This window comes from Mycobacterium sp. NGS17 (assembly GCF_059813205.1).
The window spans coordinates 169,924-282,203 of the sequence record NZ_JCALED010000003.1 but is presented as its reverse complement, the minus strand read 5'-3'; the positions used below and the strand labels follow the sequence as shown (position 1 = coordinate 282,203).

Annotated in this window: 110 protein-coding genes, 1 tRNA gene and 1 pseudogene (2 of these 112 only partly in view); 59 read left to right on the top strand and 53 right to left on the bottom strand. The window is 65.0% G+C overall.

Annotated elements, in window-relative coordinates:
- A protein-coding gene (locus tag AC5Y7E_RS09190) for an acyl-CoA dehydrogenase family protein (protein ID WP_499919969.1) crosses the window boundary here: on the bottom strand, positions 1 to 69 show its start. Its footprint begins 1,113 nt before the window's first position; the window shows 69 of its 1,182 coding nt (coding positions 1–69); it begins with the start codon at positions 67 to 69; the stop codon falls past the left edge of the window.
- Entirely contained in the window at positions 69 to 1,241 is a 1,173-nt protein-coding gene (locus AC5Y7E_RS09185) for a cytochrome P450 (protein ID WP_499948834.1), read from the bottom strand. Before AC5Y7E_RS09185 ends, AC5Y7E_RS09190 begins: the two co-directional genes overlap by 1 nt.
- A 277-nt stretch (positions 1,242 to 1,518) precedes the next feature.
- On the opposite strand from AC5Y7E_RS09185, the gene AC5Y7E_RS09180 reads away from it, so the two are divergent.
- Positions 1,519 to 2,976: an aldehyde dehydrogenase family protein gene (locus tag AC5Y7E_RS09180; RefSeq protein ID WP_499948599.1), complete on the top strand. Its 1,458-nt coding sequence runs from the start codon at positions 1,519 to 1,521 to the stop codon at positions 2,974 to 2,976.
- The gene (locus tag AC5Y7E_RS09175; protein WP_499948597.1) at positions 2,973 to 5,336 is read left to right on the top strand and encodes a CaiB/BaiF CoA transferase family protein; all 2,364 of its coding nucleotides are present in this window, start codon (positions 2,973 to 2,975) and stop codon (positions 5,334 to 5,336) included. The genes AC5Y7E_RS09180 and AC5Y7E_RS09175 overlap by 4 nt, the downstream gene beginning before the upstream one ends.
- Before the next feature lie 2 nt (positions 5,337 to 5,338).
- Here the strand turns inward: AC5Y7E_RS09175 and AC5Y7E_RS09170 are convergent, their stop codons facing one another.
- From AC5Y7E_RS09170 to AC5Y7E_RS09160, 3 genes are all read right to left on the bottom strand, one after another.
- Complete coding sequence (locus AC5Y7E_RS09170; protein WP_499948596.1) at positions 5,339 to 5,809, bottom strand: MaoC family dehydratase; 471 nt, start codon at positions 5,807 to 5,809, stop codon at positions 5,339 to 5,341.
- Positions 5,806 to 6,999, bottom strand: a complete 1,194-nt coding sequence (locus AC5Y7E_RS09165; RefSeq protein ID WP_499948595.1) for an amidohydrolase family protein — start codon at positions 6,997 to 6,999, stop codon at positions 5,806 to 5,808. The genes AC5Y7E_RS09170 and AC5Y7E_RS09165 overlap by 4 nt, the downstream gene beginning before the upstream one ends.
- Positions 7,000 to 7,078: 79 nt before the next feature.
- The gene (locus tag AC5Y7E_RS09160) at positions 7,079 to 7,723 is read right to left on the bottom strand and encodes a cysteine hydrolase family protein (RefSeq protein WP_499948594.1); all 645 of its coding nucleotides are present in this window, start codon (positions 7,721 to 7,723) and stop codon (positions 7,079 to 7,081) included.
- Positions 7,724 to 7,784: 61 nt separating this feature from the next.
- Between AC5Y7E_RS09160 and AC5Y7E_RS09155 the strand changes: the two genes are divergently transcribed.
- Positions 7,785 to 8,222: a nuclear transport factor 2 family protein gene (locus AC5Y7E_RS09155; RefSeq protein ID WP_499948592.1), complete on the top strand. Its 438-nt coding sequence runs from the start codon at positions 7,785 to 7,787 to the stop codon at positions 8,220 to 8,222.
- Here the strand turns inward: AC5Y7E_RS09155 and AC5Y7E_RS09150 are convergent.
- A complete protein-coding gene (locus AC5Y7E_RS09150) occupies positions 8,212 to 9,111 on the bottom strand; it encodes a TIGR03619 family F420-dependent LLM class oxidoreductase (RefSeq protein ID WP_499948591.1) in 900 nt (299 codons plus the stop codon). The genes AC5Y7E_RS09155 and AC5Y7E_RS09150 overlap by 11 nt on opposite strands.
- A 10-nt stretch (positions 9,112 to 9,121) precedes the next feature.
- A complete protein-coding gene (locus tag AC5Y7E_RS09145) occupies positions 9,122 to 10,216 on the bottom strand; it encodes an acyl-CoA dehydrogenase family protein (RefSeq protein WP_499948589.1) in 1,095 nt (364 codons plus the stop codon).
- Between the two features lie 115 nt (positions 10,217 to 10,331).
- On the opposite strand from AC5Y7E_RS09145, the gene AC5Y7E_RS09140 reads away from it, so the two are divergent.
- From AC5Y7E_RS09140 to AC5Y7E_RS09125, 4 genes are read left to right on the top strand one after another with little or no spacing between them, the layout of a single operon-like run.
- Positions 10,332 to 11,528 (top strand): amidohydrolase family protein, encoded by a 1,197-nt coding sequence (locus tag AC5Y7E_RS09140; RefSeq protein ID WP_499948588.1) that lies wholly within the window; start codon positions 10,332 to 10,334, stop codon positions 11,526 to 11,528.
- 6 nt (positions 11,529 to 11,534) lie between these two features.
- Positions 11,535 to 12,509: an acyl-CoA dehydrogenase family protein gene (locus AC5Y7E_RS09135; protein WP_499948586.1), complete on the top strand. Its 975-nt coding sequence runs from the start codon at positions 11,535 to 11,537 to the stop codon at positions 12,507 to 12,509.
- A complete protein-coding gene (locus AC5Y7E_RS09130; RefSeq protein WP_499948584.1) occupies positions 12,506 to 13,705 on the top strand; it encodes an acyl-CoA dehydrogenase family protein in 1,200 nt (399 codons plus the stop codon). The genes AC5Y7E_RS09135 and AC5Y7E_RS09130 overlap by 4 nt, the downstream gene beginning before the upstream one ends.
- On the top strand, positions 13,705 to 15,243 hold the full coding sequence (locus AC5Y7E_RS09125; RefSeq protein WP_499948583.1) for a class I adenylate-forming enzyme family protein: 1,539 nt from the start codon (positions 13,705 to 13,707) through the stop codon (positions 15,241 to 15,243). The genes AC5Y7E_RS09130 and AC5Y7E_RS09125 overlap by 1 nt, the downstream gene beginning before the upstream one ends.
- Positions 15,244 to 15,247: 4 nt before the next feature.
- Here the strand turns inward: AC5Y7E_RS09125 and AC5Y7E_RS09120 are convergent, their stop codons facing one another.
- From AC5Y7E_RS09120 to AC5Y7E_RS09070, 11 genes are all read right to left on the bottom strand, one after another.
- Entirely contained in the window at positions 15,248 to 16,441 is a 1,194-nt protein-coding gene (locus tag AC5Y7E_RS09120) for an amidohydrolase family protein (protein WP_499948582.1), read from the bottom strand.
- Between the two features lie 56 nt (positions 16,442 to 16,497).
- The gene (locus tag AC5Y7E_RS09115; RefSeq protein ID WP_499948580.1) at positions 16,498 to 17,256 is read right to left on the bottom strand and encodes an SDR family NAD(P)-dependent oxidoreductase; all 759 of its coding nucleotides are present in this window, start codon (positions 17,254 to 17,256) and stop codon (positions 16,498 to 16,500) included.
- On the bottom strand, positions 17,253 to 17,843 hold the full coding sequence (locus tag AC5Y7E_RS09110) for an SDR family oxidoreductase (protein WP_499948579.1): 591 nt from the start codon (positions 17,841 to 17,843) through the stop codon (positions 17,253 to 17,255). Before AC5Y7E_RS09110 ends, AC5Y7E_RS09115 begins: the two co-directional genes overlap by 4 nt.
- Before the next feature lie 23 nt (positions 17,844 to 17,866).
- The gene (locus AC5Y7E_RS09105) at positions 17,867 to 18,229 is read right to left on the bottom strand and encodes a hypothetical protein (protein WP_499948832.1); all 363 of its coding nucleotides are present in this window, start codon (positions 18,227 to 18,229) and stop codon (positions 17,867 to 17,869) included.
- Positions 18,230 to 18,325: 96 nt separating this feature from the next.
- Positions 18,326 to 18,985 (bottom strand): hypothetical protein, encoded by a 660-nt coding sequence (locus AC5Y7E_RS09100; RefSeq protein ID WP_499948831.1) that lies wholly within the window; start codon positions 18,983 to 18,985, stop codon positions 18,326 to 18,328.
- A gap of 424 nt (positions 18,986 to 19,409) precedes the next feature.
- Positions 19,410 to 20,861 carry a class I adenylate-forming enzyme family protein gene (locus AC5Y7E_RS09095; RefSeq protein WP_499948578.1) on the bottom strand — a complete coding sequence of 484 codons (1,452 nt, stop codon included), beginning with the start codon at positions 20,859 to 20,861 and terminating at the stop codon, positions 19,410 to 19,412.
- Positions 20,858 to 21,658, bottom strand: coding sequence for an enoyl-CoA hydratase/isomerase family protein (locus AC5Y7E_RS09090; protein WP_499919983.1), 801 nt, complete (start codon positions 21,656 to 21,658; stop codon positions 20,858 to 20,860). The genes AC5Y7E_RS09095 and AC5Y7E_RS09090 overlap by 4 nt, the downstream gene beginning before the upstream one ends.
- On the bottom strand, positions 21,655 to 22,467 hold the full coding sequence (locus AC5Y7E_RS09085) for an enoyl-CoA hydratase/isomerase family protein (protein WP_499919984.1): 813 nt from the start codon (positions 22,465 to 22,467) through the stop codon (positions 21,655 to 21,657). Before AC5Y7E_RS09085 ends, AC5Y7E_RS09090 begins: the two co-directional genes overlap by 4 nt.
- Positions 22,464 to 23,711, bottom strand: coding sequence for an acyl-CoA dehydrogenase family protein (locus AC5Y7E_RS09080; protein ID WP_499948576.1), 1,248 nt, complete (start codon positions 23,709 to 23,711; stop codon positions 22,464 to 22,466). The genes AC5Y7E_RS09085 and AC5Y7E_RS09080 overlap by 4 nt, the downstream gene beginning before the upstream one ends.
- Positions 23,712 to 23,727: 16 nt before the next feature.
- The gene (locus AC5Y7E_RS09075; RefSeq protein ID WP_499919986.1) at positions 23,728 to 24,534 is read right to left on the bottom strand and encodes an enoyl-CoA hydratase/isomerase family protein; all 807 of its coding nucleotides are present in this window, start codon (positions 24,532 to 24,534) and stop codon (positions 23,728 to 23,730) included.
- 8 nt (positions 24,535 to 24,542) lie between these two features.
- Positions 24,543 to 25,802: a hotdog family protein gene (locus AC5Y7E_RS09070; protein ID WP_499948575.1), complete on the bottom strand. Its 1,260-nt coding sequence runs from the start codon at positions 25,800 to 25,802 to the stop codon at positions 24,543 to 24,545.
- A 91-nt stretch (positions 25,803 to 25,893) separates the two neighbouring features.
- Between AC5Y7E_RS09070 and AC5Y7E_RS09065 the strand changes: the two genes are divergently transcribed.
- The gene (locus AC5Y7E_RS09065) at positions 25,894 to 26,718 is read left to right on the top strand and encodes an enoyl-CoA hydratase/isomerase family protein (RefSeq protein ID WP_499948574.1); all 825 of its coding nucleotides are present in this window, start codon (positions 25,894 to 25,896) and stop codon (positions 26,716 to 26,718) included.
- Between the two features lie 3 nt (positions 26,719 to 26,721).
- Here AC5Y7E_RS09065 and AC5Y7E_RS09060 read toward each other — a convergent pair whose 3' ends face one another.
- Positions 26,722 to 27,588, bottom strand: a complete 867-nt coding sequence (locus AC5Y7E_RS09060; RefSeq protein ID WP_499948573.1) for an SDR family NAD(P)-dependent oxidoreductase — start codon at positions 27,586 to 27,588, stop codon at positions 26,722 to 26,724.
- Positions 27,589 to 27,695: 107 nt separating this feature from the next.
- Here AC5Y7E_RS09060 and AC5Y7E_RS09055 point away from each other — a divergent pair, with 107 nt between their 5' ends.
- Entirely contained in the window at positions 27,696 to 29,210 is a 1,515-nt protein-coding gene (locus tag AC5Y7E_RS09055; RefSeq protein WP_499948830.1) for a class I adenylate-forming enzyme family protein, read from the top strand.
- A gap of 3 nt (positions 29,211 to 29,213) precedes the next feature.
- On the opposite strand, the gene AC5Y7E_RS09050 is transcribed toward AC5Y7E_RS09055, so the two are convergent.
- Positions 29,214 to 29,636 carry a Zn-ribbon domain-containing OB-fold protein gene (locus AC5Y7E_RS09050; protein ID WP_499948571.1) on the bottom strand — a complete coding sequence of 141 codons (423 nt, stop codon included), beginning with the start codon at positions 29,634 to 29,636 and terminating at the stop codon, positions 29,214 to 29,216.
- The gene (locus AC5Y7E_RS09045; protein ID WP_499948570.1) at positions 29,637 to 30,782 is read right to left on the bottom strand and encodes an acetyl-CoA acetyltransferase; all 1,146 of its coding nucleotides are present in this window, start codon (positions 30,780 to 30,782) and stop codon (positions 29,637 to 29,639) included. It lies immediately after the preceding gene.
- A gap of 76 nt (positions 30,783 to 30,858) precedes the next feature.
- On the opposite strand from AC5Y7E_RS09045, the gene AC5Y7E_RS09040 reads away from it, so the two are divergent.
- The 4 genes from AC5Y7E_RS09040 to AC5Y7E_RS09025 are packed head-to-tail and all read left to right on the top strand — an operon-like array spanning position 30,859 to position 34,726.
- Positions 30,859 to 31,659 carry an HpcH/HpaI aldolase family protein gene (locus tag AC5Y7E_RS09040; protein ID WP_499948569.1) on the top strand — a complete coding sequence of 267 codons (801 nt, stop codon included), beginning with the start codon at positions 30,859 to 30,861 and terminating at the stop codon, positions 31,657 to 31,659.
- Between the two features lie 42 nt (positions 31,660 to 31,701).
- Positions 31,702 to 32,817: a TauD/TfdA family dioxygenase gene (locus tag AC5Y7E_RS09035; RefSeq protein ID WP_499919993.1), complete on the top strand. Its 1,116-nt coding sequence runs from the start codon at positions 31,702 to 31,704 to the stop codon at positions 32,815 to 32,817.
- A complete protein-coding gene (locus AC5Y7E_RS09030) occupies positions 32,814 to 33,905 on the top strand; it encodes a hydroxyacid dehydrogenase (protein ID WP_499948568.1) in 1,092 nt (363 codons plus the stop codon). Before AC5Y7E_RS09035 ends, AC5Y7E_RS09030 begins: the two co-directional genes overlap by 4 nt.
- Entirely contained in the window at positions 33,902 to 34,726 is an 825-nt protein-coding gene (locus AC5Y7E_RS09025) for an enoyl-CoA hydratase/isomerase family protein (RefSeq protein ID WP_499948567.1), read from the top strand. Before AC5Y7E_RS09030 ends, AC5Y7E_RS09025 begins: the two co-directional genes overlap by 4 nt.
- A gap of 18 nt (positions 34,727 to 34,744) precedes the next feature.
- Here the strand turns inward: AC5Y7E_RS09025 and AC5Y7E_RS09020 are convergent, their stop codons facing one another.
- A complete protein-coding gene (locus AC5Y7E_RS09020; RefSeq protein ID WP_499919996.1) occupies positions 34,745 to 35,932 on the bottom strand; it encodes an amidohydrolase family protein in 1,188 nt (395 codons plus the stop codon).
- 191 nt (positions 35,933 to 36,123) lie between these two features.
- Here AC5Y7E_RS09020 and AC5Y7E_RS09015 point away from each other — a divergent pair, with 191 nt between their 5' ends.
- A complete protein-coding gene (locus AC5Y7E_RS09015) occupies positions 36,124 to 36,924 on the top strand; it encodes a TetR/AcrR family transcriptional regulator (protein ID WP_499919997.1) in 801 nt (266 codons plus the stop codon).
- Here AC5Y7E_RS09015 and AC5Y7E_RS09010 read toward each other — a convergent pair.
- Entirely contained in the window at positions 36,913 to 38,073 is a 1,161-nt protein-coding gene (locus AC5Y7E_RS09010) for an acyl-CoA dehydrogenase family protein (protein ID WP_499948566.1), read from the bottom strand. The genes AC5Y7E_RS09015 and AC5Y7E_RS09010 overlap by 12 nt on opposite strands.
- Before the next feature lie 102 nt (positions 38,074 to 38,175).
- Here AC5Y7E_RS09010 and AC5Y7E_RS09005 point away from each other — a divergent pair, with 102 nt between their 5' ends.
- The gene (locus AC5Y7E_RS09005) at positions 38,176 to 39,195 is read left to right on the top strand and encodes an acyl-CoA dehydrogenase family protein (protein ID WP_499948564.1); all 1,020 of its coding nucleotides are present in this window, start codon (positions 38,176 to 38,178) and stop codon (positions 39,193 to 39,195) included.
- An 8-nt stretch (positions 39,196 to 39,203) separates the two neighbouring features.
- Here the strand turns inward: AC5Y7E_RS09005 and AC5Y7E_RS09000 are convergent, their stop codons facing one another.
- Positions 39,204 to 40,112, bottom strand: a complete 909-nt coding sequence (locus AC5Y7E_RS09000) for an enoyl-CoA hydratase (RefSeq protein ID WP_499948562.1) — start codon at positions 40,110 to 40,112, stop codon at positions 39,204 to 39,206.
- Positions 40,113 to 40,237: 125 nt separating this feature from the next.
- Between AC5Y7E_RS09000 and AC5Y7E_RS08995 the strand changes: the two genes are divergently transcribed.
- The 3 genes from AC5Y7E_RS08995 to fadD4 are packed head-to-tail and all read left to right on the top strand — an operon-like array spanning position 40,238 to position 43,505.
- Complete coding sequence (locus tag AC5Y7E_RS08995) at positions 40,238 to 41,323, top strand: NAD(P)H-dependent amine dehydrogenase family protein (RefSeq protein WP_499948829.1); 1,086 nt, start codon at positions 40,238 to 40,240, stop codon at positions 41,321 to 41,323.
- Entirely contained in the window at positions 41,320 to 41,973 is a 654-nt protein-coding gene (locus tag AC5Y7E_RS08990) for a nitroreductase family protein (protein ID WP_499948561.1), read from the top strand. Before AC5Y7E_RS08995 ends, AC5Y7E_RS08990 begins: the two co-directional genes overlap by 4 nt.
- An 11-nt stretch (positions 41,974 to 41,984) precedes the next feature.
- Complete coding sequence (gene fadD4, locus AC5Y7E_RS08985; RefSeq protein ID WP_499948560.1) at positions 41,985 to 43,505, top strand: fatty-acid--CoA ligase FadD4; 1,521 nt, start codon at positions 41,985 to 41,987, stop codon at positions 43,503 to 43,505.
- Positions 43,506 to 44,279: 774 nt separating this feature from the next.
- Here the strand turns inward: fadD4 and AC5Y7E_RS08980 are convergent.
- Entirely contained in the window at positions 44,280 to 45,305 is a 1,026-nt protein-coding gene (locus AC5Y7E_RS08980; RefSeq protein WP_499920005.1) for a fused (3R)-hydroxyacyl-ACP dehydratase subunits HadA/HadB, read from the bottom strand.
- A gap of 126 nt (positions 45,306 to 45,431) precedes the next feature.
- On the opposite strand from AC5Y7E_RS08980, the gene AC5Y7E_RS08975 reads away from it, so the two are divergent.
- Positions 45,432 to 48,587: a bifunctional cytochrome P450/NADPH--P450 reductase gene (locus AC5Y7E_RS08975; protein ID WP_499948559.1), complete on the top strand. Its 3,156-nt coding sequence runs from the start codon at positions 45,432 to 45,434 to the stop codon at positions 48,585 to 48,587.
- A gap of 1 nt (position 48,588) precedes the next feature.
- Here AC5Y7E_RS08975 and AC5Y7E_RS08970 read toward each other — a convergent pair whose 3' ends face one another.
- The 8 genes and pseudogenes from AC5Y7E_RS08970 to AC5Y7E_RS08935 form a co-directional block, all read right to left on the bottom strand.
- A complete protein-coding gene (locus AC5Y7E_RS08970) occupies positions 48,589 to 49,164 on the bottom strand; it encodes an N-acetylmuramoyl-L-alanine amidase (protein ID WP_499948827.1) in 576 nt (191 codons plus the stop codon).
- A gap of 235 nt (positions 49,165 to 49,399) precedes the next feature.
- Positions 49,400 to 50,293, bottom strand: coding sequence for an N-acetylmuramic acid 6-phosphate etherase (locus AC5Y7E_RS08965; RefSeq protein WP_499948826.1), 894 nt, complete (start codon positions 50,291 to 50,293; stop codon positions 49,400 to 49,402).
- A gap of 129 nt (positions 50,294 to 50,422) precedes the next feature.
- Positions 50,423 to 51,010, bottom strand: a pseudogene (locus AC5Y7E_RS08960) (BadF/BadG/BcrA/BcrD ATPase family protein); the annotation flags it as partial.
- Positions 51,011 to 51,096: 86 nt separating this feature from the next.
- Positions 51,097 to 51,465, bottom strand: a complete 369-nt coding sequence (locus AC5Y7E_RS08955; RefSeq protein WP_499948558.1) for a VOC family protein — start codon at positions 51,463 to 51,465, stop codon at positions 51,097 to 51,099.
- Positions 51,466 to 51,506: 41 nt separating this feature from the next.
- Entirely contained in the window at positions 51,507 to 52,262 is a 756-nt protein-coding gene (locus tag AC5Y7E_RS08950; protein ID WP_499948557.1) for an enoyl-CoA hydratase/isomerase family protein, read from the bottom strand.
- Positions 52,259 to 53,023 carry an alpha/beta fold hydrolase gene (locus tag AC5Y7E_RS08945; RefSeq protein ID WP_499948556.1) on the bottom strand — a complete coding sequence of 255 codons (765 nt, stop codon included), beginning with the start codon at positions 53,021 to 53,023 and terminating at the stop codon, positions 52,259 to 52,261. The genes AC5Y7E_RS08950 and AC5Y7E_RS08945 overlap by 4 nt, the downstream gene beginning before the upstream one ends.
- On the bottom strand, positions 53,020 to 54,075 hold the full coding sequence (locus AC5Y7E_RS08940; RefSeq protein WP_499948555.1) for an acyl-CoA dehydrogenase family protein: 1,056 nt from the start codon (positions 54,073 to 54,075) through the stop codon (positions 53,020 to 53,022). Before AC5Y7E_RS08940 ends, AC5Y7E_RS08945 begins: the two co-directional genes overlap by 4 nt.
- Positions 54,072 to 55,214: an acyl-CoA dehydrogenase family protein gene (locus AC5Y7E_RS08935; RefSeq protein ID WP_499948554.1), complete on the bottom strand. Its 1,143-nt coding sequence runs from the start codon at positions 55,212 to 55,214 to the stop codon at positions 54,072 to 54,074. The genes AC5Y7E_RS08940 and AC5Y7E_RS08935 overlap by 4 nt, the downstream gene beginning before the upstream one ends.
- 66 nt (positions 55,215 to 55,280) lie before the next feature.
- Here AC5Y7E_RS08935 and AC5Y7E_RS08930 point away from each other — a divergent pair, with 66 nt between their 5' ends.
- Positions 55,281 to 56,618: an adenylate/guanylate cyclase domain-containing protein gene (locus AC5Y7E_RS08930; RefSeq protein ID WP_499948553.1), complete on the top strand. Its 1,338-nt coding sequence runs from the start codon at positions 55,281 to 55,283 to the stop codon at positions 56,616 to 56,618.
- A gap of 21 nt (positions 56,619 to 56,639) precedes the next feature.
- On the opposite strand, the gene AC5Y7E_RS08925 is transcribed toward AC5Y7E_RS08930, so the two are convergent.
- Positions 56,640 to 57,098, bottom strand: coding sequence for a GAF domain-containing protein (locus AC5Y7E_RS08925; RefSeq protein WP_499948552.1), 459 nt, complete (start codon positions 57,096 to 57,098; stop codon positions 56,640 to 56,642).
- 85 nt (positions 57,099 to 57,183) lie between these two features.
- On the opposite strand from AC5Y7E_RS08925, the gene AC5Y7E_RS08920 reads away from it, so the two are divergent.
- Positions 57,184 to 58,710, top strand: coding sequence for an adenylate/guanylate cyclase domain-containing protein (locus AC5Y7E_RS08920; protein ID WP_499948551.1), 1,527 nt, complete (start codon positions 57,184 to 57,186; stop codon positions 58,708 to 58,710).
- Between the two features lie 22 nt (positions 58,711 to 58,732).
- Here AC5Y7E_RS08920 and AC5Y7E_RS08915 read toward each other — a convergent pair whose 3' ends face one another.
- Complete coding sequence (locus AC5Y7E_RS08915; protein ID WP_499948549.1) at positions 58,733 to 59,170, bottom strand: nitroreductase family deazaflavin-dependent oxidoreductase; 438 nt, start codon at positions 59,168 to 59,170, stop codon at positions 58,733 to 58,735.
- Positions 59,171 to 59,231: 61 nt separating this feature from the next.
- Positions 59,232 to 59,387, bottom strand: coding sequence for a hypothetical protein (locus tag AC5Y7E_RS08910; protein WP_499920016.1), 156 nt, complete (start codon positions 59,385 to 59,387; stop codon positions 59,232 to 59,234).
- 157 nt (positions 59,388 to 59,544) lie between these two features.
- Between AC5Y7E_RS08910 and AC5Y7E_RS08905 the strand changes: the two genes are divergently transcribed.
- The 4 genes from AC5Y7E_RS08905 (at position 59,545) to AC5Y7E_RS08890 (ending at position 62,626) form a co-directional block, all read left to right on the top strand.
- Positions 59,545 to 59,847 carry an RNA 2'-phosphotransferase gene (locus AC5Y7E_RS08905; RefSeq protein WP_499948548.1) on the top strand — a complete coding sequence of 101 codons (303 nt, stop codon included), beginning with the start codon at positions 59,545 to 59,547 and terminating at the stop codon, positions 59,845 to 59,847.
- 9 nt (positions 59,848 to 59,856) lie between these two features.
- Entirely contained in the window at positions 59,857 to 61,710 is a 1,854-nt protein-coding gene (locus AC5Y7E_RS08900) for an Rv0964c family protein (RefSeq protein ID WP_499948547.1), read from the top strand.
- Positions 61,707 to 62,129: a hypothetical protein gene (locus tag AC5Y7E_RS08895; protein ID WP_499948546.1), complete on the top strand. Its 423-nt coding sequence runs from the start codon at positions 61,707 to 61,709 to the stop codon at positions 62,127 to 62,129. The genes AC5Y7E_RS08900 and AC5Y7E_RS08895 overlap by 4 nt, the downstream gene beginning before the upstream one ends.
- A 161-nt stretch (positions 62,130 to 62,290) precedes the next feature.
- Positions 62,291 to 62,626 (top strand): Imm63 family immunity protein, encoded by a 336-nt coding sequence (locus AC5Y7E_RS08890; protein ID WP_499948824.1) that lies wholly within the window; start codon positions 62,291 to 62,293, stop codon positions 62,624 to 62,626.
- Positions 62,627 to 62,743: 117 nt separating this feature from the next.
- On the opposite strand, the gene AC5Y7E_RS08885 is transcribed toward AC5Y7E_RS08890, so the two are convergent.
- The gene (locus AC5Y7E_RS08885) at positions 62,744 to 63,250 is read right to left on the bottom strand and encodes a DUF2505 domain-containing protein (RefSeq protein WP_499920018.1); all 507 of its coding nucleotides are present in this window, start codon (positions 63,248 to 63,250) and stop codon (positions 62,744 to 62,746) included.
- A gap of 27 nt (positions 63,251 to 63,277) precedes the next feature.
- Positions 63,278 to 63,940, bottom strand: coding sequence for a M15 family metallopeptidase (locus AC5Y7E_RS08880; RefSeq protein WP_499948823.1), 663 nt, complete (start codon positions 63,938 to 63,940; stop codon positions 63,278 to 63,280).
- 217 nt (positions 63,941 to 64,157) lie between these two features.
- Between AC5Y7E_RS08880 and AC5Y7E_RS08875 the strand changes: the two genes are divergently transcribed.
- Positions 64,158 to 65,678, top strand: coding sequence for a serine hydrolase domain-containing protein (locus tag AC5Y7E_RS08875; RefSeq protein ID WP_499948543.1), 1,521 nt, complete (start codon positions 64,158 to 64,160; stop codon positions 65,676 to 65,678).
- Between the two features lie 60 nt (positions 65,679 to 65,738).
- On the opposite strand, the gene AC5Y7E_RS08870 is transcribed toward AC5Y7E_RS08875, so the two are convergent.
- The 3 genes from AC5Y7E_RS08870 to AC5Y7E_RS08860 all read right to left on the bottom strand — a co-directional run bounded on the left by AC5Y7E_RS08870 (position 65,739) and on the right by AC5Y7E_RS08860 (position 69,869).
- The gene (locus AC5Y7E_RS08870) at positions 65,739 to 67,301 is read right to left on the bottom strand and encodes an LCP family protein (RefSeq protein WP_499948821.1); all 1,563 of its coding nucleotides are present in this window, start codon (positions 67,299 to 67,301) and stop codon (positions 65,739 to 65,741) included.
- 166 nt (positions 67,302 to 67,467) lie between these two features.
- Positions 67,468 to 68,331, bottom strand: a complete 864-nt coding sequence (locus tag AC5Y7E_RS08865) for a phytanoyl-CoA dioxygenase family protein (protein WP_499948540.1) — start codon at positions 68,329 to 68,331, stop codon at positions 67,468 to 67,470.
- Positions 68,332 to 68,411: 80 nt separating this feature from the next.
- Positions 68,412 to 69,869 (bottom strand): phospholipase D-like domain-containing protein, encoded by a 1,458-nt coding sequence (locus tag AC5Y7E_RS08860; RefSeq protein ID WP_499948538.1) that lies wholly within the window; start codon positions 69,867 to 69,869, stop codon positions 68,412 to 68,414.
- Between the two features lie 174 nt (positions 69,870 to 70,043).
- Between AC5Y7E_RS08860 and AC5Y7E_RS08855 the strand changes: the two genes are divergently transcribed.
- Positions 70,044 to 70,445: a DUF732 domain-containing protein gene (locus tag AC5Y7E_RS08855; protein WP_499948537.1), complete on the top strand. Its 402-nt coding sequence runs from the start codon at positions 70,044 to 70,046 to the stop codon at positions 70,443 to 70,445.
- A 39-nt stretch (positions 70,446 to 70,484) separates the two neighbouring features.
- Here AC5Y7E_RS08855 and AC5Y7E_RS08850 read toward each other — a convergent pair whose 3' ends face one another.
- Positions 70,485 to 71,489, bottom strand: coding sequence for an oxygenase MpaB family protein (locus AC5Y7E_RS08850; protein ID WP_499948536.1), 1,005 nt, complete (start codon positions 71,487 to 71,489; stop codon positions 70,485 to 70,487).
- Between the two features lie 98 nt (positions 71,490 to 71,587).
- Here AC5Y7E_RS08850 and AC5Y7E_RS08845 point away from each other — a divergent pair, with 98 nt between their 5' ends.
- The 4 genes from AC5Y7E_RS08845 (at position 71,588) to AC5Y7E_RS08830 (ending at position 73,840) form a co-directional block, all read left to right on the top strand.
- Positions 71,588 to 72,184: a TetR/AcrR family transcriptional regulator gene (locus AC5Y7E_RS08845; protein ID WP_499920023.1), complete on the top strand. Its 597-nt coding sequence runs from the start codon at positions 71,588 to 71,590 to the stop codon at positions 72,182 to 72,184.
- A gap of 11 nt (positions 72,185 to 72,195) precedes the next feature.
- A complete protein-coding gene (locus AC5Y7E_RS08840) occupies positions 72,196 to 72,468 on the top strand; it encodes a hypothetical protein (RefSeq protein ID WP_499920024.1) in 273 nt (90 codons plus the stop codon).
- A 59-nt stretch (positions 72,469 to 72,527) separates the two neighbouring features.
- Positions 72,528 to 72,938, top strand: a complete 411-nt coding sequence (locus AC5Y7E_RS08835; RefSeq protein ID WP_499948535.1) for a DUF4267 domain-containing protein — start codon at positions 72,528 to 72,530, stop codon at positions 72,936 to 72,938.
- A gap of 74 nt (positions 72,939 to 73,012) precedes the next feature.
- Positions 73,013 to 73,840 carry an LLM class F420-dependent oxidoreductase gene (locus tag AC5Y7E_RS08830; RefSeq protein WP_499948534.1) on the top strand — a complete coding sequence of 276 codons (828 nt, stop codon included), beginning with the start codon at positions 73,013 to 73,015 and terminating at the stop codon, positions 73,838 to 73,840.
- A 2-nt stretch (positions 73,841 to 73,842) separates the two neighbouring features.
- Here AC5Y7E_RS08830 and AC5Y7E_RS08825 read toward each other — a convergent pair whose 3' ends face one another.
- Complete coding sequence (locus AC5Y7E_RS08825; RefSeq protein WP_499948533.1) at positions 73,843 to 75,306, bottom strand: protein adenylyltransferase SelO; 1,464 nt, start codon at positions 75,304 to 75,306, stop codon at positions 73,843 to 73,845.
- 40 nt (positions 75,307 to 75,346) lie between these two features.
- A complete protein-coding gene (locus tag AC5Y7E_RS08820) occupies positions 75,347 to 75,916 on the bottom strand; it encodes a hemerythrin domain-containing protein (RefSeq protein ID WP_499948532.1) in 570 nt (189 codons plus the stop codon).
- 499 nt (positions 75,917 to 76,415) lie between these two features.
- Between AC5Y7E_RS08820 and AC5Y7E_RS08815 the strand changes: the two genes are divergently transcribed.
- The 3 genes from AC5Y7E_RS08815 to AC5Y7E_RS08805 are packed head-to-tail and all read left to right on the top strand — an operon-like array spanning position 76,416 to position 78,390.
- Positions 76,416 to 77,339, top strand: a complete 924-nt coding sequence (locus tag AC5Y7E_RS08815) for an HpcH/HpaI aldolase/citrate lyase family protein (protein ID WP_499948531.1) — start codon at positions 76,416 to 76,418, stop codon at positions 77,337 to 77,339.
- A 27-nt stretch (positions 77,340 to 77,366) separates the two neighbouring features.
- Positions 77,367 to 77,723 (top strand): DUF488 domain-containing protein, encoded by a 357-nt coding sequence (locus AC5Y7E_RS08810; protein ID WP_499948530.1) that lies wholly within the window; start codon positions 77,367 to 77,369, stop codon positions 77,721 to 77,723.
- A 40-nt stretch (positions 77,724 to 77,763) separates the two neighbouring features.
- On the top strand, positions 77,764 to 78,390 hold the full coding sequence (locus tag AC5Y7E_RS08805; RefSeq protein ID WP_499920032.1) for a GNAT family N-acetyltransferase: 627 nt from the start codon (positions 77,764 to 77,766) through the stop codon (positions 78,388 to 78,390).
- A 14-nt stretch (positions 78,391 to 78,404) separates the two neighbouring features.
- Here the strand turns inward: AC5Y7E_RS08805 and crcB (AC5Y7E_RS08800) are convergent, their stop codons facing one another.
- Together crcB (AC5Y7E_RS08800) and crcB (AC5Y7E_RS08795) are read right to left on the bottom strand one after the other, a co-directional pair.
- Positions 78,405 to 78,785 carry a fluoride efflux transporter CrcB gene (gene crcB / locus AC5Y7E_RS08800; protein ID WP_499948529.1) on the bottom strand — a complete coding sequence of 127 codons (381 nt, stop codon included), beginning with the start codon at positions 78,783 to 78,785 and terminating at the stop codon, positions 78,405 to 78,407.
- On the bottom strand, positions 78,782 to 79,180 hold the full coding sequence (crcB, locus tag AC5Y7E_RS08795) for a fluoride efflux transporter CrcB (protein ID WP_499948528.1): 399 nt from the start codon (positions 79,178 to 79,180) through the stop codon (positions 78,782 to 78,784). The genes crcB (AC5Y7E_RS08800) and crcB (AC5Y7E_RS08795) overlap by 4 nt, the downstream gene beginning before the upstream one ends.
- Before the next feature lie 101 nt (positions 79,181 to 79,281).
- On the opposite strand from crcB (AC5Y7E_RS08795), the gene pgm reads away from it, so the two are divergent.
- The 6 genes from pgm (at position 79,282) to AC5Y7E_RS08765 (ending at position 85,806) form a co-directional block, all read left to right on the top strand.
- A complete protein-coding gene (gene pgm, locus AC5Y7E_RS08790) occupies positions 79,282 to 80,913 on the top strand; it encodes a phosphoglucomutase (alpha-D-glucose-1,6-bisphosphate-dependent) (protein ID WP_499948527.1) in 1,632 nt (543 codons plus the stop codon).
- A gap of 53 nt (positions 80,914 to 80,966) precedes the next feature.
- Entirely contained in the window at positions 80,967 to 82,187 is a 1,221-nt protein-coding gene (locus AC5Y7E_RS08785) for an MFS transporter (protein WP_499948819.1), read from the top strand.
- Between the two features lie 43 nt (positions 82,188 to 82,230).
- Positions 82,231 to 82,303 (top strand) — tRNA-Ala (locus AC5Y7E_RS08780).
- A gap of 380 nt (positions 82,304 to 82,683) precedes the next feature.
- Positions 82,684 to 84,048 (top strand): molybdopterin-dependent oxidoreductase, encoded by a 1,365-nt coding sequence (locus tag AC5Y7E_RS08775; protein WP_499948526.1) that lies wholly within the window; start codon positions 82,684 to 82,686, stop codon positions 84,046 to 84,048.
- A 1-nt stretch (position 84,049) separates the two neighbouring features.
- A complete protein-coding gene (locus tag AC5Y7E_RS08770) occupies positions 84,050 to 84,568 on the top strand; it encodes a hypothetical protein (RefSeq protein ID WP_499948525.1) in 519 nt (172 codons plus the stop codon).
- Entirely contained in the window at positions 84,565 to 85,806 is a 1,242-nt protein-coding gene (locus AC5Y7E_RS08765; RefSeq protein ID WP_499948524.1) for an MFS transporter, read from the top strand. Before AC5Y7E_RS08770 ends, AC5Y7E_RS08765 begins: the two co-directional genes overlap by 4 nt.
- Positions 85,807 to 85,827: 21 nt before the next feature.
- Here AC5Y7E_RS08765 and AC5Y7E_RS08760 read toward each other — a convergent pair whose 3' ends face one another.
- Both AC5Y7E_RS08760 and AC5Y7E_RS08755 read right to left on the bottom strand, forming a co-directional pair.
- Positions 85,828 to 86,931 carry a glutamate--cysteine ligase gene (locus AC5Y7E_RS08760; RefSeq protein ID WP_499948523.1) on the bottom strand — a complete coding sequence of 368 codons (1,104 nt, stop codon included), beginning with the start codon at positions 86,929 to 86,931 and terminating at the stop codon, positions 85,828 to 85,830.
- A 118-nt stretch (positions 86,932 to 87,049) separates the two neighbouring features.
- Positions 87,050 to 87,772 (bottom strand): GAF and ANTAR domain-containing protein, encoded by a 723-nt coding sequence (locus AC5Y7E_RS08755; RefSeq protein WP_499948522.1) that lies wholly within the window; start codon positions 87,770 to 87,772, stop codon positions 87,050 to 87,052.
- Between the two features lie 175 nt (positions 87,773 to 87,947).
- Here AC5Y7E_RS08755 and AC5Y7E_RS08750 point away from each other — a divergent pair, with 175 nt between their 5' ends.
- The 7 genes from AC5Y7E_RS08750 to AC5Y7E_RS08720 all read left to right on the top strand — a co-directional run bounded on the left by AC5Y7E_RS08750 (position 87,948) and on the right by AC5Y7E_RS08720 (position 95,963).
- A complete protein-coding gene (locus AC5Y7E_RS08750) occupies positions 87,948 to 88,898 on the top strand; it encodes an AraC family transcriptional regulator (protein ID WP_499948521.1) in 951 nt (316 codons plus the stop codon).
- A gap of 388 nt (positions 88,899 to 89,286) precedes the next feature.
- Positions 89,287 to 89,916, top strand: a complete 630-nt coding sequence (locus AC5Y7E_RS08745) for a hypothetical protein (protein ID WP_499948520.1) — start codon at positions 89,287 to 89,289, stop codon at positions 89,914 to 89,916.
- Positions 89,917 to 90,195: 279 nt separating this feature from the next.
- A complete protein-coding gene (locus AC5Y7E_RS08740; RefSeq protein WP_499948519.1) occupies positions 90,196 to 90,705 on the top strand; it encodes a hypothetical protein in 510 nt (169 codons plus the stop codon).
- Between the two features lie 652 nt (positions 90,706 to 91,357).
- Positions 91,358 to 92,272: a metal-dependent hydrolase gene (locus AC5Y7E_RS08735; protein WP_499920048.1), complete on the top strand. Its 915-nt coding sequence runs from the start codon at positions 91,358 to 91,360 to the stop codon at positions 92,270 to 92,272.
- Positions 92,269 to 92,460, top strand: a complete 192-nt coding sequence (locus tag AC5Y7E_RS08730; RefSeq protein ID WP_499948518.1) for a ferredoxin — start codon at positions 92,269 to 92,271, stop codon at positions 92,458 to 92,460. The genes AC5Y7E_RS08735 and AC5Y7E_RS08730 overlap by 4 nt, the downstream gene beginning before the upstream one ends.
- Positions 92,461 to 92,464: 4 nt before the next feature.
- A complete protein-coding gene (locus tag AC5Y7E_RS08725; RefSeq protein ID WP_499948517.1) occupies positions 92,465 to 93,682 on the top strand; it encodes an NAD(P)/FAD-dependent oxidoreductase in 1,218 nt (405 codons plus the stop codon).
- Positions 93,683 to 93,842: 160 nt separating this feature from the next.
- Positions 93,843 to 95,963, top strand: coding sequence for a hypothetical protein (locus AC5Y7E_RS08720; RefSeq protein WP_499948516.1), 2,121 nt, complete (start codon positions 93,843 to 93,845; stop codon positions 95,961 to 95,963).
- Here AC5Y7E_RS08720 and AC5Y7E_RS08715 read toward each other — a convergent pair.
- A complete protein-coding gene (locus tag AC5Y7E_RS08715) occupies positions 95,960 to 96,175 on the bottom strand; it encodes a hypothetical protein (protein ID WP_499920241.1) in 216 nt (71 codons plus the stop codon). The two genes, AC5Y7E_RS08720 and AC5Y7E_RS08715, sit on opposite strands and share 4 nt — an antisense overlap.
- A gap of 528 nt (positions 96,176 to 96,703) precedes the next feature.
- On the opposite strand from AC5Y7E_RS08715, the gene AC5Y7E_RS08710 reads away from it, so the two are divergent.
- On the top strand, positions 96,704 to 96,898 hold the full coding sequence (locus AC5Y7E_RS08710; RefSeq protein ID WP_499948817.1) for a long chain fatty acid-CoA synthetase Faa4p: 195 nt from the start codon (positions 96,704 to 96,706) through the stop codon (positions 96,896 to 96,898).
- A 4-nt stretch (positions 96,899 to 96,902) separates the two neighbouring features.
- Here AC5Y7E_RS08710 and AC5Y7E_RS08705 read toward each other — a convergent pair whose 3' ends face one another.
- Positions 96,903 to 98,348, bottom strand: a complete 1,446-nt coding sequence (locus tag AC5Y7E_RS08705; RefSeq protein WP_499948515.1) for an aldehyde dehydrogenase — start codon at positions 98,346 to 98,348, stop codon at positions 96,903 to 96,905.
- Positions 98,349 to 98,535: 187 nt separating this feature from the next.
- Between AC5Y7E_RS08705 and AC5Y7E_RS08700 the strand changes: the two genes are divergently transcribed.
- From AC5Y7E_RS08700 to AC5Y7E_RS08655, 10 genes are all read left to right on the top strand, one after another.
- Positions 98,536 to 99,804 (top strand): aromatic ring-hydroxylating oxygenase subunit alpha, encoded by a 1,269-nt coding sequence (locus tag AC5Y7E_RS08700; RefSeq protein WP_499948513.1) that lies wholly within the window; start codon positions 98,536 to 98,538, stop codon positions 99,802 to 99,804.
- A complete protein-coding gene (locus tag AC5Y7E_RS08695; RefSeq protein WP_499920053.1) occupies positions 99,801 to 100,136 on the top strand; it encodes a hypothetical protein in 336 nt (111 codons plus the stop codon). Before AC5Y7E_RS08700 ends, AC5Y7E_RS08695 begins: the two co-directional genes overlap by 4 nt.
- Positions 100,133 to 101,380 (top strand): metal-dependent hydrolase family protein, encoded by a 1,248-nt coding sequence (locus AC5Y7E_RS08690; RefSeq protein WP_499948512.1) that lies wholly within the window; start codon positions 100,133 to 100,135, stop codon positions 101,378 to 101,380. The genes AC5Y7E_RS08695 and AC5Y7E_RS08690 overlap by 4 nt, the downstream gene beginning before the upstream one ends.
- Positions 101,381 to 101,392: 12 nt before the next feature.
- Positions 101,393 to 101,845 carry a MarR family winged helix-turn-helix transcriptional regulator gene (locus tag AC5Y7E_RS08685; protein ID WP_499920055.1) on the top strand — a complete coding sequence of 151 codons (453 nt, stop codon included), beginning with the start codon at positions 101,393 to 101,395 and terminating at the stop codon, positions 101,843 to 101,845.
- Between the two features lie 93 nt (positions 101,846 to 101,938).
- On the top strand, positions 101,939 to 103,033 hold the full coding sequence (locus AC5Y7E_RS08680) for a 2Fe-2S iron-sulfur cluster-binding protein (protein ID WP_499948511.1): 1,095 nt from the start codon (positions 101,939 to 101,941) through the stop codon (positions 103,031 to 103,033).
- 32 nt (positions 103,034 to 103,065) lie between these two features.
- A complete protein-coding gene (locus AC5Y7E_RS08675) occupies positions 103,066 to 103,809 on the top strand; it encodes an SDR family NAD(P)-dependent oxidoreductase (protein ID WP_499948510.1) in 744 nt (247 codons plus the stop codon).
- A gap of 13 nt (positions 103,810 to 103,822) precedes the next feature.
- Positions 103,823 to 105,085, top strand: a complete 1,263-nt coding sequence (locus tag AC5Y7E_RS08670; protein ID WP_499948509.1) for an aromatic ring-hydroxylating oxygenase subunit alpha — start codon at positions 103,823 to 103,825, stop codon at positions 105,083 to 105,085.
- Positions 105,082 to 105,420, top strand: a complete 339-nt coding sequence (locus AC5Y7E_RS08665; protein ID WP_499948508.1) for a hypothetical protein — start codon at positions 105,082 to 105,084, stop codon at positions 105,418 to 105,420. The genes AC5Y7E_RS08670 and AC5Y7E_RS08665 overlap by 4 nt, the downstream gene beginning before the upstream one ends.
- Positions 105,421 to 105,434: 14 nt before the next feature.
- Positions 105,435 to 106,280, top strand: coding sequence for a TauD/TfdA dioxygenase family protein (locus AC5Y7E_RS08660; RefSeq protein WP_499948507.1), 846 nt, complete (start codon positions 105,435 to 105,437; stop codon positions 106,278 to 106,280).
- Between the two features lies 1 nt (position 106,281).
- Positions 106,282 to 106,833 (top strand): carboxymuconolactone decarboxylase family protein, encoded by a 552-nt coding sequence (locus tag AC5Y7E_RS08655; RefSeq protein ID WP_499920061.1) that lies wholly within the window; start codon positions 106,282 to 106,284, stop codon positions 106,831 to 106,833.
- A gap of 34 nt (positions 106,834 to 106,867) precedes the next feature.
- Here the strand turns inward: AC5Y7E_RS08655 and AC5Y7E_RS08650 are convergent, their stop codons facing one another.
- Entirely contained in the window at positions 106,868 to 107,059 is a 192-nt protein-coding gene (locus AC5Y7E_RS08650) for a ferredoxin (RefSeq protein WP_499920062.1), read from the bottom strand.
- 126 nt (positions 107,060 to 107,185) lie between these two features.
- On the opposite strand from AC5Y7E_RS08650, the gene eno reads away from it, so the two are divergent.
- Positions 107,186 to 108,469, top strand: coding sequence for a phosphopyruvate hydratase (gene eno, locus AC5Y7E_RS08645; RefSeq protein WP_499948506.1), 1,284 nt, complete (start codon positions 107,186 to 107,188; stop codon positions 108,467 to 108,469).
- A gap of 12 nt (positions 108,470 to 108,481) precedes the next feature.
- Here the strand turns inward: eno and AC5Y7E_RS08640 are convergent, their stop codons facing one another.
- Positions 108,482 to 111,304, bottom strand: coding sequence for a DUF2232 domain-containing protein (locus AC5Y7E_RS08640; RefSeq protein ID WP_499948815.1), 2,823 nt, complete (start codon positions 111,302 to 111,304; stop codon positions 108,482 to 108,484).
- 253 nt (positions 111,305 to 111,557) lie between these two features.
- Positions 111,558 to 112,280, bottom strand: partial view of an MMPL/RND family transporter gene (locus tag AC5Y7E_RS08635; RefSeq protein ID WP_499948505.1) — the 3' portion only. Its footprint extends 2,106 nt past the window's final position; 723 of the gene's 2,829 nt are visible here — the last part of the coding sequence; its start codon lies beyond the right edge, outside the window — the gene reads right to left on this strand; the stop codon is at positions 111,558 to 111,560.

The window sequence follows — 112,280 nt, the reverse complement described above, 5'->3', positions numbered from 1 at the left end:
CACGGCTTCGAGGCGTTCGCGGTAGCTCTTTCGGAGCTGTTCCTGCTCGGGGGTGTAGTCGAAATCCATCAGACACCGGCTCCCATCCGCACCGGCATGCGTTTGACGCCCGGCACCATCGTGGCGCGCAGCCGCGTCACATCGCCGGTCAGTTCGATGCTCGGATAGGTGCCCAGCAGCACCTCGAACATCACCCTGGCCTCCAGGCGTGCCAATTGTGCGCCGAGGCACGCGTGTTCGCCGGCGCCGAAGGCGATGTGTGGGTTCGGGTTTCGGGTGATGTCGAACTCCTCGCCGGTGGGGCCGAAGATCTCCTCGTCGCGGTTGGCCGCACCATAGAGCATGACCACCGTTTCACCCGCCCTGATCTGGTGGCCGCGGATCTCGACGTCCTCGGTCGCTTCGCGTGCCATGTGGGTCACCGGGCTGGTGAACCGCAGCATCTCTTCGACTGCCAACGGCAAAAGCTCGGGCTTCGAGCGAAGCAAGGCGAACTGATCGGGGTGATCCAGCAGCGCCAGCGTGCCCAGCGCGATGAGGTTGCGTGTCGTCTCGTTGCCGGCAACGAGCAGCAGAAAGGAGAAGTTGAGTAAGTCGGCGTCGGTAAGGCGCTCGCCGTCGACCTCGGCGGCCGCCAGGATGGACAGCAGGTCGTCTTGCCCGGTGACCTTGCCGGAACGCCGCGCGTCGATCAATTTGGTGAAGTACTCGTACAGTTCGCCGAGCGCCACCACGTTGTCCAGCTCGATGTCGGGGTCGGCGGTCCCCACCGCCGCGTCCGACCATGTGCGGAACTGCTCCCAGTCTTCGGGCGGCGCGCCGAGCATCTCCGCGATCATCCGGGTCGGCAGCGGCGCGGCAATCTCCTCGGCGAACTCATACTCGTGGGATGGGTCGACGCCATCGAGAATCCCCTTGACGATCTCGCGCACCTTGGGTTCCAGCAACGTGACCTGGCGTCGGGTGAAGCCCGAGTTGATCAGCTTGCGCAGCTGCCGGTGCCGTGGCGGATCGGTGAAGATCAGGTTTCCCTCCTGCACCGGGCTTGGCATGGCGGGATCGGGTATCGAGATGCCCTTCGTCGACGTGAACGTCATCGGGTGACCGGAGACGTGGCGGATGTCCTCGTACTTGGTCAGGGCCCAAAAATTCGTGACGTCGTTCCAGACGACCGGCGTGCTGTTGCGCAGCTCCCGATAGCTCGGGTACGGGTCACCGGCGTAGAAGTCCGGCGAGTGCAGCGGCAGCGTGGACGTCGGTCTGGGGGTGGAGTCAGCGGGCACTGTGGGCCTTCCTCGACACACGGATATCGGACAGGTAGCTCATGATTGTCCGGTAATGCTGTGTCTACAGGACAAGTGTCGCGAATGTCAATCGGTGTTTACCCAGTTAAATGGCAAGAATGTTGACGCCACCGCGATCTCAGGTGTACATAATTGAGGAATTGTCGGACACGTTCGCATCGGCATCGGGCGACACCGTACGGTTCGGCGACCAACCGGGAAGGTCAGTGATGTGATGGCCGAGTCGAGCCTGGTCGACTGCTATGGCGTCTATATCGACGGCAACTGGGTCGAACCGGATACCGGCCGATATGACGTCACCAACCCGGCGACAGAGCAGGTCATTGCCTCGGCGCCGGACGCCGGCGTCGCGCAAGTCGAGCGCGCCATCGGTGCGGCGCGCGCCGCCTTCGATTCCGGGCCGTGGCCCCTGGCCGATCCGGCCGAGAGGTCGCGTTGTCTCCAGCAGCTCAGCGACGCACTGCTCGCCCGCGGCGAGGAAATCTACGGGCTGGCGCAAACCGAGTGGGGCTGTACAGCAAACGAGCGGCTGATCCATGTGGAGGGGCCCGCGTTCATGGTCGGCCACGCCGCGGAACTTGCGCTCGAACCGGCTGAGGCGCCCATGGACGCGTGGGGAGCGGCGGGCACCACCCTGTTGCGCTATGAGCCGCTCGGTGTGGTCGCGGCCATGACGCCGTGGAATTTCCCGCACACGCTGAACGTGATGAAACTGGGTGCCGCGCTGGCCGCGGGCAATACGCTTGTCCTCAAGCCCTCGCCGCTGACACCGCTGGCCGGTCTCGCGCTGGCGCGGCTCATCGACGAGGAGACCGACATTCCACCGGGCGTGGTCAACGTCGTCACCCCGAGCAGTGTTGAGGCCAGCAGGATCTTGACTATCGATGCCCGGGTGGACATGGTGACCTTCACCGGAAGTTCGGCCGTCGGTCGCGATGTGATGGCCGGCGCCGCAACCTCAATGAAGCGGATCCTGCTCGAGTGCGGCGGCAAATCGGCGAGCATTCTGCTTGACGATGTCGACCTGACCGACGAATTGTTCGAGCGGTTGCTTTTCGAAGGGTGCACGATGCATGCGGGTCAGGCGTGCATCCTGAACAGTCGTCTGGTGGTCCCGGACACGCTGCACGACGAGGTCGTCGATCGGCTCGCCGACCTGGCCCGCACCGTCAAAGTGGGAGACCCGACCGACGAGGCGACCGGCATGGGTCCGCTGATCAGTCGCCAACATCTGGATAGGGTCGAGGGTTTCGTCAAGCGGGCGCAAGGCGACGGGGCGAAGGTTGTCGCGGGCGGCAGGCGGCCGACCGGACCGGAGCGCGGTTTCTATTTCGAGCCAACGGTTTTGACCGATGTCACTCCCGAGTCGTTTATCGCGCAGGAGGAGGTGTTCGGTCCGGTGTTGACGGTGTTGAGTTACCGCTACGACGACGAAGCGGTCGGTATCGCAAACGATTCGGCCTACGGGCTGGGTGGCGCGATCTGGGGCACCGATGTCGATCGCGCCGTCGGACTTGCGCGGCGAATCAGGACCGGTCAAATCTCGATCAACGGCACGATACCCGGCGACGCGCCCTTCGGCGGGTTCAAGCAGAGCGGAATCGGGCGCGAGGGTGGCGTGATGGGGCTGCGGGCATACATGGAACCCAAGGCGATCGGAGTGCCTGCGTGACAGGATCCCTGTCGGGGCTGCGGGTCGTCGAGGTAGGAACCGATATTTCGGCGCCGTATTGCACGAAACTGCTTGTCGATCTCGGCGCCGATGTGTACAAGGTCGAGTCACCGGTGGGGGATCCGCTGCGAAGCTGGGGCTCATCCAGCGGACTATTTGAGTATTTGAACGCCGGAAAGCATGGGCTGACAATCGATCTCGAATCACATCCCGATGCGCTTGCTGATTTCATTGCTCAAGCAGACGTGGTGGTCGAGGATCTGCCGGTCGGATCGAGCGACAGGTTGAGCTGGGGACTCGATCGTGAAGCTCTCCAACGCGTCAACCCGAATCTCGTCGTCGTCCGGATCTCCGACTACGGCCAGGAGGGCCCACGCCGGAGTCGCCAGTCGACATCGCTGACCCTGCAGGCCGCGTCGGGGTGGGTCAATACTCGCGAACTCGGCCGGGCGCCGGTACAGGCCGGCGTCCGTATTCCCGAGTACATCGCAGGCAGCTACGCGGCGCTCGGGGCCCTGACGGCCCTGCGGGTCGCGGATGGCGGTCTTGATCGGGTGATCGAAGTCGATGTCTCGGCGTTCGAGTCACTCTTGTCAACCTTGGCGTATCCCATGCTGATGGCCGAACGCTTGAAAAGCCTTGGTCTTCCGCCGAATTCAAAGGCGGGTCCGATGCTCGGCATCGTGCGCGCCGCCGACGGGTGGATCGGGATCAACTGCTTGACGGGGCAGCACTGGCTGGACGTCTGCGCGATGGTAGGACTGCCGGAATTCGGCGATCACCAGATAGCCATCATGCTGGGCGGGCCCGAACGCGCGGAGTTCTTCGCAAAGGCGCAGCCCTGGCTCGATTCGATGACCGTGGCCGATCTGGTCGAGTTGAGCCAGGCGATGCGAATTCCCGCGGCGCCGGTCAACGACGGAGCATCCATTCTCGACTGTCCCCAGTACCGCGAGCGGGGATTCTTCATCGAAAGCCGAGCGGGAGGCCAACGTTTCCTCCGACCGGGCGCACCGTTCAGGCTGGCCCGAACGCCGGTTAAGCCGCTAAAACCAGCGCCACGGCTCGGCGATCGAGCGGCAGCTTCATCGCGCGATCGACGGACGAAGGCGGCCGCATCCGGAGTTCACGATGTGACACTGCCATTCGCAGATCTCAAGGTTTTCGACCTGAGCACATTCTGGTCCGGCGCTTACCTCACCTGCTATCTGGGTGCGTTCGGCGCCGATGTCGTCAAGGTCGAGTCGATCCAACGCCCGGACGGTCACCGATATTCGGGCTCGCTGTTGCGCAGCACCGATGACTGGTACGAGATAGGACCGATGTGGCAGGGCACCAACCTCAACAAGCGCGATATCACCTTGAATCTCAGCACCGAAGCCGGCCGCGAATTGGCCCTCAAGCTGGCCGCCGAGGCAGACGTCGTGGTGGAGAACTTCTCGCCGCGCGTGGTGGAGCAGTTCAATTTGGACTATGCCTCGCTGGCGAAGGTGAATCCGGACGTCATCATGGTCCGCATGCCGGGCCTCGGGCTAGAAGGGCCATGGCGTGACTACGTCGGGTGGGCACTGAACTTCGAACAGATATCGGGGATGTCGGCAGCCACCGGTTACCCCGACGGTCCACCGTGCAACCTACAAGGGCCTGCCGATCCGATCGTCGGTGTACATGCGACCGTCGCACTACTGGCCGCGCTCGAGCACAAGCGCAGAACCGGTGAAGGCCAATTGATCGAGGTCGCGCAGATCGAGGTCGGAGCGGCGGTGACGGCCGAGCCGGTCATCGAATATTCGTTGACCGCCCGGGCGTACGAGCGAGAAGGCAACCGCCACCGGAACTACGCACAAGGCGTCTACCCGGCTAGTGATGACGATGAGTGGGTGGCCATCTCGGTGCGTGACGACTCCGACTGGGCCGCCGTCGTCGACGTGATCGGCCGGCCCGAACTACTCGACGACCCACGGTTCGCCTCACCACAGGCACGGCTGCACAACCACGACGCGTTCGACGAAACCCTATCTGAATGGACGGCGGGTCAGCCGCCCGACGAGATCGCCGAGGCGCTCCGTCGCCGTGGTGTCCCCGCGGAGCGGATCCTCACCGCCGACCGGATGTACGACGTCGACCAGCTCGGGGCGCGCGGCTTCTACGAGGAGCTTGAGCATCGGCTCGCCGGGCGACAGAGGTTCCCGGGCTGGCCATTTCGGATAACGCCGGGACCCCTGCGGCATCACCGCGCGCCATCGCCGACGCTCGGGCAACACAATGGCGAGGTGCTGGCGGCGCTCGGTCTGTCGGATGAGGAGCTGACGAAGCTGCGTGACGAGCAGATTATCGGCGAACGGCTGCTGAACGCGTAGCTTCAGTCATCGACCATTGCCGCGATGGTGTCGACCACGCAGGCCGGTCGGTCGGATCCCTCAACCTCGACGGTGACTCGCACGGTGGCCCGGCCGCCCGTGTCGGTGCGTTCCACCTTGATCAGTTCGGCGCCGGCGCGGATGCGCGAGTCCACCGGTACCGGGGCAGGGAAGCGAAGCCTGTCGGAGCCGTAGTTGACCTGCATCGACAGCCCCGAAACCCGGTAAATTTGTTGCACGAGAATGGGAACCAGTGACAGCGTGAGATATCCGTGCGCGATCGTCCTACCGTACGGACCCTTGACCGCCCGCTCCGCGTCGACATGAATCCACTGGTGGTCGCCGGTCGCCTCGGCGAATAGATCGATTTCCTTCTGAGTGACCTGGTGCCACCCGCTGTAGCCAAGGTGTTCGCCGACGTGCGATTCGAAGCCGGAGACGCCTTCGTAGACAGTCGGAGAGACCTGCGTCATGCCGGGACCTTGAGCCCCAATTGCTCAATGGCGTTGCCGCCCATGATCTTCGCCTTCGCGACGTCGGAGATGCCGTCGAGCCGGTCAACAAAACTCAACGGATCGCCGATGCCCTCGGGGTGGGGAAAGTCGGAACCGAACATCACGTGATCCTCACCCATGATGTCGACGATCCCCTTGACGTCGTCCTCGAGGAACGGGTGGATGTAGATGTTGCGTTTGAACACCTCGACAGGATGCTCGTCGAACTCCTTGGGCATGATTTTGTACGCGGTGTTGAGTTGTTCGAGAAGATTGCGCACCCAACCGCTGCCGTTCTCGACGCAAAAGATCTTCAGGTCGGGGAACCGCGACAGCGCACCGTGGCAGATCATTGCGGCCAAGGTGTCCTCGATGGCGCGGTGCCCCATGACCACCTCGCGCAGTGCGCTCGGCTTGAACGAGAGGTATTCGTCGCCGCCTTCCCACTCCATGAGGTGCTTCTGGTATCCGCTGTCCGACGCGTGCATGGTCACCGGAATGCCGGCCTTGACGACTTCTTCCCAGAACGGGTCGAATTCGGGCAGACCCATCGATCGCGAGCCGCCGAAGCGGCTGGGCACCGGAGCCGGGCGAACCAGGAACGTTTTCATTCCCCGTTCGAGGCACCAGTGCAGCTCCTTGATGGCTTCGTCGACGAGCGGCAGGCAAACGACGGGTGTCGCGAAGATGCGGTCGTGGTAGTTGAACGTCCAGTGTTCGTGCATCCACTCGTTCAGCGCATGGATGATTGCGTGGGTGAGGACGACGTCGTCGGTAGTGCGCTCCTCGATGAGGCTGGCGAGGGTGGGATACATGACGCACTGATCTATACCGAGTTCGTCCATCAGCTCCAATCTGGGAGCCGGGGCCTGGTAGGCGGGGATGACATCCATTGCTTCACCGATGAATTCGCGGAAATTCAGGCCCTCTGGATTGTTGCCCAAGAAGTAGTCCTCGGCGCTGCCCGGCCGGGCCACCCGCTCGAATGTCGGGTTGGGGATCATGTGGCTGATGTGGTCCTTGACGACGAGCTTGGGCCGTCCGTGGACCTCGACGTAGCCGACCTTGCCGCGGTGCTCTTTGGGTAGGTACTTGGTGAGCGCGTCCCTCGTCTCGTACATGTGGTTGTCGATGTCGAAGACCGGGTATGGCAAGGACCGGGTAGACATGTGACTGATCCCTCCAGGGCAGCGAATATGACCGTTTACGCTAAGTGGAAATGACGTTATCACCAACGCTCCGCCACAGCTATACGGGGCTACCTCCGGCGAGTTCTTGCCAGGCCTTCACGACGGCTTCGGTAGTGGTGACCGTGCTCAGCAGCGTCAACGTGTTGTCGATGATCGATTCCGCGTAGTCGCGGGGGTAGCCACATACCGCATCGCGTGGAAGCACGAACTGATAGCTGCGATTGACGGCGTCCATCACAAAGTTCTGGATCGCGATGTTGACCGAGACGCCCACGCCCACAATGGTCCTGATTCGGAGGTTGCGGAGCACGGAGTCAAGGTCGGTACCCGTCATCGGTCCGACGCCGTGCGTACGGGTAAGGACCAGATCGCTTGGCTCCGGGCCGAACTCAGGTAGTACCGAGGCGCCGGGGCTGCCCGGAGTCAAATCGGCGGCGAATGACTTCCCCGCCATGAACAGCCTGGCATTGCTATTGGACCCGCGGTTGTCTGGGCGCTTCTGCATAAGGCAGTGCACGACCGTAACGCCTGCCGCCCGAGCCGCATTGAGAAGCCGGACAATGTTAGGGATCGTCTCCCGGCTGGCTTCCTCGGCCAACATGGGCAGACCGGCCTGGGGGCCGATCACACCGCCCTGACATTCCTGGGTGACCAGGGCGGTTGTGGCGGGGGTCAACAGATCAAGCAGGCTGGGTTGCGGCATGAGAATAAACGTTATCGTGTGTGAGAACACGATTTCCAGTCAGATTTCCCAGGGAGGGTAGATGGAGGTCTGGGAGCTCGGCATCCGTGAGTCGGTACGCCAGACCATCGCCGACTACACCGCTGCCACCGATCGGTTTGACCTGCGCGGTCTCGCCGCCTGCTTCGCGCCGGACGGCACCCTCGAGTTCACCGGCGGAGCGCAACCGCTCACCGGTCCCGCCGAGATCGAGTCGGGGCTCGGCGTTGCCATGTCCAAGAATCCCGGACCGGAGAGACAAGCGCCAACGCTTGTGCGTCATCACGTTTCGAGCATCCGCTTCGGGTCTGTAGCCTGGGATCGGGTTGAGGTCAGCAGCTATTTCGCCGTTCACACCGACAGAGGCGTCGACCACTGGGGACGCTATCGCGACGTCCTCGTACCGCTGAACGGTCGGTGGTTGTTCGCGCATCGACGAATCACTGTGGACGCCTTTGCAGCCGACAGCGTTATGCGATGAACTCCGTTGCGAAACCGCGCGCGCGGTCGATGTATTCGGCTCGGGTGGCGCCTCGCGGTGCGATGGTCAGCCAGGTCACGCCCATCGCTTCCAGCTGTGCGATGGTGGCGTGCCGTTCGTCGGTCGACCTGCTGTCGTCGAGCAGGTTGTCTGCCGAGAAGCAGATGTCCAGCGGTTCGGTACGGCCGATCTCGCCCGCATAACTCTTGGCCCAGTCGATGGCCGACGCCAATCCCTCAAGCGTCGAGATCTCAGCGGTCCGTGACGCGGCCGCGTAGCCGAATGTGTTGAAAGGTGCCCAGCCCTGCGCGCGGGCAACCGCACGGCGTACCGCGGGCTTGCTGTTTCCGCCAACCCAGATCGGTGGCGGAGTCGCCGGTACCGGATACAGGCGCACACCTCGAGCGGCGAACGAGGTGCCCTCGTAGGCGACATCCTCACCGGTAAGCACCTTTTCGAGAACGTCCAGCGCCTCGTCCAGCAACGCCCCGCGGTTTTCGAAATCTACTCCCAGCGCCTTGAACTCGGGTTTGAGGTAGCCGGCGGCGGTGCCGAGTATCAGCCGGCCGCCGGACAGGACGTCCAAACTTTGGATCGACTTCGCGCCCAGGAATGGGTTCCGGTAGGCGGCGATGTAGACGTTGGTGAGCAACCTGGTGTCCGTGGTGGCGGCTGCCGCGAACGCGAGGGCGACGAACGGGTCCAGGGCGTGGTGTCCGCCATGGTCGAGCCATTTCGCGTCGGGGGCGGGGTGGTCGGTGACGTGTACGGCGGCGAATCCGCTCGCCTCGCCGACGCCCGCGATTTCGGAGATCGCTTCTGCGGTGACGAATTCGGACACCGCGTCCACCCGCTGGGTGGGCAGTTCGAGGGAGTACGAGATGGTCACATTCGTCCTTTCATGTTGTCACCAGGGCTGCTAGGCGTTGCGCGTGGTGATCGGGGCTGCCGAAAATCAACTCGGTGGCCTTGGCGCGCCGAACGTAGAGGTGTGCGTCGTGTTCCCAGGTGAACCCGATGCCGCCGTGGATTCGCATGTTGTCCAAGGCGACTTGCAGAAAGGCTTCCGAGCAGGCCATCTTCGCCACTGACGCTGCAACTGGCAGGTCGTTGCGGTCGGCGGATTCCGCAGCGTGAACGGCGGCAGAGCGGGCACCCTCGACGAGCACCAGCATGTCCGCGCACCGGTGCTTGACCGCCTGGAAGCTGCCAATGGCCCGCCCGAACTGGACCCGCTCCTTGGCATAGCCCACTGCCATGTCGAGGCAGCGTTGGGCGGAGCCAACCTGCTCGGCGGCCAGCGCGGCGATCGCGAGGTCGCACGTGCGGGCCAGGCCAGGGGCCGCGGCTCCATCTATTCCGATCAACCGGGCGGGGACATCGTCGAACCGCAGACGCGCGACCTTGCGCGTGCGGTCGAGCGTGGCGAGCGGCTCACGAGTCAGCCCCTCGGCGTCCGCCGCGACCGCGAACAGCGATATGCCCGCCCTCGTATTCGCCGCGGCGAGAACAACATCGGCGGTATTGCCGTCGAGAACGAGATCGGCATCGCCCCGGATCCGATGACCGGTGCGGTCGGCACGTGCCGTCAGCGCGACGGCGTCCGGATCCCACGCATCGAGGCGGCCGTTGAGGATCACCGTCGCGGTGGTGGATCCGTCGACGAAACGCGGTAGGTAATCAGCCATCGCGGCGTTGTCGCCGCTGCAAAGAATCGCTTGGGTGGCGAGTGCGACGGTGGAGAAGAACGGCGCGCACAACAGCGCGGCGCCCATCTCCTCGAACACGACCGCGAGTTCGGACAGCGTCGCACCTGCCCCGCCGAACTCTCCTGGGACCGCGATGCCGTGCAGTCCCATTTCACGGGCCATTTGATGCCACACCGATTCGTCGTATCCCGCCGTGGTGGACATCAGGTCGCGCACCCGGGCGGACGTCGAAGCGACCGCCACGAACTCCCGCATCGACCGGCGGAGTTCGTCGGCTTCACTCATCGCGGATTCCTTTGGTGTGGGTCTGCCCGCCCGACCCGGGATAGGCATTGCCGGGAAAGGATAGTATCTTTTCTGAAATAGGAGAATCACCATTCTCGCACGAAGGAGCCGCGTGGTGACGACGAAACTCGAGTACGGGATCTTCGACTGCGACACCCATTGCTACGAGACGCGTGATGCGTTTACCCGCTACCTGCCCAAGGAGTTCCAGGATCGGGCGATCACCACCGTGCGCGGAGCCGACGGGGTCGAGGTAATTCTCGCCGGCCACCGCGTCGCGACCTTCAACAGTGAAGGGGGCCTGGGTCTGGACGTCGCATACCGCCCTGGATCGTTGAAAGAGATGCTCAGGCAGATGGGATCCGGCAACCCGGAGGAGTCCTACGAGCCGCAGCCCATGCAGCCCGAATACATCGAGCGTTCAGCCCGGCTCGCGGTAATGGAAAAGCAGAACGTCGAGCGGATGGTCATCTATCCGAGCGGCATGGCGCTGTCTGCCGAGCACTACGTTGACGACACGCCCGCGCTATACGCGAATCTTCGTTCGTTCAACCGATGGTTCGACGAGGAATGGGGCTTCAACTACCAGGACCGTATCTACGCGACCGGGCTGCTGTCACTTCGCGACCTAGACTCAGCCGTCGCCGAAACCGACGAATTGATCGCGCAGGGTGCGAAGTTTGTCCTGCTGCCGACGGGCCCGGCATACGGCCGATCTCCGGGGGATCCCTACTTTGACCCGATTTACGCGCGACTTCAGGAAGCCGGCTGTGTCCTGGTGTTCCACATCATGCCCTTCTGGTACTTCGATGCGATCTCACCTGCCTGGGGGCACTGCGCAGATCCGGCCTCGTGGCACATGTCTGCCTGGCAGTGGATGAACGTCTACGGCCAACGCCCGATCGAGGACACCCTCTCGGCGCTGATCTTCGACAACCTCTTCGGCCGTTTTTCCGGGTTGAACGTGCTGGTAGCCGAACACGGTGCAGAGTGGGTGCCCTTCTTCACGAAACACATGGACAAGAGCCGCGGCATGGGCCGAAACGGCCCGTGGATCGGCGGGAAACTGACGGAAAAGCCGTCTGCCATCTTCCGGCAGCACGTTCGAGTTGTGCCGTATCCCGAAGACGATACGCCTGCGATCGTCAGCAGCTTGGGCTACGACGACTGTCTCGTGATGGGCTCCGACTACCCGCATGCAGAAGGGTTGGCCGAGCCGGCTGACTTCGTCAAGTTGCTCGATCCGCTCGACGACGCCGCCAAGAAGCGAATCATGCGCGACAATGCGAATCAGTTGATAGGGCGGAGCTAGGACTCGATGGGTAATGCGGACGAGGATGGCGTCGACCTCGGTCTGTTGCGCGAAACGGCGCGCGATTTCCTGAGCGGACGGATCGCGCAGGATTCGGTCAAAGAGCTCGCGGCCATGGATTGGACCGGGCTGCTCGTCGAGGAGGATCTTGGCGGCAGCGGATGGCGTCCTGTGGAGACGACAGTCGTTGCGGAAGAGCTCGGCCGCGCGCGAAACGCGTCGGCGTGGTTCGGTTGTGTGCTATCTGCCGCGGCGTTGGCCTCGGCGCCCGCCGAGCTGCGCGATCGATGGTTGCAGGCGATGCTCGACGGGACCACGACGGCCGGCTGCACGCTGGCGGGCGACACGGTACGGGTGGCGAGCGGCAATGTCATCGACCTCTTGGTCACACTGGGGCGCAACGGAATCCATCTGTTTGAGGTGTCGGCCGCAATGCCGAGGAGCCGAGATGACGAGTTATTGGATGTCAGCCGCGCAGCATGGCGCTTTGACCTTTCCGGGGCCGCGAGCGTGCTGATCGGTGGACCCGAACAAGCGGATCGGATGCTCGCGGTCGCGAGGGTTCTGCTCAGCGCGGATTCGCTGGGAGCCTTTTCGACCACATTCGAGCGGCTGGTCGCATACCTGAAGGGGCGCATCGCCTTCGGTGTGCCGATCGCGAGTTTCCAGGCGGTGCAACACCGGCTGGTGGATCTATTGGTCTTCGAGGCGAAGGCACGCGCGGTCATCATGAAGGCCGCCCGTGCCCTCGAGGCCGACGAAATTTCAGACGACGCCATCGCGTTGTCCGCCGCGGCGCACGCATTCGTCGCCGCGAAAGCAGCCGCCGCCGTCGACGAGTGCATGCAGCTCTCGGGCGGTATCGGATTCACCTGGGAGTACCCCTTGCACCACGAGTTGCGCCGGGTATTTACGAACGGCTATCTGCTCGGCACGGCTCGCTCCAGTCGTGCGTTACTCGCGGAGAGGTCGGGTTGGTGAGCGCCGCCCCCGCCCGGCCCAGCGAAGCGCAGCTGACCGAGTACAGGCACCGGGTCAGGGCGCATATCGCCGAACACGCACCTCCATTCGCCGCGCAGGAAGGACGCCGGGCGCCGGAAAACCCTGAGCAGGAAGGGCAATTGCGGAAGTGGTTCGCCACGTTGTTCGACGCCGGCTTCCTCGGCGCCGACTGGCCCGCCGAGCACGGCGGACGCGCCGACCACCACCCGCTGCATGACCGCATCCTCAGCGAGGAACTCCTGCGTGCCCGTGCTCCGCGACCCGTCGACCAGGTCAACCTTGCGGCCCACGTGCTGCTGCACTTCGGGTCGGACGAGCAGAAGGCCGCATGGCTGCCGCCGATTCGCCGCAGCGAGCACATCTGGTGTCAGTTGCTCAGCGAGCCCGATGCAGGCAGCGATATCGCCGCAGTGCGCAGCAGGGCGGTCGAGCAACCCGACGGAACGTGGGTGATCGACGGCCAAAAGATTTGGATCACCGACGGGCACTGGGCCGACATGGGGTTGGCGCTCATCCGTACCGACCCGAATTCATCGCGCCACCAGGGCCTCTCGGTGTTCGCGGTGCCAATGTCAACGCCTGGCGTCGAGGTCCGTCCGATCCGGACCATCAACGAAGCGGTCGAGGTGAACGAAGTTTTCCTCGGCGGCGTAACGGTGCCCGCGATGAGCCTGATCGGCAGGCCCGGCCAAGGGTGGTCGATCATCATGGCGGGCTTGGACTTCGAACGCTTCGGCATCGGCGGAAACGTCATTCTGCTCCAGCTGCTGATCGATGACCTGGTGACGGTGACGCGCAATGCCACCCTCGACGGGATCCCGGCGTTCGAGCACGATGACATCCGGCAGGCAGTCGCCGAGTTGGCCGTCGAAGTCGAGGTGGCGAAGGCTTTTATCGACGATCATGTCGATCGTCTCGTCGTCGGCGCCGAGAAGCCGGGTGACGGTTCGATCGCCAAGCTCAGCTTTGCCGAGACGTATCACCGGGTTTCGGTGTACGGCGCCGAGCTCGCCGCGACGGTATGCACGATGGGCGCCGACCCGAGTATCGAGCAGGCCAAACAACGTCTACGAGAATGCTGGCTGTGGTCGCGCGCGTATACGATTTCCGGCGGAAGCAACGAAATGATGCGCAACATCCTCGCCAAACGTCGGTTGTTGCTTCCGAGCGGCTGATGACCGGAACCTATTGGGGCTTGGTTGAAGAAGCGGCCCGCACGCATCCAGAGCGAATCGTGCTCGTCGACGATTACGGCCGGAGCCTGACAAATGCAGAGTTGCGCGATGCGGCGGAGCGCACCGCGGCGGCGTTGGCGCAGCGCGGGATTCGCGACGGCACTGTGGTGTCCTGGCAGCTGCCGACCACGCTCGAGACGATGGTCGTCATGGTGGCGCTGACCCGCCTCGGCGCCGTGCAAAATCCAATCCTGCCGATCTGGCGCGAGAGTGAAGTCCGCTTCGCGACAGTGCAACTCGGCACCGAGGTGATCATCGTGCCAGGTTCGTGGCGTGGGTTCGACCATGTCGCACTGGCCGACGCGCTGGCACGAGAGCAGCCGATGACGGTTTTGGTCATTGATCATGCGGCCCGTGTCGGTGAGGGCCTTCGGCTTCCTGCAGTCGATCCCGCACCGCTGCCCGCACCTCCTACCTCGGAGACGCTGCCACGGTGGGTTTACTACTCGTCGGGTACCACCGCGGCGCCGAAAGGCGTCCGGCATTGCGATCGCTCGGTGATCGCAGGCTCGGCCGGGGTGGTGGGAATGTTCGGTGCATCCAGCGACGACGTCAATCCGATCGCGTTTCCGGTGTCACACATCGGCGGTGCGGCGATGTTGGCAGCGAGCCTGCTGACCGGCATGCGACTGGTGCTGTTCGACGAGTTCGATCCAGTGCTCACCCCGAAGGCGATCGCTGCGCACCGGCCGACGATGCTGGGCTCGGCTACACCGTTCTTTGTCGCCTTCATGGCAGCACAGCGAGAGCACGGCGCTGATCCACTCTTCCCCGATCTGCGCGGTTGTGTCGGCGGTGGGGCGCCGATCACTGCCGAGCTGGGACGTCAAGTCCGCGAGACGTTTTCGGTCGCCGGGGTGGCGAACGCCTGGGGGCTGACCGAATTTCCAGTCGTGACCTCACCACCGCCGGACGGAGCGCCCGAGGTGCTCGACCATACGGTAGGCCGCCCGGTAGCCGGGGTATCCGTCCGTGTCGTCGACGATTTCGGACGCGAAGTCGAATCGGGAGAGGAGGGCGAACTGCGGCTCAAAGGACCGCAATGCTTCCTGGGCTATGTCGATGAAGCCCTGAACGCCGACGCATTCGATGCCGAGGGTTGGTTCCGCAGCGGCGATCGGGGCCGCATTGACGCCGACGGAAACGTCGTGGTCACCGGTCGTATCAAGGACGCGATCATCCGCAATGCGGAGAACATCTCGGCGCTGGAGATCGAGGGCGTACTGGCCACGCATCGGGCCGTCGCGGACGTCGCGGTCATCGGCGTCCCGGATCCTCGTACGGGCGAACGTGTTTGCGCGATCGTGGTCGCTGAACCCGGAAGTGATGTCACCCTCGACACATTGGCGGAGCATTGCGAGGGTCAAGGCTTGAGTCGCCACAAATACCCCGAGCGACTTGAATTGGTGGAAGCGCTGCCGCGAAACCTCACTGGGAAGGTGCTGAAGAACGAACTGCGTGCGCGGTTCGGCGCCTGACGTATTAGAGGCCGATGAGCTGCTTCAAATTGCCGCCCATCACCTGCGCCGTGGTGTCGGCGGGAAGGTTCGCGAGTTCCTGGACGAATTCCGCGGGGTGGGCGAGTCCCTCCGGATGCGGAAAGTCCGAACCGAACATCACCCGGTCAGCGCCCAGCACGTCGATGAGGTGCGACATGTCCTCTTCGTGGAACGGGTTGACCCAAACGTGCTTGCGGAAGAGTTCGCAGGGGTGTGCGCTGAAGTCCTTGGGTTTCTTGCGATATACCCGATCGAACACGTCCATTAGCCGCTGGGCCCACGACCCGCCGTTCTCGACCACGCCGATGCGTAGGCCGGGAAAGCGCTCGAACACTCCATGGGCGATGAACGCCGCGAGCGTATCGAAGATGTGGCGACTCTCCTCGTAGATGAACCCGCGAAGCTTGGTGAGCTGGAACCCCTGGAACTCGTCGCCGCCTTCCCAGTCGTCGACGTAACGGTCGTAGCCGGAGTCCGAGTTGTGCATCTGCACCGAGATGCCCGATGACTCTACGAGCCGCCAGAAGTCGTCGAATTCAGGGAGCGCGGGCGAGCGGGACGTGCCGTCTGCACGCGGTACCGGGGCTGGCCGGATCAGCACCGTCCTGGCCCCGTTCGCCAGGCACCACTCGAGCTCCTTGACCCCTTCGGCCGGATCGTTGAGTGAGATCGCGGGCACGGGGAAGATGCGATCTTGGTAATTGAAAGTCCAGTCGTCGAGCAGCCAGCGGTTGAAGGCGTGCGTCACCGCGTGGGTCAGTTCGGTGTCCGACTTGGTTCGTTCCTCGAGCATGCCTGCCGTGGTCGGGAACATCAACGCGCCGTCGACGCCTTGACTGTCCATCAGCTCCAGCCGCAGGTCCGGACGCCGGAACGCGTCGGGGCAGCGGATGGGCTCGGCCAGTTCACGCAGCGACTTGCCCTCGGGATTGATGCCGCGGTAGTAGTCGGCCCACGCGCCCGGCGTCGGGATCACCTCGTAGGTCGGGTTCGGGATGCACTCGGTGACCACGCCGAGGATCTGCAGCTTCTTGCGGCCGTTCACGTCGACGAATTTCAGCGCCTCGGAATATTTCTCCGGCAGGTAGCGCGTGTAGGCATCGATGGTCTCGTACATGTGGTTGTCGGCATCCCAGACCTCGAATGCTTTTCCGTCGGTCACCAGCGCCTCCAACATGAGTGAGAATATTGATTCTCAAGATAGCAAGCGGCGCTTTACGGCCGCTACCGGGCCTAACGGCTCATGAAATGACCCCCATCGACGCCCAGTGTCTGGCCGGTGACGTAGCGAGCGTCGGGGCCGATCAGGAATGCCACGGCCGACCCGATATCGTGCTCTGGATCGCCGATGCGTCCCAGCGGGATTCTGCGGGACAACCTCTCCGCCATCGCGGGATCGGCCTCGATCGCGGCGGTCATCGCCGGCGAATACGCAAGCGGCGATACCACGTTCACGGTGATGCCGTGCGGCGCCCATTCGCGTGCCAGGCTCTTGGCGAAACCACGCAGCGCACCCTTCATCGTCGCGTATAAGGGGAGTGTCGCGCTTCCCTCCATACCCGCCGGCGAGGTCATGACCGCCAGTGATCCTCCTCGGGCGCTGAGAGATTCGAATGCTGCCGACGCACAACGATAGGCCCCGCCGACCGACACCGAATAGTGTTCCTCCCAGAGGCCATCGTCGACCTGGACAAGCTGGTGCGGCTGGCTCGATGAGTTACTCGTCGCGTTGTGCACAACCGCATCGAGCCGTCCGGTGGTGTGTATCGCTTGCGCGACGGCATCAGCGACCGAGTCTGACAGGGTGACGTCGCAGCGAACCCAGGTCGCCAACTGCCCTCGAGCGGTGATCTCGTCTGCCACTGCCTGTCCGTTCTCCGACCGTGTGGCAACGAGGACGTGGGCTCCGTCAGCCGCGGACGCGAGCGCGATGCCCCTACCGACTCCGCCGCCCGCGCCCGTGACAAGCACGGTCAACGCATCGAGGCTCATGGAGACATCACCGATCCGCCGTCGACGACGACGGTCGCGCCGACGAGATGGGTGATTTCAGTGCTTAGTAGGAATTTCGTTGCTTCGGCGATCGTATCGATGAGCCCGCGATCGTCGCCGACGGCAGCAGCTGTCAAATGAGACGTGGCACCGCTCAGTGCCGGCGCGAACAGGCTTGCGGGAACAGCGATCATGTTGAGGACGATTCCAGGGGCCCACTGTCGGGCGGCGGACTTCGCCATCGCTCTAATCCCCTCGATGGCCGTGGTGTAGGGCACGAGATCGGCCGCTCCGCTCATTCCTATGCTCGGCACGATAAGGACGATCCGGCCGCCTCGGCCGCACATCGACGCGTGCGAGCGCTGGAGAGCCGTCAGCGTCTGTCGCATCGGCTGTTCTGCGAGTCGACGCCAGTCGACCTCCTCGATGGCCGTCAGAGGGGTCGGTCGTGCACCGCTACCCGTCACGATAACGACGCCGTCTAGGCCGAGGGGGAGCGGCGCGTCGAGCTGGTGAACAGCAGAACCGAGGCTGTTGGCGACGGCGCCCGAGACGACGTCGTGGGATCCCAGGACTGCGGTGCTCACCGGCGGTGAATATGTGTCGACGTTCAATGACGCGGCGTGGTGGGGCTTGCCGATTGGTGCGCGATGCGTTCTTGATGAATCCTGACCAACTCCCTGAAGCCAATACGCTCATAGCGCGGCTTGGGCTGAATACCCCAGTCGTCCTTGGCCGTTCGCTGGCCGGCGGCCTCCGGTGCACCGCCGAACGGCGGCCCGCCGAGGGGGTACGGCTGCTGGCACTCCAGCGCATCATCGGAAAAGCGCACCTTCATCAGTTCGCTGCAGATTTCGGTGAGTGACAGCGTCGGCCAGCCGTACCAGACGGCCATCACCGGGACTGTCAGCGATCCCTCGATGACCAACCCGAAGAGACAGATGTACAGCGCGCGCTTGAGCCATCTATGCATTCGCACCCACGTTGAGGTGGTGCCGATCGGTAGGGAATCGGCCGAATCCTCTTTCTGGGTAATGGAATCAGACACGGTAGCCCTTTCTCGGCTCGGCTAGTCGGAGAAGATCTCCCGATTGACGCTGTGTAGGTATGGAATTGCGAGGAACGGCGTGATGTAGAAGACGTTGAACGCCCACCACCCGATAACCGGGAAACCTACTGCGGTATAGCGCACGTCGGCGTACATCGTCATGTTGAAGATGTAGCCCATCCACACGATGATCCCGAACCAGCAGGTCACGATCAGCCATTGATGACCCCATCGCTTCATCTGGAGGAACGCGATCGCCGCGGCTATGCGCATGGGGAATGCGATGAGAACGCATACCATGACCCACGCCTTCTCGCCCGGTGCGCCGGCACCGCCGATCCATAGCTCGTTGTAATGCCAAAAGTAACCGGCGTCGATCAGGTTGCCCCACGCGGTGAACACGGTGCGGGTGATCAGGGCGTGGTTGGCGAACAGGTCCAACGCCCAACCGATGCTGTTGAGCGCAGCATCCAGGATGATCACGAAGCCGATCAGCGTGACCATCGTCGGACGTACGGACAGGCCCCCGCGCTGCGCCTTCCGCAGCAGGTAAAGGCCGCGACAGAAGATGGGGAGCCCAGCGATGCCGAGCACGAGCGTGCCCATCAGGCCTGTTCCGGCAATGAGCCATCGGTCGGCGCGCCGCTGGATCGCTCGACTTTGCTGTTCGTGTTCGCCCATGCTTAGCGACCCGCCGGCGGCGGCCTTGATCGGAAAAGTCATGTCGCTACCAGTGCCTGGTCAGATACATTTGCAGCTGAATTGCAAACATCGCGATCAACATTCCGTAGACGAAAATCTGAAAGGCGATGAGTCCCCGCTTACGCCGGCGGTCCAGGTCGTCCATGCGTTCTCCTAATTGGTGTGCCGAAAAGCCTTATGGTCGCTCAGAACGTGCCGATGTTGCCCATCATCCAGTAGAAGAATGCGACCAGGCCGCACATCACCGCCCAGGTCACGGCCATCCGGACTAGTTCTTGCCACACGATCCGACCTCCAGGGCTTCAGCAAAAATGCAAGTTTACGTTGCAAGGTAACATCACTCTCTGAATTGAGAATAGACGTTTCCAACGTCGATGCCCAGGGGTCGCGGCCGACGAAAAGCTCAGGCGCTAGCCATGGCGGCCAGTTTGCGTCTGACGACCTTGCCGACATCGTTGCGCGGCAGCTCATCAACGAACACCACCCGCACAGGCACGCGGTAGGGCGTCAGACGCTCGCGGCACCAGGCGATCAGGTCGTCTTCGGACAGGCCGGGAGCGTGACGGGCGACGAACGCCCAGGGCACCTCGCCGAGTCTCTCGTCTGGAATCCCGACCACCGCCGCGTCGCGTACCCCCTCGGCGGCCAGCAGTACGTCCTCCACCGTGCCCGGGAAGACCTTCAGCCCACCGCGGTTGATCATGTCCGACACTCGGCCGTCCAGCCACAGGAACCCGTCGTCGTCGAACCACCCGAGGTCACCGGTGTGAAACCAGCCGTCATCGGTGAGCCTGTCGAGGAAGGCCGGGTCGATCTTTCGAGCGGCGGTCGTCGGCGTGCGGACCATCACCTCGTCGTCGGTGATTGTGACGTCAATGCCGGGCAGCGGGCGTCCGACCGAGCCGAGCTTGGTCTCGCCCCATTCCCGCGCGTCGGCGGCCGACCATCCGACGACTTCGCCGCCGAGCTCGGTTTGGCCGTAGGAGTTGAGCACGATCACCCCGTACTTGTCCCGGAACCGACCTGCTTGCACGGGGGAAAGGGGAGCGGTGATCGATCGCACGATCTTCAGCGGCGACAGGTCGGTGACCGACTCGTCGTGCAGGACCATCGTCAACGCAGCGGGGGGTAAAACCGTGGAACGCAATTGATGTCGCTTGACCAGCGTGGCGAACTCGGCGGGTGAGAACTTGTCCATCAGCACGACCCCCGAGCCCGCCCGAAAGGCGAACAGCACCTGGTAGATGCCGGCCCACAAGGACAGTGAGAGCGGAACGAGGTTGGGCATCGGTGTCCGATCCGCTTGGGCCGCCGCCGGTTTTGCGCCGCGGAGCTTGGCCAACAGCCGGTCGATCAGGTCGAGCACCGTTGCATGACGCAGCGGCACCGGCTTCGGCGGCCCGGTGGTTCCCGACGTGAACTGCAGCAGCGCCACGTCCGCGTCGTACTGCCGCGGATCGGGCGGTTGTACAGACGATGGCGAGAGCGACCACATCAAGTTCGATCCAGCCACCACCGGCAACTCGGCCGCCGAGAACCGATGGGCCAGTTCGGGTGTCGTTATCACTACCGCCGGCCGCAATGTCGCGAGTTGGGACGCCACCTCTGCGTCGGCGGCCCGGGGGTTGAGTGGTGTGTAAACCCCACCGGCACGCCATGTCCCGAACAGTGCGGCGACCGTCCCGGCGTCATTGGGCAGCATCGCCGCGATGACTTGTCCGGTCACCAGACCGGCTTCGTCGAGTATTGCGGCCAGGCGGTCCGCGCTCACGCTGAGGTCGTCGCGCGAGACATCGGTGGTCAACGTGTGCACGGCCGTATCGGGCAGGCTGGCCAGCAGCGCGGCAAGACTCACGAGTCAGGCTCCAGCGGTAGCCAATTGGGAGTGCGCTTGTCGGCGAACGCCTGTGGTCCCTCATTTTGGTCGGGATGGCCCCACATCGACGTCAAGTGGTTGGCACCCGCTCGGCACGCATCGGTCAAGCCGTATTCGAGCGCTCCCCACAACGCGCGCTTGGTCGCCCGCATCGCCGCGGGCGAATTCATAGCGATCTTCTCGGCCAGTTCCTGTGCGACGTCGCGGAGCCTGTCGGGCGGGTCGACGATCTGGCTGATCATCCCGAGCTCGTAGGCGCGTTGGGCGGTCAGTCGTTCGTGGCTGCCGACGAGCGCCATCCTCAACACCGCCTCGGCGGGCATCTTTCGCATCAGGGCGATCGTCTCCAACGCGCTGACCTGGCCGATGGAGACGTGCGGGTCGACGAAGGTCGCATCGGACGCCGCGATGACGATGTCGGCGTCGGCGACCCAATGCAGTCCGCCGCCGGCGCACACCCCGTTGACGGCGGTGATGACGGGCTTTCCCACATTGCAATGCCAGCCCGTCAACTTCAGGTCCAGCGTGCGCATCGACTCCTGGAACTGCTGCACCGCCTCGCCGTCCAGGTCCTCGACGTCGGCACCCACCTGAAACGCCCTGCCATTACCGGTGTGCACGATGACGCGCACACCGGGATCCGCGTCCAATTCCGACCACGCCCTCGGGAACTCCGCCCGCATCATCGCGTCGTACGCATTGAGTCGATCGGGCCGGTTGTTGATGATCCAGCCGACCGGGCCGCGCCGCTCGACGATCAACCTTTGATAGCTCACGAAACCTCCGCGGGGTCGAGCGGCTGCCACCGCGCGGATCGCTTGTCACGCCAGGCGCGTACGCCCTCGGCATGGTCGGGGTGGTTGCGCAACCGCCAAATCTCCTCGCTGGCGGCACGTTTGGCTGCGGACAGGCCGACTTCGAGGGAATGCCACAATGCTTTCTTGGTGGCGCGCATCGCGGTAGGGGAGTTGGTTGCGACACCGGCGGCCAGGCGGCCGGCGGTCGCCCGAAGCTGATCGGCTGGCACGACGTCCGAGACGATGCCCAGTTCGTATGCCCGCTGCGCCGAGATACGCTCACCCTTGCCGATCAGCGTCATTCGGGTGATCGCCTCCATCGGAGACTTACGCAGCAGTGTGATTGCCTCGTACGCGACGGCCTGCCCCACCGAGACATGCGGGTCAACGAACGAAGCCTGTTCGGCGGCGATCACGATGTCGGCGTCGGCGACCAGGTGCAGGCCCCCGCCAGCGCACACCCCGTTAACCGCCGCGATCACCGGCTTCCACACCTCGCAGTGCCACGACGAGATCTTCAGCTCGGCGTCCCTGGTCCGGCGCGAGTGCCGCCGCATGGCCGCCTTGTCGCGAGCCACCTGCACGACGTCCATGCCGGTGCAGAACGCCTTGCCGTTGGCGGCATTGACGATCACGTGCACGTCGCGGTCGGCATCCAACTCGGCCCATGCGGCCTCGAGTTCGTCGAGCATCAGTGCATCGAACGCGTTGCCGGCATCCGGCCGGTTCAGGATCAGCCAGCCTACGGAGTCGCACTTCTCGACGATTAACCGCTCGTAGCCGCTCACGAGCGTGGAATTTCTTTCCAGGGCTTACCCTTCCACGGATCAGGCTCCTTGGGCAGCCCGAGCACACGCTCGCCGAGGATGTTCTTGTTGATGTCGGTCGTGCCGCCCTCGGTGGCGTTGGCCAGGCTGCGCAGCATGCCCTGCACCTCCCGGGGCAACGCATCAGGATCGCCGGTCGCCGGCCACGCCACCGCGGCGGTGCCCAGCAAATCGAGCATCAGATCCTGGATCTGTTGATTGAGTGTGGCCTGATGGACCTTGCCGATCGAGGACGCCGCACCGGGCGACTGGCCGGCCAAAAGTGCTGCGCGCACGCGCGCATTGGTCCAGCCACGGATCTGCTCCTGCGCCCACAGACGCATGACCTTGCCTCGGACCACGGGGTCGTCCCAACGCCCGATTTCTTGGGCCAGGGAGATCAAGCGCTCGGCGCCGAAACCACCGAGGCGGCCCATACCACCGGATCCCGATCCGGAAACCATCTGCCGCTCACTGGACAGGGTTGACGCGCTAACTCGCCAGCCGTCGTTGATCTCCCCGACCCGATGCTCGTCGGGCACCCGCGCGCCGTCGAGGAAGACTTCGTTGAATTCAGCTTCGCCAGTGATCTGGCGCAGCGGTCGCACGTCGACGCCCGGTTGGTGCATGTCGAGCAGGAAGTAGGTGATGCCCTGGTGTTTGGGCTGGCCCGGATCGGTGCGCGCCAGCAGGATCGCGAAGTCCGCCTCGTCCGCCCACGTGGTCCACACCTTCTGCCCGGAGATCACCCAGTGATCGCCGTCGCGTACGGCGCGGGTCGCCAACGACGCGAGATCGGAACCTGCGCCGGGTTCGCTGAAGAGCTGACACCATTTCTCTTCGTTGCGGACAATGGGCGGCAGGAAGCGCCGTCGCTGTTCCTCGGTGCCGTGAATGAACAACGCTGCCGCGGCGTTGTTGAGCCCCAAGGGATTCAGCCGCGTGAGCCGGAGCGGGGCGAGAACCGCCTCAATCGCATGTGCGGTGTCGTTGTCGACGCCGAGGCCACCGTGCTCCGGAAGCCAGGTCGGTGCAACCAGTCCCGAGTCGGCGAATGCCGGATACCAATCCCGGTAATCGGCCGCGGTGCGGACCCTCCGCAGGGCTGCAGGCCCCTCGGCGGCGGCCGCCCGCCACGCTGCGGGCACCTCCGCATCGATCCACTGCCGCACCGCCTCGACGGCGGCGGCGGCGGAGGAGTCGGGGGTGATCGGCAAGCGGGTCATGATCCCGCAGCGGCCTTCATCGGCCCTGGAACTTTGCGTCGCGCTTGTCACGGAAGGCCGCGAGGCCCTCTTTGAAATCGTCACTGCGACTTGACAATTCCAGCGCGAGGGCCTCGTTCTGGAGATGGCGGTCGAGATCGAGCCCGTTGCCGCTGTGCAGCAGCCACTTGGTGAGACCGAGGGCAACCGTGGGCGCCTCACCGAGTTTGGCGACAAGCTGCTCCGCGCCAGAGGTCAATTGCTCGGGTGCGTAAGCGCGGTGGATGATGCCCCAGTCGGCCGCGGTGGCGCCGGAGATCTCCTCGCCGAGCATCAGCAACTGTCTGGTGCGCACCATCCCGATTAGGCGTGGCAGCAACCATGCGGCGCCGCTGTCCGGTGTGAACCCGCGGGCCATGAACGGTTCCCAGAACCGAGCGTCGTCGGCGGCCAGGCAGAAGTCGGACGCCAACGCGATGTGAAACCCCAACCCGGCCGCCCAGCCGCGGACCACCGCGACGATCGGCACCTGTGTCTCCAGCATCAACGGGATGAGCCGGTTGGCCTTGTTCGGTAGCCGGCGCTGAGTACTGCCCACCCGCGGTTTTCGCTCCGACTTCGCGTTGTTCGCGATGAGATCGGATCCCGCGCAAAAGTCCGGTCCGTCGGCGTCGATGCGGATGACACGCACCGCCTCATCGACCCCTGCGGTGGCGAGATATTCGATCAATGCGTCGAGCATCGTGTCATCGACGGCGTTGCGACGCTCAGCGCGGTCCAGGGTGAGGCACAGCACCGGGCCCTGCTGCTCGGCCGAAAGCCCTGGAACGCTCGCATATTTCACGGCAGCTGTCACCGTTCTGCGAATTCAGCCGACACGGCCGCGAGCAGATCCGTCAGGTTCGTCGCTCCGCCGGGCGGATCCGGCAGCCGGACCGGACCGCGGTCCCGGCTGGGTAACAGGATGGTCGCGTGTCCCGGCGTGGTGATCTCGTTGCGATGGTTGGTCGCCGCGAGTTCGACATCGACGGCGGGGCGCTCGCCTTCGGCGAGGTACTTTCGAGTCACGGTGCCGGTGATTGTGTGCAAATCACCCACGTAGTTGAACAACCGGAACTCACAGTCCAGCTTCCACAACCAGGCGTCGTCCCCCATCCAGTCCGTGCACAGATGGATCAACCACGTCTCACGCATCCGACCGTAGTCGAAAGTGTTGGGGTTGCCGGCATTTCGGGCCGCGTCCGGTTCCCAGTGCACGCGCTGCTGCGCATCGGGTACACCGCGGTCGTTCGGGGTGTAAAAGCGGGGAATGCGTTGCCGGTTGCGCCACGCCAACCGCAGGGGACGGACCCCGTACATACCGGTGCCCATGCCGACATGCCAGCAGACCATGTCGGTGACGGTGAGCGGTCCCTTGGTCAACGTGCCGACGGCGTCGCCCTCGTCGACGTCTTCCCACCACCGCGGTTCAGCACCACGTGGGGATTCCCGCGCGTAGCTTTCGTCGATCTCGGCGATCTCCTCGGCTGTCCAGGTCTTGAGTTGGATCGACTCGTATTTCTTGCGGCCGCGAGCCTTGCTGCGCTCGGTGCGGATCATGTTGCGGTACTGGCCGCCGAGAATGGTGCCCTCGTCGTCCCGGAAGACTTGCGCCGACCATTCGTGAATCGCCCGACCGGCGAACTCACTGCTCTTGTCGATCGCGGCGACTAGCGCGTTGCGCCTGAATACCCGGTGGTTGGCCCGCAGCGGAGCCCACCACTCTCGTGCGGACGACGCGTAAAACGCGTGCACCCCGCGCAGCGGGTCGCCCTTGGTCAGGGCCCGGTCCTCCTCGGAGAGCTCGGTGACTTCGTCTTCGCCGATCAACGTGTCACCACCGACCAGTGCCGGCGGCGCGATCGATTCACCCCACACCGACTTTGCGGCGTAATCCGGATCGGTCCACATGGGATTGGCGTCACCGTAGGCTTCGGCGACGTGGCGGAAGGTGTCCTCGTTGGGGCGGACGTAGTGCGGCGGCTGGGTGTGCGGAACGGCGATGCCGATGGTGCCACGCAACCTGGCCAGCCCCTCATCGGTGATTTGGCCCGGTTGAGAAGAGCGGGTCATGGCGCGCCTCCTCAGTTCTGGCGAATATCGTGGCCCGGACAACTGTGGAAATTAAGATACCCGAAAAGCGGAAACGCCGTTAACGGCAGGGGTGAGTGAGTTGAGTGAGCAGCAGCCAGGGATCCTGGAGGCCGTTGGTGCGGACGGCGTTTGTCGCATCACCATCGACCGGCCTGATGTGGGAAATTCGTTGTCACCGTTGGCTCGTGACGCGCTGACCGAGGCTTTTCAGCGCGCTGGCGACGACCCAGCGGTGCGCGCGGTGTTACTGGGCGCGACTGGGCAGCGGCATTTCTGCGCGGGGGCCGGGTTGCCCGCTGGATCAGCGCCCCGGCCGCCGGTTGCCGACAAGCGATCAGGGGACGTTGCTCGCATGCTGCAGAACGGATGGCAGAGGCTGGTCGCATCGATCCTCGACTGCGATAAGCCGGTGGTCGCTGCGGTGACGGGAACCGCGGCCGGTGCAGGAATCAGCCTGGTGCTCGCATGCGATCTCGTCGTCATGTCCACGGAGGCAAAGCTTGTCGCGGCGTTCGTGCATCGCGGGGTGCTGCCTGATTCCGGCGCCATCCATCTGCTGACGAGGATCGTGGGGCTGCGTAAGGCCACCGAGCTGCTGATGCTCGGCGAACCCGTTGACGCCGCCACCTGTGAGCGGTTGGGACTGGTCAACCGCGTGGCCGCACCGGACGTTACGGGCGCGGAGGCAGAGAAGCTGGTCAGCCGGCTTGCCGCCGGCCCGACGGTGATGCTCGGGCACACCAAGCGACTGCTCTTGGTTTCCTCGGAGTCCGGCCGTGATCGAGCTTTTCAGCAGGAGGCGTGGGCACAGGAGGCGGTGTCGCGCACCACCGATCTTCAGGAGGGCCTGCAGTCGTTCGCGGAGCGCCGCGAACCGCGGTTCTTGGGCCGCTGACCCTCACTCCTTGGCTGGCCCACCGCGGATCCTGAAGGTCGCGGCGTCATCGATCTCGTCGATCGCCTCAACGACGGATTCCGCAGTGAGCGAGGTGTTCTCGATTCCTTTGGTCACGCCGATGAATACCCGCGACACCTTGCCCGCTCCCACCGAATAAATGTGGGCAGTGCGGTCGCAGTCGCGATGCGACAGATAAACCACGACCGGAGTCACCAACTCAGGGTCCATCGCCTTAGCGGCTCCGCCCATGATGGTCTCGGTCATGCGCGTCCTTGCGATGGGGGCAACCGCGTTGATGGCGATGCCGTTTCGTGCTCCCTCGATGGCGAGCACGTGCATCATGCCGACGAGTCCCATCTTGGCCGCGCCGTAATTGGCCTGCCCGAAGTTTCCGAACAAGCCGGTACCCGAGGTCGTTTGGACTATCCGTCCATAGTTCCGCTCGCGCATGACCGGCCATACGGCGCGGGTGACGTGGAACGCCCCGGACAGGTGGACGGAAATGACCGCATCCACCTGATCGGCGGTCATGTTCTTGAATGCCGCGTCACGCAGAATTCCCGCGTTGTTGATGAGAATGTCGACCTGTCCGTATGCGTCCATGGCTGCCGCAACGATGGCCGCGCCGCCCTTTTCGGTAGCGACCGAGTCGCCGTTGGCGATCGCCGTGCCGCCCGCCGACGTGATCTCGTCAACTACCGCCTGCGCGGCCGATATTGACGCACCGGTGCCGTCCACTGCGCTGCCCAGGTCGTTGACCACTACGCGCGCGCCCCGGCGGGCGAGCTCAAGGGCATGACAACGGCCGAGGCCACCCCCTGCACCGGTGACAATGGCGACCTGATCATCGAAATTCATTGACGGCATGGTGAGAGGTTACATTTACTCTCAGTGAGAACCAGCATTTGCATCGGAGGGCATCCATGAGGGGCGCGCCGGCTCTCTTGCAATGTGCGCAGCGGCGCGCGACGGCATTGCGGGACCGATACCGTGAGGCCGGGTTCTGGTCGGGCCAGCCCGCCGACATCGTTCGTGCTGCCGCGGCACGACATCCGAGGAAGCTGGCTCTGTGCGCCCGGGGGGTCGAGCTCAGCTATGCCGAGCTCGACGCGCGCATCGATGCGGCATGCGGCGCTTTGGCGGCTTCGGGCGTTGGAGCTTCGACACCGACCGTTGTGGTCGTGGGTAACGACGTGGATTCAGTGGTTGCCGTTCATGCGACGATGCGCCTGGATGCCGTGGTCCTGTTGGCGCCTCGCAGCGCCGGCGAGGCGCAGGTGGCCGACATCATCGCGCGCACCGGTGCTGAGTTCGGGGTCGCGCCGAATTGGCCTGCGGCCCCTCGGAAAGGGATGTCCGCGCACTTTGCATGGATCGCTTTGGACGATGCCGCATCGCAGACTGCGTACCGATCTCGGCGTGCGGCCGACGAACCCTCCCTCGTGCTCTACACGTCGGGAACCACCTCGGCGCCCAAGGGAGTCATCCACTCGCAGAGCACGCTGATGAAGGCGTCATCGAATTACATCGCGGCAGCCGGACTCGGCCCGGCAGACCGTATTTTTCTCATCAGTCCGCTCGCGTCGGTGACTGGAGTGCTGCAGGCGTTGGTCATCGCACCGATGCTCTGCGCGCCCGTCATCCTCGAGGACAACTGGGATGCCGCCAAAACCTGTGAGCTGCTGGTCTCGTCGGGTGCGACCTGGTACGGCGGACCCGATCGCTTGCTGGACAGACTGCTCGACGAGGCGGTGGCGCGCCGGCTGCACGTGCCGCTGCAAGCGGTCTATTTGGGCGGGACCGTGCTGGACCGGCGCATCGTCAGCCGCATCGAAGACGACTTCGGGATCATTGTGATGCGCGCCTACGGTTCGTCCGAAGTACCAGTGAGCACGTCTGGTCTGCGGTCGGAGTCCGCGGACGTCCGTCACGCCGACGACGGTGTCGCGTTGGACGATGTCGAGGTGAAGGTCGGATTCGCAGCCGATCCGACCGAGTGCTGCATACGGGGCCCGCATGCGTTCCTCGGGTACACCGACGCCGATGACGACGCGCAGGCGTTCGATGGCGACTGGTTTCGCACCGGCGACGTGGCCGAGATGTCGCAAGGCCGGGTGCGCATCGTCGGGCGCCTGAAAGACATCATCATTCGCAACGGTCTGAAGATCGCGGCCGTCGAGGTGGAGGAGGCCGTGGCCAGGATCGCCGGGGTGCGCAATTGCGCGGCATACTCGGTGGCCGACGCCGCGACCGGCGAACGACTGGCCGTCGCCATGGTGCTCGACGGCGACGTCGACATGTCACTCGCGAAGGTCACCGACGCGCTCATCTCGGCGGGACTGCCCAAGTACAAGCTGCCCGAGGAACTGGTGTTCTGGAACGAGCCGCTGCCGGTCAACGCCAACGGCAAGGTCGAGCGCAACAAGCTCGCTGCGCGCTCGGCGGGCCGGCCGCGGGCGCTTGCCGACCGCCTCGCCGCAGGTGGTTGAGTCTCAGTCTTCCGATTTGCCGGTCGGCCGGAAAACCGGGACAACAAAGCCGTCATCGTCATCGCGAAAGGCGATGGTGAGTTCCATTTCTGCACAGAGGCTTTCGGCCGGGCAGTCTTCCAGAGCCGTCATCAGTCGGGGACCCTCGTCGAGATCCACCATTGCCACCACATACGGCGTGCACGCATCGAAGGGCGCCGCATTCTGGTGCACCACGGTCCACGTGTAGAGCCGTGCCCGCCCGGACGCCGGTGCCAGCGCGACGTCCTCGCTCCAGCAGTGCGGGCACAACGCGCGCGCATAGAGCGAGTTCTGGCCGCACCCGGCACACGCGTTGATCATCAGTCGGCGATCCTGGATGGCCTGCCACCACGATTCGCTGTCGGAGTCGATCGTTGGCCGGTTCGCGGCCACCGGCACGTCCATCTACTGCCTCCCGAGGATCATCGTGGCGCTATGGGTGAAAAAGCCTCCCATCGCATGCACGCATGCCAGACGCGCGTCGTCAACCTGTCTGGCGCCGCATTCGCCGCGCAGCTGCCTGGTCGCTTCGACCATCAAAAACATTCCCCGCATGCCGGGATGGCAAGAGGCCAGACCGCCGCCGTCGGTGTTGGTAGGTAACGCCCCGCCCGGACGCAGCGCACCCGATGCGATGAACGGCCCACCCTCACCCTTGGCGCAAAAACCCAGATCCTCCACCGTGAGCAGCATGGTGGACGTAAACGAGTCATAGAGCTGACACACATCGATGTCGGCGGGCGCGACACCGGCTTGCGCGAACGCGCGGGGACCAGACAGCGCCGCGGCCGACGTGGTGAAGTCGGCCCACTCGCTCATGCTGACATGCGACGTCGAGTCGGCCGCACCGAGAATCCAAATGGGCTCCTTGGCGCAATTCTTCGCCACTCGCTCGTTTGCCAGCACCACCGCGCCGCCGCCGTCGGTGCGCAGACACACATGCTTGGAGGTGAAAGGATCGGCGAGCATCGGCGCGGCGGCGACGTCGGCAACAGTTATCCGGTCGCGCTCGAATGCGGTGTCGTTCATCGCCGACCACTCGTGGGCCGCGACCGCGACTTCGGCCAGTTGCTCTGCGGTGGTGCCGTATTCGATCATGTGGCGCCTAGCGGCCATTGCATACTTTGCGATCAGGGTGGCGCCGTATGGGGCCTCGTACTGCATGGCGCCGCCAGTGCTCATCGCCGCCGCCGATGCGCGTGCGCGGCGTTTGACGGCCGACCGCGCCGTTGATCCGTATGTCAGCAGTGCCACGTCGATCACGCCGGCGGCGATGGCGTCGGCGGCGTGCCCCGCCATGACCTCCCAGGACGATCCACCGACATTGGTCGCGTCCACCCAGGACGGTCGCAGGCCGAGGTACTCGCTCACCTCGGCGGGGGGCAGCAGGGTTCCGTGGCCGCCGAAACCGTCGACGTCGTCTTTCGTCAGACCGGCGTCGGCGATGGCGCGGCGCGCTGCTTGAGCCATCAGCGCCATCGCGGTCTTGTCAGGCACCCGCCCACAATCCGACAGGCCGGCGCCCACGATAGCGACCCGGTTCGCGGACATACGTAATGGTTACCACATTGATAATGCCGTTAACGACTTGGTGGAATGAACGTTCTCAGTCGGCTACCGTGAGCGTGTGCGGAAACCACTGCGGGAGGCACTGCGCGGCGAGAAGCTGGTGCTGTGTCTGGCGCTGATGAGCGCTCGCACTCCCGATGTCCCCGCGATCGCAGCAGCATGTGGATACGACGCGGTCTACGTCGACCTCGAGCACACTTCCACGTCGCTGGAGACGGCGGCCATGCTTTGCGCGAGCGCATTGGGAGCGGGCATCTCGGCATTGGTTCGGGTGCCGCCTCACGATCCGAGTGTCATCGCTCGCGTCATCGACAACGGCGCAACCGGAGTGATTGTGCCGCATGTGAATTCGAAAGAAGAAGCAGCAGCCGTCGTCGGTGCCGCGCGGTTTCCTCCAATCGGGCACCGCTCCATTTCCGGGCCCAATGCCGTCAGCGGTTACCAGCCAAGGTCACCGGCCGAACTCACCGCTGTTCTCGAGGGTCGCACGGTGGTCGCGGTGATGATCGAGACGCCGCAAGCGGTCGACTCCGCGGACACCATCGCGGGCGTCGAGGGTATCGACATGATCCTTCTCGGTCCGAGCGATCTGACGGCCGAAATGGGCATCCACGGCGACTATGAGAATGATCATTTCCGCAATGCAGTAGAATCGGTCGCGGCGGCTTGTCGTGCACACGGCGTGGCGCTGGGAATAGCCGGCATCAAGTCCGTTGACCTGTTGAAACGCTTCACAGAATTGGGTCTGCGTTTCATTTCGGCAGGTACGGACATCGGGATGTTGACCGAGGCGGCGACGGCCCGGGCACGTGCGTTGCGAGAGCTCGACGGGCGCCACGCAGGTAGCAACGACGAATAGCCCCGATAAGCCGAAAGCCTCGCCGCCACAACAGGAGGACGGATGCCCACCGCGATCTATACCGAGCAAGTCGCCGACTCGATGTCCTGGACCGGCGCCGACTTCTCGAGCAAGGACGATTTCGCTTTCGACCTTTCGGCCCGCAATGTGGCTGCCCTGGAGTCGATTCTGGCCAAGACGTCGAACAAGGACCGCGACGACATCACCCCCGAGGATGCGCGCCACCCCGATCTTGACGACGATCTGGCGAGGCTGTACCGGGACCTGATGTTCGGTAAAGGCCTGGCGTGCGTGCGCGGATTTCCGGTCGAACAACATTCGATCGACGACCTCGAGCGCATCTACTGGGCGTTCTGCACCCATCTGGGATACCTGGTATCCAACAACTCGTTCGGACACCGAATGGTTCGGGTGCAGGAGGAGATCCTGCCGAACGGCGTGCAGCCCGCGCGTGGCACCAAATCGCGGGCGGAGCTGGCCATGCACAACGACGCCGCCGACATCCTGTCGCTGCTGTGCGTCTACCCCGCGGCGACCGGCGGTGAAAGCCAATTTGCGAGCGGGCCGGCGGCGCACAACCGGATTCTCCACGAGCGACCCGACCTGCTTCCCGTGCTGTATCAGGGTTTTCCACACCACCGGCGCAGTGAGCAGCCCGACGACCAGCCGGACGTGACACCGTACGACGTCCCGGTGTTCTCGCAGATCGACGGCCGGATTTGCATCAACTTCACCTACAGCAGCATCCTGCCGGCGATGCACACCCTCGGCCGGGAGTTCACGCCCGAACAGACCGAGGCGATCGAATTGCTGCGCAACATCCTCGTCGAGCAGCAGGTCGAGTTCCGGCTCGAGTCGGGCGAGGCGGCCGTAGCCAACAACTTCGCGATGTGCCACTCTCGCTCCGACTTCGTCAGCAGCAACGATCCGAAGAAGGCCCGCTGCTTCCTGCGCGCATGGATGGAGGTGCCGCGCAAAGACCGACGCCTGCCGATCGGCCGTGAGTACTTCCACATGGAGAACAAGGACCTGCGCCTGGGATATGACGTGGTCCCGGGCCGCGACGGCTCGATCGCGCGCAACGACTACAAGAACGTCAACGCCGAACTCGCCGACATGTTCAAGGCGGCGCAGGCGAAGCCCAAGCTCAAGCAATGAGCCAAAGCCCAAGTCCGAGAATCGTCTACGAGCGATGGACCGACCCCGTCGCCGGGGACATCCTCGAGGTGGCCGACATCGACGTCGTCAAACTCGACCTGAATGCGCCGACTGAGGACGGTTGGGCGGTATTGGAATCCGCCAACGGATACCAGGTCGCCACGCGCACCGACGTGGCGGCCGTCCCCGAGGGCGAACAGTGGTTGGTCGGGCCTGCCCTGGTGCAACGCTGCGATCAGCTGCTGGCCGTCTGCTCGGCGGGCGCCGGCTATGACGTCATTGATGTCGAGGCGTGCACACGCGCCGGAATCGCGGTGTGCAACAACTCCGGTCCGGGCGCGGAGGCCGTCGCCGAGCATGCGCTGGGCTTCATGCTCGATCTCGCCAAGAAGATCACCGTTGCCGACCGTGCCCTACGTAGCGGGCCGCTCGGCGACCGCCTGGCCTTGCGGGGCAGCCAGCTACTCGGAAAGACGCTCGGGGTGGTCGGCCTCGGCGCCATCGGCCGGCGCCTCGTGGAGTTGTGCGCGCCCTTCGGGATGGAGATCCTGGCCCACGATCCATATGTCGACGAAGCGACCGCCGCCGAGCGGGGCGTGACCCTGGTAGAGCTCGGCGAGTTGATCGAGCGCTCCGATTTCGTTCAGGTCACCTGTCCACTCACGGCCGAGACGCGTGGTTTGTTCGGTTCCACACAGTTCGCCACGATGAAATCGTCGGCGTTCTTCATCACCACCGCCCGCGGTCCCGTTCACGACGAAGCCGCGCTGTACGACGCGCTGGTCGCCGGCGACATCGCCGGGGCGGGCCTTGATGTGTTCCACGAAGAGCCGCCGCGGCATGACAATCCGTTGCTAGCACTCGACAACGTGGTCGCAACGCCTCACGTCGCGGGCATCACCGTGGAAGCCGCCCGCGACATCGCCGTCGCCACCGCGACCCAATGGCAGGTGATTTTCGAGGGGCGCATGCCGCCCCGGTTGCTGAATCCCGATGTCTGGCCGCGCTACTGTGAGAGATTCAGCGAGATTTTCGGATTTCGTCCCAGCGCCACAACGGCTTTGGAGAAAGAGGGTCCGACCAGGTGACGGATTACGACACCCTCGAATTCGAGGTGCGGGGTCACACCGCGTGCGTGACGCTGAATCGGCCCGAGGTGCTCAACGCGATCAATGACGAGATGATTGCGGAGCTCGCCGAGGTGTACTCCGAAATCGAACGCTCCCAAGAGATCTGGACGGTCATCATCACCGGCGCCGGCCGCGCGCTGTGCGTCGGAGCCGACGTCAACAAGGCAGCCGACCATGACATGGAGAACGCGGCGGGGATCGACAACCAGGGGGAGCCCATCCTCAGCTCGATGCGGCAGTGGGATGCGCCGCAGGAAGCAACGCCGCCCTGGCTTCAGATGACCAAGCCGATCATCTGTGCGGTGAACGGCATCGCCTGTGGCGCTGGGATGGACTTGGTGACTACCGCCGACATCACCATCGCGTCCGAGCGCGCGACGTTGATGGATCCTCATGTCAGCATCGGCGTGAGCTCTGGTCGCGAAGGGGTGAGGCTGGCCCGTATCCTGCCGCTGCCGGTGGCCATGCGACTGATCTTGATGGGCAAGCACGAGCAACTCGACGCGCAGCGCGCGTACGACTTGGGAGTCTTCACCGAAGTGGTCTCCCACGACACGCTCATGGATCGGGCGTGGGAGATCGCCGAGGTCGTCAATTCGAATGCGCCGCTGGCGGTGCGGGGCTCGCGGATGGCCGTGCGCAAGGGGCTGACACTGCCCATCTACGAAGCCGAATTGCTCGCCGAGAACTACCGCATGAAGGTGGCGCTGACCAAGGACGCCATCGAGGGCCCGCGCGCCTTTCTCGAGAAACGTAAGCCGGAGTGGAAGGCGTTGTAGCGCAACAACTCCAGAACGCTACGCCATACCAAAGAACGTCTTGGCGTTGGTCGACAGCACCTTGCGCTTGGTCTCCTCGTCCAGGCCCTCCGTCGCCTTGTTGGCGACCTCCATGCTGTGCGGCCAGTTGGTGTCGTTATGCGGGTAGTCGGTCTCGAACATGAGCTGGTCCTCGCCGACGAGGTCGAGGATGCGGAAGGCGACCGGATCGCCGAACGTGGAGAACCACACGCGGCCGGGCACTTGGGTGCTCGGCGGTTCGGTTAGCAGCGGGTGGATTCCGCCCCACGCCCGCCGGTCCTCCCAAACCTCGTCGACGCGCTGCAGATAGTAGGGAATCCAACCTGCCTGCGCCTCCGCGAAGGCTAGCTTGAGATTCGGGAATTGCCTGAGCTTGCCGGAGAACAACCAGTCCACCATCGCGATGGTGCAGTTGACCGCCATCAGCGCGCTGGTGACGACATGCGGAGAGTCGGGCGAGGACTTCGTGAGCGACGAACTCGACCCGATGTGCAGCATGATGCCGACCTGGTTTCGCTCGCACGCCGCGAAAAACGGGTCCCAATAGCCGCTGTGAATGGACGGCAGATCCAGACGTGAAGGCAGCTCGGAGAAGCAGATCGCGTGCATGCCACGGGCGGCCACCCTGTCGACCTCCTTCGCAGCGAGCTCGACGTCCCACAGCGGGATGATGCCAAGCGGGATCAGCCGACCGTTCGAGCCGCCGCCCCACTCATCGATCTGGAAGTCGTTGTAGGCCTCAACGCAGAGCTTGGCGAGCTCCTTGTCCTTGCCGTACAGGAAGCGTTGGCCGCAGAAGCGGACGAGCGTGTTGGGGAAGCATGCCGACGCCTCGATGCCCGCGATGTCCATGTCGGCGAGCCGGTCTGCCGGGCGAAAGCAACCCGGGCGCATCTCGTCGTAGGTGATCGGGTCGGTGGTGAGCTCGTCGAGTTCGTAACCGGCCGCCGCGCTGATCAGCGGGATCGGGATCACCGCATCTTCGTAATGCCAGATATCCGCGTCGCGGCCCTCGTCGTCCTCGACGAAAGCGACATCGGAAGTAACCGACGGATCCATCCGCCCGCGGGTGCGAACGATCCGCGGTCCGATGTCGCGATATCGCTCGGGCAGTCGGCTGGTCCACAGATCGGCAGGCTCCACCAAATGGTCGTCCGGCGAGACAATTCGGATGTCTGTGCTCAACGCTGACTCCTTCGAAGGCAGGGGCTTCCCCTGCGAAACGCTGATTCCCCGCAGACGAGAATAACCGTTTCCACAATATCGCACGGCCGCGCGACCGCCAGTCCCACACCGGCACGCTGCGTAGGACCGGCCAACATACCGGTGTAGGTTGATTGGGCGAACCGCCAGGGAACGCGTATTCTCAAGCAATCATGACTGCGAAGAAGCGCCCCGGACAGGACAGCGAAGCCAGCCTCGAGATCGTCGACGCCGATCTCGACGAGATGCCGACCAGCTGGCAGGAACGAACGATAGAGCGGCGTCTCTCCGCCGCGCGCGCCCGTGCGCTGGCACGCAGCTCGAGATTCCTTGCCACTGCGCTGGAGTTGGTCGAGGAGTCGGGGCGCGCCGATTTCACCATCCAGACCCTCATCGACCGGTCGAACCTGAGCCTGCGCGCGTTCTATCAACACTTCGCGGGCAAGGAAGAGCTCCTGCTCGCCCTTTACGAGAACGCCACGAGTCAGTTCATCGAAGCTATCCGCCACGAGGTCGCAATGGCAGATGGTCCGATGGAACAACTCGAGGCGTTCTGTCGGGGATTTCTCTCCCGGGCGGAGTCATCCGAGGCGATCGGCGGACGGGTGATGACTATCTACAACTTGAGTTTGGAGATCGAGCGGCCTGCCGACTTCGCGAAGATCTGGGAGCCGCATCAGAAGCTGCTCACGAAGATCCTCACCGCGTGCTCGCGCGCCGGGTTGATTCGAAAAGATTTGACACCAGCGCAGTTGACGACGCTGCTGAACTCGACACTCATTGCGCTCGCCCAAATAGGGGTCTTCCACCTGGGGGTCAAGGGCGCAGAGCTCGCCGAGGACCAGTTATGGGCCTGGTGCAAGCAAGCCCTCACCCCGCCAGCGAATTCGGCTAAGACCAAGCCCAAGGCCGTGGCCGCCAAGGCAGCGGCGAAGCGAACCACGGCCCGCAGGCCTCGAAAGCTAACGGGGTAGCCCCAACCCGCGCTGAGCGATGATGGAGCGCTGAACTTCGCTTGTGCCGGCATAGATTGTGGTGCCCAGCGCGAACCGCGCGAGATATTCGAAACGGCCTTGTTCGGGCGCCGTCGGCTCGAAGTAGCTTCGCGCCGCGTCCGGCCCGACCAGCTCCATGGCGTCCTGGCTGGCGCGCACGAGCGCTTCGGTGCTGAACACCTTGGACATCGGTCCCTCCGCTACGGGGTTCTGGCCGGTCTCGGTCATCCAGACGCAGCGACGCAGGAGCAGCCTCGAAACCTCGTCTTCCATTGCCACCCTGGCGATTCGGCGCCGAACGTCTGTCTTGGTGAGCTGTGGTGACCCGTCGTCGGCTTGAGTGTTCGCGGCCCACTGCTCGACGTGCTGCAGCAGCCGAGACAGATGCGGTCCCCACCCGGATGCGTGCTCGTCCTGCAGCGACAGCCCCATTACCTGCCAGCCGGCGTCGACATCGCCGACGCGCCATTCGTCGCAAACACGGACGTCGCTGTAGAACGTGACGTTGGTGCGTTCACCCGAAAGCGTCCATACCGCTTGGGCTTCGAATCCGTCGGAATCGCGCGGGACGAGGAACATGGTGAGTCCCTTGTGCTTGGGCTTGTCGGTACTCGTGCGTGCCAACAGGAACACGTAGTCGGCGATGTGACCGTTTGTGGTGAACATCTTGGAGCCGTTGATGATCCATTCCTCGCCCTCGCGCACGGCCTTCGTGGTCGCCGCCGCGACATCCGAGCCGCATTCGGGTTCGGTGAATCCCAGTGCGATGGTGATATCGCCCTTCATCGCAGGGCCGAGAATGCGGTCTTTCATCTCCGGCGTACCAACGGTTCGGATGATCGACGCCACCATTCGAGTGGTCTCCGAGAGGTACATGGGTGCCTCCGCACGCATGAGTTCCTCTCGGAGGACCTGCTCGTCCCATGCGCTGCGGTTTTGGCCGCCGAATTCGGTCGGCCAGCTCGGGGCGAAATAACCTTCGTCCACCAGCCCCTTGGCGAAATCGTCGTCGTGTGAAACGCCGCTGCGGTAGATCCGCTCTTCGGACTCGGGCGTCGTGACCTTCGCAAGGTAGCGGCGTACTCCGTCGCGATATGCCTGGGTGTCGGCGTCGAGCTGAAAGTGCATGGATCAGAACCAATCTGTCTCACGACGGGCCCGGGCGGCACGCGCGATAATGTTACTCTCATTTGTGAGAGTAACCATATCCGCACGTGACGGGACCTGAGCGTGGACTTGAGCCTTTCCGGCGAGCAGCGTCAGCTGGTCGACTCGTTCGCCGCGATGTACGCGCGCGAGTCGACGTCGCAGCGGGTGCGGGCCGCGGAGCCCGTGGGTTTCGATTCCCGGCTGTGGAAGGCGCTAATGGAGACCGGCGTGGTCGAGATGGCCGTCGGCGAAGCCGACGGCGGCTGGGGTGCATCCGAGCTCGAATTGGCCTTGATCGCCGAGCAGTACGGTCGGGCGCTCGCGTCCGCCCCGGTCCTCGAGGCCCAAGTCGCAGCCAGGCTGCTCGCCAGGTCTGGTGAGGCCGGCGCGGGTCTGCTGGCTGAACTGATGACGGGCGACAAGCTCGTCAGCTTTGCACCGCGAGTCGCACCGGACCGCCTACTCGGGCTCGTCCCCGCCGGGGCGGTGGCGGACACGGTGGTGGCGCTCTCGGGCGAACGCCTGATCGCGGTGCCGCTCGGGGAGAACCGTCGGCGCGTGCGAAACCTCGGCTCGCTTCCGCTGGCCGATGTCACGGTCGGGGACGAGGTCGCGGTTCTTGCCGAGGGCGACGCTGCACGACGGATGTTCTCCGATGCACTGGATTTGTGGCTGGCACTGACCGCTTCGGCGCTCGCGGGCGCGGCGAAGAAGGCCGTCGAAATAGGAGTCGAGTACGCCAAGCAGCGACACGCGTTCGGGAGCCCGATCGGATCTTTTCAGGCGGTGTCTCATCCGTTGGCGGACAGTGCCACTGCGGCCGACGGCGCGCTGTTGCTGGCGTTCGAGGCGGCATGCGCGTTCGCCGACGAGCCCCAGCGCGTCACTGAGTTGGCAGCCATGGCATTCGCATTCGCATACGAGACGGCGCGCGACGCCACACAGCGCAGCTTGCATGTCCATGGGGGCTACGGATTCAGCATGGACGGTGACATCCAGCTGTACTACCGCCGAGTCCGGGGTTGGGCGATGGTGTACGGCGCATCGGCCGTTGCCCTCGATCGCGTCGCCGACGCCCGCTACGGGGCCGTGGCGAACTGAACCGGCTGTTACGCTTCGGCGCGCACTCGGTCTTTGACCGACAGCACTATCGGGGGAGCGGTTCGCCAGTTCGGCACGCCCTGCTCCTCGCCGGCGGTGGCACGCTTGTCATCCCGCACGCCGACCCAGTGCGAGTGGTTCAGCTGGTGCAGGGTGAAGCAGGATTGCAGGGCGTTGTAGAAACCCATGTTGTCCACGGACTGATTGACCGACTCCTTGATGAGTAGGGCGGCCATCGTCGGCACCGTGGCGATGCGCCGGGCCATTTCGAGTGTGCGGTCGGATAACTCGTCTCTTTTGAAGATCTTGCTGACCATGCCGAGTCGGTATGCCTCCTCGATGTCGATCGCATCGCCGGTCAGCATCAGCTCCTTGGTGCGACGGGGGCCGAACTCCCATGGGTGCCCGAAGTACTCCATGCCGCACATGCCGAGCCGGGTGCCGACGACATCGGCGAACCGCACCTCTTCGCTTCCCACGATCAGGTCGCATGCCCAGATCAGCATCAGGCCCGCAGAGAACACATCTCCGTGGACCTGCGCGATCGTGATCTTGCGCAGGTTTCGCCAGCGCAGGTTGTTCTGAAAGAAGTAGTGCCACTCCTGCAGCATGATCTTCTCCGCGCCCTCGCGGGTCCCGCCGTTGATGGCCGCTGTCGGGTGCTGTCCCGGTCCCGGGGTGAACTCGGCGCGGGCCTGCTTGGAGCCGATGTCATGGCCAGAGGAGAACATGGGTCCCTCGCCGGCGAGGATGACGACGCGGACGGTGTCGTCGGCCTCAGCGCGGGTGAAGGCGTCGTCGAGTTCGACCAACATGCCGCGGTTTTGCGCGTTGCGTTGCTCTGGTCGGTTCAACGAGATTCGGACGATCTGGCCGTCGTCGAACGTCTCCCACTTCAGGAACTGGTAATCGGGCATCGTCTCCTCCAAGATCCTTCTGATGCGGCAATGGTGTTATCAATATCTGAGAAGATATGTTCTCACAGGTAGGGCTGGGTCAACCGGGAAGGGCGTCGATGACGGACTGCCAACGTAGGCCGCGGGTGATTCTCTGGGGTCCCGGTCAAGTCGGGGCCGGCGCTTTGCGCGCGCTGATCGCGCATCCGGGGTTGGACCTCGTGGGCGTCGTCGTGCACGCCAAGACCAAAGAGGGCAAGGATGCGGGCGATCTGTGCGGGATGCCGGTGACCGGCGTCGTCGCCACCCGTGACGTGGATGCCGCACTGGCTCTCGACGCCGATGTGGTCGCCTATTTCGCGTCGGGGGACTACCGGTATCACGAAGCTGCGCAGGACGTCGCCCGCTGCCTGCGCGCAGGGAAGAACGTCGTAAGCACCTCGCTGGTGCCGATGTGTTATCCACCCGCCGCCGACAAGGAGACCGTCGATCTCATTTCGGCTGCGTGCGAGGAGGGCGGCACGAGTTTCTTCAACAGTGGTGTGGATCCCGGATGGGCCAACGATGTCATCGCGTTGACGATGACGGGATTCAGCAGCCGCGTCGACACCATCACCATGCTCGAGATACTCGATTACGGTCCCATCGATCAACCCGAAATCATGTTCGACTTCATGGGATTCGGCCACCCGCCAGATTATCCGGCGCCGTTGTTCGACACCGCGCGCCTGGCAGCGTTGTGGGCCCCGATCGTACGCTTAGTGGCCGACGGCGTCGGCTTGCCGCTCGATCGTGTCGACACCACCATCGAAAAGTGGTTGGTCACAGAGCGTTACGAAGTGGCGTCAGGGTGGGTTGAGCCCGGCACGATGGGCGGAATGCGATTCAAGCTCGCCGGAATCCTCGACGGTGAGGAGCGGGTGGTGCTAGAGCACATCACCCGGATGGGCGAAGGGTCGGCTCCCGAGTGGCCGCGGCATCCGTCGCCGCACGGTGGTTACCGCGTCATTGTCGACGGCCTACCCACGTACACGGTCGACGTTGAAATGCACGGACGGGGAAACAATATGCGGGGGTTGACGTATGCGACGGTGATGCGGGAACTCAACGCGATCCCGGCGGTCATCGCAGCGCCACCGGGTCTCTTGTCGACGCTGGATCTACCGCTTATCACCGGCCCGGTCCGCGGCGGGACTTGGCAGGGAATGCTGCCCGCGACGGCGAAATCATGAGCCAGCAATCTGTCCCGCGGATATCGGCGGACCTGTGGGAGGTCATGCACACCGCGTCGAGCGTTCGGCGCTACCGCGACGAACCCGTCTCCGACGAGGTCATCGAATCATGTCTCCGCGCGGCGAGCTGGGCTCCGTCCGGTGGCAATCAGCAGCCATGGAAGTTCGTCGTCCTGCGATCGGCGAGTTTGCGCGGCGTGATCACGGCCGCGGCCCACAAGACATGGGACGTGATGACCGAGTTCTACTCGATCTCGCTGCCCGACAACGACGCTGACGACCCGAAATCGCGCGTACTGCGAACCATGGCGGAACACATGAGAGTTGGTGGCGCAGTGCCTGTGCTGGTGCTGTTCTGCGTTCAGCCGCAACGAGGAACCACCGAACTACAGCAGGGCGGTTCGATCTTTCCCGCGGTCCAGAACTTCCTCCTGGCCGCGCGCGCGCAAGGACTCGGCGCGGCGATCACCCTGTGGCACGGGTCCTGCGAGGACGAGCTGCGGTCGATGGTCGGAATTCCTGACGACTGGAAGATCGCGACCCTGCTGACGGTGGGCTGGCCGCGCGGCCGGCACCACCCCGTGCGCCGCAAGCCGCTATCCGAGGTGGCGACGATCGATCGCTGGGACTCGCCCTGGCAGACCGGGTAAGTGATACACGCATGGGCCTCTGCGACTACGCCGCTTACACGAAACCCGCTGTGATACTTCATCCTTCTGGGGTGACGGTGAGTTTCGGCCAGCTCGAGGCCAGCGCGAATCGCCTGGCCCATTATTTGCGCCGACAAGGTCTCGTTACGGGGGACACGGTCGCCGCCGTGATGGAGAACAACGAGCACATTCATGCGGTGATGTGGGCCGCGAGAAGAAGCGGTCTGTACTACACCTTGATCAATACACACCTGAGCGCGGCCGAAATCTCTCACATTGTGAATGACAGCGGAGCGAAGGCGATCATTTCGTCAGTGGCGATGCGGGCTGTGTGCCGACAGCTGCCGCAATCACTCCCGGGTGGATTGCCATCGGTGGCGCTTGTCGCCGACGGTGAACTCGAAGGGTGGCGACGCTACCCGGACTGCGTGGCTGCGATGCCAGCGACACCCGTTGCGGTCGAATGCGACGGGCAGCTTCTCCAGTATTCGGCCGGAAGCACTGGACTTCCAAAGGGGATCCGCCGCCCATTGAAGGCCGCCGGCTCTGCTGGGACGCGACTGTCGACGCCCGTCTTCGAAGCACTCGGTGTGACAAGCGAATCCGTCTACATGAGTCCGGCGCCGACGTATCACACCGCACCGGCGATGTGGACGATGGCTGCCCAGGCCATTGGCGCAACCACTGTCATGATGGAAGCGTTCGATGCCGAGGGCGCGCTGGACTGCATCGAGCGGTACGGCGTCACCCATGCGCAATTCGTCCCGACGATGTTCGTCAGGATGCTCCGGCTGCCCAGGGCGACGCGACTGCGGTTCGATCTGTCGACCCTTCAGCGTGTGGTTCATGCCGCCGCGCCGTGTCCGCCCGAAATCAAGCGGCAGATGATCGATTGGTGGGGTCCGATCGTCGATGAGTACTACGGCTCCTCGGAAGGAGCGGGTATCTCATTCATCCGCGCCGAAGACTGGTTGCGCCACCCTGCTTCGGTTGGCAGGCCAATGCTGGGAGTCCCGCACATCCTCGGCGAGGACGGCAAAGAGTTGGCAGCGGGACAGGTCGGCGACATCTACTATGACGGCGGCTATCCGTTCGAGTACCTCAATGATGCGGAGAAGACCGCGGCGGCACGCAACTCCACGGGCTGGGTGACCGTGGGCGACGTTGGCTACCTGGACGACGACGGCTACCTCTATCTCACTGACCGTCGTCATCACATGATCATCTCGGGCGGCGTCAACATCTACCCGCAGGAAACCGAGAATGCCTTGGTGTGTCATCCGCTGGTGGTCGACGCCGCAGTGTTCGGCGTACCGGACGAGGTGATGGGGCAGTCGGTCACTGCTGTTGTTCAGCTAGTCGATCCGGCGCGGGCTACGCCACAGCTCGCCGACGAGTTGACCGGGTGGCTGCGAAATCGATTGGCGAGTTACAAGTGCCCGCGATCGCTGTTCTTCGAACCGCGATTGCCGCGCAGCGACGCCGGCAAGTTGTACAAACAGGACCTGATCAAGAAGTACTCGCGGCGTTGACGTCAGCGCGACGTTGACCTCGGCGGGTATCGAGGCGGTTGCGGTTCTGGGCAGCTCCACCGAGTATTGGCTGGCCGAAGCGATAACTCAATATGTGGGCGTATCTGCGTCACGTCCCATCGCGGCGGCGATGTCACGGTGAGCACGCCCGACCGGACCCACGAAAACACGCATCGGATCGGGCTCTGGTCGCGGAGGCAGAATTTCGTTTGCTTGGATTATCGCTAGTGAACCCTCACGATGGACTTTCGCAGCTAGATGAGGAGCTCTCATGACCTATCGCCGTCTTGCTTGGGCACTCTGCGTGGTGATGGCGGCGGCCATCATTCCCGTCGAGGCCCATGGCGAGCCGCCGACGAAGTGTCTGACCAACACCCCCAAGGGCAAGCAGGTCTACGTGCCCTGCGATCTGCTCAACGCGGGCGCCAACTTCCCACCCGGGCAGCGTTGTCCTCCACCGCTCGAGCAGTACCCGAAAGATGTGGCGGACTGGTGCGGCGAAGGTCCAGGCCTTGCGAGCACTACGCCCACGACTCCGACGGCCCCCACGACTCCGACGAGTCCTACGAGTCCGACGACCAGTCCGACGACCCAACCGAGTTCGAGTTCGAGGACCACTCCGACGACCCCGACGACTCCGACGAGTCCCGCGACCTCAACGAGTCCTGCGAGCCCGCCGGCCTCGAACAATTCGGGGTGAATCGCTGGAGGTTGGTCCTTCGAGGAGGACTTTCTTTGCGGCGACGGGTCTTGACGCCAATTCACCAAGGCGCATCAGCTGAAGCGGACGTTCAACGTCGCCAAACCGAAGATCTTTCGGCCACCGGACTTCGCCCCGACCAGGACGACTCCGGTGCGTGTCGCCGGGTCCAGCGACTTGACCTTGCCGCTGAACTCGATATCGCAGCCTTCTTTGGCCGACACGATCGCGGGCGCCGAGAGTCGTACCGCGTAACGGGTGACGGCACCGGGGTCGCCTGTCCATGTGGAGGCGAATCCGGCACCCAGCCCCATGGTGAGCATTCCGTGGGCGATCACGTCGGGCAAGCCGGCCAGCTTGGCGATCTCCTCGTCCCAATGGATCGGGTTGGCGTCGCCCGCCACGCCGGCATAGTTCACCAGGTCGCCGCGAGACAGTCGGGTGTGATGCACCGGTAGCTCGTCGCCAACCTGCACGCCATCGAAGGACGGCGTCCCGGGCGTGCGACTGCCGTGCTCGGCGATCCGGATTTCGCCCTCGGGGCGCACCGTCTTCTCATACGCGTCATCGGCATCACCGACCGCCGTCAGGTCCACGTCATGCATCATGATGTTCGGCACGGCCAACTTGATCGCCGGATCGACATCCTCGGCGGTGACTCCGACGACGGTGGTGTGCAGGGTGTGCACCCGCTCGCCGGCGGCGTCGGTGAAAGTGTTGGTCACGGTGATCAGGTCCCGACCGGCGATCCTGCGCACCGAGGTCAGTTCGACGTCGATATGCAGTTCGTCGCCGGCCACGATCGGGCGGTGCTGTTCGAACAACTCTTCGGTTTGCATGTAGGTGTCGTAGCCGACGACAACCTGTTCGAACATGCGGCGATTGCAGGTCATGCCCGGCGTCGACGTGAACGTCAGCGGCGCCACCAGGTCCGGATAGCCCAGCTCAGCGGCGGCGTCGACGTCCCAATGCGCGGGGTGATAGTCCTGCACCGCGCGGGCGTACTCGCGTAACTTCTCGCGGCCGACCAGGTAGGTGCCGTCCATCTTGTAGTAGTGGCCGACCCGCGATTCGAGCGCCGACGCTTCTGCTGTGGTCATCAATTGCCCAACTTTTCTATCGGCCCGTTCGGTGAGGCCGACCAGAGCACAGTAACGCGCGTCGCGCCGAGGATGACGTCCGCGGATTCCCGACGACACCGCCGTGTCGAAACCTATGCTGCCCGCATGACCGAGTTCCGTGCGTCCTCCCCGCCGGATCTTCCCGGCATCCCCTCGGCCGAGGGTCCCTTGCCCGGACCGGATCAGTTGGTCGGCCGACCGCGCGCGCTGGCCGTGGATCTACTCGGCGAATTGCACGGGCCACTGTTCTACGCCGACTTCAACGGCGGCTTCAGGAAGCTCTACGCGTGTTCGCTGGAGCTCGTCACCGAGCTTTGCGACGAAAGCCGGTTCGCCAAGAACCTGACGGCAACCCTTGCCCGAGTCAGGCCGTTGGCCGGTGACGGCCTGTTCACCGCCTACCACGGCGAACCGAACTGGCAGCGCGCTCACGATGTTCTGTTACCCGGTTTCAGTTACGCGGGTCTGCGCGCCTACCACGCGGCGATGCTCGACATCAACTGCACCATGATCGACCGGTGGGACGCCAGCGCAGGGGTGGGGCCGGTGGATGTGTCGGCCGACTTGCAGAAGTTGGCCATGGACACCGTGGCGCTCGCCGGGTTCGGTTCGCGCTTCGAATCTTTCGACTGCCCCGGCCTGGCTCCGATCCCACAGAGCTTCACAACGGCGCTGGGGGAGTTGACATCTGACACTCCGACGCCGGTGTTCAAGAAAGAATTGGCCACCTTGCACTCCTTCATCGACGGACTGATAGCCGAGCACCGGTCCCGTGACGGTGAGTGTGACGACCTGTTGGCGTTGATGCTGCAGCAGGATGCGAACGGCAAACCCGTACTGGAAACGGAGAACATCCGCAATCAGATCATGACCTTCCTGATCGCGGGGCAGCTCACCACATCGGAACTGATGCCCAACACGCTGTACAACATCGTCAGCGATCCGACGGTGCTGCACCGGGTGCAGGCCGAGGTGGACACCGTGTTCGGAGCAGAAGACGGCTACCTGCCCAGCTACGACGACATCGGCAAGATGACCTATCTGCGACAGGTCATCGAGGAAACCCTGCGTCTTTCGCCACCCGTATTGCATTTCGATCGAATGGCTTTGGAAGACACTGTGATCGGTGGCAAATATCCCATCAAGCGCGGCGAGGCTGTCACGGTGCTCACCGGCGCATTGCACCGCCAGCCCGGCTGGGGTGACAATGTCGAACTCTTCGACCCCAGCCGCTTCGCTCCCGAACGCTCGGCGGCTCGGCCGGCTGCGTTGTTCAAACCCTTCGGATCCGGTGCAAGATCATGCATCGGCCGGCAGTTCGCACTGCATGAGGCGGCCATGGCGGTGGCCCGGCTCATACATCGCTATCGCCTCATCGATACCTATCACTATGTGCCGCAATGGGAAACTCCCACCAGTCGCCGGCCGGTGGGGTTCCGGCTCGACCTGCTGCGGCGCACGCCGCAGGACCGCAATACCCACACGCTCGACGCCCAGCCGGATGGCGCACACGGCGAATCGCAAAGTCTTGCAACGGCGATGATGGCCGGCACCCGGCTGGCGGTCTTGTATGGTTCCAACCTCGGCACCTGCCGTGCGCTGGCCCGCCAATTCGCCGACGACGCCACGGCTTTGGGCTGCACGGCGACAGCGGCCTCCCTCGACGATGCCGTTGGTGGCTTTCCCGAAGCCGAGGCCGTCGTGATCATCGCATCCTCCTACAACGGGCAGCCGACCGATGACGCGCGCGCCTTCCTCACCTGGCTGCTCGACGCGAGTACCACGCTGAATCCGGCACCCAATGTCGCGGTTCTCGGTGTGGGTGACCATAATTGGGCGGACACCTACCAGGCGGTCCCGCAGCGCATCGACGAGCGCCTCGGCGAGCTGAAGGCCAACCAACTGGTGCCGCGGGCGGCGGCCGACACCTCGGGGGACATGGTCGGCACGATCGAGGAGTTCGCGGCGGCGCTGTGGTCATCGTTGGCCGAACGCTTCGGCGACCCCGACGCCGCACCGGTCACGGATGCGGCCGAACCACTTTATGAGTTGCGCCGGATCGTCGGGCCGGTGACGGCGGCGCTGGACGCACGGTCGTCGGTGATCCCGATGACCGTCGTCGAGAACACCCAACTGGTCAGCCCCGGGCTGGGTCAAGCCAAAACCAATGTCCGCGTTGAGCTTCCGGACGGCGTCGACTACCAAACGGGCGACCACCTAACGGTGATGGCCGACAACCCACCCGAGGTGGTCGACGTGGTTTTGACACAGCTCGGCATCGACCCTGGACTGCGGCTAGCGATCAATCCTCGGCGCAGCTCTCGGCGCCTCATCGCGCTCGACCGAGAGGTCAGCGCACGCGAACTGCTCACGCACTTCGTCGAATTGCGGAAACCGGTGACCAGCAGTCAATTACGTAGACTCGCCGCGGCCAACAACAGTCCCGCGGAGCGCCAGCGGCTCACTGGACTGGCCGAGGCCCCGGACGGCTGCCCGCTGAGCGTGCTGGAGTGCCTCGACGAGTACCCGGCGTGCGTTCTCACCGGTGCCGAGCTGCTTGAGCTGCTGGATCCCATGGTGCCCAGACACTATTCGATCGCATCGTCGTCGATGCTGTCACCGCGCACGGTGGGACTGGTCGTCAGTGTGCTCGATGCGCCGGCCCGTTCGGGTCACGGTCTGTTCAAAGGTGTCGCGTCCAACTACCTCGCGACAATCCAACCCGGACAGGTGATCCGGGCGCGGGTGGACCCGGCTCGCCAGGCGTTTCGGGCCGGTGCCGATCCGGCGAAAAACGTGATTCTGGTCAGCGCCGGTACCGGCGTCGCTCCGTTCCTCGGTTTTCTCGGTGACCGGCTGGCCGCACGGGGCGCGGGTGCGCCGGTGGAGCCGGCGCTCTGCTTCTTCGGGGTGCGTGACCCAGAAGTCGATTACATCTTTCGAGACCGGTTCGAACAGGCCGAAGCCATCGGTATCGTGCGGATGCGCCCGGCGTTCTCCCGCGCGCCGCAGAACGGGGTCCGCTACGTGCAGGACCGGATCGCCGCGGACGCCGACGAGGTGTGGGACCTGTTGAGCGACCCGGCCAAGGACACCCACGTCTACGTGTGCGGCGACGGCGCGCGGATGGCGCCTGGGGTGCGCGGTTCCTTCCTCGACATCTATCGGCAACGGACGGGGGCCACCGACGATGAGGCCCGCGCCTGGTTGAACGGACTTATCGAATCCGACCACTACGTCGAGGATGTGTGGGCAGGGTAGGTCAGTTGCCGGCCTCGATCGACGCGACCCGTGCGGCCGCGTCGGGCCCGCAGAAGCGCTGGAGGTCCACTCCGCCCGCGCCGAGAAGGTCGTCGACGCGGCGCTTGAGGTCGCCCGAGGAAAGGTGGGCGTACAGGTTTCGACCAGGGCAAGACGTTTGGGCCAGGTCTCGATGGCCCGCCAGTGTGGCGGTCGAAACGTGAAAAGTCTGGGCGGCCCATGCGAATGCGCGAGCTGCGCCCTGGAGCTGGGCCTCCGGCACGGCCTCTTGATCGAAGTCTCCTTCGCAGAGCACCAGGAAATGGCCCGTGGTGTCGTAGTCCGTCGCCGTATCGCCCGCGATCTCGGTGCTCCGCAGTTCGTAGATGTTGCCGTTACGGTCGACGCCGACGTGATAGGCGATGTCGATCCACCCGTGCTGGTCCTGGTGGTATCGCTGGTCCTGGCGGAGATGGCTTGGGGCGTTGCGGTTGTCGCCGAGGACGACGGCCTCGTGGTGAAGGGTCATTCGGGTGATGGTGTGGCGCTTGCCTCCGGAGCGGGCCGGTCGGGCGCCCCAGGCGTCCCGGCATAGCAACAGCGTCGAAGTCGTAGCGGTCAGGCTTGCGTTGATCGTGGGGGCCGGGGGAGGAGGTGGCGTTGCACCGGTTTCCGACACCGCATTCGTGCAGCCGCCGACGAGGGACGCCGCCCCGGCGCTACCGGCCAGCATTAGCAGCTGACGACGGCTGACGGGCGCTGGCCGGCCGCACGCTGGCTCACACACGATCCTCACCATACGGGCGTGACGCCGGCCCGCGGGACGTCTTGATTCATGTCCCACCCAGCGCGTGGCGCACGCGTCCGCGCGCCCGGTCGAGCCTGGCGGCGGCCTCGGTCGCGTCGACGCCCGCGAGCAGAGCGACGATCGCGGTCTTGGCGTGACCGCCCGCCCCGGCGAGCGCGGCGGTAGCGGTCCGCTCGTCGACGCCGGCCGCATCGCGGACGATCCGCACCGCTCGGCGGCGCACCTTCGCATTGGTCGCGCGCACGTCGACCATTTGGGCCCCATAGGCCTTGCCGAGCGCGATCATCACGCTCGTCGAGAGCGCATTGAGCACGACCTTCTGCGCCGTCCCCGCGGTGAGCCGCGTTGACCCGGCGAGCACCTCGGGCCCGGTCAGCAGCTCGATCACCACATCGGCAGACGCCTCGCTTCTCGGGTTGTTGACTAGCGCGACGGTCAAAGCACCCGCCGCGCGCGCGTGCTCAAGCGCTCCGAGCACGTACGGTGTGCGGCCCGACGCCGTAATCCCGACGAGCGCGTCGGCAGCGGTGAGATCCGTGAGATCGGTGGGGTCGAACGCATCCTCCGCGCCCTCGATCGCCTCGGTCAAAGCCGTTGGCCCGCCGGCGATCACACCGCGTACCAGGTCGGTGCCGAACGTCGGCCCGCACTCGGCCGCGTCGAGCACGCCGAGCCGACCGGGCGTCCCCGCGCCGGCGTAGATCAGGCGGCCACCGCGTTCGAGCCGCGCGGCAATCGCCTCGGCCGCCGCCGCGATCCGCGGTACAGCCGCCGCAACCGCGCCGTGCGCCTCGCCTTCGGCGGCGACAAGCAGCGCGACGACCTCCGCGATGGGCCGCGCGTCGAGGTCGTCCAGGCCCGGCCGCACGGCCTCGGTGGCGAGCGCGTCGAGGCCGTGCGTCGCACCGGCGGTCTGCATCCGAATGACATGCGGCTCATGGATCGGTCCCAGCCGCAGCGCGCCATCGAGCGCATCGCCGGCGGCACGGATGAGGTCGAGTCGCTCGCGCAGCGCCTCGACCCCTGCCAGTCCGCCGACCATCGCCACCGGGCCATCCCCGGCCGCGCGGGCGGTTGCGGCGAGTGCCTTGGCCGCGGCGCCGATGATCGCCAGCGCCGCGGCGTCGCCTTTCGCGGCGAGGACGTCGGGCGCGAAGGACGCGAGGGCGGCGGCGTCGGTGAGCTGCGCGGGCCAGGTCTCCGGCGCGCCGAAGCGGGCGCGGGCGGCGTCGAGCAGAACGGTGGATGGCCCGCGGCCGTCGTGGCCCCGCAGCGCCGCGCGCAGCCCGGCGGCGCCGATCCACGTGCCACCACCCTCGTCACCCAGCCACGGACCCCAGCCGTCGGCGGTGCGCAGCGCGCCGTCCGCATCGATGGCGAGCGCCACGACGCCGGTGCCCGCGATCAGCACGACGCCCGGCTCGCCATTCAGTGCGCCCGCATGCGCAATTACCGCGTCACTCGTCACCGCAACGCACTGCGCCCTAAACGATTTCAGCAGCGCGTCGCCCAGTGCGCGCGCCGCATCGGGTGCCGCCAGCGCCCCCGCGGCGCCCACGACCACCTCATCGACGGAGCCGAAATCTCGCGCGACGGCCACAATCGCCGCCTCCGCGGCGCGCGCGCCACCGGGCATCGCGAGCCCCGGCGCGCCCGCACCCTCGACCAGCCGGCCGCCTGCCGCTGCCCGACAGGACGTCTTGCCGAGGTCGATGGCGAGGATCATCGCAGCTTCTGTGCGAATTCGATGATGTTGCCGTCCGGATCGGCGATGTGCAGCGTGCGTTCCCGCCATGGTCGATCCACTGGCCCCGTGAGGATCTCGACGCCGAGCCCGCTCAGCCGTTCTGCTTCCGCATCGACGTCATCGATCAGGAAGCCGATCTCACCGCAGGGCGCGTTGCCGCCCTCGCGACCGATGAGCTCGGGCAGCTTCGAGCGTTCGAAAAGCGAGAACTTCGTATTCTCCATGTCGAACTCGACGTAGCCGTCGCCCTCGATGCGCACCCGAAGCCCGAGGACGTCGCGGTAGAACGCCACCGAGCGGCTGAGCGATTCGACATAGTGAATGACGTAGTCCACACGACGCATGCAATGCACCGTATCGGTTTTCGCCGTGAGCCCGAGGAAGTTCAGCGACCGGTAAATGTCGGGGTGCGGCGCTGGGCCGCCGCCGTCACGCCCTCGCGGAAATCCGCGGTCGACTGGAGTCGCGTTTGTTCCTCGAGTTCGTGGGCGGTGGCGGCTGCGACGGCCTCGGCGAGTCCGGCGCGCATCGTCGCACGGATGCTCGTGAGCGCCAGGGGAGCCGAAGCGGCGATCCGCTCAGCGAACCGAATCGCCGCCGGCCGAACGTCGCCGTCGGCAGCCAGCTCGTCGAATAGCCCCGCCGCATAACCGATTTCACCCCCGAAACGCTCACCGGTGAGCATCCACTCCAGCGCCTTTTGCTGGCCGACGACACGAGGCAACGTGGCGGTGATACCGAAACCGGGATGAAAACCAAGCCGGCTGAAGTTGGCCGCGAATTTCGAGGAAGGTGCGGCCACTCGGAAGTCTGCGCTGAGAGCAAGCCCGAGCCCACCGCCGATCGCGGCGCCCTGCACCGCCGCGACAACCGGCTTGCGGGCGCGGAACAACCGGATGGCCTGCGCGTAGAGCTCACCCGGTGACGAGCGATTCTCGGCCGGCTGGGAGAAATCGGCGCCCGCGCAGAAGTGTTTTCCCTCCGCGCACAACACAATCGCCCGGCATTCGACATCGTCGTCCAGTCGCTCGTAGGCGTCGGCGATGCCCGTGATCAAGGCGGTGTCGAAGTAGTTGTTCGGGGGCCGATGGATCTCCACCATGGCCACATGGCCGACGGATTCGACGGTGACATCAGTCAAAGCTGTTCCAACAGGTCGCACACCGCGGCGTTGAACGCCTCGGGCTGGTCCATGTTCGCCGCATGCCCCGCGTTGTCGATGACCAGCTTGCGGGAATTGGCGATCTTGCGGTGCATGTAGTCGGCCGGGGCCAGGAAGTCGGTGTCTTGGGCGCCGACGACCACCAGCGTGGGCACCGTGATGCGCTCGAGCGACGTGATCACGCGGGCGTCCTTTTGGGCCATCACGCCGCGGGCAGCGAGCGGCAGGCCCTCGGGATGCGCATGCAACGCCTGCGCGACTTCCGCCGACGCGTCGGCGCGCTCTTCACCGCGCTCGAGTTCTCGAGCGCGGCGCTCCACCCACGCGTTCCACTTGTCGCGCGCTTCGTCGTTGCGATAACCCGGCCCCGTGTCGACCAGCACCAGCGCGGCCACCCGCTGCGGGTGGACGAGGTGGAAAGCCAGGGATAGGTAGCCGCCCAAGGACATTCCGCCGAGTACGGCGCGATCGGCACCCGCGGCATCGAGAACGGCCGCCATGTCGGCGACGCTGATCTGCTCGGTGTAGCGCGTGATGTCCTCGGGCGCGTCGCTGCTGCCATGACCGCGCTGGTCCCAGACGATCACCGGTCGGTCGACGCTCAAGGCATCGATGTTCGGATTCCACATGCCCGCGGTGGCGCCGAAACCGTGGGTGAGCAAGAGCGGCAAGCCCCGCGCGTCCGGGTTGTGCACCTGATAGGCCAGTGTCACCCCGTCCGGGCGCTGCAGCCGGTTCACGACACCACCTCCGAGCCTGACTGGATGGCTGGGTACAGGGCGTCGGGGCCACCGGCGACCAGGGCCGCGCCGAGTCGGTCGGCCCAGCGGTGATGCCCTCCGGCTTCGTCTCGCCATGCCCAGAGCCGACGGGTCAGATAGTGCAACGGATACTCCTTCGTCATGCCGATAGCGCCATGCGTCTGGTGAGCGGCCGCCGTCACCAATTGAGCGGCCCGGTCGGCAAGCATTTTGGCGCAAGCGATCTCGAATCCGCCCCGGCCGAGTTCGACCGCTTCGACCGCACCGTCGAGGGCCGACGCGACTACCGCGGCCTGCTGGTGGATGGTGACCAAATGGGCTTGAACGGCTTGGAATCGACCGATGGGGCGGCCGAATTGCTCACGTTCGCCGCTGTAGCGCAGTGTCATTGCGGCGACGGCACTTACCGCGCCGGCCATCAGCGCCGCACGGCCCAGGGCGCTGCGCTCCCAGAGCGATTGGTCATTGACCCCGTCTGGTGCGTCGGCGCGCGCGGTTACCCGGACACCTTCGAAAATCACTGTGTCACGCGGCTCTTCGGCGAGGTTGACGCCGCGGCTGACGGCCGGTCCGCCTGATGAGGCCGCCGGTCCGGGCGCGAGCACCACGGCGCCGTCGACGAATCCGATGAGATGCTCGGCGCGGTGGCCCCATGCGACCGCCGGCGCCGTACCGAACAGGCGGCCACCGTCGAGACTCAGCGTCGCGGCGGGTGGCAGTACCGTCCGAACACCCTCGGGGAGCGCGAGACCCGCAGACGCCAATAGCCAACCGCCGACCAGCCCGGCTTCGGCCAGGGGCACCGGTGCCGCGTGCGCTCCCGCGGCGCGCAACAGTTGGATCGCGTCGGCAACGCTTCCCCCGGCTCCGCCCAGCTCCTCTGGAACCGGGACATCACTGAACCCGTTCTGCCGCAATGTGTTCCATAGCTGTGGCGCCCAGCCGGTGGCGTCGGCGTCGCCGACGTCCTCCCAACGGCTGTGTGCGGCAAACAGCTTGTCGGCGGCGCGATACAGCTCGTTGTCGCTCATGACAGCCCTTTGAAGGCGACGGAGCGCAGCACCTCGGTGGTGCCGCCCCGGATGGTGAATGACGGCGCATCGAGCGCGGCGCGACGCAACAATCGCTCGAACAATGACGGTTCCGGCCCCAGCCCGCACACGAGCTCGCGGTCCAACAACTCCCGCAGCGCGCGCACGACGTCTTGTTCGAACCGGGTGCCCATCTCCTTGATGAGCGCCGCCTCGGCCGCGGGGGTGTCGCCGGCATCGATCGCGCGGGCCACCGTCAGCGAGAGTCGGCGTAACACCCAGTATTGGGCCGCGAGCTCGCCGATCAGCCGGCTCCCTTCGCGACTGGCTGCGAGGTCCGGGTGTTCGCGGACAAACTCCTGAACGACCAGGAAGGTTGAGATCCAGCGGTCGGGGCCACTGCGCTCAAAGGCCAACTCGTCGGCGTTCTGTGCCCAGCCCTGCCCGATTTCGCCGATCACCATCTCATCGGAAACCAGCACCCCGTCCAGGAGTACTTCGGCGAAGTGGTCGGTGCTGCCATTCAGGAAGGGGATCGGCTTGACCGTCACGCCGGGGCTTCGCATATCGATCAGGAATCGGCTGAGCCCCGCATGCCGTTCGCCGTCGCCGGTGCGGCACAGCGCGATCATGAAGTCGGCGCGCATGGCGTTGCTTGTCCACACCTTCACGCCCGAAACCCGCCAGCCATCACTGTCGCGCACGCCCTTCGTGCGGACCGACGCGAGGTCGCTGCCGGCATCGGGCTCGCTCATGCCGATACAGAAACACAACTCGCCGCGGCAGATTCGCGGTAACAGCCACCGCTTCTGTTCCTCGGTGCCGTAGCGAAGGAGCACCTGGGCGATCTGTCGGTCGGCCACCCAGTGATGCCCGACGGGCGCGCCCCAGCGCAGCAGTTCTTCGACGACGACGAAGCGGTCGACGGCGGTGGCGTCGTGGCCGCCATAGCGCGCCGGGACCGCCATGCCGATCCAGCCACGCTCGCCCAATGCGGCGGAGAACCGCGGATTCACCTCGGCGCTCATGCCAAGTCCAGGCTCGAACGTCCCCCAGGGCAGCTTCTCGGCCAGGAACGCCCGAACCTGTTCCCGCAATTTCAGTTCTGCGGCGGTGAGCGCGGCAGGCGAGGTGACCATACGTGGAGGCTAACCACCCTCTGTGAAGCGAGGGAAGGTGCCGCCAGGCAGGCGTAAGGTTCGACCATGAACGTCGCGGGCAGCGCGCCGGACATCCACTATGCCAAGAGTGGTGGCCTGAACATCGCGTACTCGGTCACCGGAGAGGGACCCGACCTCGTCGTCGCGCCCGGCTTCATCTCGCACCTCGACATCATGTGTGAGGAGCCGTCGGTCGTCCACTTCTATTCGCGCCTCGCGTCTTTTCGTCGCGTCGTCACCTTCGACAAGCGGGGCACTGGCCTGTCGGATCCGGTCATGCACGCGCCGACTTTGGAAGAGTCCGTCGACGATCTGCGCGCCGTCATGGACGCGGCCGGCTGTGAACGCGCCGACCTGGTGGGCGTTTCGGAGGGCGGCACGATGGCGATGCTGACGGCGGCAGGCCATCCCGATCGCGTGAATGCGCTTGCCCTCTATGGCACGTTCTCCCGTCTGCTCGAAGGAACTGACTACCCGCTCGGCGTCAACGAGGAGCAGCTGTCGGCGTTGGTCGAGGTGAGTGCCAAGGGCTGGGGTGAGGGCGTCGGATTGGGTGCATGGGCTCCGAGCCGGCGGGACGACGCCGATTTCCGGCGGTGGTGGGCGCGGCTGCAACGCGTGGCCGCCAGCCCCGGAATGGTCCGCAACATCTTCGCGCTCTATCCGCAACTGGACATCCGCGACGTGCTGCCCACCATTCAGGCGCCGACGCTCGTGCTCCACCGGCGCGACGACCGGATGGTGAAACTTGAGATGGGCCGCTATCTCGCCGACCGCATTCGCGGGGCCAAGTTCGTCGAGCTCCACGGCGCCGACCACCTCTTCTTTACGGGCGACGCCGATGCCCTGCTCGACGAGATAGAGGAGTTCCTCACCGGCGTCCGGCCGCAGCCTGCGGTCGAGCGGGTCCTGGCCACGGTGTTGTTCACCGACATCGTCGACTCCACGAAGCGAGCGGTCGAGCTCGGCGACCAGCGATGGAAGGAGCTGCTCAGCAGGCACGATGCCCAGGTACGGCGCCAGCTCGCACGTTTTCAGGGTCGCGAGGTCAACACGACTGGCGACGGCTTCCTCGCCCGGTTCGACGGGCCCGCCCGGGCGATCCGGTGTGCCGCGGCGATCCGCGACGTGCTGCGCAGCCTGGGTCTCGAGATGCGGGCGGGTGTACACACGGGCGAGGTGGAGTTGCGCGACGACGACATCAGCGGCATCGCCGTCCACATCGCCGCGCGCGTGGCAGCGGCGGCCGGGGCGGGCGAGGTGCTCGTCTCGCGCATTGTCGTCGATCTGGTCGCCGGGTCGGGTCTTGGCTTCACCGCTCGCGGCGCGCACGCCCTCAAGGGTGTGGCGGGTGAGTGGGCGCTGTTCGCCGTCGAAGGTTGACGGCAGCGGTTATCCGGACGCTCAGTTCCCGGCGGACTGATGCGTCCACGTATCCCAAATCACCTGTGTCGCAACGCCGATCGAGGGATGGTGGATTTCCTGAAAGTTTCTTCCGCCCCGACCGAATGTGGCGACGACGGCGTCCGGCACGTCGTGTTCCAGGATCGGCGTGGACAGCCACTCGCAGGGTCGTATGTGCACCAAATCCACCGCCGCAGCGGTTTTGCCGGCGTCGTAGACGTAGGGCCCGGAGATGCGGCCCAGCCAGAACCACCCACGGGTGTCGCGGGTCCACACGAACGAACCTCCGTCGACCTCGGCGAATCGGGACACCCGACGGGCAAGCCGCTCCTGTTCGGCCGGCCCGCTCACAAGTTGGCCGAACCCGCACACGCCGAGCCTGCGGGCGCGATATATGGCGGCTTGTGGCTCGACGGCATCATTGCGCGATCGCATCGGCGCGCGGTATACGGCGACCATAAGAGACATCGTGCCCGGGCGCTGCAGCCGGGCCGACGCGGCCCTTTCCCGCACATCGCGATCGGCGACGTTTTAATCTCCCGACATGGATCGCATCTGGCAGTGGGCGTGGGATCGATACGGGGCGCGGTATTACTGGTGGGCGTTGTGCGCGGCAGCGTATCTCGTTTCGCTTCCCGTCTACGCCGTGTTCGTATCGTTGCCGATCGTCGCTGCGGAGAAGCAAGGGCGATACGTAGACGCGGCCGCCGTCACCGTTGTCGCGGTGCTGTTACTCGTGTGCATCATGGTCTCTCCTGGTCGCCAATGGATCCGCTACGTGGGGCAGTGGGCCGCCGGTCGCGAGATCGATCGAGCGGCCGCACTCGAGGAGACCTACCGCTACAGCCGCAAATCGTCCGGCCTGACGGTCTGGGCTACCGGCGTATGGGCCGCCGCGTTGTCCGTCGTCGTCGGCGCCATCGCTGGAGCGTCGTGGATCCGGTTGGTGCAGTACGGGATCCGCGGCGCCGTCATCGGAATAGCGGTGCAGCTGATCGCTTTTCACAGCATCCTGGAGGCGATGCAGCGTCCGGTCAGGATCGCCCTTGCCGACGGGACGGGAATTGGGGACTCGCTGCCGCGCTCGCGCCCGAGTTTTGCCACGCGGTCGAACGTGTCCATGCTTGCAGCGGCGTTTGCCTACGCCGTTGCGGGGGCTATGTGCGCGACGGTGCTCGCCCCGGTCAGCGATGCACCGATCCTGTCCGCCGCGATCGGCTGTGCGTTGACACTGGTTTTCGCGGTGCCGGTCACGGTCGGTATCGGGTTTTCACACTCCCTGCAACCCATTCGCGACCTCGCCAAAGGCGCCGAACGCGTTGCGGCAGGGGACTATGGTCAACGCTTGCCGGTCGTCCAGGACGACGACCTGGGCGCCCTGGCCGCGTCGTTCAATCGCATGCAGACGGGTTTGGCCGAGCGGCAACGGCTTCAGGGCGCGTTCGGCACCTACGTCGACCCGGCCCTCGCCGCGCGGCTGCTACAGCAGGGCGACGACGTCTTCACCGGAGAGCGGCGCGAGGTGACTGTGATGTTCGTCGACATCCGTGACTTCACTCCGTTCGCCGAGGCGAACTCCGCCGAGGACACCGTCACGCGGCTCAACGCGCTGTTTGAAATCGTGGTGCCAGCCGTCGTCGACGCCGGTGGGCACGTCAACAAGTTCCTCGGCGATGGCGCTCTGGCGGTGTTCGGCGCCCCCAACGATCTCGCCAATCATGCCGATGCCGCGGTTACCGCGGCGGTGCTGATCCAGCGACTCGTGGCCCAGCGATTCGGCGATGAGCTTCGCATCGGCATCGGCGTCAATACCGGAAAGGTGATCGCCGGCACCATCGGTGGCGGAAGCAAGCTCGAGTTCACCCTGATCGGCGACGCAGTCAACGTCGCGGCCCGCGTCGAGCAACTCACCAAGATCACCGGCGACGCCATCCTTCTCACCGGTTCGTGCGTGGAAGCGCTGACATCTCGGCCGCCCGGACTCCTGAATCGGGGAGCGCACGCGTTGAAGGGAAAGTCGGCCGAGGTGCAGGTCTTCACTCTCGGCCCAGAGGGGCCCGCCGCGACCTGAGTCCCGCGGCTCCCGGCCCGTCCTACCCTCTCGGGGCCAACACCACCACGGGGATGGGTCGCGACGTCTTCTTCTGGTATTCGTTGTAGCGGTTTTGATTGTTCTTGTTGACGATCTGCCACAGCCGCTGGTAGTCGGGATCGCCGGACAGCACCGGCCGTGCTGTGACCGCGAAACGCCTTGGGCCGACGTTGATCTCGACGTCGGAATTGGATTTCAGGTTGTGGTACCAGCCGGGAGCCTGGGGCGCACCGCCCTTGGAGGCGACGACCAGGTAGTTGTCACCGTCGCGGGCGTAGGACAGCGACGTCGTGCGTTGTTTGCCGGTTTTCGCCCCGACGGTATGCAGCAGCAGACTCGGTATCCACAGTGTGCGGTGGCCGATCCACCCGTTCGTCTTCTGATAGACCGTGTCGTGTACCCGTAACACCTGCGAAAAGACCGTTTCCACCAAACTCATGGCTACCAGTCTCACTCAGCGGCGGCGGCCTTCGCCAGTCCCTTCCGCGAGGCCCTTCGGGCTACTGGTGATGCGGTGGTCGCTCGTCAAGTAGCCGGCGCTCGTCTGACGCCTCGCGCACCTGCTCCTCGTCGCCGAACCTTTCCACGTCCTCGGGCGTGACATGCACCCGCTTCGGTCGCGGCGCGGCCGGCGGCTCGTGGGGTTCACGGGGCATGAGGTGATTGTCTCTTATCTCGGGCGAACTTCAGCCCTTTACCCGGGCGATGGACTCGACAGCCAGCGCACGACCTGGTCAAAGGAGGTGAAGGGCGCGAGCGCCCGCGACGAATTATCATTCGGAACACGATGCCGACGAGCGGAAGGGATGGTTTGTGGCCGATAGCTTCAAGGTCGATCCGGTCGCACTGCACCTCGGCAGTAACCACATGTTCAACGCGATTGGTGATGCTGCTCTGGACTTCATCGCCCATGAGGATCGGCTGGCCGAGGCCGCGCCGGGCTGGATCGGATCTTCGGAGCTCGCATTGGGTGAGTTGACGGCACGGTGGGAGGTCCGCCACGACCAGCACAATGAGCGGGTGGACGCGCTTGGGTCCCACGTCGCCGAGGCGATGCTCTGGTATCTCACCAACGAGCGTCAATCGCAACGAGCCTTTACATCGTTGCAGGAGTAGGGGTTTCGAGTGGGGCAGTTGACCCCATCTGATGTCAAGCGTTGGGATCTCGACGCGATTCACAGGGTATTCGAGACGGCCAATGGGCGCGCAAATACCTTGCAGCAGTTGGGGGACAACCTCCAGCAGGTCCACAACGTTCTCATCGGCTGGCAGGGGCAGGCCGGAGAAGCGTTTCGCACCGATTTGGGCAAGGCTCGCCGCGACATCGATGCGGACGGCCAGGAGTCCAAGCAGGTAGCCGCGGCGGTATCGCGCGCCGAGAAGGACGTTAGTGCGTGCAAGCGCGAGCTCGATGACATTCAGCGGGTCGCTGATGCGAACGGCTGGACCATAACGCCGGACTGGCGAATCGACGTGGGCGACACGTGGGTCGGCCGTGACTCCCTGGACTTCGCTGCCCAGCAACAGGTGTTGCAGGACAAGCTGATTGCGTTGAAGGTGCATGCGGACAGCGCCGATCACGAGCTTGCCACCGCCATCCGCAGTGCCGTCGGGGAAGGCCCGTCTCTGCCTGCAGGTCGCCCGGCGCCGCAAAGCGCGCCGAAGCCTGCCGCCGAGGGTCAGCCGCGGTCGTTGCAAGACATGCTTTTTCCGGCGGGCGCCGCAGATCCCGCGTCCGGTGATGGTCCACCCTCACATGCGCCGGCTCCGGCTGGCGGCGCCGGTGGCAATCCCCCCGTGCCGCAAGGCCCCTCGCTTCCCACCGGCAAGCAGGCGGTAAGTGGCCAAGGTGATCAGCTCACACCCGGAAGCCTGGCCGACCTCTTGGGCGGGGTGCAAGGACCGGTGGTTCCTGGCACACCGCCGCCTGCGCTGAAACCCGCTGACGTGGAGAGCTTCAAGGCGATGGCACGCCAAACCATGATCCGCGACGGCGTGCCGCCAGATCAGATCGAGGCGCGTTTGAATGACGTGGTTGGGCGTACTCAGCAGTGGCTCGATAACGGTATGCCCAATTACGTTCCTCCCGAGCCGCAGCGCCCGCCACCGCCCGGATTCGGTGAAGGATTCAGTGACAGATGGTTTGCTACCGACCAGGCGATCAAAAACCTTGTCGGACAAGGAGGACCCGGGGCTCCAAGCGTCCTCAAATCATGGGAGCAGATGCTCAAGAACACGATCGAGACGGCGCCGAACCCGGCTGTCGCGGCGATCGGAGAAGTCAAGAACGCCCTTGACTCACCGAGCCCGGCCTATTATCTCGGCGGCAAGGCCGCCGACGGCGCATTCGCTCTGCCTGGGCTGATTTTCGGTGGCGAGGGAGCGGCCGTTGAAGCGGGACTTGGCGACATCGGCCCTGGTGTGCTCGACACCGGTCCCGTAGTTTCACCGCATTCGCCGATCGGGTTCGATCACCCCTTCGGTTACAACCCGTGGGCAGAGCAGGCGGCCACAGATCTGAATGGCGCGTTCGGGCATGGCGGCCCCACACCGAGCCTCAGTCGACAACTGGCTGACATGTCCACTCACTACGTTGGTGACCACTCGGACCGAGTAGTTCTGGGCAGATTTGATGGCCAGGCAGGTGGTTACATTGGTGACGCCAGAGGGCACGGCGGAATTTACTTCGATACGGGTGACCCAGCTTGGGCTGCTCTAACGCGGAGCCTTGGTCATGCGGAAGCGCAGGGCCTGGCTTGGCAGGTCAATGAACAATTCCTCCGCGGCCATATGGAAGCTGGCATTGCCCGCATCGAATACAATTTGCCGCAGGGGTTCAACACTGTCGAAGAGGTCTTAGCTCTGAGGCCGGACACCTTCTCCGCCAAGGAAATAGCTTACTTGAAGAGCAACGGAGAGGAATACGGTTATCAGCAGGTTGGCAACTCTTGGGTACATGTGGCGGGCGGGCGGAGATGACAGAAGAATTCTTAGCGGGAGTGCGGTCCATTGTTGAGCCTCTGCTGATTCAGCTCGGATTCGAACTGGACGAGTTCGGTGACACTGTTGAACACGGACGGAAGGCTTACGTTGTCTTCTTCCGTTCAGACGATTGCAAGATCCAGATATACGATGCACCGCGTGAAGGCGAGATAAATTGCATGATTGCGCCGCTCGACGCCGATAACATTCTTGGTCTTTATGATCGGTCAGAAAAATGGCATTATCTTCCCAGATTCGCCATCCGACGGGGAGTGTCCTTGGATGAAGTCATGAGGGATAATCCGGCAATCGCGTTCCCAACCATAGACCAATCGCTCGAGGCGGTCCGCGAACGCATCAAGAAGTATTTCCCCGTTGCACATGACGGTGTCCGTGAAATGGGCGGGCCGGGATAATGGAAAACCAGCTAATGAAGGATGTGCACGGTATTGCACCCCGGGTTAGACACCAGTGAACCGGCGAATGCAAATGCGATCAGGACCGCGCCTTGGCCGATAAAGCAGCGGAACTTCAGGCTGAAGTCGATCGGCTATCGGAAACGCTCGGAGTTCGTACTATGCCCGTCGGGCTTCGAACAAACGACGGACTGAATATCTATGTGGTCGACGATGACGCGTATCACTTCACTTTTTACGACCGCGGAAAACTCGGTTTCGACCGGGTCGGCACACTTGATGACCTTCTTTACTGGTACGTCGGAGGGGTGGTTACCAGCCAAGCCGCCAAACGTGTGGGAGATAGAGCAGAGCGCTTCAAATATGAATATCAGGTGCTAAGTCACTTCAATGTTGGTTGGGCTAAGAGGAATGTTCGAGAGACAGCGGCACTATTTCGTCGCAATGGCCAACACGAGGACATCGCCTTACTCCCCGACATTGGCGAAGCGCTATGACAGTGACTCGCGTAGCGCGTAGGCGCAGGCCGGAATGCGGGCGATTCAGCACCGTCCCCAGCCGTAATGCCGCCACATCGCAGCGAATGTTCCAACTGCAGCCGACGCAACCGGGACTTACACGTCGTTCTCGGTAATCCACGTGGTGGTGAAGCGCACCAGCTCGGGGATGCCGTTGGCCAAGTCGGACCCGATAGATTTCTCGAGTTTGCCGCCGAGCAGAGGGATTTTCACCTCCACGCGCAGGGCAGAGCGCATTTGGCAGCCGCCGTCGTCCGTCGGTGCCAGCCAGCTCTCCACGTGACCAGACCCCAATCCGCCGGACGCCAAGACGCTGACCTCCCCGCGCACGCGCCGGTCGGCTTGCGGTCGCCATGTCTCGGTGTGCACGATCTTCAGGTCGCCTTTGATGAGCTTGGACACCAGGCCGGGTAATAGTTGACGGCCGAAATGCTGGCTAATCTGGGCTGTCACCGTGCCGTCGGCATCAACCACCAGCGAGTCGAGCGTGATGTTGGTGGCATCGGCGATGCGGGCCCGCCAATAGTCCTCGCGACCGAACGCGGCATGGATCTGTTCGACACTGGCGGGTGACTCGGTCGAGACGTCGAATGAGCGCGACATATCCATGCATCCTTGCAGAGTTCCGGTTCAGGGCCGCTCGAAATGCTGATAATCGATCGGGGCCGTCCAGTGACCGCCCCACCGCCACCCGCGGTCCGTGAAGACGCGCACGGCGGCGTCCCCGTCGTGCAGGAGTCCTGGGTCTCGTCGGCTGCGGTCCAGGTAACGCGCGGCGTTTTGCGGCTGGAAGGTACCGGTGGCATAGACGCAGGGGTTGAGACGCGGATTGAGGTCGATAGCCCGGCCATAGGCGTGTTGAGACCAGTGATCGCTTCCGGGGATGCCCCGGCAGTTGAACGCCGACGTGTTGTCGTCTTGCATGGAGAGCTCATCGTTCGCGGACGGGTAGTGGTCGACGGTACGCATCTTCTCGATGGGAAATCCGAGTCGGTAGAGCTGAGCGAAGACGGTAATGACCTCCGGCGCCAAGTCCTGATGCACGATCAGTTCGCCGTGGTGCGCCCGTCCGTCGAAACCGATGTGGTCGACCTCGACGCGTCGTAGCTGCGCGGGGTCTACCGGGCAGTCCGGCCGCCAGCTCGCCCCGAGCTCCCCGGCGGTGACCGGCCGAATGTTGCTAGCGGAAGCGGGCGCTGACGTCCCGGCCGCCGACGACGCGGCGGACGACGGCCTGGACGCGGGGGGCTTCGGCACGCCGGTGCATTGTGTCAAGGTCACGATGGCCGCCATCGTGCCCGCCAGCACGGCAACTGATTGCCTGCCGGACGTCAACGGGGATGAGTCCTCACCGCTCGCTCCCAGACCGACTAGATCGCCGCGACCGGGCGTCGCGACACATCCGGGGCCACGGTACTGCACACCGCTCTAACCTGCTGCGCGACAGCCGCTTTGCGCGGAAACCGAAGGAGTGCTGGATGCCGTCATGCCGTCGATTTACTCTTGCCGTATGCCTGTGATCAGTGGCAGGTGGAAATTTTGGCCGACCTCGCCGCGCAAGACGGTCGTGGTCGCAATTGTGCTGCTCGGCCTGATCGCGGCGTCGCCCTGGGCGTTTACGGCACACGCACCCGAGACCGACCGCTCGCAGCAGCCCGCTTTGACGTCCGCGCCGGGGCCTGTGCCGGCGGAGCCCCCAGGTGCGGGGCCCGCGCCTGACTTCGCACCCGTCTCCGAGCTGATGAACGACGCGATCGCGGCAGGCGGGCTGCCGGGTGGGGTAGTGGTGGTCGGGCACGGCGGCCACGTCGTCTTCCACCAGGCGTACGGGTCGCGAAAACTGGCCGGCGAACCGGGGCTGGATGGATCGCCCGCACCCGCAGAGCCGATGACCGAGGACACGATCTTCGACATGGCGTCGTTGACGAAGTGCCTCGCGACGGCGGTCGCCATCATGCAGCTCTACGAACAGGGCAAGGTCGCGTTCGACGATCCGGTGCAGAAATATCTGCCCGACTTCAACACAACGAACGATCCACGGCGAGCCAAGGTCACGGTTCGCATGTTGCTGACCAACTTCTCCGGCGAAGGGATCGACGTCAGCCTGCAAGACCCGTGGGGGCTGGCCGGACCCGACAAAGCGGAAGGCATTCGTCGCGCGCTCACGACGCCACTGCAGTCGGGTCCGGGCGAGCTTTTCCGATACTCCGACATCAATTACATCCTGCTCGGCGCGCTGCTCGAAAAGACCACCGGCGAGGCCGAAGACACGTACGTGCAACGCAATGTGGTTGCGCCGCTCGGGCTGCAAGATACCCGCTACCTTCCTGCGGCCAAAGCGTGTGGCCCACACGTGGTGCGAGGGGCAGCGGTTGCCTGGGCCCCCGCGCCGCCGGGAGGTGAGCCGATGAATTGCCCCGCGGGGACATGGAACACCAGCTTCCTGCCGCGTATCGCGCCAACGGCACGTGACGAGGAAAGCAGAGACGACCCGAGCAGAAATCCGGATTTCTATGCGCTGCTTCGGGGTACCGTGCATGACCCAACGGCGCGCCGGATGGGGGGAGTAGCCGGCAATGCCGGCCTGTTCTCGACGGCGCACGACGTCAGTATTTTTGCGCAGGCGCTGCTCGATCGGCTGGCCGGCCGTCCGAGTGAGTTTCCTTTGCGGACAGAAACTCTCGAGCTGATGACTACCCCTCAGCAACCCGGTCACACCGCCGGACAAGTTGAGGCGGCAAACCGTGCCGCCCAAGGAGCTCACGCTGCCCACTATCCGGCGATCGAAGGGCAAAGCCTGTTCGGTTTTGGCTGGGACATCGACACGGCCTACTCCAGGCCGCGCGGGAAGGTGTTTCCCGTCGGCAGCTTTGGCAATACCGGGTTTACCGGAACCACGCTGTGGATGGACCCAGGCTCGAATACCTACGTCATCCTGCTCTCGAACTCCATTCACTTGCGGGGCAGCCCGCCGATCTCAAATCTCAGGGGTGCCGTGGCCACGGCGGCGGCGCAGGCCCTGCACCTCTGAACACCGCGCCGTCCGCCGCGACATCGAGGCATGCCCGGCGGAAAACGCCTTGGCCTCTTGTCATTTCACGCAGGGAATGCCGTCGGCGGTCATGCGCGACAGGTTGGTGACGGCAGGTTCTTGCGTGCCGGCGCCCGTCGCCGGCACCGTGGTGACGGGCGCCGTCGCGGTTAGGGGCGGCGATCCCGACGGGTAATCGCGGTGGTGGTCGAATCGGGAGAAATCGGTCCCGACGGTCAGCTGCACCGTGTTGCCGGCGACGCTGTCTGATGCGGTCGCGGTGATGTCGTACTGGTCGGCGAGTTCGGTGGCCGCTGTCTTCGCGCCGGGCCCGTAAGCGATGCTGCTCGTTTCGCTGGTGGAGTCGGCGCTGCTGACCTTGCCGCCAGTGAATCTTCCAGTCGCCAAGAGCGTTTGGAGGCTTGCGGCCTCGCCTTGCCGGCCCGAGGCGTTGACCACGTCGAGCGCGACGCTGCCGGCAGTGCTCTGCGTACCGCTGTCCGGTTGCGCTGCTGCGGAGGGGCTGCTGGTCGAGGAGGTAGTCGACGAATCGGTGCCCACCAGGTTGTGCACGATGGAGCGGATGGTGGGTATGTCAATGAAATTCACGTAGGCGCCGTTCGAGATTTCGCCGAACCCGGTGACCGGCAGCGTGTACAGCGCGACTGGCCTGTTGGGGAACTCCAGCGCGTTACGAACGAAATCGTCGAAGTCGAAATTAGCGTCGACGGCAACGTTCTGCTTCGCGACGTCCAGCAGGGCATGCAGTTTGGTGGGATCCGACAGCGTCCCGCCGCGGCGCATCGCGCTGACCACCGAGACGATGAAGGCCTGCTGACGCCGGCTGCGGTCAAGGTCGGTGAATGCCGCGTCGTTGGGGTCGCGGCGTTGCCGAACGAAGGCCAACGCTTGAGTTGCGCTGATCTGTTGCATACCTCGGTGGAAGTCCGCGCCGGAATAGTAGCGGTCCGAGGTATCGGCGTTGAGGCACACCGTGATCGGTTCGACCACGCGTGCGATCTGGAAGAACCCGGCCAGGGTGACTTCGACGAAGTGATCGATCGGGATTTGCAAAAGACTCTTGACGGTGCTGATTTCGGCTTTGCGGCCCGCCTCCCGCGCCGTCTGTTCTCTAGTGGTGGAGTCTTGCCCTTGAACCGGGGTCGGGCTCGGTTGTGAGCCGGCGGAGCCGTGGCCGGCCATCACGCGCTGGTAGGCGAAGCTGTAGGCCTCCTTGATCTTGCCGCGGCAATCTGAGGTCGGGCATCCGGCCAGCTCGACGTAGTCGTCGCGGGGAATTGAGATCGCCGTGGCCGGACCGCCGCCGGCGGGCAGGTGCACAACAATGAGCGCGTCGGAATCGCCGTCGGCGGAATCCGCATCGCCCGCGTGCAGCGCGTCATAGATGTCGGCTGGCAGCGGCTGTCCGTGCTGGTCGCGCCGGCTATCCAGGCCCATGATCAGGATGTTCTGGTCGTTTCCGGTCGACTCGGGTTCACCGGCCAATGCCTCGGATTTGGTGATGCCCGCCGAGGCGCTGCGGTAGGCGTGCCAGGCGATGCCGATGGCGGCCACCAGCACCAGCGATGTCAGCGCGGCCAGCATTTTGGCACCGGCCACCATCCGGTGGTTGCGGTGCAAACGATTCCCGAGCCCGGCCGTCGGCGAATCCGATTCTTGTCCGTCGGGCGGGCCCGCTCGACGCGTCATGACAGAACTGAGAATAGCCAGGTAGGGGCCCGTCAAACCGGGAAACGTGCAAGCGCCCTGCCTCCCGATCGAACGGGCGCTAGGACTGCGCCTCGACTTCCAACAGCCGCAACGGATGCAGGCCGTCGACGTTGCCGACGAACGGTGGGTGAATGCTATAGCCCAGCATCCGGCGAATGTCATCGGAGACCGCTCGGGCGATGTCGCGCGATATCGACAGGGTGTAGGCCTCCATCGGTCGCAGCCACGGTTGGCAGTACTGAGCGGTGACGGCAAGGCGCTCGCGATCTGTGGTGTTGGCGCCCCCACCGTGCCACAGCGTGCCCACGAACAAGACGCACGACCCGGCGGGCATGACGACCGGGAGGGCCTGATCGTCGGGACCCGGCCGGCGCTTTCCCCAGCGGTGGCTGCCCGGGTACAAGACGGTGGCGCCGTTGTCGGCGGTGAAGTCGTCGATCGCCCAGATCGTCGCGGCCGCGAGCGGGGCCCGAGGACGCGGAATCGGGTAGAAGCCGTCGTCGTGATGCGCCAGCTGTGCGGCCTCGCCGGGGCGAATGTTGATGGCCTGCAACGCCGAAAGCAGGTAGTTGGGCATCAGCAGCCGATCGAGCACCGCCAGCACCCGCGCATCGTCGACCAGCCGATCGCACGCCCTGGTCCTACTCAGCACGCTGTAAATGCGCTGAGTGCGCAGGCCCTCGAAGGAGTTTCGTCCGGTGTGCCCCAGCCAAGGGCGCACGACCTCGCGGATCTGCGAACACTGCTCGGGGCTTAGCAGGTTCTCCCAGATGACGTAGCCGTCGCGATCCAGCGCGGACATGTCGGCCTCGACGATCGCGCTGTCTACCGAACTTCCACCGGTCGGCGTCCGCTTGTAGCGCTGCGCCAGATCGCCCCGCAGGTCCTCCAGCGTGGTGACTGATTCGTCGTCGATGCTCATCGGTGCTCGTCCTTGTTCACTGGCACTTCTGCCCACACTAGGCCGATTTGGACTTGACCCACACCCGAATCGCCGACCGGTCAACCCCGAAGGCCGGTGATGAACCGTTGCACGCTGCGGGTCAGCGACCGGGGCACATGGTCGGGGTCCATCAGGTCGTTCTCGGCCAGCGGGCCCGCCTCGTTGGCGATGGTGCGCTCGGTAAAAGGCCGCAACGTCTTGCCGTGTCCCCGAAGCGCCTCGATGGCCTTCAACACCGACCGGTGTTCACCGATCGCCTCTTCCAGTTCGCCTACCGAAACCCCTAGGTGTTCGGCCAGCAATTCGTTTCGCACGGAAGCGATTTCGCGGCGCAGCTCGTCGTGTTCGGAATCGGCCGGCGGCGCCTCGATCGCGACGTCACATTCGCTGTCGAACCCCATCGAGCGGTTGTTGAAATTCGAGGAGCCGATGCGCAACAGCCGGTCGTCGACCACCAGCACCTTCGAATGGACGTATATCGGCGGTCCGCCGTCGGTCACCGGCCAAAACACGCCCAACCGGCCATGCTCATCGGCCTCCCACAGCAGTTGGATGAGGCGGTGGCGTGCGCTGTCCATGGTTCCGCGCTCGAGAGGATTGTTGCCTCTGCGAGCCAGCACCATGACGATCTCCGGACCCCGGTCTTCGCGCAGCCGCGCAGCCAGCGCTTCGGCGATCGTGCGGGATGCCAGGTATTGGTTTTCCACATACAAGGTGTCCCGTGCCGCCGCGATGGCCGCCAGGTTGAGCGCCTCCACCTCCCTGACCTCGGCGGAATCCTCGAGCTCCGGCACGGTGCGGGCGATTCCGACGTCGACGTTGCGCAGGCTCGGTTCCAGTTTGCTGGGCCACGCGCTGTGCTTGGCCTGGACCGGCGACAGCGATTGTTTGGTCGCGGTCTGCCACCTGGTCATGGCCTGCTCAGCCAGGGCCCGCGCCGCCGCGCCGTCGACGGCCAGGCCGACGTCGTGGCGCGGACCGTAACCGCGCCCTACCGTCCGGCGGTGGTGGTTGCGATGCGCGTGTGCGCGGGTGTCCCATCGTTCGAGTGTCAGATCGATGCCGCCGCAGAACGCGACCGCGTCATCGACGACCACGATCTTCTGATGATGCACCGAGCCGATCGGGTGGGCGCCGTCGATGGCGAGATGCATTCGCCTGCTGCTGATCTGGTTCAGCAGCGATACCGGGGTGAGGCCAAACCAGATGCCGTCGAATGCCGGCAGCAGCCGAAGATTGGACTTCAGCAGGTAGACATCCAGATTCGGCCGCTTCCACAGCATCCAGTAGAGGAACGCGCCCAGCTGGTTCGGCCCGGGAAGTGTCTTCGCGCCGCGCTCGAATGTCACCCGGGAGTCGAAGTCCCAGCCGATCAACATGATTCGATGGCGAGCGCGCAGCATCGCCGCCTTGACGTGTTTGAAGTAGTCGGCGGCGTCGATGATGGGGGCGAATTGGTCGGCCCGTGCCGTGCGCCAGCAGGTCTGGCCGGATGTCAGAAGTCGATCGTCGTCCACGTCGGCGCTCTCAACGGTGTTGACGGGACAGCGCGGACATAGCCACTGTGTACCACATCCAGGGCGGGTGCCAGCATTCGTGAGGATCGCCACCCGGCGGCTCGACTTCCCCGTTCATGCACACGGTGAGGGGGCCGGCAGGACACGGCCGCCGATCTATACGAAGATGAAGCGATGCGAATGCTGGTAGCGCTTGCGGGCTGCGCCGTGCTCGCCGGCGCGGCCGCGCCGGCGTACGCCGATCCGGTCGGCGCTTCGGGAGCCGATGCAAGCTTCCTCGCCGCGCTGAACAAAGCGGGCATCACCTATCAGGATCCGGCTGCGGCCGTCGGGGTGGGTAAAAGGGCCTGCCAACTGATGGACGAGGGCAGCCCGCAGGTCGAGGTCATCAAAAGCGTGTCGTCGAGTAATCCGGGGTTCACGGTGGACGGCGCCGCTCAATTCACGATGATCGCGGCGAGCGCCTACTGCCCCCAGCACCTGGGACAACAAGTCACTCAGGCGCCGCCGCCGGCAACGACTCCGCAGACGCCGCCGATCATCTATATTCCCATCATCACACCCGGCGCAGCGTAGCGGTCGGCACCTGGTTGTACGCAACGGCTTTCGTGCGGACTACACCGACTGGAAGCTGCGCTCCACCTCCGAGCGGCTGCGGACCTCATCGCTGCCGAGTACGTAGCTCGGCAGGGTGTGAGGGACCGTGGTTCCCCCCTTGACTCTCGCTTGGGCCTGCTGAAATTCCGGGGCGGGCCCGGATGCCGCGTGGATCCCGTTGATGATCGACCACACCGCGGTGCGACGAGCGGTACGTTCGATGATGTTGCAATCGCGGTGCTGCAGCATCTGCTTGGCCCATTTCGGCATGGTGTCGCGGATGGCCCAATCGACCGCCGCCTGCGGCATCGAAACGTTGGGGCCGGTGCCCATCGCTTTGCCATAGGTGACAGCCAATTTCGGCAAGTAGGACTCCAGACACTCGAGCGTCTCGGCCTTCGTGGTCGGCAGGTCGACGCCTCCCAACGCATGCCCGACCCGGACGAACTCACCGTAATAGCGGTCAAGTCTCTTGCCGCGCAACGGCATTGGGTGATATAGCTCATGCGCGGTGGCCAGGCCCCAGACCACCGTCGCGTAATTCCACCGCAGCCACTCGGGATCGTCGGCGTCGTAGCGGGCACCGTCGGGGCGGGTGCCCTTGATGGTGTGGTGCATAGCGCGCACGGATTTCGCCAGGCGCTCAGCGGTTTCCGTGGACCCGTATGCCGTGCCGATGAAGAACGCCACCGAGTGGCCGAGGCGTGTCGCGGCACCTTCGGGATCGATGTGGGGCACCCGCGATATCGGGTTTCCGTCGCTGTCCCGTTTGATCAGGCGGGAGTGGTGCATGCCCATCCAGTAGATCGACGGGTCCAGGGTCTCCATGAAGGCGGCACATTGCAGCCCGAAGATCAGCGCCGGCAAGTGCGAGTGCACCCGCCACACGGCGCTGTCGGGACCGAACCAACCCGGATCGCCCACGGGCGCGGCGAACTCCATGCCGCGGAAGAAGTACCGCCGCATGTTGTCGTCCAACCGTTTGTTGATCATCTGCCCGACGATCTGGTGTGGCAGAAACACGACACACTCCCTACGAAATCTGGTCACGACTGTAACCAGAATAAGGTTTTGGCCATAGGTGTGACAAGGCCCGCGCCTGGTCGACTTACCCTGTAGGAATGTCGAGTCCCACCCGGTGGGCCGGTATACCGCTCAAGGACCGCCGCGCCGAACGACGTGCGCTGCTGGTGGAGGCCGCCTATCGACTGTTCGGCAGCGGCGGCGAGGCGGCCCTCTCGGTGCGTTCGGTGTGCCGGGAATGTGGGCTGAACACGCGGTATTTCTACGAGAGTTTCAGCGACACCGACGATCTGCTCGGGGCCGTCTACGACCGGGTGAGCGATCAGCTCGGCGAAGTGATCGAGGCCGCCGTCGGGCAGGCGGGGGATTCGCTGGGCGCCCGGACCCGGGCCGGCATCGCGGCGGTGCTCGGCTTCTCCTCGGCCGATCCGCGCCGCGGCCGTGTGTTGTTCACCGACGCGCGCACCAACCCGGTGCTGGCCGTCCGGCGCCGCGCCACGCAGGACATGCTGCGCGAGGGCGTGCTGACCGAGGGCTGGCGCCTCAACCCCGACTCCGATCCGGTGGCCGCAGAGGTCGCCGCGGCCCTGTACACGGGCGCCATGGCCGAGCTCGCGCAGCAGTGGCTCGCCGGGCATTTGGGTACGGACCTCGATGCTGTCGTCGACTACGCGCTGAAACTGGTGCTGCGGTAGGAAGTGCGGTCATGGGCGGCATCGAACACGCGATGGACCCGATCCGGCGCATCCTCGGGCACAAGATCAGCGTCGGCGGCCTGATCGAGCTGGGATTATGGTTGTTGATCCCCTACCTGTGTATTGGGTTCGCGTGGACGGCTTTTCACCCCGAGCAGATCCAGCGAATTCAGGCGCGGATAGAAGCGGTGGCGCCCACCGGCGCCGACGCCATGGCCTTCGGGGCGGCGACTGTGCTGTGGCCGGCGTCGCTGCAGATCGCCGATTCCTGCCCGGCGCCGTGAGCGACTTGCGAATGGAATACGCGCACGATCGCACGATCTGCTCCTAGGCTCTGAAGACCATGTCCATCGACCGGTTCGGCCTTCTTGCGGGCACCATCCGACTTGCCTCTGGCGTTTCCTTCCTCGTCGACCCGCTGCGGGCGAACAAACTGTGGGGAGACCCGGACGAGCCGACGCCCACGGCGCAGCTGCTGTTGCGGTCGATGGGCTATCGCGACGCGCTGATCGGTGTCCTGCTCGCGTCGGCGGCGCTGCGCGGTAAGAACACCCACGGCTGGTTCCTGGCCTCCGCGGGTGCCGACGTGGCCGACCTGGTCGGCGGGCTGAGCGTGCACAGCCAGCTGAAGCCCTCGCAGCAGATCATCGGCCTCGGCGGCGCCGCGATCGGTGTCGCCACCGGCCTCTGGGGCGCGGTGCGTCCGGCCAACCGCCGGGCAACCCGGGCGGTGACCGAAGAAACCGCGCCGTGAGCTGAGTCATTCGAGCGAGCCGCCGGGACAAGCCCGCGCTGACAGGCGAGCGGTGATGCTGTTGACTGAGCATCATGGGTTTCGGTGTGCTGACATTTGTTACCGACGACGGCATTGGTCCCGTGGAGTTGGGCGAGGCGCTTGAGCAGCGCGGTTTTGAATCGCTCTTTCTCGCCGAGCACTCACACATCCCCGTCGACGCGAAGACCCCGTATCCGAGCGGCGGCCCGATCCCGCCGAAGTACTACCGCACGCTGGATCCGTTCGTGGCGCTGACCGCCGCCGCGGCCGCCACCGAGCGGCTCGTCCTGGGCACCGGCATCGCCCTGGTGCCCCAGCGCGACCCGATCCACACGGCCAAGGAGGTGGCGTCGCTGGATCTGGTGTCGCAGGGGCGTTTTCGATTCGGGGTGGGCATCGGCTGGCTGCGTGAGGAGATCGCCAACCACGGCGTGAATCCCTCGGTCCGCGGACGCGTCGTCGACGAGCGGCTCGACGCGATGATCGAGATCTGGACCCACGAAAAGGCGGAATATCACGGCGAATTCGTGAACTTCGACCCGATCTACAGTTGGCCCAAGCCGGTCCAACAGCCGCATCCACCGCTTTATCTCGGCGGCGGACCGGCGGGCTTCAAGCGTATCGCGCGGCTGAACGCGGGCTGGCTGTCGATGACGGGATCGGCAGAGGAGTTGGCTTCTCCGCTCGAGCAATTGCGAGACGTGGCCGGCAAGGACGTGCCGGTAATCCACTTCCACGGCGGCAAGCCGGCTGCGAAAGAACTCGAGGCCTATCGCGACCTGGGTGTGGATCACCTGTTGGTGGATTTGCCGACCGAGCCTCGCGATCAGACACTACAGCGCCTCGATGGGTTGCAGGCCGAGCTCGCCAAGCTGTCGTAAGGTCAAGTGCCGCAGAAGGTCTGATACTTGCCGAAGTCCTCGGGGGCGGGCTCCGCGTAGCGCTCGAGGCCCGGCCGTTCCGCATAGGGGTCGGTGACCGCGGCGAGCAGCTGTTGCAGCGGGTCGAGCTCGCCGGCCGTCGCGGCGGCCAGGGCCTCCTCGACAAGATGGTTGCGCGGAATGTAAATCGGGTTGGTGCGATCCATCGTGTCGGCGTCGGGACCCAACGCACGCCAACGCGTCAGCCACGCGTCGAAGCCGGCCAGGTCCGCGAACAATCCGCGGACGGGTTCGGCATCCCCTCGCGGCGCGTCGCTGAGCCGGCGGAAGAACGAGGTGTAGTCGATGTGGTTCTGCTTGAGCAGCGCGAGCAACTCCTCGACCAGCACCGTGGCGAATTCGTCGTCGACCTGGGCGGACAAGCCGAGTTTGGCGCGCATCCCGGCGCTCCACACGGCGTCGTAGCGGGTCTGGAAGACGCCGAACGACTGCTCCGCGAGCGCGATTGCCTCCTCGGTGTGCTCCGAGAGCAACGGAAGCAGAGTCTCGGCGAAGCGGGCGAGGTTCCATCCAACGACTACCGGTTGATTTCCATAGGCGTAGCGTCCCCAGAAGTCGATGGAACTGAAGACCGTGTCGGGGTCGTAGGCGTCCATGAACGCGCAAGGTCCGTAATCGATCGTTTCGCCCGAGATCGTGGTGTTGTCGGTGTTCATCACGCCGTGGACGAATCCGATCAGCATCCATTGGGCGATCAGCGAGGCCTGGACGGCCACCACCGATTCGAACAAGGCGAGATACGGGTTGTCCGCCTCGGCGGCGGCGGGGTGGTGGCGGGTGATCGCGTGGTCGGCGAGGCGGCGCAGCAAGTCCTCGTTGCCGGTGGACGCGGCGAACTGGAAGCTACCCACCCGCAGATGACTGCTGGCCACGCGGGTGAGCACCGCACCCGGCAGTGTTTCTTCGCGATGGACCGGACGCCCGGTCCCCACCACGGCCAACGACCGCGTCGTCGGCACGCCCAGGGCGTGCATCGCCTCGCTGACCAGGTATTCGCGCAGCATCGGGCCCACCGCGGCCAGGCCGTCGCCGCCGCGGGCGAAGGGCGTGGCACCGGAACCCTTGAGGTGTATGTCGCGCAGTCGCCCGTCGCCGTCGACCAGCTCGCCGAGCAGCAGGGCACGCCCATCGCCCAATCTCGGAACGAAGCCGCCGAACTGGTGGCCGGCGTAGGCCTGGGCCACCGGGGTGGCGGCGTTGGGTACCGAGTTACCGACCAAGAAGCGCAGCCCGTCGGGGCCGCACAGCCAGCCGGTGTCAAGCCCCAGCTTGTCGGCCAGCGGCGCGTTGAGCGCGAGCAGCTGCAATTCGGGGAAGGTCTCCGCCTGCCAACGGACCGCCATCTCCGGCAGTTCGCGGAAGAACCGGTTGTGGAGAGCAACGGTGGTATCCGGGGCAACGCTCATCTCATCGAGCCTACGGAAACCCGGGGGCGCGCCAGGTGCGCTATCCGAGGGCTTTGCCGATGAGATCGCGGGCGCGATCAAGCATGGACGCGAACGGCCCGAGCGCGAAGTTCAGTTTCGCCGATTCCACGCCCGGATGCGGGCGCGTCGGAGCGATCGCCTCAGCGGCGCGTACCGCTGCTCCCATCCGCTTCAGGTCGTCGGTGTCCACCTTGCGCTTCAACACCGGGAACTCTTCGTCCTCCTCATGCCGGGCGTGCTCGAGGACCGCGCTGCGCAGTTTGGTGAGCTCCGCGATGAACTCGTCCGAGGTGACGTCGAGCTTCTCGATCGCCGATAGCAGTTCCTTGGCCTCATGCTCCTCTTCAAGGCGGGCGTCGACGATGGCGTCGCCGGCATCATCGTCCTCCCGCCGCACGCGCGGATGCACCACCATCTCCTCGGCCGTCTCGTGCACGGCCAGCAGCTGGCGCAACGTCGCGAACGGCTCCTCGCGCGCTTTGGGATCCGTAGCGTGCAGCACCTGGTCGAACATGTCCTCGATGAGGTTGTGCTGCGCTTTCAGGAACGCGACGACTTCGTCGGGTGATTCGATAATCATCTCGGCCATCGCCGGTACCTCCTGTAATGGGGGGGAGTGGGGGGCGCACGCTGGGCTGTGTACGGCTTGAACGAGGCATACCCGCTGCACAAGTGGTCAAACGGACGCTGCGCTGGGCGCGAGGGTCGTTGCGCCAACTCAATGATCAAAATCCTTGCGGCGCAATGCGTTTTGTAACCGGGACCCAGTGATCCCCGTCAGCCGCGGCGCGGCTGACGGGGACCCGAGGGTTAGGGGATGAGGCTAGACGCCGCGGCCCCGGGTGGCGGCCGGTCCGGCGCCGGTGCCGGCGACGTGGTCCTTCCGGCGTGGCGAAGTGTGTGTTACCCCTGCCCACCGCGGGGAAACTCGCCGGCGATGACGGTTTCGTTTGCTGGCTATCACGTCTTCGGGGGATCTTGTGGCAAAACGAAAGGTGAGACGACCGTCCGGCATGAGTTCTTTCGCGGTCGGGCTACGGTAAAGGAGCCCAAGACCGCAACCACGAGAAGGCGACAGATCAGCTGACATGTACGAGCAGGTCAACAACAGCGCGCCAGAGTCCGATGATGTCGTCGGCTTCCGCATCGACCCTGTTCTGGCCCGAAGTTGGCTATTGGTGAATGGTGCACACGACGACCGGTTCCAGTCCGCGGCGCAATCGCGCGCCGACATCGTCGTCCTCGACATCGAGGATGCCGTCGCGCCCAAAGACAAGCACGGTGCCCGCGACAACGTGGTGCGCTGGTTGAACGCCGGCAATACCGACTGGGTCCGCATCAACGGCTTCGGCACCCCATGGTGGGCGGACGACCTCGCCGCCCTGGCCGCCACCCCGGTGGGCGGGGTGATGCTGGCGATGGTCGAATCGGTCGATCACGTGACCGAGACCGCGAAGCGGCTGCCCGATGTGCCGATCGTCGCTCTGGTCGAAACCGCCCGGGGCCTGGAGCGCATCACCGAGATCGCCGCGACGAAGGGCACCTTCCGGCTCGCCTTCGGCATCGGCGACTTCCGCCGCGACACCGGTTTCGGAGAAGACCCCGGCACGCTCGCATACGCCCGCTCCCGTTTCACGATCGCCGCCAAGGCGGCCAGCCTGCCCAGCGCCATCGACGGGCCCACCATCGGCTCGAACGCTTTGAAGCTGATCGAGGCCACCGCCGTTTCCGTAGAGTTCGGGATGACGGGCAAGATCTGCCTGACCCCGGATCAATGCGCCGTCGTGAACGAGGGATTGTCGCCCTCGCACGACGAAATATCCTGGGCGAAGGAGTTTTTCGCCGAGTTCGAGCGCGACGGGGGAGAAATCCGCAACGGCTCCGATCTGCCCCGTATCGCCCGGGCCACCAAGATCCTGGAGCTGGCCCGCGCGTACGGCATCGAGGCATTGGACATCGACGAGGAAGAGCGTGATCACTCGCCCGCACCCTCGGACACCTACCACTACTGAGCCGACGGACGCCGATACCCTGGGCGGGTGAGCGCCAAGAGGCGGGTCTGGGTGGCGCGGGTCTATGACGAGGTCGACCCCGGCGAGGGCCAGCGCGTCCTGGTCGACCGGGTCTGGCCCCGAGGGGTGCGCAAAGACGACCCACGGGTGGGTATCTGGTGCAAGGACGTCGCGCCGTCGAAGGACCTCCGCGAGTGGTATCACCACGATCCGGACCGATTCGACGAATTCGCGGCACGCTACAAGACCGAACTGCGCGAAAGCGGCGCGCTGGACGACCTCCGTGAGCTCGCCAAGCGGAAAGCCGTGACGCTGGTGACCGCGACCCGTGAGCTGGACATCAGCCAGGCCGCGGTCCTGGCCAAGCTGCTCGAACCCCGGTGAACGGGCTTAGACCGACAGCGTCGTAGGCTCGCCGGTTGACATGACTGATGCCGAACCCATTCTTCCGCGGGAACTGATCGACCTTCCCGAGGCGATCCGCAGCGTCCCCCCGCCGCCCATTCCGCAACTGCCCGAGCCGTACGGCCTGCGCGTTGCCGACCCGGACGCTGACGCCGAGATGGTCTCGGAGTGGATGAATCGGCCGCATCTGGTCGAGGCATGGGAGTCCGACTGGCCGGTGGAGCGGTGGCATCGGTACCTCCAAGCGCAATTGGAGGGCGCCTTCTCCCGCCCGCTTATCGCCACCCTGGACGGGGTAGACCGTGCATACATCGAATTATATAGAGCGGCAAAGGATTCCATCGCTCGTCGCTACGAGCATGAGCCCAATGATCTGGGATTGCATGTCGCGGTTGCCGATTTGGATCACATCGAACGCGGGCACGTCAGTTACCTGTTGCCGCATCTGGTGACCAGCATCTTCACCCTCGATCCGCGGTGTCGCCGCATCATGTTCGATCCCGATCATCGCAATGCGTTGGCGCGCAAGTTCTGTGAACGGGGCGGCTGTGCGTTTCTCGGCGAGCATGACATGTCGAATCGGCGAATGGCGCTGTATGTGCTGCCCCGAACTCCCGACGATATTCCGCGTCGACGCGACACCTGATAGCCCGAACCCGATCAAAGGTGCTGTGCGATCTGCTGTCCGATGAACGCCGCCGCTTCACCGAGCAGGACGCTGACCACGATGTTGGCCAGCGCGGCCCGCAGCCGGCGTTCCTCCCCGAGCCGCTGTGTCTCGAGCATCCAGGTGGAAAACGTGGTGTAGGCGCCGACGAAGGCGGTGCCGGCCAGCAGGGCCGCCTCCTTGTTCAGCGCCATGCCGCCGAGGAGACCCAAAAGCGCTGCGCCACTGATGTTCACGGCAAGCGTGCCGAACGGAAAAGGCCGTGGTACTCGTCGCGCCACGGTCCGGTCGATGACGAAACGCAACACCGACCCGATGCCACCGATGAGCGCGACGCCGGACCAGACCAGAGCCGTCGTCGCCGTGGCGGTCACCGGTGCACCCGGACCCGGCGCACCAACTTGGTGGCAAGGTGCGTCGCCAGCAGGCCCAACGCGATGCTGGTGACCGTGTAGCCGATGGCCAGCCCCCAGTAGTCGTGTTCGATCATCTTCAGGGTCTCGACCTGCATTGTCGAGAAAGTCGTTAAACCACCGCACAACCCGGTGCCCAGCAGCGGCCGCCGATAGCTCGATGTCGGCAACCGCTCCAGTAGCCGGGTGGTGAAATAACCCACCAGAAACGCCCCGACGATGTTGACCGTGAACGTGGGCCATGGCCAGCTCGCCGGGTCACCGCCGACCAGCGTGCTCAGCGCGGCCCGGGCCAGGGAGCCCAACGCCCCACCGACAAACACCGCGGCCAGTTCGCGATAATCCCGTTGAGCCACTGGGTGGATTCCCTTCGTTTGCCGGTGCGCTACGCAGCGTATGGCCGAAGTCCAGACCGGCGCAGCCCGGGTGGACGCGGACACGGGCAGAATTGGTACCCATGGTGGCCAATCCACGCGCCGGCCAGCCGGCCCAGCCCGAAGACCTCGTCGATCTACCTCATTTGGTGACGGCGTATTACTCGATACGGCCCGACCCCGGCGACGTCGCACAGCAGGTCGCCTTCGGCACGTCGGGGCACCGCGGGTCAGCACTGGACGGCGCGTTCAACGAGGCTCACATCCTGGCGATCACCCAGGCCATCGTGGAATACCGCGCCGCGCACGGCACGACGGGCCCGTTGTTCATCGGCCGGGACACGCACGGCCTGTCCGAGCCGGCCTGGGTGTCCGCGCTGGAGGTGCTGGCCGCCAACGACGTCGTCGCCATGGTCGACTCCCGCGACCGGTACACGCCGACACCCGCGGTCAGCCACGCCATCCTGTCCTACAACCGCGGCCGCACCGAGGCGCTGGCCGACGGAATCGTCGTGACGCCGTCGCACAACCCGCCCGCCGACGGCGGCTTCAAATACAACCCGCCCAACGGCGGCCCGGCCGACACCGATGCAACCAACGCAATTGCCAAGCGCGCCAACGAGATTCTGCGCGAGGGGGCGGGGGTCAAACGCATCCCGCTGGCCCGCGCGCTGCAGGCCGTGCGGCGGCACGACTACCTGGGCAACTACGTCGACGACCTGCCCAACGTCGTCGACATCGATGCCATCCGCACGGCCGGGGTGCGCATCGGCGCCGACCCGCTGGGCGGGGCCAGCGTGGACTATTGGGGCGAGATCGCGCAGCGGCATCGTCTGGATCTCACCGTGGTGAACCCGCTGGTCGATGCGACGTGGCGGTTCATGACACTCGACCACGACGGTAAGATCCGCATGGATTGCAGCTCGCCGGACGCGATGGCGGGGCTCATCGCCAACCGAGACCACTACCAGATCGCCACCGGCAACGACGCCGACTCCGACCGCCACGGCATCGTCACCCCCGACGCGGGGCTGCTCAACCCGAACCACTACCTCGCGGTGGCCATCGAATACCTGTACACCCAGCGGCCGTCGTGGCCGGGCGGCATCGCCGTCGGCAAGACCGCCGTCAGCTCGTCCATGATCGACCGGGTGGTCGCCGGCATCGGCCGCAAGCTGATCGAGGTGCCGGTCGGATTCAAGTGGTTTGTCGACGGCCTGATCGGCGGAACCATCGGCTTCGGTGGTGAGGAGTCGGCCGGGGCGTCGTTCTTGCGCCGGGACGGCTCGGTGTGGACCACCGACAAGGACGGCATCATCCTGGCACTGCTGGCCTCCGAGATTCTGGCGGTCACCGAAGTGAGTCCGTCCCAGCGCTATCAGCGACTGACCGCCGAGTACGGCACACCGTTCTATGCGCGAGTCGACGCACCAGCCGATCGAGACCAGAAGGCCCGGCTGTCGAAGCTGTCCGCCGACCAGGTGACGGCGACGGAACTGGCGGGGGAGCCGATCACGGCGAAGCTGACCGCGGCGCCGGGCAACGGCGCGCCGCTGGGTGGATTGAAGGTGACGACGGCCAATGCGTGGTTCGCCGCGCGCCCGTCGGGCACCGAGGACGTGTACAAGATTTACGCGGAATCCTTCAACGGGCCTGAGCATCTAGCGGAGGTGCAGGAAACCGCGCGCGAGGTAGTTAATAAAGTCATTGGGTGACTATTTCCCTCCGGCTTGCCCGCTCGGAGGGGCGTGCGTTCCGTTCTCCCCGCCTGCCGCGCGAAGTCTGGATCCTGAGCTGGGCAAACATCATGGTCGCACTGGGCTACGGGGTGATTTCGCCGGCGCTGCCGTCGTTCGCCCGCAGTTTCGGGGTCAGCATCAAGGCGGTGACTTTTTTGGTCACCGTCTTTTCGTTGAGCCGGCTGTGTTTTGCGCCGATCAGCGGCCAGCTGGTCCAGCGCCTGGGGGAGCGGCGGATCTACATCGGCGGCATGCTGATCGTCGCGGTCTCCACCGCCGCGTGTGCGTTTTCCCAGGCCTACTGGCAACTGCTGGTTTTCCGCATGATCAGCGGCGTCGGGTCGACGATGTTTTACGTTTCGGCGCTGGGACTGATGATCCATATCAGCCCGCCCGACGCGCGCGGACGGGTCGCGGGCCTGTTCATCACGTCGTTCATGGTGGGCGCGGTGGGTGGGCCGGCGGTCGGCGCGCTGGCGGCCGGGTGGGGCCTGACCGCTCCGTTCATCGTGTACGGCGTCGCGCTGCTCGGCGTGGCGGCGGTGCTGTTCTACAGCCTGCGGAATTCGACCCTGGCCGCGCCGGGGCCGCCGACGCGATCCACGGTGACGATGCGAGAGGCGCTGAGGTTTCGCGCCTACTGGTCGTCGCTGGGGGCCAACTTCGCGACCGGCTGGTCGGCGTTCGGCCTCCGCGTCGCCCTGGTCCCCTTGTTCATCACCGACGTCATGGGCCGCGGCGTCGGCATCATCGGCATTGCGCTTGCGGCGTTCGCCGGAGGCAACGCGATAGCGATGATCCCCAGCGGCTACCTATCTGACCGGATGGGGCGGCGCACGTTGATGATCGTGGGCCTCACATTGTCCGGCGTGGCGACCGTTTTCCTGGGCGCCGCGTCGTCGCTGCCGGCGTTTCTGGCCGCTGCGATTGTGGTTGGTGCGGTGACGGGAATCTACATGTCGCCGATGCAGGCGGCGGTCGCCGACATTCTCGGCAGTGAGGCCCGCGCGGGCAGCCCGGTGGCGGCGGTGCAGATGATGTCCGACCTGGGCGCCATTGTCGGCTCGATGACGCTCGGCTGGGTCGCCGAGCGGCTGAGTTACGGCTGGGGCTTCACCATCAGCGGGGTAGTCCTGCTGATCGCCGCCGTCGGCTGGGTGGCGGCGCCGGAAACCCGGGCGGTGCCCGATTCCGAACCGGATCCGTTGCCGTCTCCGCACACGGCGAACCTGCCTGAACAGCAACTTTGATGGACGGTTAACGGTGGTGTAGCTTCGATGGGCACGACTTCTTGGGGCTATGGCGCAGCTGGTAGCGCACCACACTGGCAGTGTGGGGGTCAGGGGTTCGAGTCCCCTTAGCTCCACCGAGATACTTGCAGGTCAAGGCTTCACGGTGATCATGTCAGCGCCTGTAACTCATCGAGAAAAGGTGTTGGCTCCCTCGGCGGTGAGGATGGCGCGGCTGGTCTTCCCGGTGCCGCAGCGGGGAATCAACGCGGTCCTGCAGCGTGGTGCAGAACGAGGCCGGCAGCAGCAGTCCCTCGCTTAACCCACCGATGACGTGGTGTAAGTCGTGCCCGCTCGGGTATCTGACGGCGAATGACAGAGACCGTGGCTCGGGTTGGTGATCGAATTCCGTTTGCGCCGGATAACGCTTTGCAGCGGCCGCGGGATCCGGTGTTCGCAGGCGTTGTCGCCCGCGGCGACACTTCGCATCGGCCCGGCGCCGACGTAAATGGTGCTCATGGGTGATTCTTACCGTCAAGGCTCTGGGTGGAGCATCGCTTCGCAGCCGCCGGGTAACTCCGGTGGTTACGGGTTTCCCGCTCGGGTCTGGCGCTGGCTCGATCGGCATCCCGCGCCGGGCGTCGACCGGCTGCATCGCTGGCGCAGTCCGCTACGTGGACCGTGGCTGACTTCGGTGTTCGGTTTGGTTCTGCTGATCGGGCTGCCGATCGTGATTTTGACCGGGCTGTTGTCTTACATCGCGTATGGACCGCAGTTCGGGCAGGCCCTGCCGGTGCATGTGGGGTGGCTCAAGCTGCCGACGTTCGACTGGCCCACTCGACCCGTGTGGCTGTATCGACTGAGCCAGGGCCTGCATGTCGGGCTGGGCCTGGTACTCATTCCGGTGGTGTTGGCCAAGCTCTGGTCGGTGATCCCGCGCCTGTTCGCGTGGCCGCCGAGCCGGTCGATCGCCCAGGTGCTCGAACGGCTATCCATCGCGTTGCTGGTCGGCGGAATTCTGTTCGAGATGGCCACCGGTGTGCTCTACATCCAATACGACTACATCTTCGGCTTCAGTTTCTTCCCCGCGCACTACTACGGCGCCTGGGTCTTCATCGCCGGTTTTCTGATGCACATCACCCTCAAGACCCCGCGCATGATCGCCGGTCTGCGGTCGATGCCGCTGCGAAACGTGTTGCGCACCAATCGCGCCGATACCTTGCCTCAGCGCCCAGATCCCGATGGACTGGTGGCGGCTGAACCCGGGCCGCCGACGATGAGTCGCCGTGGCGTGCTCGGGGTGGTCGGTGGCGCCGCGGCGTTGACAGCTTTGATCAGCGCGGGACAGACCATCGGCGGCCTGGCGCGGCACCTGCCGCTGATGCTTCCCACAGGCGACACAACCGGCAAGGGGCCCAATGACTTCCGGATCAACAAAACGGCGAAGGGGGTAGGCATTGATCCGACGGCAACGGGTGAAAACTGGCGGCTGACCTTACGCGGTGGACCGGCACCGCTGGTGCTGCGGCGCGACGAGCTGATCGCTATGGCTCAGCACAGTGCGCGACTACCGATCGCCTGCGTGCAGGGTTGGTCCACGGTTCAAACGTGGAGCGGAGTACGTCTGGCCGACCTGGCGGCATTGGCCGGTGTGTCGGCCCCGCGCGCGACGTTGGTTTCCTCATTGGGGCGCAAGGGTTACTTCAACCGCGCCACGTTGCAGGCGAACCAGGTCGGCCATCCCGATGCGATGCTGGCGCTGCGGGTCAACGGCGCGGACTTGTCGCTCGACCACGGTTACCCGGCGCGGATCATAATTCCCGCTTTGCCCGGCGTGCACAACACCAAATGGGTGACGTCCATCGACTTCAGGGGGAACTGAGATGGCAAAGGCAGCAACGTATTTCCGCGACGTTTACGGGTCGACTCCAGTGCACCTGCTGACCATGGTGTCAGGTTTCGCGTTACTGGGCTATCTGATCTTCACGGCCGGGCCGTTCACCTTATGGAAGCCGGAAGGCACCTGGTGGAAATCGATGACCTTGTGGTTCGCTGCGGCGATCGTCTTCCACGATCTGGTGCTGTTCCCGATCTACGCGCTAGCCGATCGGCTCCTCAGCCCGCCGGCCAACCGGCGCAGTAAGCCACGGGTGTCGGCCCGCAACCATCTACGGGTTCCTGCCCTGGGATCGGGGCTGATTCTGCTCATCTTTTCGCCGGACATCATCAAGCAGGGCGCCGAGAAATATTTTGAGGACACCGGACTGACACAGGAGCCCTTCCTCGGACGGTGGCTCATGCTCACCGCAATCATGTTCGGCGCCAGCGCCGTCATCTATGGCGTACGAATCATTTCGGCCCACCGACGCGCCGTTGCACCTACCGAGGGGATGCCGCTTTGACGACCCAACTGACACCGGACGTCAGCACCGCCAGGCGCTGGTCAATGCTTGGCGTCTCGCAGTTCGCGTCGCTTTCGGCCAACGTGTTCATCAACGGCGTCGCGTTCTTGATCCCCACCCTGGCCCATCGCGGCACCAGCCTGTCCGAGGCGGCCCTCCTCGCTTCGATGCCAAGCTTCGGGATGATGTTGACCCTGATCGCCTGGGGCTACCTGCTGGACCGCATCGGTGAACGGATAACCCTGACCTTGGGTCTGGGGTTGACGGCGACGGCGGGTCTGGCCGCGGCGTCGATGCACTCGATGATGGCGATGGGGGCGTTTCTGGTTCTCGGCGGAATGTCGGCCGCCAGCTGCATCACAGCCAGCGGTCGGCTGGTGACCGGCTGGTTTGCCGCGCACCAGCGTGCCCTGGTGATGGGCATCCGCCAGACCGCACAGCCTTTCGGCATTGCTCTGGCGGCCTTGGTCATACCGGAGCTCGCAAAACGCAATCTATCGGCGGCGCTGTTGTTCCCTGCCTGCCTGTGCGCTGTGGCAGCGGTCGCGAGCCTCATCGGGGTAACCGATCCACCGCGCCCGCAACGGGAAAAAGTCAACGTGCGGGAAGTGGGTGACCTTTACCGAAAGACGCGGTTGTGGCGCATCCACATAGCCTCGGCCCTGCTGATGGTGCCCCAGCCGGTGGTTCTGACCTTCATGCTCGTTTGGTTCACGAGCGAGCACGGATTGTCGTTGGCTTGGGCCGGCGCGATGGTCGGATTCTCGCAACTGGTCGGCGCCTTGGCGCGCATCGCGGCGGGTAGGTGGGCGGATCACATTGGCTCGCGGATGCGTCCGCTCCGACCGATCGCCATCGTCACCTCGGTGGTCATGTTGGTGCTGGCGCTCACCGATCAGCTGGGTTGGGGAATCGCGGTGGCAGTCATGGTCGCCGCATCGGCGATAACGGGCGATAATGGTCTGCCGTTCACGACGATTCCCGAGATCGCCGGACCTTTCTGGAGTGGGTGGGCGCTGGGCAAGCAGAATACGTTCGAGCGTCTGGTGGTAGCGGCGGCACCTCCGGTATTCGCCGAGTTGATCATGGCTGCTGGTTATCCGTTGGCCTGGGCGGTTTGTGGTCTGTTTCCCTTGCTGGCGTTGCCGCTGGTGCCGCTTCGGCGCCAACAAAACGGTTACGCGCCGATCGGTACAGAATCCGCCAATGACGGGACACCGCAGGGAGATGCGTTGTGAAGTCGTGCGTCCAGGAGGCGACTATATATCCATTTCCGCAATGAGAGCGTCGACAACTGCGGTGAGGCTTCCCCCATGTTGCTTAGCCGTGTCACGCTGCCGTCGGTATGACGCGCCTGGGTGATAGATACCGCACACCGATGCCAACTCGTCGACGCAATGCAGCTTTTTCGCCACCGGCTCCAGCCGGCTCAGCACGTCGTCCAGATCCTCGGTCACCAACCGCTCATTGCTGTCGGCATCCAGAATGATAACCGCATCCAGGCCGTAACGTGCTGCGCGCCATTTGTTTTCCTGAACGTGCCAGGGCGGCATGGTCGGCAACTTTTCACCGGCATCTAGCCGCCTGTCCAGATCGACTACCAGACAATGGGTTAGCGCGGTCAGCGCCTGAAGCTCCCGCAGGTTGGACACTCCGTCGCAGATGCGTATTTCGACCGTTCCGTTCCGCGGGGAAGGGCGTATGTCCCAACGGATTTCATCGACGTTATCGACGATTCCGGTCTTGTGCTGGTCATGGAAGAACGCTTCGAACTGAGGCCATGTCTGGAAATGGAAGGGTAAACCAGCAGTGGGCAGTTGTTGGAATAGCATCGCCCGGTTGCTCGCGTAACCGGTGTCTTCGCCCGCCCACCACGGTGACGACGCCGACAGCGCCAACAGATGCGGGTAATAGTTCAGCAGCGAAGTCATGATCGGCATCACCTTGTCCGCCGAAGCGATACCCACATGTACGTGTACGCCCCAGATCAACATCTGCCGGCCCCACCATTGAGTGCGATTGATCAACTCGGCGTAGCGCGGCCCGTCCGTCAGCACCTGCGACGACCACTGAGCGAACGGGTGGGTGCCCGCGCAGAAGAGCTCCATCCCGCGCTCTCGCACGATGCGTCGAGCCGACCCTAACGTCCCGCGGAGATCATCGACCACCTCCGCCGCGTTGTCACACACACCGGTGACCACTTCGATCGTGTTGCGCAGCAATTCCGTATGCACCCTGGGGTTTTCGCCAATTTCAGCGATAACCGCAGCGGCTTGGTTGGTCAGGTCACGCGTCTGGCTGTCCACCAGTGCGAACTCCCATTCGACACCGACGGTCGGGCGGGGCGAGCAGGCGAACTTCACGCCGGCGGATACCCGCTAGCCGATTGGATAATCGATGCCGTTGGGCCGGATCCGGTTCCTCCGTGATGTAGTGGCGACAGCATCGTCAAGGTCCGCAGTTCATTGGGCCGCGACCAAATCAGAGGCAATCGAAATCGCGGAGATGGGTGAGTCGATGGGCTATATCGGCTAGCTTGGTGTTCCGCTCTTGGGAGAGGCGCTTGAGCAACTCAAATGCCTGTAGGGCACTAATATTGAAGCGCGCCATGAGAATTCCTTTTGCCTGCCCGATTACGTCCCTGCTGGCCAACGCGCTTTGGAATTGGTCTTCTCGCCGCGCCGCCTGCCACGCCAGCGCGGCGTGAGTGGCCAAGACGTAGCCGATTTCTTCTGTCGTGCTGTTGGTTGCGTGGGGCCGCTCGGCATAAAGGTTCAGCGCCCCCATCGTCCGCTCGCTGGTGAACAGCCGGAAGGACAGCACCGAGCGTATCGGCGTCACCCTGAGGGCGTCGCGGACATAGTGTGGCCAGCGCCGTTCGGTGGAGAGGTCGTCGACGCGGACGGTGTGTTGGTGCCAGGCGGCTTCCAGGCAGGGCCCTTGGCGGTGGCGTTGTTGAAGGGCGTCCAGTATTGCGGGATATGGATGGGTCGTTGCGGGGGTTTGCACGCCGGCGTCCACGGTCGTAAGCGTGACGCCGGCATATTGCGCCCCCTCGATTTCGCTCGTCGCATAGTCGACTATCCGTTGCATAGCGGAGCCGGCAGTGCCGTGGCTGGTGTCTTGCAGGCTTCGTGCAAGAGCGGCGATGCGCTGGTAAGCACCGCCATTACAACTGGGGACGTGGTCCTCCTGGACGGGCACGACCCGACGCTAACGGCATTTCGTCACGCCGGTCGAACCGCGAGAATAGCTTTCGCTTTGACTGCTGCTTTCTTCGTGTTTCGGATATTGGCGGTACGACTGAATGGGGGCAGCGCACTGCGCTGCCAGGTATATTGGGTCTTCCACGCGGCGCAAGGGTTGAAGGAGGGCCGACGTGGAGGACGTGGAATTCGCCAGCGACAATTTGGACGTCACCGAGGATTTCCTAAATCGCGTCTACACCCGGTTGCGCATGAGTGGCGACGGTGAAGGATCCTCGGCGCGCGTTGTCCGGAGGTGGCTTGGCAACATCAATGCCGACACGCTCGAGGTGGACTACACGTTGGCGTTCGAGGCCGATCCGTTGGAGCGGGTTTGTCTGTGCCGAATACGGTCCGGAAGCATCGTCGAGAACACTCACGGACGGCCCGGTGAAGTATTCGCGCCGGGGGATGTGACGCTGTATTCTCCACCGGAGCTTCCGTTCTCGGGTCAGCTTCGTGAGGCATCGTATGACTTGGTGATGTTCGATCCTGCGTTGCTGGATCGAGTCGCGGCAGCAGCGCCGACCGGTCACCGCGGGCCAGTGCGATTATTGGGGCAAAGGCCAGCCACGAAGTCTGCAGGACGGCAACTCAGCGCCGTGATGGGCTACCTTCACCAGCTGGTGTTCGCCAATGCGGAGGCGCGTGATTCACCACTGGTGGTGGGGACCGCCGGACAGCACCTAGCCGCTAGCGTGTTGGCAGCGCTGCCCAATAGTGCACTGCTGGAACCCACGATCGAAGACCGGCATGACAGCACCCCGGTATTGCTTCGCCGCGCAATCGCTTTCATCGATGAGAACGCCCACCGTGATATCTCGGCCGCCGAGATCGCGCGGGCTGTTTATGTCACACCTCGGGCGCTGCAATACATGTTCCGCAAGCATCGCGACTGCACCCCAACGGAGTACTTGCGCCGGGTCCGCCTGCACAATGTCCATTGCGACCTCGTTGCCGGCAACCACCTGACGACCACAATCGGAGAAGTGGCCCGGCGCTGGGGCTTTGCGCATCTTGGGCGGTTCGCGGTCTACTATCGCCAGTGCTACGGCCAAAGCCCCCATCTCACGCTGCGCAGCTAGGGATGCAGACTCAGCACGGATACTGATCGCTGCTGCCGACCTCGCTCAGAGATCGCCTGGTGCGCAAAGTCGACCACGTCTCGACATTTGTGTGCGATGGCGGCGGGCCGATCCGGCTTGCCCTTTCCCGCGACACAGTGGGCAACCTACTCGATTAGTTGCCGGATGGGCGGGTACGCACGGTCCGAGGTCTTAGATCCTTCGGTTGCTAAGCCACATGCACCGCCTATTTCGGCCGATTGTGGACCCGTCCGCATTGGTCAGGTCTTTGGCCTCCCGGTCGCAGGCTGCGGGGTGCAAAGGGTAGTGGCGCAGATCGGCGAGAGTATCGGACGCGAATACCGCAGACCCGCGTTGCCTGCGAGTCGCCAGATCAAGGGACTCAGTCATGGCCAGATCCAGCCTTTACCGCGTCGGCCTGGAATCTTCACTCAACGACGTCACCAGACCGCGCAACAAGATCAATAGGTACCAGTACGAGCAGCGATTCACGCTGGCGAGTTGGGGCGCGCTGTTGATTGTGATCGTTGTTCTGTCGGCCTGGGCTCATCACCACTCTTCTGCTAGACGCTCGGATTCAGCGGACAGCGCTGCGATGCCATCATCGAGCGGGGCGGCGTCATCGAGGCCCTTGTCGTTGCCTACATGGCTGAATAAATCCGCTTCGTCAATAAATGAGTTGGTCGCCGCGCGGAACAACATCGCCACCGCTGCGGCTCGACACGACATCGCCATGACGGGCGCAGCGTGCCGCTCGGCCAGCAGTGCGGTTGCCGAAGTGCGTCAAGAGCTTCCGAGCCCGGAGCCTGTGTTGAACAGCACGTTGCACGACGCCGTTGACAGTTACGAAATCGGTCTTCCCTACTGCGTCCGAGCTACCCAAACCCAAGATGCTGAAGAAATGCGGCGAGCGGCGAGCTACATCTCCAATGGAGACGCCGCGATGCGCGCAGCACTCGACTTCTTCGATCGAAGTTCCGGCGCCGGTACTCCAGGCGTTGCCGTGATGATCGTATGAAGAATCGTTGCCTCCGAAGGGCTGACTAGCAGTCGACGAACTTGCTTTCTGGGAAGTTTGCATGGCAAGCGGGCGGGTACACGCGGGCCACCATTCCGAGCGGAGGAAGGCGGAGGTTCATGACTACTACTCCGGATGGGGTCGCTTCACCGAGGGAGCGGTGGACGCCGGTTCAGATGGCGGCTTTTGTGGTGGGGGAGATCGGCATCTTGGGCTTCATTCCGGGCGGGCATTTCCTAGGATCTTCGACGGTGGACGACCGGTGAAGGCGGCGGGAGGATGAATCCGATCACGGGCGTCAAAGCTGCTGCGGTTCTGGCCGCTTCGATGCTGTTGCCTGTGATGGTTCCTGCTGGGATAGCCGCCGCTGAGCCGGGCGCCAGCACGGAGGTTCCTTTGCATTCGGTACTTCGGCGGTGTGACTTCAGTCAAAGCTCGGTGACGCCTCAAACCCCGCGGACAGGGTATGCTCGCGGATCAACGCGCATCCGCACCGCCGGCGCTACGGTGGTCGCCGAGGTGAGTTTGGTCAACACCGATCAGCCGGGAAGCCAGTACGACGTCACGTTGATCGAGGTACCGCGACCTTCATTCGCGACATGCGGTGCCGGAGACCCCGGAACCGCGTCCTCGGTTTTAAACCTGGATGCGAGCGGCCAGGCGACGCTGACTTTGCAAACGGCTATCCGCTCGGGCGCAACCGGTGTGTGGGTCAACGTAACTCGGCCCAACCCGAATTCTCAGAACCCGCTCGAGTACTACACGTCCGAGTTCGTAGCCCGCGTATGAACCCAGTGATGGTGGGCCCTCGGCGCTCGGTGCCGGCTCCGAGTCGCGGTTTCGACGCAAGCTCGTAAATGTCCCGGGTCAAGGGCTGACGATCAGTGAACAACGTTGGTGCACAGCGCAATACTTGCCGGTAAGTGCGCCATACCGATCGCACCCGTCGTTCATCAACATCACCGATGATCGGGCAAAAACATGAATATGCCGGGTCGGCGATAAGCCACGCAGAACTGTCGGTGTGAGCGACGAATGCGCACGCATCACCATCGAGAACCAATGTGGGGCAGGCGCCCGCGGATCTGGCCGAGCCTCTGGTGACCGTTTCTCGGGTGGGCCCGCAGCGGCCTCTGCCCGCCGAGCGTCACGGCAGGGTGACGCTGGTCGCCGAACGTCACACCAGCGCGACGGACACGGCGGGCAAAACGAGACGTAGAACGCTGCGCCCAGGAGATTTGTTCAGTTTCCTGCGCAACATAACAAGCATCCTGGTACCGCCGGTATGCATAGGCACGCGCTCGCGTGGGTACGCAACTGAGTGAACGGTTGTTCGCAATGAAATGGCGCCCTTGGAGTCCGACTCGGACGCGGGTCGATCCGTTTCTGTCAAGGAACCAAGGTTCAACCGGCTACCGGCCGGTCGGCGAGAGGAGTTTTCATGCCGGAGGTCCAACTTCACCACGACGGACACCCGCGCTATCGCCGGATGGTCCGATTCGATTGGTCCGAGACGCCGCTGCACTGGGTGCCCGACGATCCATTCTCGACGCACATGATGAACGTCTTGCACCTGCTGCTGCCCGAAGGCGAGCGGCACTTCATCAAGGCCGTTCTGGAGGCGTCATCGCTGGTTGATGACCCGGAGCTGGAGGCGGCGATCAAACCGTTCATCCAGCAGGAGTCCTGGCATGCCTGGGCGCACCAGGTGGTGCTCGACCATCTGGCCGAACAGGGAATCGACACCAAGCCGTACACCTCGCGGCTGCGGAAAATGCTGTCGGTGGCGCTGGGTGACCCGCCGAAGTGGTTTCCGCCGGCGATGAAGCGGTGGTGGTTGTATCGGCGTCTGGCCGACGTGGCGGCGCTGGAACACTACACCGCGATGCTGGGCCAATGGGTGCTGCAGAACCGCGGTCTGGATTACGCCGGCACCGACCCGATGATGCTGGACCTCCTGCGCTGGCACGGGGCCGAGGAGGTCGAACACCGCTCACTGGTGTTCGACGTCTATCAGCACGTGTGCGGCAACTACTTCATCAGGGCCTTCTCGATGTTGATGACGACGCCGCTGTTTTACGGGTGGTGGATTGCCGGAGCGAAATATCTGATGGCCCACGACCCGACCATCGACCAGAAGTGGCGTTGGCGGGATTGGCTGCGTGCGGCGCGCGAGTACAAGTTGCCGGGTCCCTGGCAGCTGATGGTGACGCAACCGGCCAGGTATATGCGGCCCCATCATCACCCGGGCCCCGAAGCCGTCACAGAGATGGCGGTCGAATACATCAAGGATTCGCCGGCGGCGAAGGCCGCCCGTGAACGGGCGCAGTTGGAAGGAAAGGCCGCGGTTCGATGAAAGTTTCGGTGGACCTCGATACCTGCGACGGCAATGGCGTGTGTATGAGCTTGTGCCACGAGGTATTTGACGTGCGAGAGGACGGGCTGCACCTGCTGCAAGAGCACCCGCCGCGAGAGTTGCGCGGACCGTTGAAGGCTGCCGAGGTGTCCTGCCCGACCCGGGCGATCGTGGTGGAGGAGGACTGACGCGATGCCCGCAACTCGACAGTTACGCCAGATCGTCGTCGTGGGCGCAGGCGTGGCAGGAATGCGTGCGGCAGAGACGCTGCGACAGGACGGCTACGACGGCGCCCTCACCATCGTTGGAGCCGAACGGCAGGCGCCCTACCATCGCCCACCGTTGTCGAAGAAGCTCCTCAGCGGTCAGGTGCACCGGGCGGGCGTCGACATGGCGCCACAGTTCGACATGGACGCGCGGGTGCTCAGAGGGGCCACCGCGGTCGGCCTCGACATGTCCGCACATACCGTCCGGGTCCGCGACGAGGGCAGGGACCTGTCGGTGGATTTCGACGGGCTCGTCGTCGCCAGCGGCGCCGAGCCGCGCGAATGGCCGGGCGGCAACGCCCCCGACGGGGTGCTGCTGTTGCGGACGGTCGAGGATTGTCTGCGCATTCGGGAACGACTCGGCTCGCGGCCCCGGGTTGTGGTGGTTGGGGGCGGGTTTATCGGCAGCGAGGTCGCCGCGACCTGCCGATCGCTCGATCTGGACGTGGTGCTTGTCGAGAAGGCCCCCGGACCGCTCGTTCAGGCGTTAGGCGCGGAACTGGCGCCTTGCTGGGCGAAGTTGCATCGCGAACATGGTGTCGACCTGCGCGTCGGCGTGGGTGTCGACGGATTCGCCGGCAACGGGCGGGTCGAAGCGGTTCGACTCACCGACGGCTCGCAGGTCCCAGCCGATGTCGTCATCGTCGGGCTCGGCGTCACGCCCGCCACCGCCTGGCTTGACGGCTCGGGTCTGCGTTTGGACGACGGGGTGGTCTGCGACGCAACTGGCGCCGCCGAGGGCAACACCGGCGACGGCAATGTCGTCGCCGCCGGGGATGTGGCGCGCTGGTGGCACCCGCTGTACGAGCGCCATCTGCGTACTGAACACTGGGATGACGCGGCCCGCCAGGGTCAGGCCGCGGCGCGCACGCTGCTGGCCGGGCCGGAGCACGCCCAACCCTTCGCCGCGGTGCCGTACTTCTGGTCCGACCAATATGACATCAAGCTGCAAATGCTGGGCGTGCCAACCGATTACGACGCTGTCGAGATCATCGAAGGCAATCCGGAGGGCTGGCAGTTCGTCGGCGCTTACGGGCGGGACGGCCGCACCATCGCGGTGCTCGGGACGATCCCGGGCCGGGTGCATGCCTACCGGGAGGCCATCGAGAAGCGCGCCGAATTTCCGCCGCGCCGACCGGACTGACAAAGGCGAACCACCGCGACTACTCAGTGCGCCTGGGGCGACTCGAGACATCCCTTTTTGGGTACAGGATCCACAAGCCGACCGGAGTCCACTGATCGGGCCGACATGACCGCATACGCGACGACGGCGTCGCGCGTACGCCCAGGGACGGAGTTATGACATGCATCGCCCCGACACGATCATCGAAATTCACCGCGAGCGCGTGCAGGATCAGACGGCCGAGATGTTCAGCGGTGACAAGTACACGCAGTCCGTCGACGGCACGGGCTACTCCGCGACGGCCACCCTTGACCTCACCCTGGATCGCGTCTGGTTCGTCCGCGACTCTCGTCAGCGACTGTGGCAGGAAGCAGCCGACGGCGAACTCCGCGACCCGCCGCGGCACTTCGCAATTGACCTGGTGATTTTCGATTCGAAGATCGTCATCGATTCGGTCACCTGCATCCCGTTGGTATCCCTACCCCCGGCGACGATCACGATCCCGGACGGTCCGCGTTCCGGAGAGTCGCGCGAGATTGCGTACAACGAGATTCCGCTGTTCGGGCGGTTGACAATTCACGACCAACTCGAACCGCACCAAACAGAGCCGGGCAAGCAGACGATCGCCCTCAACTTCACCTCTCAGGACGCTCCCGTCCTGGTGGCCGCCCCATCGCCGGACCAGTACGTCGGGTTGCTGTTCGGTCCGCGCGTCGAGCGGCGTGCGGACGGGGTCACGGTCTTCCACGGACAAGACCCGCGCATCAGCTGGGAACTCGACTACGCCGAGGCGTATTGGATAACCCACAGCATCGCCGGGGAGCTGATGGTGAACCTCGAGAAACTCCAGCACCCCGGTCTCTCGGATGACGAAGCCAGAACCAGGGTGCTCGACTCGCTAGCCGCCCAAATCGCCGACGCGGTCGGCCCGCAACTGGAGGCGATGGGGGACAACGGGATTCAGGCGCTGCTGCCGTCACCGGTGGACGTCGATCCCGAGGCCCAAGACGACAGCACGATCAAGGAACTCGACGCCGTCGTGCAGCGGTTCGAGGTCGGCGAGGGTGCCGAGGAATCGATGGTCGTGCAGCTGCAGACACTGCGCGAATTGCCGCCCGGGGAGGAACTACCCGGGTCGGTCCTCGCCGAAAACCCTTATGAGAGGGCGGCTTTGGCCGTCACTGGGTGGAGCATTCTGCGGCAGGTCCGGGACACCGTGATGAACAGTTTCGATCTCGACGAGGGCGACTTCGACCCCGATGCGGCGTGCGCGCTGGCGGGCCCGAAGACGATCAGCATCGGCGGTCAAGACCGCAGCCTCGACGCCCTCGGCGCCGACATCGTGCCGCGAACCGAGGACGGCCGGTTGGTGGTTGACGGCACGGTGAGCGCCGACACCAAACTCTACGACTTCAAGGCCACCTTCAAGGTGGTGTACGAGATGGGCCTTGGCGACATCCCGCGCGACCCGAAGGGCAAAGAGCTGCTGGGACCCGACGTCGACACCATCGAGCTTCTCGAGCAGACGCTGAGTCTGGCCGGACAGAAGAAGCGCGCCGGTCACCTCAGCACGGAGGAATACGAAGCGGAAGTCAAAAGGGTCAGCGAGCGATTCGACCGGCTGCCGCGAACCGTGGGGGTGCGGCCGGCGCAGAACTCCGAGCCGGACGTGAATGCGGACTTCAGCCTGACAACGGCCGGAAAGGTGGCCACTGCCGCGGGCGCCGCGGCTGTCGTCGGTTTGCTTGCGCTGCCGGTGACCTGGGTGGCGGGGGCCGCCGGCGTTGGCGCCGCCGGTGCGGGCGGATTGTTGACCCTGGCGATCGCCCAGTACATCACCACCGTGCTGACCATCGACTGGTTCGGCACCGGCGTCGGTTCTCGTCAGGTCAAGAAGTCGCTGAACGACCAGCCCGAGGGCACGTCGCTGCCGCCCATCGGTATGCCGATCGGCCTGGACCTCAACCGCCAGCGCCTCGCGGTGTATTTCCGTCCGGTACCGGCGAAATTATGGGTCGATTGCGTGATGGCCGATGAGGAGGAAGACGAGGCTGGGGACGGCGACGCCATTCGGGTCATCGGCGGCCGATGGCCCACCGATGGCCACCCATGGACGCTCTCGCACGATGATGCGGTGTTGTTCGTCGACTCCGACGAACTGCAGCTTTTCGTCGATCCGTCCAGCGAGCGCGGCGACGAGTTACCTATCGGCGTGGACACCGCAGAGGGCGGACGGCGCCGGCTGCGGGTGCAGAGCGATCCCGACGCACTGCACCGGCTTCCGCACTGCCCTCGCGGCTAGCAGAGCACGGCGGCCGAGAACCACCCACCGCCCACCAGCGCGATGAGAAGCGCGGCGGTGGTTTGTCCCATAGCCGCGGCCGCGATCGCACCCACGATCGCGCAGATGAGGACGGTGACGGTCAGGACGGCGACGAGCACACGGTGTGAATTGACGGCCGCGCCGGCCCGAGGGGTGATAACGGCCTTCTTAGAGCGATCCACGTCGACCATGAAATCTCCCTACTGTGATCTGCGCAACATCATATCGCTAGATGTGGTCCAGATCACAAACCTGCGCCGGGTGGCAGATCTTGCGTCCGAACTCCCTAGGCATGGCGCGGCCAGAAGTTTCGGACAACCTTTCATAACGGTCACTCGCAGCGTCAACTACGCGCGCTCGGCCCCGAACGGTGGCATCAATGGGCCAGCCGATCGCGTCCTCGATGTCGTCCGCCACTTACGTGGAATCGATTCGAGGCGAACACAATTGAGCCGCGCAGCTCATCCTCGGGGGGTCCGGCGCGACGAGTCGGTCGGATGCCGCCGCGGCGTAGCGAAGGGCGTTCCGCACTGACCGACGGTTCGCCGTTATCCGGCCGAGATCGCCGATTAGGTTTTCGCCTCGATGCGGATTAATCTTGCCCGCGGTTCGTCCGCGACTCACCGAAAGCAGACATGTCTGTTCAGCCCACTCTGCTGCGCCGCCAATCGCTGCGCAGCACCCGCCGACAGCGGGCGGCTCACCGCGTGAAGTGTCCGATGGTCGGTCAGTGCTTCGATATCGACATCGCCCGCGACGCGGACGGATGGATGATCCGGATTCCCGAGATCGGCAGGGCCACCCGCGCCGGCAGCCGGACCGCCGTGGAGCCGGCGGCACGCGAATGCATCGCAACATGGACCGGCATCCCCATCGGGTACGTGGCCGTGTACGTCGCGAGCGAAACCGGGTAGTTACCTAGCCGCCAGGCGCGACCGCGATCGATTTGGTGTCGAGGTAGCCGTCGAGCCCTTCGGGCCCGAGTTCCCGGCCGTATCCACTGGCTTTGACGCCGCCGAACGGCGCGAACGGATCCATCGTGTAGCCCTGGTTGATGCCGACGGTGCCGGTCTGTATCTGCGCGGCCAGTGCCATCGCCCGGTCGGTGTCATTGCTCCAGACCGAGCCGGCCAACCCGTAGTCGGAATCGTTGGCGATTTGGACTGCCTGGTCCTCGTCGCGGTAGGGGATGACCGTGATGACGGGGCCGAAGATCTCCTCGCGGGCGATCCGCATGGCGTTGTCGGCGGACGCGAACAGGGTGGGTTGGACGTACCAGCCGCGGTCGAGTCCGTCGGGCATGTCGGCGCCGCCGACGATCAAGCGCGCCCCCTCCTGCTGGCCGATGGTGATGTAGTCGCGCACGCGCTGTTGCTGGCGACGCGAGACCAACGGACCGAGCTGGGTCTCGCGGTCGCTGGGGTCGCCGACGCGAAGGCCGCTCATCTCGGCGGCGAGCGCGTCGACGTATTCGTCATGACGCGCTCGGGGGACCAGGACGCGCGTCAGGGCGTTGCAGATCTGCCCGCTGTTGGACAGGCTGGCCGATCGCACCCCGGCGGCGACCTTGTCCGGCGCCGCGTCGTCGAGAACCAGCGCCGCGGACTTGCCGCCGAGCTCGAGGCTGACCTTGGTGAGGTTGGTGGCGCAGGCCGCGGCGACTGCGCGGCCCGCCGTGGTGGAGCCGGTGAAGGACACCTTGGCCACTCCGCGGTGGGCAACGAGGTATGCGCCGAGCGCCGCATCGCCGGGTAGCACGCTGACCACGCCGGGTGCCAGACCGGCCTCGTCGAGCATCTCGCCTAAAAGCAGCGCGTCCAAGGGGCTTTCGGGTGCGGGCTTGAGCACGACGGTGCAGCCGGCCAACAGTGCGGGCACCAGCTTGGTGACGATGAGGAACTGGGGCATGTTCCAGGGCACGACCGCCGCGACGACGCCGACGGGTTCTTTGCGGACCAGCACGTCGGTGCCGAAGAACCCGGGCCTGCTCTCCTGCCACGGATGTCTCTCGGCCAAGTCGCAGAACGCGCGGATCATGAACGCGGGCAGGCCGACCTGGGCGCGCTGGGCGAAGCTGATCGGTGCCCCGATCTCGGCGCTGATGGTGTTGGCCATCTCGGGGCGGCGCCGGTCGTAGATGTCGGCCAGGCGCCGGATGGCCGCGATCCGTTCCGACGGCTCGCTGCGGGCCCAGCGCGGCGACGCCGCGTGCGCGGCGGCGACCGCAGCGTCGACGTCGTCGGGCCCGGCCGCGTCGACCTCGGCGATGGGTTCCTCGGTATGTGGTGAGATGACCTGCACGACGCCGGCCCGCTGCCGCGCCCGATCGCCAGCGGCGGTTCGCACTCCGAGGTTGTGGTCCATCCGTGCCTCCCGATGCCAATATCAACTACTTGCTATTGATGGGGTCGAGGATATACCGTCGGCCGTGACGGAGCTCTCAGGGGATCGGTGAAACCGGTGCGCAGGTGGTCGTTTCGCGCAGACAGCGACTGTGGCGAGAGGCTGCGCGGCGAAGGTCCGGTGAGAGTGGACTGCTTAAGGAGCGATCATGGCTCGATTCCCCAAACCGCCGGAGGGCAGCTGGACCGAGCATTACCCCGAGTTGGGCACCGATCCGGTGTCTTACCAGGACTCCATCAGCCCGGAGATCTATGAGCTGGAACGCGAAGCCATCTTCAAGCGCGCCTGGCTCAATGTCGGTCGCGTCGAACAGCTTCCGCGCAAGGGCAGCTATTTGACCCGCGAGCTGAAGGTCGTCAACACGTCGATCATTCTGGTGCGCACCACATCTGGTGGTATCAAGGCCTACCACAACGTGTGCCGCCACCGCGGCAACAAGCTGGTGTGGAACGACATGCCGCAGGAAGAAACGCGCGGCGTGTGCCGGCAGTTCACCTGCAAATACCACGCCTGGCGCTACGACCTGGACGGCAACCTCACCTTCGTGCAGCAGGAGGAGGAGTTCTTCGACCTCGACAAGAGTCGCTACGGCCTGGTACGGGTGCACTGCGACGTGTGGGAAGGCTTCATCTTCGTCAACTTCGCCAAGAAGCCCGAGCAATCGTTGCGAGAGTTCTTGGGGCCCATGATCACCGGGTTGGAGGGGTACCCCTTCGACAAGATGACGTCGCGGTGGTACTACCGCTCGGAAGTCAAGGCGAACTGGAAGCTGTACATGGACGCGTTCCAGGAGTTCTATCACGCGCCCGTGTTGCATGCGAACCAGTCGCCGACCGCGTACTCAAAGGCGGCCGCCGAGGCGGGATTTGAAGCCCCGCACTACCGGCTGGACGGGCCGCACCGCCTGGTCAGCACTTCCGGCGTGCGGGCTTGGGAGATGGCCGACGAGATGCGCAAGCCGATGGAGGACATCTGCCAGAGCGGGCTCTTCGGCCCCTGGGACAAGCCGGATCTGGGGCCGATGCCCGCCGGGCTCAACCCCGCGAAATGCGATCCGTGGGGCCTGGATTCGTTCCAGCTGTTCCCCAACTTCGTCATCCTGTTCTGGGGCCAGGGTTGGTATTTGACCTACCACTACTGGCCGACGTCCTACAACAGCCACCTGTTCGAGGGCACGCTGTACTTCCCCGCGCCGCGCACCCCGCGCGAGCGGGTGGCCCAGGAACTGGCGGCGGTGTCGTTCAAGGAATACGGGTTGCAGGACGCCAACACCCTGGAGGCGACGCAGACGATGCTCGAATCCCAAGTGATCGACGAGTTCTTGCTGTGCGACCAGGAGGTCCTGATCCGTCATCTGCACAAGGAGACCGCGGCCTGGATCGACGACTATCGCCGGACCTCTACGGCAGGAGTGTGAACGCGATGCCGATGCTGCCCCCCGAATTCGCCGACCTCGAACCGTTCTCCGACTGGTGCCTGCCCAGCGAACCCGAACGCTACGCCAAGAGGCTGGCCAGCTCCATGACGCAGATGAAGGCCTTTTACGACGCGATCACCGCCCGGGCCGAAGAGGCCCTGACGTTCTGCGACAAGTTTTCTCTCGACGACCTGCCCGACGATGTCCAGAATCTGATGCACCTGCTGTATTCCATGATCATGGTGTCGTTCCCGGTGGAATGCTGGAAGCAGCCCCGCGTCCCCGATTCGGGTGCGTCGACGCTGGACTGCGTGTCGGAGCCCGTTCCATGACCACGGTGCTGCGCGCGGCGCGGTGGGGTGACGTGGTGACCGGCCAGATTCACACGCCGGCGCAAGTGGTGATCGACGGTGAGCGCATCACCGCGATCAATCCGCAAGAGCCGCTTCCGGATTCGGCGACCGTCATCGACCTCGGCGACGTGACCCTGCTCCCGGGACTGATGGACATGGAGCTCAACCTGCTCATCGGCGGCCCCGGCGGTCCGGAGGGGCTGCCGGCGCCCATGCATGGCGTGCAGGACGACCCCGCGTATCGCACGCTGCGTGGCGCGGTCAACGCACGCACCACCCTGGAGGCAGGTTTCACCACGGTGCGCAATCTGGGGCTGATGGTCAAGACAGGGGGCTATCTGCTCGACGTGGCGCTGCAGCGCGCCATCGACCAGGGCTGGCATGTCGGGCCGCGCATCTATCCCGCCGGCCATGCGGTCACCCCGTACGGCGGGCATTTGGACCCGACGGTGTTCCAGCGGCTGGCTCCCGGGATCATGCCGCTGTCGGTGGCCGAAGGCATCGCCAACGGCGTGCCCGACGTGATCGCCTGCGTGCGTTACCAGATCCGGCACGGCGCCAAGCTGATCAAGGTCTCGGCTTCGGGTGGGGTGATGTCACACAGCACCGCACCGGGGGCCCAGCAGTACTCCGACGCCGAGTTCACGGCGATCGCCGACGAGGCCCATCGGGCTGGAGTCCGGGTGGCCGCGCACGCCGTCGGGGACAGCGCCATCCAAGCGTGCATTCGCGCCGGGATCGACTGCATCGAACACGGCTTCCTGGCGACCGACGAGACCATCCAAATGATGGCCGACCACGGCACGTTCCTGGTGTCGACCACGTATCTGACCGACGCGATGGCCATCGACCGCATCGCGCCGGAGCTGCGCAAGAAGGCGCTCGAGGTGTTCCCCCGCGCAAAGTCGATGTTGCCCAAGGCAATCGATGCGGGCGTGCGAATCGCATGCGGCACCGATGCACCCGCCATCCCGCATGGCCAAAACGCCAAGGAGCTCGGCGCGCTGGTCGAACGTGGCATGACTCCCGCGCAAGCGATCCGAGCGGCCACCGTGGTGGCTGCCGAGCTGATCGAGGCGGATGACGAGTTGGGCAGGCTGGCGCCGGGCTACCTGGCCGACATCATCGCCGTTCCCGGAGACCCTTTCGACGACATCGCCGCCACGCTCGACGTCCGCTTCGTGATGAAAAACGGGCAGATCTACAAAAGCCCCGCGGCGTAACGGAGGCGGGAAATGGAACTCACCGACAACATCCTGTGGCTGCTCAAGCAGGCCTTCTACTATTCGCTGACCACCATCAACGAGGCGATGCGCGAACACGGTGTGAGCACCGCCCAGATCGGCGTGCTGCGCCAATTGGCCAACGAGCCAGGCCTATCCGGCGCCGAATTGGCGCGGCGTCTGCTGATCAGCCCGCAAGGCGTCCAGCTCGCACTCACCGCGCTGGAACGTCGCGGTCTGGTGGAACGAAAGCAAGACCCCCAGCACGCACGCATCCTGCGGGCCTATTTGACCGGGGAGGGGCGCAAGGTCGCCGAAACGGTGGTGAACGACGCGATCGCCGCACACCAGGAGGTGTTCGGGGTGTTGACCGAGCAAGAGCAGCGGACCCTGCGCGAGTTGCTGGGCCGCGTCGTCGAAAAGGGCACCGGTCATGAACTGTTCAACGACCACGTCGACGGCTGACCCCGCCCCGGACGGCGCGAGCGCGGCCATCGACGGACGCCGCCAATCTCTAGTACTTGAGACTAATCGCAAGTAGTTGATACTGTGGCCGGGATGGGTGAAATTCGGGCGGCCGCGAACGTCGGTCCGGCCGCGGTGAACGAGGCCGGATCGGGCGGCGTCGACGTCGCCGCGCTGCCGGATGGCTTTGTGCCACTGCGGATCAAGCGCGTGGTTTCCGAGACGCGCGACGCCGTGTCGATCGTTCTCGACGTTCCGCAGAGCAGCGCGAAGCGGTTCGGCTACCAAGCCGGACAGTTTCTGACGCTGCTGGTCACCGTCGACGGCCGCGAGCACCGACGGTGTTACTCGATGTCGTCGTCACCCGCTCTGGGCGAGGATCTGCAGATCACCGTCAAACGCGACCGCGACGGCGTGGTGTCGAACTGGCTCAACGACACGGCCACGCCCGGTGACGAGCTGCCCGCCCTGCCACCGCAGGGCCGCTTCGTGTTGCGCGAGAGCGATCGAGAGCTGATCGCCTTTGCCGGCGGAAGCGGCATCACGCCGGTGTTTTCGCTCGTGCGTACGGCGCTGACGTCCGGCGAGCGGGCCACGCGACTTTTCTATGCCAACCGGAACCGTGAATCGGTGATCTTCGACGAGGCGTTGGCGTCGCTCAGCGCGCGGCACGCCGATCGCTTCGTGCTGCACCATCATCTCGACGACAACAGGGGTTTCGTCACCCAGGCGGACATCGAGGCGTTCGTCGCGGACGCCGGAGACGCCGACGTGTACATCTGCGGGCCAAACGAATTCATGGATATCGTGCGAAACGCCTTATCGGCTGCGGGCGTGCCGGCCGATCGCCTGCACATCGAGCATTTCGACGTCGACGACGTAGCCGCGGCGGCGCCGCCGGACACCGAGGTGGTGACCGACGAGGTCACCATCGTGCTGGACGGCTCGACGACGACCGCGCCGTACCATGCGGGTAACACGCTGCTGCAGACGGCCCGGATGGCCGGACTGCGGGCGCCGTCCTCGTGTGAGATCGGCTCGTGCGGAACATGTATGGCCCGCCTGACGCACGGCAGCGCCCGGATGATCAACAACGACGCGCTCGAGCCGGATGAAGTCGAGGAGGGCTGGGTGTTGACGTGTCAGGCCCTGCCCACCAGTCCCACGGTGCGGGTGGTCTACGAGTGAGCGAGAAGGCGGTCGATGGTGGAGCGGGGTCGATGACGAGGGTCGCGGTGGTGACCGGCGGCGCCTCGGGTATGGGCGAGGCAACCTGTCATGAATTGGGCCGGCGCGGAATGAAAGTCGCGGTGCTCGACGTCAACGAGGATGCCGCGCAACGCGTCACCGACGACCTGCGGGCCGCTGGCGTGACCGCGCTCGGGGCCGGCGCCGACGTCACGGATCGGTCCGCGGTAGAGCAGGCCTTCGCGAAGGTGCGCAGCGAGCTGGGCGCGGTGACGGTTTTGGTGACCAGCGCGGGCATGTTCGACTTTTCACCCTTCCTGGAGATCACCGCCGAGAACTGGTCTCGAATCATCGACGTCAACCTCACCGGCACCTTTCATTGCTGCCAGCTCGCGCTGCCGGACATGATGGAGGCGAATTGGGGGAGGATCGTGATGATCTCGTCCTCGAGCGCCCAGCGCGGCTCCCCGTTCGCCGCCCATTACGCGGCGTCCAAGGGCGCGGTGATCACGTTGACCAAGTCACTGGCCCGAGAGTATGCGCCGCACGGGATCACGGTGAACAACATTCCGCCCTCGGGCATCGAGACCCCGATGCAGTACCGGGGCCAGGCCGCCGGGTACCTGCCGTCCAATGAGCAGATCGCCAGCAATATCCCGTTGGGCTACCTCGGCACCGGGGCCGACATTGCCGCGGCCGTGCGGTTTTTATGTTCGGAAGAAGCCCGGTACATCACCGGCCAGGTTCTAGGCGTCAACGGTGGAGCGGTGATGTGATAGCGAGGATCCGATGACCAGAGCAGGCAGGCCCCCGGAGGGCTCCTGGACCGAGCACTATCCCGAATTGGGAACCGGCCCGGTGTCTTTCAAGGACTCGTCGTCCCGGGAATTCTACGAACTCGAGCGCGAAGCGATCTTCAAACGCGCGTGGCTCAACGTTGCACGGGTGGAGGAGCTGCCGCGTGTCGGCAGCTACCTCACCAAGGAGATCGAGGTCGCCGGCGTCTCGGTGATCCTGGTCAAAGGCAAGGACGAGCGCATCCGCGCCTTCTACAACGTGTGCCGCCACCGCGGAAACAAACTGGTGTGGAACGACTTTCCCGGCGAGGAGACCCGCGGGACATGCCGGCAGTTCACCTGCAAATACCACGGCTGGCGCTACGACCTGCAGGGCGCGTTGAAATTCGTCCAGCAGGAAACGGAGTTCTTCGACCTCGATCTCGCGCAGTACGGGTTGCGGCCGGTGCACTGTGACGTGTGGAACGGCTTTGTCTTCATCAACTTCGACCCCGAACCACGCCAGGGCCTGCGTGAGTTCCTCGGTCCAATGATCACCGGCCTCGACGACTATCCCTTCGGCAAGCTGACCGAACGCTACGAGTGGGTGGCCCACAACAACAGCAACTGGAAGATCTTCGCCGACGCCTTCCAGGAGTATTACCACGTGCCCTCGCTGCACTCCCAGCAGGTGCCCGCCGAGGTGCGTGATCTTAACGCCGGATTCACTTGCGGCCATTTCCAACTCGACGGCCCGCACCGGTTGGTCTCCACGGCCGGGCGGCGCCGCTGGCTGCTGCCGCCCGAATACATGTACCCGATCGAGCGGGCCACCCGCAGCGGGCTGGTGGGACCGTGGCGCACGCCCGACATCGGCGAACTGCCACCTGGGCTCAATCCCGGGCGGATCGAGCCCTGGGGCATCAGCAATTTCCAGATTTTCCCGAACATCGAGATCTTGATCTATGGCGGCTGGTATCTGCTGTACCGGTACTGGCCCACCTCACACAACACGCACCGGTTCGAGGCCTACACCTACTTCCATCCGGCGCGCACCGTGCGGGAGCGTATCGAGCACGAAGTCGCCGCGGTGGTGTTGAAGGAGTTCGCGTTGCAAGACGCCGGGATGCTCGGCGGGACGCAGGCGGCACTGGAATACGGCATCGTCGACGAGTTTCCCCTCAACGACCAGGAGATCCTGGTGCGCCATCTGCACAAGGTCGCCGTCGACTGGGTCGAAGCCTATCGCCGCGAACAGGATTCGGTGGGAGTGTGACCATGCAGACCATGTTGCCCAGCGCATTCGCCGAGCTGGAGGAATACGCCCAAACGTGGTGCCTGGCAACCGAAACCGAGCGCTGGAACGCCCGGGTCAACGCGTCGATGCCCCAGCTGCGGGAATTCTACGACGCGTTCTTCCCGCGCCTGGAAGAGGCGATCGACTACTGCGACAAGTTTCCCCTCGACAATGTGCCCGACGACGCGCTGAACCTGCTGCACATGATCTATTCGCTGATCATGGTCGCCATGGCGGTGGAGATCATGCATCAACCCGCCCCGGTCGATGCCGCCGACGCCGTCATGATCCGCACCTGCGGACCGGTGCCCTGACGAAAGGACCGACCATGGGTCTGCTCACCATCACCAAACTCACCGAGTCGGTCGGTGCCGAGGTCGCCGGCCTGCAGCCGGCCGCCCTGGCAAGAGACGACTCGGTAGGTGAAGCGGTGCTGGATGCGTTGGAAGACAACGGGGTTCTGGTCTTTCGCGGCCTGCAACTCGACCCGGAGGAACAGGTCGGCTTCTGCCGCCGCCTCGGCGAAATCGACCACTCCTCCGACGGCCACCATCCGGTGGCCGGCATCTACCCGATCACGCTGGACAAGTCCAAGAACGCCTCGGCCGCCTACCTGAAGGCCACCTTCGACTGGCACATCGACGGCTGCACCCCGTTGGGCGACGAATGCCCGCAGAAGGCCACCGTGCTGTCGGCGGTACAGGTCGCCGAATGGGGTGGTGAAACCGAATTCGCCAACTCGTACGCAGCCTACGACGCCCTGAGCGACGCGGAGAAGGAGCGGTTCGGCGCCCTGCGTGTGGTGCACTCGCTGGAGGCTTCCCAGCGTCGCGTCTACCCCGACCCGTCGCCGGAACAGGTGCAGCGCTGGCGATCCCGTCGCACCCACGAACACCCGTTGGTGTGGACGCATCGCAGCGGCCGAAAGTCGCTGGTGCTGGGCGCCTCCGCGGACTACGTCGTCGATATGGATCTCGATGAGGGACGCGCCCTGCTGGACGAACTCCTCGAGCGGGCCACGGTGCCGGACAAGGTCTACAGCCACAGCTGGTCGATCGGCGACACCGTCATCTGGGACAACCGCGGGGTGCTGCACCGCGCCGCCCCGTACGACCCGGAGTCCCGTCGAGAAATGCTGCGCACCACCGTGCTCGGCGACGAACCGATCCAATAGCATGGCCGCGGCCGACGAGCATCCGCTGCGCCTGACACCGCTACCCGCCGACGAGTGGGACGAGCGAGCCCGCGCCGCGCTGGCGTCGCTGATCCCGGCCGAGCGGGCGAATCCCGTTGGCGCGGGCAATGTTTTGTCGACCATGGTCCGCCACCCCGACCTGACCGCGGCCTACCTGCCGTTCAATGCCTACCTGCTCACCCGCTCGACCCTGTCGCCCCGGGTGCGCGAAGTCGCGTTGCTGCGCGTGGTGCACCGCAGCAATTGCGGCTACCTGTGGTCGCACCACATCCCGATCGCTCTGCGCGCGGGCCTGACCGAACCCGAGATCGAGGGCATTCGGTCCGGCAGCTGCGCCGACCACACCGACCAGGCGGTGATCCGCGCCGTCGACGATCTCACCGCGGACAACACCATCAGCCAAGGGACTTGGGATCTGCTGGGCGAGTTGTTCACCCAGCAGCAGTGCATGGATTTGACGTTCACCATCGGCGGATACCTGTTGCTTGCTCTGGCCGTCAACACGTTCGGCATCCGAGAAGAGCACGGATGATCCCGCGGTCGGTACGTGGTGCCGTCGTCAGGCGCTAGTCCTCGCGGGATAAGGCGGCGCGCGGGCACTCGGCGATGGCCTTCTCCACCAGCGCCTCTTGGTCGGCGGGCACCGGGTCCGCGGTGACCACCGCGTAGTCGTCATCGTCGAGCCGAAAAACATTCGGCGCGATGTTCACGCAGTAGGCATTGCCTTCACACCGATCAAGGTTCACCACCGGCCGCATGAAGATCTCCTTTGATCTCTCGCACGAGGTTTTCACAAATGAGTCCTGTATAAATTCTAGTACGCCGCTTCTCAGTGACCTCTCAGTGCTGCCGTCTTACGCTGAGATCCTGGGTCCGGGAGGTCGATGGTGAAGATCGCATCCGTCATCGCCCGCCAACTGCTGGACTGCAAAGCCCGGCCCCTGCTCGAGGTCGAGATCACCACGGACACCGGCGTTGTCGGTCGCGGCGCGTCACCGACGGGCAGTTCGGTGGGTTCACACGAGGCGTTCGTCCTGCGGGACGGGGATCGCACCCACTACAACGGGCTGGGCGTGCACCGCGCCATCGCCGCGGTGACCGACGAGATCGCCCCCGCCCTGATCGGCGCGAAACTCGACGACCCCCGCTCCCTGGACCGGGTCATGATCGACCTGGACGGCACGGCGGACAAGCACCGGCTCGGCGGCAACGCGATCTACTCCACGTCGATCGCACTGCTGCGGGCGGCCGCCGCCGCGGCCGGCACACCCACGTACACTTATATCGGCGCGCTGCTCGGGCTCGAACCGCCGGCCACCGTGCCGATACCCAGCTTCAACATGATCAATGGCGGTCACTACGGCGATGTCCGCCAGACCTTCAGCGAGTTTCTCGTCGTGCCCTATCGCGCGGACTCGATCGAATCCGCGGTGGAGAAAGGCGTGGGCTTGTTCGAGACGCTCGGCGAGGTGCTCACCGAGCGCCTGGGCCGCGCACCGATGCTGGCGTCGTCGTACGGATACGTCGCGCCGTCCAGCGACCCGCACGTCGTTCTGGAAGTGTTGGCCGAAGCCGTCGAGCGCGCCGGCTGCGCCGACATCATGGCGTTCGCCCTGGACTGCGCGTCGAGCGAGGTGTACGACAGGGACTCTGCGACATACGCATTCAATGGCGAGCGGGTGACCGCGGAGGCGTTGATCGACTATGCCCGGGCGCTGTCGCAGGACTTCCCGATGCTGTTCATCGAAGACCTGCTGGACGGGGATGACTGGGCCGGATTCGCCAAAGCGGTCCAGACGGTGCACCGCTCGATCATCCTCGGAGACGACCTGATCGTCACCAACCGCGCCCGCTTGCGGCGCGCCGTCGAGATGTCCGCAGTCGGTGGGTTCGTTCTGAAACCCAACCAGGTCGGAACGATCGCCGAGGCCCTGGATTGCTTCGAATACGCTAGGCGCAATGGCGTTTTGGCCATCCCTTCGGGCCGCTCGGGCGGCGTCATCGACGATGTGGTGATGGACCTGGCGGTGGGCCTGGGGGCGCCGTTTCAGAAGAATGGCGCACCGCGGTCTGGCGAGCGCATCGCGAAGCTCAACTTTTTGCTGCGAGCGGCCGAAGGCATCCCGGATTGTGCGTTGGCGGACGTGCCCGCATTGGCGCGGTTCTGAGCCCGTTTCGAGTCAGCGGCCGGCGAACAACGCGAGCTCGGCCGTCACGGCGGTCCCACACACTGCCAAGGCGATCGAAAGCGCCAGCCAGTCCGCCGGTTTCGGTCGCGAGGGGGCCGCGGAGATCTGGCCGGTGCCGCCACGGGCCGTGATCGCATCACCCATCTCGTCGGCGCGGCGCAGCGTGACGGTGACGATCGCGACGACCAGGTCGATAACCTCCGCCGCCGTGCCCCGCAGACGGGCCCAACGGGTGCGAGGTGTGATATGCGGCCGCAGTCGGCGGGCGGCATGCAGCACCCGGAATTCGTCGATCAGCATTGGGAAGGTGCGCAGGGCCAGCGCCAAGGCAACCGACCAGTCGTCGACGGGGATTCGTAACGGTCGCAGGAAGCGACCCAAAGTGGCTACCGCGGGCGCAATTTCGGCGACATTAGTGGTCCACGACACCAGCGCGCCCAGGCCGAGTAATACGAGCGACAGCGAGGTGACGCGCAAAAAATCCAACAGGCCACCGAGACCCAGCGAGACCGTTCCCGCCTGGATCACGGGTTTGCCTCCGGCCAACGCCGCAGCGAAACCGGCGATGGCCAGCAGGATCCACAGCAATCGCGGCACCGACGGCAGCGCGCCGCGGGGAACACGCGCGAGCCGTACTCCCGCGACCGCTAACGCGGCGCTGAGCCCGATCGCCACCCAGCCGGGAAAGAATGTCAATAACAGCGAAATGCCAAAGACGACAAGCAATTTCGTTCCAGCCCACAACTCGTGGATGGGTGAGCTGCCCGGCACCGGCCGCAGCAGCACAACGGGGCGCCGACGAGCGGGCCTCTGCTTGGCCGGGGCGTCTGTCGCCACCGTTTCGTCCCGGGCGGCCGTCGCCTCCGCCGTTAGCGAACCGTCCCGCAGGTGCAGGGTACGCGGGCACAACTCCTCCAGTCCGGCGAAGTCGTGCGAAATGACCACCACGGTCAGACCGGTGTCACGACGGCGATCCGCGAGCAGCCGCAGCAGACCGCGTTGGCTGGCGGCATCTAGCCCCGCCAGCGGCTCGTCGAGGATCAAGATGCGCGGAGACCGCGCCAGCAATCCGGCCAGGACCACGCGGCGCATCTGGCCGCCACTGAGCTGATCGATACGCCGCTTCGCCACCGCGGCATCCAGCCCGACGACGGCAAGCGCCGCGACCACTCGATCGTGATCGTCGGGCGAAAAGCCCGCCGCCGAAGCTACTTCCAGGGCGACACGGGGACGCATCAATTGCAACCGGGCCGCCTGGAATTTCAGCGCGACCGCACCGACCTGCTCAGAAATCGGGCGTCCGTCGAGCAGACAGGTACCGCTGGTCGGCGCCGTCAGTCCGGCCATGATCCACGCCAACGTCGACTTACCGGAGCCGTTGCCGCCGTGGATAAGGAGCCCGTCGCCCTCATGCACCGCGAAGCTAATACCGCGCAAAGCGGTCTTCGCCCAGGGGGTGTCACTGGCGTATTCGTGACCAACACCGGCGAGTACCAGCATGGGCGCGCTGGACTGGTGGCCCGCGGCGAGCGTCGGCGTGGGCGCGGCCGCGGTCTCGACCATGGCGGTGTTATCCAGCGAAGCGCTGAGATTGATCGTGCGGTGGGCGGCACCGGCCTCGTCGGTGTAATGGGTGATGTACACCAGGGTCGTTCGATAACGCTCGTTGAGCCCGGACAGCACGCCGAGCAGCGCATCCCGGCCGTGCTGGTCGACCATCGCGGTGACCTCGTCGGCGATGAGCAGTGCCGGCTCCCGCGCCAGCGCCGCGGCCACGGCGAGGCGCTGCAGTTCACCGCCGGACAACCCGCCGGTGTCGCGCTCGGCCATGCCGTCAAGCCCGACTTCATGCAGTAACCGGCCAACGTCAGTGGTCTTGCCGGGCGGCAGTCCCCAGACCACGTCGTCGGCGACCCGCGTGCCCAGCACTTGGCTTTCCGAGTGCTGCATGACGACCGCGGTGCCGCCGAGTTCGCCGAGTCCGACCGCCCCCGGACGTTCGACCGTGCCCGATGTCGGTTCGCGGCCGGCCAGGATCAGTGCCAGCGTAGTTTTCCCGGAGCCGTTCGTTCCGGTGACCGCGACGTATTCGCCCGCCTGCACGTCAAAGCTCACCGCACGCAGCGCGTCGTGATCGGCATGCGAGTAGCGGAAGCGCACCTCGTCCAGCCGCACCGGGACCGGCGCGATCGGCCCGCAGCGAAGCGGTGCGTCCAGTTTGTGCACATCGGGAATGCTGCCTAGCCGCTGCAGCACCCGCGACAGCGTCCACCAGCCGATGACCGAGGCGCCGATGATCGCGACCACCGCGTATCCGAGGACCAGCCACTGCCAATAATTCAGCGCTTCGGCGAGCAACCGTTTGAGCTCCTGCGCACCAGCCTGCAGGTGCGGCACGCGGGCAATCACCGCCGCGCCTCCGTTTACGGTGGCCGCGATCGTGTCGAACACCAGTTGCCGAAGCCGCGCCAGGACGGTCAACGCGATGACGCCGGCCCCGCCGAGGACGACTCCGGCGACAAATGACACGGCGATCACGGTGGGCGTGCCGCGGGTGCGGCGTGTCACCATCCCGGCCAGTCCGCCGACGTAGGCGCAGAGCGCGACCGTCAAGACGCCGCTGAAGCCGACCACCAAAAAGCAGATCACACCAGCGGCGATCGCCGCGGTGATCGGGACCCGGATCCGATACCGATAGGCAAGTAGCCCAATCGGCACGGTGCCCAGCAGACCCAGCCAACCCGCGTGCGGAAGGATGACCGCGATGATGGCGATCGCCGCACACAGCGCACCCATCACCGACGCCTGCGCCATTTCACTGGGTAGCAGCGATCCGGCACGCTTTTTCGGCAGCGCAGTGCCGGACCCCTTCACGACACGATTATGCCCGTCGCCGCCAGCGCGCCCGAGGTTCTCTCATCAGATCTTCAGGTAGCCCTTGTCGGCGGGAATCTGGGCGGCGACGGCGGCGACGGCGGCGAGACGGCGCGGGTCGTCGCACGCGTTTCGTCGACATGTCAGCACATCAACGAGATGCGTTCGGCCCGGTCAACGATTCGTCGGCCGGTCACGGCTGCGGCAGCGGACGGGCGCGCACCAGCGTCGGCCACCAGAACCACGGCCCCAGGATCCGCAGGATGGACGGCACGACAAACGAGCGCACGATCAGGGTGTCGAGCAACAAGCCGATGCACACCGTCGAACCCACCTGCCCGATCGTTCTCAGATCGCTGGTGAGCATGGCCAGCATGGTGAAGGCGAACACCAAACCGGCCGACGTCACCACACCGCCGGTGCTGCCGAGCGCGCGGATGAGACCGGTGTGGATCCCGCCGTGCAGCTCCTCCTTGACCCGATTGATCAACAACAGGTTGTAGTCCGATCCGACGGCCACCAGGATGATGAACGTCAGCGGTAGGACGAGCCAGTGCAGGTGCAGACCGATGAGGTGCTGCCAGAACAGGATGGACAGGCCGAACGCCCCGGCGTAGGAGAAGGCCACGGTGCCCGGAATCACCAACGCCGCCACCAGACTTCGCGTGATGAACAGCATGATCAAGAAGATCAGCACAAAGGCCGCGATCGCCGCGATCAGCAGATCCGACATCGCGTATTGCTTGATGTCCTTGTCGTTGGACCCCGAACCGCCGATATAGACCCGGGCGCCGGCCAGCGACGTCTCCTTCAGGATCGTCTTGATCGCGTCGGGGAACTGTTCGACGTGCTCGACGCCTTCGGGGCCCATGGCGTCGCCCTCGTGCGTGACGATGAAGCGGGCGGCCTTGCCGTC

What these genes read in the sequence shown, in the direction of transcription:
- AC5Y7E_RS08725 (WP_499948517.1), top strand. Translation starts at nt 92,465, where the DNA reads ATGCCCGCAACTCGACAGTTACGCCAGATCGTCGTCGTGGGCGCAGGC.
- AC5Y7E_RS09160 (WP_499948594.1), bottom strand. Translation starts at nt 7,723, where the DNA reads ATGCCGCAACCCAGCCTGCTTGATCTGTTGACCCCCGCCACAACCGCC.
- pgm (WP_499948527.1), top strand. Translation starts at nt 79,282, where the DNA reads ATGGTGGCCAATCCACGCGCCGGCCAGCCGGCCCAGCCCGAAGACCTC.
- AC5Y7E_RS08915 (WP_499948549.1), bottom strand. Translation starts at nt 59,170, where the DNA reads ATGAGTTTGGTGGAAACGGTCTTTTCGCAGGTGTTACGGGTACACGAC.
- AC5Y7E_RS08940 (WP_499948555.1), bottom strand. Translation starts at nt 54,075, where the DNA reads ATGAGCGACAACGAGCTGTATCGCGCCGCCGACAAGCTGTTTGCCGCA.
- AC5Y7E_RS08980 (WP_499920005.1), bottom strand. Translation starts at nt 45,305, where the DNA reads ATGACCACAGCAGAAGCGTCGGCGCTCGAATCGCGGGTCGGCCACTAC.
- AC5Y7E_RS08990 (WP_499948561.1), top strand. Translation starts at nt 41,320, where the DNA reads ATGAGCCAGCAATCTGTCCCGCGGATATCGGCGGACCTGTGGGAGGTC.
- AC5Y7E_RS09070 (WP_499948575.1), bottom strand. Translation starts at nt 25,802, where the DNA reads ATGACCCGCTCTTCTCAACCGGGCCAAATCACCGATGAGGGGCTGGCC.
- AC5Y7E_RS09060 (WP_499948573.1), bottom strand. Translation starts at nt 27,588, where the DNA reads ATGCCGTCAATGAATTTCGATGATCAGGTCGCCATTGTCACCGGTGCA.
- AC5Y7E_RS09015 (WP_499919997.1), top strand. Translation starts at nt 36,124, where the DNA reads ATGACTGCGAAGAAGCGCCCCGGACAGGACAGCGAAGCCAGCCTCGAG.
- AC5Y7E_RS09030 (WP_499948568.1), top strand. Translation starts at nt 32,814, where the DNA reads ATGAGCCAAAGCCCAAGTCCGAGAATCGTCTACGAGCGATGGACCGAC.
- fadD4 (WP_499948560.1), top strand. Translation starts at nt 41,985, where the DNA reads ATGGGCCTCTGCGACTACGCCGCTTACACGAAACCCGCTGTGATACTT.
- AC5Y7E_RS09165 (WP_499948595.1), bottom strand. Translation starts at nt 6,999, where the DNA reads ATGTCTACCCGGTCCTTGCCATACCCGGTCTTCGACATCGACAACCAC.
- AC5Y7E_RS08735 (WP_499920048.1), top strand. Translation starts at nt 91,358, where the DNA reads ATGCCGGAGGTCCAACTTCACCACGACGGACACCCGCGCTATCGCCGG.
- AC5Y7E_RS08835 (WP_499948535.1), top strand. Translation starts at nt 72,528, where the DNA reads ATGTCCATCGACCGGTTCGGCCTTCTTGCGGGCACCATCCGACTTGCC.
- AC5Y7E_RS08690 (WP_499948512.1), top strand. Translation starts at nt 100,133, where the DNA reads ATGACCACGGTGCTGCGCGCGGCGCGGTGGGGTGACGTGGTGACCGGC.
- AC5Y7E_RS08740 (WP_499948519.1), top strand. Translation starts at nt 90,196, where the DNA reads ATGAATCCGATCACGGGCGTCAAAGCTGCTGCGGTTCTGGCCGCTTCG.
- AC5Y7E_RS08710 (WP_499948817.1), top strand. Translation starts at nt 96,704, where the DNA reads ATGGTCGGTCAGTGCTTCGATATCGACATCGCCCGCGACGCGGACGGA.
- AC5Y7E_RS08815 (WP_499948531.1), top strand. Translation starts at nt 76,416, where the DNA reads ATGTACGAGCAGGTCAACAACAGCGCGCCAGAGTCCGATGATGTCGTC.
- AC5Y7E_RS08670 (WP_499948509.1), top strand. Translation starts at nt 103,823, where the DNA reads ATGACCAGAGCAGGCAGGCCCCCGGAGGGCTCCTGGACCGAGCACTAT.
- AC5Y7E_RS08885 (WP_499920018.1), bottom strand. Translation starts at nt 63,250, where the DNA reads ATGTCGCGCTCATTCGACGTCTCGACCGAGTCACCCGCCAGTGTCGAA.
- AC5Y7E_RS08955 (WP_499948558.1), bottom strand. Translation starts at nt 51,465, where the DNA reads ATGCGTCGTGTGGACTACGTCATTCACTATGTCGAATCGCTCAGCCGC.
- eno (WP_499948506.1), top strand. Translation starts at nt 107,186, where the DNA reads ATGGTGAAGATCGCATCCGTCATCGCCCGCCAACTGCTGGACTGCAAA.
- AC5Y7E_RS09180 (WP_499948599.1), top strand. Translation starts at nt 1,519, where the DNA reads ATGGCCGAGTCGAGCCTGGTCGACTGCTATGGCGTCTATATCGACGGC.
- AC5Y7E_RS09135 (WP_499948586.1), top strand. Translation starts at nt 11,535, where the DNA reads ATGGGTAATGCGGACGAGGATGGCGTCGACCTCGGTCTGTTGCGCGAA.
- AC5Y7E_RS08660 (WP_499948507.1), top strand. Translation starts at nt 105,435, where the DNA reads ATGGGTCTGCTCACCATCACCAAACTCACCGAGTCGGTCGGTGCCGAG.
- AC5Y7E_RS09010 (WP_499948566.1), bottom strand. Translation starts at nt 38,073, where the DNA reads ATGCACTTTCAGCTCGACGCCGACACCCAGGCATATCGCGACGGAGTA.
- AC5Y7E_RS08775 (WP_499948526.1), top strand. Translation starts at nt 82,684, where the DNA reads ATGGGTGATTCTTACCGTCAAGGCTCTGGGTGGAGCATCGCTTCGCAG.
- AC5Y7E_RS08875 (WP_499948543.1), top strand. Translation starts at nt 64,158, where the DNA reads ATGCCTGTGATCAGTGGCAGGTGGAAATTTTGGCCGACCTCGCCGCGC.
- AC5Y7E_RS09105 (WP_499948832.1), bottom strand. Translation starts at nt 18,229, where the DNA reads ATGCATAGATGGCTCAAGCGCGCGCTGTACATCTGTCTCTTCGGGTTG.
- AC5Y7E_RS08655 (WP_499920061.1), top strand. Translation starts at nt 106,282, where the DNA reads ATGGCCGCGGCCGACGAGCATCCGCTGCGCCTGACACCGCTACCCGCC.
- AC5Y7E_RS08935 (WP_499948554.1), bottom strand. Translation starts at nt 55,214, where the DNA reads ATGGTCACCTCGCCTGCCGCGCTCACCGCCGCAGAACTGAAATTGCGG.
- AC5Y7E_RS08840 (WP_499920024.1), top strand. Translation starts at nt 72,196, where the DNA reads ATGGGCGGCATCGAACACGCGATGGACCCGATCCGGCGCATCCTCGGG.
- AC5Y7E_RS09155 (WP_499948592.1), top strand. Translation starts at nt 7,785, where the DNA reads ATGGAGGTCTGGGAGCTCGGCATCCGTGAGTCGGTACGCCAGACCATC.
- AC5Y7E_RS09115 (WP_499948580.1), bottom strand. Translation starts at nt 17,256, where the DNA reads ATGAGCCTCGATGCGTTGACCGTGCTTGTCACGGGCGCGGGCGGCGGA.
- AC5Y7E_RS08880 (WP_499948823.1), bottom strand. Translation starts at nt 63,940, where the DNA reads ATGGCGGCCATCGTGACCTTGACACAATGCACCGGCGTGCCGAAGCCC.
- AC5Y7E_RS09125 (WP_499948583.1), top strand. Translation starts at nt 13,705, where the DNA reads ATGACCGGAACCTATTGGGGCTTGGTTGAAGAAGCGGCCCGCACGCAT.
- AC5Y7E_RS09080 (WP_499948576.1), bottom strand. Translation starts at nt 23,711, where the DNA reads ATGACCCGCTTGCCGATCACCCCCGACTCCTCCGCCGCCGCCGCCGTC.
- AC5Y7E_RS09100 (WP_499948831.1), bottom strand. Translation starts at nt 18,985, where the DNA reads ATGGGCGAACACGAACAGCAAAGTCGAGCGATCCAGCGGCGCGCCGAC.
- AC5Y7E_RS08820 (WP_499948532.1), bottom strand. Translation starts at nt 75,916, where the DNA reads ATGGCCGAGATGATTATCGAATCACCCGACGAAGTCGTCGCGTTCCTG.
- AC5Y7E_RS09000 (WP_499948562.1), bottom strand. Translation starts at nt 40,112, where the DNA reads ATGCCCGATTACCAGTTCCTGAAGTGGGAGACGTTCGACGACGGCCAG.
- AC5Y7E_RS08845 (WP_499920023.1), top strand. Translation starts at nt 71,588, where the DNA reads ATGTCGAGTCCCACCCGGTGGGCCGGTATACCGCTCAAGGACCGCCGC.
- AC5Y7E_RS08770 (WP_499948525.1), top strand. Translation starts at nt 84,050, where the DNA reads ATGGCAAAGGCAGCAACGTATTTCCGCGACGTTTACGGGTCGACTCCA.
- AC5Y7E_RS08675 (WP_499948510.1), top strand. Translation starts at nt 103,066, where the DNA reads ATGACGAGGGTCGCGGTGGTGACCGGCGGCGCCTCGGGTATGGGCGAG.
- AC5Y7E_RS09035 (WP_499919993.1), top strand. Translation starts at nt 31,702, where the DNA reads ATGCCCACCGCGATCTATACCGAGCAAGTCGCCGACTCGATGTCCTGG.
- AC5Y7E_RS08715 (WP_499920241.1), bottom strand. Translation starts at nt 96,175, where the DNA reads ATGGTCGACGTGGATCGCTCTAAGAAGGCCGTTATCACCCCTCGGGCC.
- AC5Y7E_RS08650 (WP_499920062.1), bottom strand. Translation starts at nt 107,059, where the DNA reads ATGCGGCCGGTGGTGAACCTTGATCGGTGTGAAGGCAATGCCTACTGC.
- AC5Y7E_RS08855 (WP_499948537.1), top strand. Translation starts at nt 70,044, where the DNA reads ATGCGAATGCTGGTAGCGCTTGCGGGCTGCGCCGTGCTCGCCGGCGCG.
- AC5Y7E_RS09170 (WP_499948596.1), bottom strand. Translation starts at nt 5,809, where the DNA reads ATGACGCAGGTCTCTCCGACTGTCTACGAAGGCGTCTCCGGCTTCGAA.
- AC5Y7E_RS08870 (WP_499948821.1), bottom strand. Translation starts at nt 67,301, where the DNA reads ATGGTGGCCGGTGCCAAAATGCTGGCCGCGCTGACATCGCTGGTGCTG.
- AC5Y7E_RS08680 (WP_499948511.1), top strand. Translation starts at nt 101,939, where the DNA reads ATGGGTGAAATTCGGGCGGCCGCGAACGTCGGTCCGGCCGCGGTGAAC.
- AC5Y7E_RS08805 (WP_499920032.1), top strand. Translation starts at nt 77,764, where the DNA reads ATGACTGATGCCGAACCCATTCTTCCGCGGGAACTGATCGACCTTCCC.
- AC5Y7E_RS08830 (WP_499948534.1), top strand. Translation starts at nt 73,013, where the DNA reads ATGGGTTTCGGTGTGCTGACATTTGTTACCGACGACGGCATTGGTCCC.
- AC5Y7E_RS08705 (WP_499948515.1), bottom strand. Translation starts at nt 98,348, where the DNA reads ATGGACCACAACCTCGGAGTGCGAACCGCCGCTGGCGATCGGGCGCGG.
- AC5Y7E_RS08895 (WP_499948546.1), top strand. Translation starts at nt 61,707, where the DNA reads ATGACAGAAGAATTCTTAGCGGGAGTGCGGTCCATTGTTGAGCCTCTG.
- AC5Y7E_RS08700 (WP_499948513.1), top strand. Translation starts at nt 98,536, where the DNA reads ATGGCTCGATTCCCCAAACCGCCGGAGGGCAGCTGGACCGAGCATTAC.
- AC5Y7E_RS08890 (WP_499948824.1), top strand. Translation starts at nt 62,291, where the DNA reads ATGCCCGTCGGGCTTCGAACAAACGACGGACTGAATATCTATGTGGTC.
- AC5Y7E_RS08965 (WP_499948826.1), bottom strand. Translation starts at nt 50,293, where the DNA reads ATGCAGACCGCCGGTGCGACGCACGGCCTCGACGCGCTCGCCACCGAG.
- AC5Y7E_RS08930 (WP_499948553.1), top strand. Translation starts at nt 55,281, where the DNA reads ATGAACGTCGCGGGCAGCGCGCCGGACATCCACTATGCCAAGAGTGGT.
- AC5Y7E_RS08685 (WP_499920055.1), top strand. Translation starts at nt 101,393, where the DNA reads ATGGAACTCACCGACAACATCCTGTGGCTGCTCAAGCAGGCCTTCTAC.
- AC5Y7E_RS08825 (WP_499948533.1), bottom strand. Translation starts at nt 75,306, where the DNA reads ATGAGCGTTGCCCCGGATACCACCGTTGCTCTCCACAACCGGTTCTTC.
- AC5Y7E_RS08640 (WP_499948815.1), bottom strand. Translation starts at nt 111,304, where the DNA reads ATGGCGCAGGCGTCGGTGATGGGTGCGCTGTGTGCGGCGATCGCCATC.
- AC5Y7E_RS08730 (WP_499948518.1), top strand. Translation starts at nt 92,269, where the DNA reads ATGAAAGTTTCGGTGGACCTCGATACCTGCGACGGCAATGGCGTGTGT.
- AC5Y7E_RS08865 (WP_499948540.1), bottom strand. Translation starts at nt 68,331, where the DNA reads ATGAGCATCGACGACGAATCAGTCACCACGCTGGAGGACCTGCGGGGC.
- AC5Y7E_RS08920 (WP_499948551.1), top strand. Translation starts at nt 57,184, where the DNA reads ATGGATCGCATCTGGCAGTGGGCGTGGGATCGATACGGGGCGCGGTAT.
- AC5Y7E_RS08975 (WP_499948559.1), top strand. Translation starts at nt 45,432, where the DNA reads ATGACCGAGTTCCGTGCGTCCTCCCCGCCGGATCTTCCCGGCATCCCC.
- AC5Y7E_RS08720 (WP_499948516.1), top strand. Translation starts at nt 93,843, where the DNA reads ATGCATCGCCCCGACACGATCATCGAAATTCACCGCGAGCGCGTGCAG.
- AC5Y7E_RS09120 (WP_499948582.1), bottom strand. Translation starts at nt 16,441, where the DNA reads ATGTTGGAGGCGCTGGTGACCGACGGAAAAGCATTCGAGGTCTGGGAT.
- AC5Y7E_RS08910 (WP_499920016.1), bottom strand. Translation starts at nt 59,387, where the DNA reads ATGCCCCGTGAACCCCACGAGCCGCCGGCCGCGCCGCGACCGAAGCGG.
- AC5Y7E_RS09050 (WP_499948571.1), bottom strand. Translation starts at nt 29,636, where the DNA reads ATGGACGTGCCGGTGGCCGCGAACCGGCCAACGATCGACTCCGACAGC.
- AC5Y7E_RS08745 (WP_499948520.1), top strand. Translation starts at nt 89,287, where the DNA reads ATGGCCAGATCCAGCCTTTACCGCGTCGGCCTGGAATCTTCACTCAAC.
- AC5Y7E_RS08925 (WP_499948552.1), bottom strand. Translation starts at nt 57,098, where the DNA reads ATGGTCGCCGTATACCGCGCGCCGATGCGATCGCGCAATGATGCCGTC.
- AC5Y7E_RS09145 (WP_499948589.1), bottom strand. Translation starts at nt 10,216, where the DNA reads ATGAGTGAAGCCGACGAACTCCGCCGGTCGATGCGGGAGTTCGTGGCG.
- AC5Y7E_RS09045 (WP_499948570.1), bottom strand. Translation starts at nt 30,782, where the DNA reads ATGTCCGCGAACCGGGTCGCTATCGTGGGCGCCGGCCTGTCGGATTGT.